This window comes from Enterobacter sp. SES19, assembly GCF_011765665.1.
Classification (GTDB): domain Bacteria; phylum Pseudomonadota; class Gammaproteobacteria; order Enterobacterales; family Enterobacteriaceae; genus Enterobacter; species Enterobacter pseudoroggenkampii.
Genome location: NZ_CP050320.1, coordinates 1,665,535 through 1,776,562, shown reverse-complemented (window position 1 = coordinate 1,776,562; position 111,028 = coordinate 1,665,535). Strand labels below are relative to the sequence as shown.

The following is a 111,028-nucleotide window of genomic DNA, read 5'->3' as shown; positions in this document are numbered from 1 at the left end:
GAACTACCGCTGTCTTATCTTAAGTACATCAGGAGTTATCACAAATGCAACATTTATTTTACCTGAATGCAACTTTTAAGACTGCACCTGCAGTGGATTCAGTCTTATATAGAAATATTACAGAAATATAACAACAAGATAGTCATATGAAAAAATAATGTCCCCGCGAACTATCGCAGGGACGATTATCAGGCTTCGATCAGCCCTTGAGCGAGGTACGCGTTACTGTCGCGCGCCCCTGGCAGGGCAAAGAAATAGCCGCCGCCGATAGGTTTAATGTACTCTTCCAGCGCTTCACCGTTGAGCCGCTTCTGCACGGTGAGAAAGCCCTTTTCCAGATCGTGCTGATAACAGACGAACAGTAGCCCCATATCAAGCTGGCCGGAGTTGGTCACGCCGAGCGAGTAGCTGTAGCCCCGACGCATCATCAGGCTCGACTGCGTCTCTTTGGTGCGCGGATTGGCCAGACGAATATGGCTGTCCAGCGCAATTATATCGCCATTGGGATCGCGGGCGTAGTCAGGCACATCATGCTCGTTCTTCATGCCGAGCGGTGCCCCGCTTTGCTTATCCCGACCAAAGATCGTCTGCTGCTCTTTGAGCGGCGTGCGGTCCCAGAACTCCACGTGGAACTGAATAATCCGCACCGCCTGATAGCTGCCGCCCACCGCCCATGCCGGTTCGCCCTGATCGGCAGTGACCCACACCACCTCCTTCATGAGCGCGCCATCGTGGCTGTCCGGGTTGGCCGTACCGTCCTTAAAGCCCAGCAGGTTCACCGGGGTCTCTTTTCCTTTGCTGCGGGCGGCGTGGTCCGAGATAAACCCTTCCCGCTTCCAGCGCACGCTCAGCAGATCCGGCGTGTGCTTAATGATGTCGCGCAGGGCGTGGATCACCGTGTCCTGGGTATTGGCGCAGATCTGCAGGAGCAGGTCGCCGTGACACAGCGCCGCATCCAGGGAGTCATTCGGGAAGCGCGTCATTTTTTGCAGCGCCTTCGGCTTCTGTTTTGCCAGCCCATAGCGCGCGTCAAACAGCGATTCTCCCAGCGAAACGGTAATGGTCAGGTTATCCGGGGCGATAAACGGCCCCAGAATGCCGGAGTCCATTGGCGGCAGACGCGGGTTCGGCGTATCGGGCGCCGGTCCGCCCGCGGTGAGAAACGCGATGCGCGTCGTCAGCAGGCGGAACAGGCGTTCCAGATCGGCTTTATCGCTGGCCAGCGAATCAAAGGCCACCAGCATCATAGACGCCTGCTGCGGCGTCAGGATACCCGACTGATGCTCGCCATAAAACGGCTGCGTCTCCATGCGGGCATTGGGTGACAGCGTGCCGGGCGCGCTTTGCGGTTTCGCCGCATGCGCCACCGGACAGCCACCGGCCAGAGCAAGCGCGCCCCCCAGCGCCCCTACTCCTTTTAACAATCGACGACGTGAAGGCTCAACCACGTCGTTCTCGCTATGCTTATTCATCGTGCTTAGTCCAGACCCAGTACGCCACGCAGCAGAGAGAGATCTTCCGCCAGGGCGGTGATTGGACCTTTCAGCGCGTTGCGGTCGGCATCGGTCAGCTTGTCGTAGGTCTCAAACCCGTCTTTGGTGCGGTACTTCGCCAGAATGGTGTCGACCTTTTTGAAGTTGGCATCCACTTTGGCCAGCAGCTCGCCGTTCTCTTTCTGCAGCTGAGGACGCAGCAGGTTAACAATTTTCTGCGCGCCGTCGACGTTGGCCTGGAAGTCCCACAGATCGGTATGGCTGTAGCGATCTTCTTCGCCGCTGATTTTGCTGGCGGCCACCTCTTCAATCAGCCCGGCCGCGCCGCCCACCACTTTTGACGGCGGGAAGGCCAGCTCGCTGATGCGCTTTTGCAGCTCCAGCACGTCGCTATTCAGCTGGTCGGCATACTTCTCCATCCCTTTGGCAGAATTATCGCCAAACAGGGCTTTCTCCAGACGGTGGAAACCGGTGAATTTCGGATCGGCCGCTTTCTGCTCGAAATCATCTTCACGAGCGTCAATGCTGCCATCAAGGTCAGAGAACAGCTCGGCGATCGGCTCAATGCGCTCGTAGTGCTGACGGGTTGGCGCATAGAGGGATTTCGCTTTTTCGATATCCCCGGCCTTCACCGCATCGGTAAAGGCTTTGGTTGCCGTCGCCAGCTCCGCCGTCTCTTTGGTGACGTAGGCTTTATACGCGGTAATCGCATCGCCCAGGCTCAGCACCGCAGCGCCTTTCGCCGCATCGGCCGTCGCTTCACCTTTGACGATCAGCTTCCCTTTAGGGTTGGTCAGCAGACCGCAGGTCATCTCATACTCGCCCGGCTGCAGGTTGGCGGTCATCTTCTGGCTGAAGCCAGGGGCGATATTTTCACGCTCCTCCACCACCAGAACCCCTTTCAGGATCTCCCACTCCAGCGCCTTCTGGCTGTGGTTCTGAATAATGAACTGGGTTTTGCCGCTGTTCACCGTGAGGGTCATCGGCTCGCACTGCTTATCGTTGACGGTGACCTTTACCTGTGGAACATCCGCGCCCCAGGCGGAGAATGCAGAAGCGAACAGCGCGGCAATGCCTGCGCATAACGCACTACGACGGAACTGAATTGCCATGACTCTTCCCTTTAAAAGTATGTTGTAACTAAATCTAAGATTACGGCGCAACGCGCGACGCCTGCGTGCCGGTACGCGGCGGCATAGCGAACAGCACCAGCGCCGGAACCAGATAAATAAAGTACATCGCCACTTCGCTGACGCTCGGCGTTTCCTGATAGCCGAAGATACCTTCGAGCAGGGTGCCGGTCAGAGAGTGCGTGGAGAGGACGTTGCTGAGGTCGAACGCCACGTCCTGGAAGTGGTTCCACAGGCCCGCTTCATGGAAGGCGCGAATCGCCCCTGCCGCCAGACCCGCGGCCACCAGCAGAATAAACAGGCTGGTCCACTTGAAGAAGGCGCCCAGGTTCAGGCGGATACCGCCCCAGTACAGCAGGAAACCGAGCACCACGGCCGTGGCGAGACCCAGCATGGCCCCCAGCGGCGGCCAGATCCCCACATCCTGCTGAAACGCCGCCAGCAGGAAGAAAACAGACTCCAGCCCTTCGCGCGCGACGGCGAAAAAGACCATCATAATGAGCGCCCAGCCGTGGTTATTGCCCTTTTGCAGCGCGTTATCCACCGCCTGCTCCAGCTGCACCTTCACGTTACGGGAGACCTTACGCATCCAGAACACCATCCAGGTGAGGATCACCACCGCAATCACGGCGACGATACCCTCAAACAGCTCCTGCTCTTTCTGCGGAAACTCGCCGGTGGTTTCGTTGATGAGAATACCGAGGCCCAGACAGAGCGCCGCGGCAAGGAATACCCCGACCCACATGACGCCAATCCAGCGCCCGCGCTGGGTTCGCTTCAGATAACTGGCGATGAGGCTCACGATAAGGGCGGCTTCGAGCCCTTCACGTAACATAATGAGAAATGGAACAAACATGCCGACACCTTAAATGTTTATCGCGGTCAACTGATGCAAAGAAAGGTAAATTCTTGTGATAGTGATTATCATTACGGCAGAAAGAAACACAAGCGAAATGTGCGGTGTTTTGATAACGAGTTGTAAACGCCCAGCCTGATAATAGTTTCAGGCGTTATCGTTAAGTTTATAAGTTATAACGAAAATGCCCATTTACGCTGATTCAGGGCTGTGGCTAAATAACCGCCTCAAACACCTGGTGAAATTAAATTATGTTTAAAATTGTCCATTTCCTGCTGGCGCTGGTCATTATTCTCGCGCTTGCCTGGCTGGTGAGTTTCGACCGCCGAAAAATTCGCATTCGTTTTGTTTTACAGCTGATTGTCATAGAAATTGCCCTGGCGTTCTTTTTCCTGCACGCCGAAAGCGGGTTATTCCTGATTAAATACGTCTCAGGATTTTTTGAGTCGCTGCTCAAATTTGCCGGTGAAGGCACCAATTTCGTCTTTGGCGGCATGGGAGAAAAAGGTCTGGCGTTCATTTTCCTCGGCGTACTTTGCCCGATTATTTTTATTTCCGCGCTGATTGGTATTCTTCAGCACTGGCGGATCCTGCCGATTTTTATTCGGGTAATCGGTACGCTGCTGTCAAAACTGAACGGTATGGGCAAGCTGGAATCCTTTAACGCGGTGAGTTCGCTGATCCTCGGCCAGTCGGAAAACTTCATTGCCTACAAAGGCGTTCTGGGCGATCTCTCCTCTCGTCGTCTCTTCACCATGGCAGCCACGGCGATGTCGACGGTCTCCCTGTCGATTGTCGGGGCGTATATGACCATGCTCGACGCTAAATTTGTCGTCGCAGCGCTGATTCTGAACATGTTCAGCACCTTTATTATTCTCACGGTCATCAACCCGACGCGCCCGGAAGCGGAGCCGGATATCAAACTGGAAAAACTGCATGAATCGCAGAGCTTCTTCGAGATGCTTGGCGAGTATATTCTGGCCGGTTTTAAGGTGGCGATGATTATTCTGGCGATGCTGATTGGTTTTATCGCGCTTATTAGTGCCGTTAACGCCCTCTTCTCCAGCGTATTTGGCATGAGCTTCCAGCAGATCCTCGGTTATGTATTTTATCCCCTGGCATGGCTAGTGGGGATTCCGCTGAGCGATGCCTTAAACGCGGGCAGCATTATGGCAACCAAGCTGGTGGCGAATGAATTTGTGGCGATGATTGAGCTGCAAAAAATAGCGCACCAGATGTCCCCGCGCGGGCTGGGCATTTTATCCGTCTTCCTGGTGTCGTTCGCGAACTTCGCCTCCATCGGCATCGTGGCCGGGGCGATTAAGGGCCTGAACGAGCAGCAGGGTAACGTGGTATCGCGGTTTGGTCTGCGTCTGGTGTACGGTGCGACCCTGGTGAGCCTGCTGTCGGCGAGCTTTGCGGGGTTGGTGCTGTAAGTTTTGTGCCGGGTGGCGCTTCGCTTGCGCGGGCCTACGATACAACAACGGCGGGTTATCCCGCCGTTTTCATTAAAACTGCACGCACACCGGCTGATCGACACGCATCACCGACTCCTGCGCGAAGCGTGACTTATAAATCCCGCGCAACGCTTCGATATTCTTCTCGCTCTGCGCATCTTTACCGTGGATCAGCATCAGCGCCTTGCTCGGTTCACGCGCCACTTTTCCGTCGTTCCCCAGCCACTGTCCGCGGGCATCAAATACCGTTAAGCCATCGCGGAAACGCGGCGTCACGTCCTGGTCAACAAACTGCTGCCATTCGTTGCTGGTGATCTGCGCCCCGGCAGGACGGTTTAAGCCGAAATAGAGCGTGGTTTGCTGCATCTGGTTATCCGCTTTGCAGGTTTCTACCGCCGCATGTTGCGATGGCGCGTTGCAGCCCGCCAGCATCAATAATGCCGCCGCCATTAACCCTGTTTTGATTGTCATGCTTCGCTATCCTCATTGTTATAAGCACATGGATATCACAGGAAAAGACGGATTTTGGCAAGAAAAAAGCCGGGTGCGCTTGCGCTTACCCGGCCTACGGTACTGCGTTAGAAAATTATTCCGGCTGCAGCTTAGACGGCGGTGCGGAGTGGTAGTGCGCGTCGGCTTCCGCAAAGCGTTTCTGCATGGAGGCAGACGGTGCTTTACCCAGCAGGCTGAAGACCACGATACCGATGCTGCCGAAGATGAAGCCAGGGATGATTTCGTACAGGCCCAGCCACGCGAACTGTTTCCAGACGATAACGGTCAGCGCACCGATAATCATTCCCGCCAGCGCGCCGTTACGGGTCATACGTGACCACATAACGGAGAACAGCACGACCGGACCAAACGCCGCACCAAAGCCCGCCCACGCGTAGCTCACGAGACCCAGCACGCGGTTTTCCGGGTTGGCCGCCAGCGCGATGGCAATCAGCGCCACCACCAGCACCATAAAGCGTCCTACCCACACCAGCTCTTTCTGGCTCGCGTTTTTACGCAGGAAGGCTTTGTAGAGGTCTTCGGTGATCGCACTGGAGCAGACCAGCAGCTGGCAGCTCAGGGTGGACATCACCGCCGCCAGGATCGCGGAGAGCAGAATACCGGCAATCCACGGGTTAAACAGAATCTGCGCCAGCTCGATAAACACGCGCTCGGCGTTCTGGTTTACCGCGCCCGCCTGCGCCGGGTTATTGCTGAAGTAGGCAATACCGAAGAAGCCGACCGCACACGCGCCCGCCAGACACAGAATCATCCACGTCATACTGATGCGGCGCGCATGAACGATGGTGTGGTGAGAATCCGCCGCCATAAAGCGCGCCAGAATGTGCGGCTGACCGAAGTAGCCCAGACCCCAGCCCATCAGGGAGACGATAGCGACGAAGTTCAGCCCTTTCAGCATGTCGACGTTTTCGATGCTCTTCTGCTTGATCACTTCCAGCGAATCGCCAAAGCCGCCAACGGTGAAAATCACAATCACCGGGGTCAGGATCAGCGCGAAGATCATCAGGCTCGCCTGCACGGTGTCGGTCCAGCTGACGGCCAGGAAGCCGCCCACGAAGGTATAGAGGATGGTCGCCGCAGCACCGGCCCACAGGGCGGTTTCGTAGCTCATGCCGAAGGTGCTTTCGAACAGGCGCGCACCGGCCACGATGCCGGAGGCACAGTAGATGGTGAAGAACACCAGGATCACCACCGCCGAGATAATACGCAGCACGCGGCTGTTATCTTCAAAGCGTCCGGTGAAGTAGTCCGGCAGCGTCAGGGCGTTATTGTTGGCCTCGGTGTGCACGCGCAGACGGCCTGCCACCAGCTTCCAGTTGATCCATGCACCGACGGTCAGACCGATGGCAATCCAGCTTTCCGAGATACCGGAAATGAAAATCGCGCCCGGAAGCCCCATCAGCAGCCAGCCGCTCATGTCGGAAGCGCCCGCAGAGAGTGCGGTCACCATTGGGCCTAGACTGCGTCCGCCCAGAATGTAGTCGTCAAAGTTCTTTGTTGAACGCCATGCCAAAAACCCTATCAGGATCATGCCAAATATATAAACGAGAAATGTCACCAGCATCGGTGTGCTAATAGCCATTCAAATTCTCCAAAAGTGTCGAGCGACAACCGTCCGGGTTGCCTTGTTATATGATCACCGGAACGTGGTGACGGTATCTTGTGTTTCGGTGAGGCGCGCTATCCTGCCGTATGCGCCCTCCGCTGACAAACGATTTAACACTGCATTTACATCAATTTCATCCCCGGCTTGATACGAGTTTCCTATAGGTTGCACTCGCTCACGCTTTTACGGGTTGCACCTTTTAAAAGTGTTAACTCCCGCATAAAAACAGGCTTCCCGGGACAAAGGCAGCACGTTTTTCCAGCTAACCATCCGTTAACAATTCATTCATTTCCCGGGTTGCAAACCAGGTCACATTTAACACGGTTGCACAAAGTTGCAACATGGTGGATATTTCACGCTAACGACCAAACACGATGAAAGCACAACAGGAGCTTTGGCATGGGTATGACCACCATGGGGGTTAAGCTGGATGACGCAACCCGCGAACGGATTAAGACCGCAGCAACCCGCATTGACCGCACGCCGCACTGGTTAATTAAGCAGGCGATTTTTAACTATCTCGAAAGACTCGAGAGCGACGAGGGGCTGCCGGAGCTGCCTGCCCTGCTGGCCGGTGCAGCGAACGAAAGCGAGGAAGCACCAGCCGCTGGCGACGAGAGCCATCAGCCGTTCCTTGAATTTGCCGAGCAGATCCTGCCGCAGTCCGTCAGCCGTGCCGCCATCACCGGCGCGTACCGTCGCGCCGAAACCGACGCCGTACCGATGCTGCTGGAGCAGGCTCGCCTGCCGGAAGCCGTTGCCGCCCAGGCGCACAGCCTGGCGTACCAGCTGGCTGACAAACTGCGTAACCAGAAGACCGCCACCGGCCGCGCCGGGATGGTTCAGGGTCTGCTGCAGGAATTTTCCCTCTCCTCACAGGAAGGCGTGGCGCTGATGTGCCTGGCGGAAGCGCTGCTGCGTATTCCGGATAAAGCCACCCGCGACGCGCTGATCCGCGACAAGATCAGCAACGGTAACTGGCATTCCCACATTGGCCGCAGCCCGTCGCTGTTCGTTAACGCGGCGACCTGGGGCCTGCTGTTTACCGGCAAGCTGGTCTCTACCCATAACGAAGCCAACCTGTCCCGCTCCCTGAACCGCATCATCGGCAAGAGCGGCGAGCCGCTGATCCGCAAAGGCGTGGACATGGCGATGCGCCTGATGGGCGAGCAGTTCGTCACCGGCGAAACCATTGCCGAAGCGCTGGCGAACGCCCGCAAGCTGGAAGATAAAGGTTTCCGCTACTCGTACGACATGCTCGGCGAAGCGGCCCTGACCGCCGCCGACGCGCAGGCCTATATGGTCTCTTACCAGCAGGCGATCCACGCCATCGGTAAAGCGTCCAACGGTCGCGGTATTTATGAAGGCCCGGGCATCTCGATTAAGCTTTCCGCCCTCCACCCGCGCTACAGCCGCGCGCAGTACGACCGGGTGATGGAAGAGCTCTACCCGCGCCTGAAGTCCCTGACCCTGCTGGCGCGCCAGTATGACATCGGCATCAACATCGACGCCGAAGAGGCCGACCGTCTGGAGATCTCCCTCGACCTGCTGGAAAAACTGTGCTTCGAGCCGGAGCTGGCGGGCTGGAACGGGATTGGTTTCGTTATCCAGGCCTACCAGAAGCGCTGCCCGTTCGTCATTGATTACCTGATTGACCTGGCCAGCCGCAGCCGCCGTCGCCTGATGATCCGTCTGGTGAAAGGGGCCTACTGGGACAGCGAAATCAAACGCGCCCAGATGGAAGGGCTGGAAGGCTATCCGGTCTATACCCGCAAGGTCTATACCGACGTCTCTTACCTCGCCTGCGCGAAAAAGCTGCTCGGCGTGCCGAACCTGATCTATCCGCAGTTCGCCACCCACAACGCCCACACCCTGGCGGCAATCTACAGCCTGGCAGGGCAGAACTACTACCCGGGCCAGTACGAATTCCAGTGCCTGCACGGCATGGGTGAACCGCTGTACGAGCAGGTGACCGGTAAAGTGGCGGACGGCAAGTTGAACCGCCCGTGCCGTATTTACGCCCCGGTAGGTACCCACGAAACCCTGCTGGCGTACCTGGTGCGTCGCCTGCTGGAAAACGGCGCGAACACCTCCTTCGTTAACCGCATCGCTGACACCACCCTGCCGCTGGACGAGCTGGTGGCCGACCCGGTGCAGGCCGTAGAGAAGATGGCGGCCCAGGAAGGCCAGATTGGCCTGCCGCATCCGAAGATTGCCCTGCCGCGCGAGCTGTACGGCAAAGGTCGCGTTAACTCGGCGGGCCTGGATCTCGCCAACGAACACCGTCTGGCATCCCTCTCCTCTGCCCTGCTCAACAGTGCATTGCAGAAGTGGCAGGCCAAACCGATGCTGGAGCAGCCCGCTGCTGACGGCGACATGCAGCCTGTTATCAACCCGGCAGAGCCAAAAGATATCGTCGGCTACGTGCGTGAAGCCACCGATGCGGAAGTGGATCAGGCGCTGGACAGCGCGGTGAATAACGCCCCTATCTGGTTCGCCACGCCGCCACAGGAGCGTGCCGCCATTCTGGAGCGCGCGGCGGTGCTGATGGAAGATCAGATGCAGTCGCTCATCGGTATTCTGGTGCGCGAAGCGGGTAAAACCTTCAGCAACGCTATCGCCGAAGTGCGCGAGGCGGTCGACTTCCTGCACTACTACGCCGGTCAGGTGCGCGATGATTTCGACAACGAAACCCACCGTCCGCTCGGCCCGGTCGTCTGTATCAGCCCGTGGAACTTCCCGCTGGCGATCTTCACCGGCCAGATTGCCGCCGCCCTGGCCGCTGGCAACAGCGTGCTGGCAAAACCGGCAGAGCAGACTCCGCTGATTGCCGCGCAGGGCATCAACATTCTTCTGGAAGCAGGCGTACCGGCGGGCGTGGTCCAGCTGCTGCCGGGCCGCGGTGAAACCGTGGGCGCCAAACTGACCTCCGATAACCGCGTGCGCGGCGTGATGTTTACCGGTTCGACCGAAGTGGCCTCGCTGCTGCAGCGCAATATTGCCACCCGTCTGGATGCGCAGGGTCGTCCTACTCCGCTTATCGCGGAAACCGGCGGCATGAACGCCATGATCGTTGACTCCTCCGCCCTCACCGAGCAGGTGGTGGTTGACGTACTGGCCTCCGCCTTCGACAGCGCCGGTCAGCGCTGCTCCGCCCTGCGCGTGCTGTGCCTGCAGGATGACGTGGCGGACCACACGCTGAAGATGCTGCGCGGCGCGATGGCCGAATGTCGCATGGGCAACCCGGGCCGTCTCACCACCGACATCGGGCCGGTGATCGACGCGGAAGCCAAAGCCAATATTGAAAACCACATTCAGGCCATGCGCGCGAAAGGCCGTCCGGTGTTCCAGGCGGTGCGAGACAACAGCGAAGATGCCCGCGAGTGGCGTTCCGGCACCTTTGTGCCGCCTACGCTTATCGAGCTGGCAAGCTTCGACGAGCTGAAAAAAGAGGTCTTCGGTCCGGTGCTGCACGTGGTGCGCTACAACCGTAACAACCTCAACGAGCTGGTTGAGCAGATCAACGCCTCCGGCTATGGCCTGACGCTTGGCGTACATACCCGTATCGACGAGACCATCGCGCAGGTAACCGGCAGCGCCAAAGTGGGCAACCTGTACGTTAACCGCAACATGGTTGGCGCGGTCGTGGGCGTGCAGCCGTTCGGCGGTGAAGGCCTCTCCGGCACCGGCCCGAAAGCGGGTGGTCCGCTCTACCTGTACCGTCTGCTGGCGAACCGTCCGGAGAACGCGCTGGGCGTCACCCTGGCACGTCAGGATGCGGAGTATCCGGTGGATGCACAGCTGAAAACCGTACTGACGCAGCCGCTGGAGGCCCTGATCGCCTGGGCGGAGAAACGTCCTGAGCTGCGTGCCGTTGCGCAGCAGTACGGCGAGCTGGCACAGGCCGGCACCCAGCGTCTGCTGCCGGGGCCGACCGGCGAGCGCAACACCTGGACGCTGATGCCGCGCGAACGCGTACTGTGCGTGGCCGATAACGAGCAGGACGCGCTGGTGCAGCTGGCTGCCGCGATGGCAACCGGGTGTGAAGTGCTGTGGCCGGACGATGCGCTGCATCGCGATCTCGCCAAACAGCTGCCGAAAGCGGTCTCGGCCCGCATTCACTTCGCGAAAGCCGATGCGCTGCTGACGCAGCCGTTTGATGCGGTGATTTATCACGGTGATTCCGACCAGCTGCGCGAACTCTGCGAGCAGGTTGCGGCCCGCAGCGGGCCGATTGTTTCGGTACAGGGCTTCGCCCGTGGGGAAACCAACCTGCTGCTGGAACGCCTGTATGTAGAGCGCTCGCTCAGCGTCAATACCGCGGCGGCAGGCGGTAACGCCAGCCTGATGACAATCGGCTAACGCTGTGCTAATAAGGCTCCGGAGACGGAGCCTTATTTTATTGGGGAGTGTATGAAACGATTTCTTATCGCAGGCGCAGCACTGCTGCTAAGCGCCAGCGCGCTGGCCGACGAGTGCGACAAAGCGACCACCCAGCTTGAGCTGAATACCTGTAGCGCGCAGCAGTACCAGGCTGCCGATAAAAAGCTCAACCAGACCTATCAGGCCGCCATCAAGCGTGCGGCTGCCCCCCAGCGCGAGCTGCTGAAAAAGGCGCAGCAGGCGTGGATTGCCCTGCGCGACGCGGACTGCGCGTTTATCGGTTCGGGGACGGAAGGGGGAAGCGTTCAGCCGATGATCGTGAATCAGTGCCTGGCGGAAAAAACCGTGGAGCGCGAAGCGTTTCTGGCCTCGCTGATGCAGTGTGAAGAGGGCGACTTAAGCTGCCCTCTCCCACCGGGGAACTAACGCAGGCGGATCCCTTCAATAATCATCCGCTGCACGTTTTCCAGGGTGCTGTGGAAAAACGCTTCGTCCTGGAGCGTTTTACCAGTCACCGCCTCGACCTGGGCCGCAAAGTCAGCGTAATGCTGGGTGGAGGCCCAAATCATAAAGATCAGATGATGCGGATCGACCGGAGCCAGTTTTCCGCTGGCCACCCATCCGGCGATAATGGCCGACTTATCGTCCACCAGCTGTTTTAAATCTCCGGTTAATTCCGCCTGCAACAGCGGCGCCCCCTGCAGCATCTCAAGACAAAACAGTCGTGAAGCCTGCGGGTAATCGCGCGACACCTCCAGCTTCAGGCGAATGTACTCTTTGATCGCCACCAGCGGGGCCAGCTCTTCGCGGAACGCTTTCAGCGGCGCCAGCCAGATATCGAGGATCTGCTGCATCACCGCGACATACAGCGCCTCTTTCGACGGGTAGTAGTAGAGCAGATTGGTTTTGGATACCCCGGACTGCTCCGCCACCTGCTCCAGGCGCGTGCCGTGAATACCAAACTGCGAAAAGGTCTCCAGCGCCGCGCTGAGGATCGCCTGTTTCTTAGCGCTCACCGCCTGCGAACGTTTACCTGGTGTTTTCACTGCGCCTTGTGCCATTCCCGCTCTCCTTATTCTGCGTTGCCCTCAGCATAGCAAAACCCCCGTCTCGTCACGACATCCTGCACTCCGATCGCGCATGAATGCCTGTTTTCTGTGCAATGTTTTTGACCAGTTAGTCCACATTTAATCTAATCAAACCACCAACTTCTGATTAACACATTAATAACACAGCCATTTTTAAAACTGGCACTGCCTTTGCAAAAACACCGTTACACCTGCGACGTAATGAAGAGAGGTTCGTGATGAAAATTGGCGTATTTGTACCCATCGGCAACAACGGCTGGCTTATCTCGACCACTGCACCGCAATACATGCCGACCTTTGAGCTAAATAAAGCCATCGTGCAGAAAGCGGAGCACTACCATTTCGACTTTGCGCTTTCGATGATCAAGCTGCGCGGCTTTGGCGGCAAAACCGAATTCTGGGACCACAACCTGGAGTCCTTCACCCTGATGGCCGGGCTGGCCGCAGTCACCTCGCGGATCCAAATCTACGCCACCGCCGCCACGCTCACCCTGCCCCCGGCGATCGTGGCGCGCATGGCCTCCACCATCGACTCCATCTCCGGCGGGCGCTTTGGCGTCAACCTGGTCACCGGCTGGCAAAAACCGGAGTACGAGCAGATGGGGCTCTGGCCGGGGGACGATTACTTCTCGCGTCGCTACGACTACCTGACCGAGTACGTGCAGGTGCTGCGCGATCTGTGGGGTACCGGCAAAAGCGATTTCAAGGGTGACTTCTTCACCATGAACGACTGCCGCGTCAGCCCGCAGCCGTCGGTGCCGATGAAGGTGATTTGCGCCGGGCAGAGCGACGCGGGAATGGAATTCTCGGCGAAATACGCCGACTTTAACTTCTGCTTCGGTAAAGGTGTGAACACGCCTGCCGCCTTCGCCCCGACCGCCGCGCGCATGAAAGAAGCCGCCGACAAAACCGGGCGCGACGTGGGCTCCTACGTGCTGTTTATGGTGATTGCCGACGAAACCGACGACGCGGCGCGCGCGAAATGGGAGCGCTATAAGGACGGCGCCGACGAGGAAGCCCTGAGCTGGCTCACCGAGCAGAGCCAGAAGGATACCCGCTCCGGGGCGGATACCAACGTTCGTCAGATGGCCGACCCGACCTCCGCCGTCAATATCAACATGGGCACCCTGGTCGGCTCGTACGCCAGCGTTGCCAGAATGCTCGATGAAGTGGCGGCCGTTCCCGGGGCGGAAGGCGTCCTGCTGACCTTCGATGACTTCCTCACCGGCGTGGAGACCTTCGGCGAGCGCATCCAGCCGCTGATGCAGTGCCGCGCCCACATCCCTGCCGTCACGAAGGAGGTAGCGTAATGACAACCCTTAACGCACGTCCGGAAGCCATCACCTTTGCGCCGCAGCAGAGCGCGCTGATCGTGGTGGACATGCAAAACGCCTACGCCAGCCAGGGCGGCTATCTGGATCTGGCGGGGTTCGACGTCTCCGCCACCCGACCGGTGATTGAGAACATTAAAACCGCCGTCGCCGCCGCGCGCGCCGCGGGGATGCTCATTATCTGGTTCCAGAACGGCTGGGACGACCAGTACGTTGAGGCAGGCGGCCCCGGCTCGCCCAACTTCCACAAGTCGAACGCCCTGAAAACCATGCGTAAACGGCCCGAGCTGCAGGGCAAACTGCTGGCGAAGGGCGGCTGGGATTATCAGCTGGTGGATGAGCTGGTCCCGCAGGCGGGTGATATCGTCCTGCCCAAACCGCGCTACAGCGGCTTTTTCAACACGCCGCTCGACAGCCTGCTGCGCAGCCGGGGCATTCGCCACCTGGTCTTCACCGGCATTGCCACCAACGTCTGCGTGGAGTCGACCCTGCGCGACGGCTTTTTCCTCGAGTATTTCGGCGTGGTGCTGGAAGACGCGACCCATCAGGCCGGGCCGGAATTTGCCCAGAAGGCGGCCCTGTTCAATATCGAAACCTTTTTTGGCTGGGTCAGCAGCGTCGCCGAGTTTTGCGATGCCCTGAATCCTCCGCTCGCCCGTATCGCCTGAGGAGACACACGATGCCGAAATCCGTAATTATCCCGCCGGGCACCAGCACGCCCATCGCCCCGTTTGTCCCCGGCACCCTTGCCGACGGCGTGGTGTATGTCTCCGGCACGCTGCCGTTTGATAAAGACAACAACGTGGTGTTTATCAACGACCCAAAGGCGCAAACCCGCCACGTGCTGGAGGCGATCAAAACCGTGATCGAAACGGCGGGTGGCACCATGGAGGATGTGACCTTCAACAGCATCTTTATCACCGACTGGAAAAACTACGCCGCGATTAACGAAATCTACGCGGAGTTCTTCCCCGGCGATAAGCCGGCCCGGTTCTGCATTCAGTGCGGGCTGGTAAAGCCGGAGGCGCTGGTTGAGATCGCCACCGTTGCGCACATCGCGAAGTGAGGCAGCCATGAAACTCTCCGTCTCACCGCCCCCGTATGAGGGGGCGCCCGTGGTGGTCCTTATAGCCGGTCTCGGCGGCAGCGGCAGCTACTGGCTGCCCCAGTTGGCCGCGCTGGAACCGGAGTATCAGGTGGTGTGCTATGACCAGCGCGGAACGGGCAATAACCCCGACGCCCTGCCGGAAGGCTACAGCCTGGCACAAATGGCGGACGAACTGGCCCAGGCGCTGGCTGAGGCCGGGATCGCGCGCTACAGCATCGTCGGCCACGCGCTGGGGGCGCTGGTCGGCCTGCAGCAGGCCCTCGACAGGCCCGACGCCCTCACCGCGCTGGTGTGCGTCAACGGCTGGCTGACCCTCAACGCCCACACCCGTCGCTGCTTTCAGGTCCGCGAGCGCCTGCTGCATTACGGTGGCCCGCAGGCGTGGGTTGAGGCGCAGCCGCTGTTTCTCTACCCGGCAGACTGGATGGCCGCCCGCGCCCCCCGCCTGGAGGCCGAAGAGGCCCTGGCGCTGGCACATTTCCAGGGCAAAGCCAACCTGCTGCACCGGCTCAGCGCCCTGAAAAAGGCCGACTTCAGCCGCCACGCCGCACGCATCCGCTGCCCGGTCCAGATCATCTGTTCCGCCGACGACATGCTGGTGCCCTCTGTCTGCTCGTCTGAGCTGCAGGCAGCGATCCCGCACAGCCACAGCGCGGTGATGCGCCAGGGCGGACATGCCTGCAACGTCACCGAGCCGGACACCTTTAACACCCTGCTGCTGAACGGGCTGGCCAGCCTGCTGCACAGTCATGAACACGCTTTATAAGGAGCTGTAATGAGCGAAGCCATTAATCCCACCGCGCTGGAAACGCTGTTCACCGGCGCCCGCACCCATAACGGCTGGCAGGATATTGCCGTCAGCGACGAGACGCTGCGCGAAATCTACGACCTGATGAAATGGGGTCCAACCTCCGCCAACTGCTCCCCGGCGCGCATTGTGTTTGTGCGAAGCGCGGAGGGAAAAGAGAAGCTGCGCCCGGCGCTCTCCAGCGGCAACCTGGAGAAAACGCTCACCGCCCCGGTCACGGCGATTGTGGCCTGGGACAGTGAATTCTACGAGCGCCTGCCTGAACTGTTCCCGCACGGCGATGCCAGAAGCTGGTTTACCGCAAGCCCCGCGCTGGCGGAAGAGACGGCTTTTCGCAACAGCTCGCTGCAGGCCGGCTACCTGATTTTCGCCTGTCGCGCGCTGGGGCTGGACACCGGCCCGATGTCGGGCTTTGACCGACAAAAGGTCGACGAGGCCTTTTTCACCGGCACGACGCTTAAAAGCAATCTGCTGATCAACATTGGCTACGGCGACCCGGGCAAACTTTACGGCCGCCTGCCGCGCCTGACCTTCGACGATGCCTGCGGGCTGGCGTAAGGAGCGATGATGACGACACCGGATAAACAAACCTTTCGCGACGCCATGGCCTGCGTCGGCGCGGCGGTGAATATCATCACCACCGACGGTCCCGCGGGGATGGCAGGCTTCACCGCCAGCGCGGTGTGCAGCGTCACGGATTCCCCGCCCACCCTGCTGGTGTGCCTGAACCGCGGCGCGTCCGTCTGGCCGACGTTCAGCGAAAACCGCACGCTGTGCGTGAATACCCTGAGCGCCGGGCAGGAGCCGCTCTCAAACCTGTTTGGCGGCAAAACGCCGATGGAAGAACGCTTCGCCGCCGCCCGCTGGCAGACGGGCGACACCGGCTGCCCGCGTCTGGAGGATGCGCTGGCCTCGTTTGACTGCCGCATCAGCCAGGTGGTGAGCGTCGGTACCCATGACATTCTGTTTTGCGACATTGTTTCGATTATTCGCCACCCCGCGCCGCAAGGGCTGGTGTGGTTTGACCGCGGCTACCACGCGCTTATGCGCCCCGCCTGTTAACCCGCTCTAAGGAGACAGACCATGTTCGGATTTCCCCACTGGCAGTTGAAATCGACCTCCACAGAAGCAGGCGTGGTCGCGCCGGATGAACGCCTCCCGCTCGGGCAGACGATGGTGATGGGCGTCCAGCACGCGGTTGCGATGTTTGGCGCCACGGTGCTGATGCCGATGCTGATGGGGCTCGATCCCAACCTCTCTATTCTGATGTCGGGTATCGGCACCCTGCTGTTCTTTTTTGTCACCGGCGGGCGCGTGCCCAGCTATCTGGGATCCAGCGCCGCCTTTGTCGGCGTGGTTATCGCCACCACCGGGTTTAACGGCCAGGGGATCAACCCCAACCTGAGCGTGGCCCTCGGCGGCATCATCGCCTGCGGTCTGGTGTATACCCTGATTGGTCTGGTGGTGATGAAGATCGGCACGCGCTGGATCGAGCGCATGATGCCCCCGGTCGTAACGGGCGCCGTGGTGATGGCGATTGGCCTGAACCTCGCCCCTATTGCGGTCAGGAGCGTCTCCGTCTCGCCGTTTGAAAGCTGGATGGCGGTGATCACCGTGCTGTGTATCGGCCTGGTGGCGGTGTTCACGCGAGGCATGATCCAGCGGCTGCTGATTCTGGTCGGGCTGATTGTTGCCTGTCTGGTGTATGCCCTGCTGGCGAACGTTTTTGGTCTCGGCAAGCCGGTGGATTTTACCCTGCTGCATCAGGCCGCCTGGTTCGGCCTGCCGAAAGTGACCTCGCCCACCTTTAACACCCAAGCGATGATGCTTATCGCACCGGTGGCGGTGATCCTGGTGGCAGAGAACTTAGGTCACCTGAAGGCGGTCGCGGGAATGACCGGGCGCAGCATGGATCCATACATGGGCCGCGCGTTCGTCGGCGACGGGCTGGCAACCATGCTCTCTGGTTCCGTGGGCGGCAGCGGCGTCACCACCTATGCCGAGAATATCGGCGTGATGGCGGTGACCAAAGTTTACTCGACGCTGGTCTTCGTGGCGGCGGCGGTAATGGCGATGCTGCTCGGCTTCTCGCCGAAATTCGGCGCGCTGATCCACACCATTCCGTCACCAGTGATCGGCGGGGCCTCAATCGTGGTGTTTGGGCTGATCGCCGTGGCCGGCGCGCGCATCTGGGTGCAGCACCGGGTCGATCTCAGCCAGAACGGCAACCTGATTATGGTGGCGGTCACGCTGGTGCTGGGCGCGGGCGATTTTGCCCTGACGCTGGGCGGCTTTACGATCGGCGGGATTGGCACGGCGACCTTCGGCGCGATCCTGCTTAACGCCCTGCTGAGCCGCCGGATGGCTGATGCGCCGCAGGGCGCCGTCGTGCATCAGGATTCCTGATTTAACGTCGCGCTGTCATTTTCTGGCAGCGCGTTTTTCTTCCGTTTGAGCTTCAACTCGCTCACCAGCACCCCGGCGACAATAAATGCCGCCCCCACCAGGGCCAGCAGCGGCAGACGTTCCCCGGCCAGTCGCCCGAAAATGCCCGCCCAGACCGGTTCACCGGTATAAATCACCGTCGCGCGGGTTGGCGATACGCTGCGCTGCGCCCAGTTCATGGTGACCTGGATAATGGCGCTGAAGATACCCAGCCCCAGTGCGACCACCACCAGACCGGTGGACATCGGCGGTATGGACTCGCCAGCCGGAACCATCGTCGCAAACGCCACCAGCGACGCGGTGGCGAGCTGCACTACCGTCACCCGCTTGACGTCCACCTTGCCCGCCCAGGCGCTAATCAGAATAATTTCCGCCGCAATCGCAACCGCCCCGACGAGGGTGATGATCTCGCCCGGCCCCAGCGCCAGGAGGTTGTTTTCCGGCCCGGCCAGCAAAATCAGACCGATAAACGCCAGCACGATCCCAATACACGACATCAGACCGGGCAGCCGCCCCAGGCACAGCCACTGCAGTAGCGGCACCAGCGGCACGTACATCGCGGTGATAAACGCGGATTTGCTGCTGGAGATGGTCTGCAATCCCCACGTCTGCAGGCTGTAGCCCATCGCTATCGCGACACCAATGGCCACGCCGGCCTTCAGCTCTTTGAGCGTCAGACCCCGCAGCGTGTTAAGCGAAATCAGCCCTACGGCAAGCGCCGCCGTCGCAAAGCGCAGGCCAACGAAGAAGAACGGATCGCTGAGGGTCACCGCGTACTGAACGGCCAGAAACGTCCCGCCCCAGAACATGGTGATGAGAATGAGGATGGCTTCCTGCGGTTTTACGGAGAATTTAAAGCGTGAGACAGACATGCGGCACCAGCAAGTGAGAACAATTCTGTAGTGTGCGTTGCCTTTGGTTACAGTTCAATGTTGCAGAAATAAAAAAACCGCCGGGAGATCCCGGCGGCAGGGGTTCAACCCGGCGTGTTACTTACTGCTGCTGCCGTGGCTGTTTTTACCCCCTTTCTTGCCAGCTTCAGATGCGCGTTGCGGGTCATTCTTGAAGTTGCCCCCGCTATGCTGGCCACCTTTACGGCCTGCTTCTGATGCTCTTTCACGGTCTTCTGCGAAATTACCTGAACCACCACGATGGTTTGCCATCTCTAACCTCCAGAATGTGAAACATTAGACATCATATTGCATTCAGTAAAAGAGGATTCTTTCACCTCGCAACACAAGGACAGTGCCTTTATCTGTGCCGCGTGAAACTAAGCTTAGTGGAATGCCGCTATCCGGCAAGCCGCAGGTAATATTCTGCAACATGAACTCAGCCTTTCAGGTGAGATGACGCGACGGGGATGCATAAACCTTTCTTATCATTTTAAAAATCCGCACCGGGAAAGTTGTATCATTTTGCTACAAAGTCATTTTTCTACGCATGTTGTTATAAATCAAATAAATGGCGTTCATTTTTGCAGTCTGGCTGTGATGACATATCTTTAAAAGAACGCAGCGATCCGCTGTCAGAAAAACCAACGAGGAGTGATGCAAAATGGCAAAAGTTCTGGTGCTCTATTATTCCATGTATGGACACATTGAAACCATGGCTCACGCGGTAGCAGAAGGTGCAAACAGGGTTGATGGCGTTGAGGTTGTGGTCAAACGCGTACCGGAAACCATGCAGGCGGAAGCCTTCCTGAAAGCCGGGGGTAAAACACAAAACGCCCCGGTCGCCACCCCGCAGGAGCTGGCGGATTATGATGCCATTATCTTCGGCACCCCGACCCGCTTCGGCAATATGTCGGGCCAGATGCGCACCTTCCTCGATCAAACCGGCGGACTTTGGGCATCCGGGGCGCTTTACGGCAAACTCGCGAGCGTATTCAGCTCTACCGGGACCGGCGGCGGCCAGGAGCAGACGATTACCTCAACCTGGACTACCCTTGCTCATCACGGGATGGTGATTGTGCCGATTGGCTACGGCGCACAGGAGCTGTTTGACGTTTCCCAGGTGCGCGGCGGTACGCCGTACGGCGCAACCACCATTGCCGGTGGGGATGGCTCACGTCAGCCAAGCAATGAAGAACTGTCTATTGCCCGCTATCAGGGTGAATATGTCGCGGGTCTGGCCAAAAAACTGAACGGCTAACACCCAACAGGAGGACAAGCATGCCAACTCAAGAATCCAAAGCTCACCACGTGGGCGAATGGGCAAGTTTACGCAACACCTCTCCGGAGATTGCCGAAGCTATCTTTGAAGTCGCGAAGTACGATGAAAAGCTGGCCGAGCAAATTTGGGAGGAAGGTAACGATGAGGTGCTGGTGCGCGCCTTCGAAAAAACGGACAAAGACTCGCTCTTCTGGGGCGAGCAAACCATCGAACGTAAAAACGTCTAAGCGTTTCCCCCCGCCATCACGCGGGGGGTTCTCTTTTATTTCGCCGCGTTATTCATCACCGCATTGAATTTGTCGACAGGACAGAAGCCGTTCGCATCTACCGGGCAGCCCTTCAGCTCCAGCGTCACGCGCTGTGCCGGAGACTGCAGCGACAGCACGCTGGCGTTACGCAGCTGCTCTGAGCTCTGGTAGACATACTCAATTTTCATCAGCTCCTGGTTGGCATTTTTGTCGTGCCAGCGCTGGAAGACAATTTTGCCGCCAATCGGGGTGCGCTCCTGCTGGTCGTGCAGCTGATACGGTTTGAAATCCAGGGCGGTGAGCAGGGAAGCAATGTTCGAGTCATGCCCCACCAGCAGGGTGATTTTCGGCGCTTTCGCCTGGTCGGTGACCAGGGTTTTATCGATATATTTCACCAGCGGCTTCGCCACGTTTTGCGCCACCTCGGTGGAGGTAAACAGCGAATCCTGATAGCCGTTCTTCAGCTTCGACAGCACGCGCCACTGCTGGTCGGTTTTGATTTCACCCCAGGCGACCTGGTCGGCCGGGAAGCCTTCGTAATACTGCAGCGTGAACGCATCCACCAGCGAGTTACCCACCTTCAGCGGCCCGGATACGCCAGGCTCTTTTTCATAGTCGGCGCTGAAGGTATCTTTCGCATCCGCCAGCGAGCAGACTTTTTTCTCTTTGCACGACGGCGAGTCGGCGTAGTTCGTCATCTGCTCCAGCAGCTTGTAGCTGTCTGCGAGCTGCATTTTCTGCCGCTCGGCCTCCATCGCCTCCAGCGCTTTTTCGCGGAATTCAGGTGAGTTATCGGTAATCACCGGATTGAAGGTCGGATCCATGGTGCCCATTTTTTCCTGATGGTGCACAGGAACGTCGCAGCCCGGGAACGCGCCGGTGATAAAGAACTGCGCTGTGGCGACGGTACGCTGCAGGCTGTTGGCATAAGCGTAAACGCTATCCGCCGCTGGACATTCTCCCGTCTTCACCATCCCCTGCTGCGCCAGCCACTCGCGCATGTAATGGCCCATATACACTTCCAGCACGCCCCCTTTGGTGGTGAGCTGACCGCCCGGGACCTCCCACTCCGGCCACTGCTTCGGCGTGGACTGCTCCAGCACGCTGCCGTTGTTGGCGAGCGGCGCGCGCAGGTTATGGCGGCTCATGATTAAAACTTGCTCCAGCTGATACCCTTCCGGCGTCTCTTGCGCCTGCACGCCAAACGTTGCTGAAATGGAACCGGCGACTGCCAGCGCGAGTAGTGCTTTTCTCATCCCTAATTCCTCACTCGTTTTAAAATATCGCGCTCAGTGTGACAGATTCGTCACAATTTTCCGGGAAGCATTTCTCAAACTGATGATTAACGTGCTTACGGTGTGTACGGATTAGTTTTATAATAAAACCATACCCCACTGGAGAATTCGCTGTGAAACGTACCCGCCTTGAAGAGAGCACCTGCCCCGTCGCCCGTTCGCTGGATATCATCGGCGACTGGTGGTCGCTGCTGATTGTTCGCGACGCGCTGCGCGGGATTAAACGCTTCGGCGAGTTCCAGAAAAGCCTCGGTATCGCGAAAAACATGCTGACCACGCGGCTGAAGCTGCTGGTTGATGAAGGCATCCTCCGGCTTCAACCCGCATCCGACGGCAGCGCCTGGCAGGAATACGTCCTGACCGAAAAGGGGCGTGCCCTGCAAACCGTGCTGGTTGCCCTGTCCCAGTGGGGGAATGAATTTTTGTTCGCGGAAAACGAATGCGGCACCGTGCTGGTCGATGCCGAACAGCGCAAACCCCTGCGCAAACTGGCGCTTATCGCCGACGATGGGCGCGAACTGACGCCTGAAGAGATCGTGGCTAAACTCCCCTCCTGACCGTTCCCGACGGCAAAAGCACAAAATGATCGCCAATATGGTTGCATTATAAAACCAAATAGCAGAGAGTTAATTCAGTTTCATCTTGAAACCAAATAACCCACTTTGCTTTGAGGTAACACACGATGACTACGCAAATCACCACCGCCCTGATCACGGGTGCCTCCTCCGGGATTGGCGCCGTTTATGCCGATCGTCTTGCCGCGCGCGGTGCCAACCTGGTGCTGGTCGCTCGCCGCGAAGATCGCCTGAAAACCCTCGCCGCCGACCTGCGCGCACGCTATGGCGTGGCCGTCGATATTCTGGTGGCCGATCTTACCGATGAAGCCGGGATCCGCGCCGTGGAAGAAGAACTGCGCAGCAATGCCGCCATTGATACGCTCATCAACAACGCGGGCACCGCGCAAATGGCACCGTTCCTCGCGGGCGAGATAGCGCAGCATCAGGCCATTAACACCCTGAACACCACGGCGCTGATGCGTCTGACCTACGCCATCCTGCCCCGTCTGGCGCAGAACAATCGCGGCACGCTGATCAATATCGCCTCCGTGCTGGCCCTGCACGTCCGGGCGGGCAGCGCCCTCTACAGCGCCACCAAGGCGTGGGTACTGAGCTTTACCCGTGGGTTACAGGAAGAATTTGCCGACAGCAGCGTGCGCATTCAGGCCGTGCTGCCCGCCGCCACGGCGACGGAAATCTGGAGCCATTCAGGCGTCACGGTGGACGATCTGCCGGAAGGTTCGGTAATGACCACCGACGATATGGTGGATGCGTCGCTGGCGGGTCTGGATCAGGGTGAACCGATCACCATCCCGCCGATGCATGATGCAGGCCTGTGGGAGCGCTACGAAGCGGCGCGCCTTGAGCTGTTTAGCAGCGCACGCACCGGCATTCCGGCACCGCGCTACGTAAAACAGTAGCCTAACGCTGAAGCTGGTCGCCGTACTCGCTCATCCAGGCGGCCAGCGGCGAGAGTGCGTCCTGCAAGGTTAACCCCAGCCCGGTGATCTGATACTCCACGCGCGGCGGGATCTCCGGGTAGACCGTCCGCGTCACCAGCCCGCGCTGTTCAAACAGGCGCAGCTGCTTCGTCAGCTCTTTCTGGGTGATGGGTGCAGCCGCCCGCAGCAGGTCGCCAAAGCGTACGGGCGTATTAAAGACAATCAGGCGATAGAGAATGGGGATCGCCCATTTACCGGAAATCAGGTTCACAAACTGCGTCATCGGGCAGGTATACGCCTCAGATTTTTTTTCACAGCACTCCTCCAGCATTTCTGCCATAGCACACCTCTTGCCTCTTTAGTATCCATTTGGTACCTGGTTTCCTTTCGATACTAACGTTTCTATAGTGCTTTCTCCAGAGACATTTCAGGAGAAGAACATGGGTCGTTTAACCGATAAGTATACGTTGATTACCGGCGGCACCAGCGGCATCGGTCTTGCCACCGCGCAGGCGTTTATCGCCGAAGGGGCGCGCGTCGCCGTGACCGGACGCAACCCGGACCCCCTCGCCGAAGCAGAGCGCATTCTGGGCGATAAGGCCTGGGTGATCCCAACCGATGCGGGCGATATCGCGTCGCAGAAAGCGCTGGCGGAAACCCTCGCCGCCCGCTGGCCGCGCCTCGACGCGGTGTTTCTCAACGCCGGCGACGTAACGCACGCGCCGCTGGAAGCCTGGCAGGAGGATGCGTGGGATCGCCTGATGAACATCAACCTGAAGGGACCGTTCTTTTTAATTCAGGCGCTGCTGCCGCTGCTGAATAACCCGTCGTCGGTGATCCTCTGCGGCTCCGTGAGCGCGCGCATCGGCCTGCCCACCAGCAGCGTGTATGCCGCGAGCAAGGCCGCCCTGCTGTCGCTGGCGCGCACGCTGTCGGCGGAGCTGCTGCCGCGCGGGATCCGCGTTAACGGTCTGAGCCCAGGTCCGGTGGAAACCCCGGCCTTTACCAAAACGGGCTTAAGCGAAGAAGCGCTTAACGCGATGATGGCGGAGATCATCAAGCTGGTGCCGCTCGGCAGAATGGGCTCAACGACGGAGCTGGCAAAAGCCGCGCTCTATCTGGCCTCCGACGAGTCGAGCTACACGGTAGGAACGGAGCTGCTGGTGGACGGCGGCATGGGGAGTTTGTAACTCAAAAGGCGCTGATGCCGGTGACGATGCCGACATACAGCGCCGCCCATACGCAGGCGGAAAGCAGGCTGACGGCGTAGACCTTTGCTGCATTCAGCCTGAGCATCCCCGCCGCCAGCGGGACGATGTAACGCAACACCGCCAGAAATCGCGACGTAAAGAGCACGATGACACCGTTCTTTTGCAGCTGATGCTGTACCCGCAAGAACTTGTCGGCATGCTTTGAGGTAAAACGCGTGACCAGCCGGGTGTGCCCCATCATCTGGCCGATATGGTAGTTCAGCACCGAACCCGCCGTTGCCCCCATCACCACGGCCAGCCACGCCAGCGCAGGATGCATGCTCGCCTGGCTGACGGTCATGCCCGCCAGCAGCATCACCGAGGCGGGCGGCAGCACGGAGGAGATCAGCACCGTCGACTTGCTCAGCGCCATCATAAATAACAGCGCGAACAGATGTGCCGGATACAGCGCAAAATGATTCAGCAGATTATCAAACCACGCCATTTGCTTCTCCTCCGTTGATTATATAATCCTCCATTAGAAATGAATGACCTTAAATAAACCATCAACGCTTTATTAAATAAGATTCTCCTAAACCGTTCTTAAACATTATTTAATTTCCCGAGCGGCAATATCAAATAAGCGTATTATTTCCCTCGTTTTTCAACGATCTCGTTATGGCGAGGCTCCTGTACAAATACACGTTATCGCTCTGGTAGGTTCGAGAGAATCGACACAGGGTAAAACAGGCACTGTCGAATCAAGGCTTTGTCAGTATAACTTCCCTCACGGGATACGGTGTACAGTGCTGAACCCAGGACGTGGGGATCTCCTCTTCGACATGCCCTGTCTTGCTCGCCCCTGAGAGATTTTATTATTCAAAGGGAATTCACTATGTCTTACGCTATTCACAACCAAAACCTGGCATTCAATGACAGCGCGATCGCGCAATATATGAATACCGATTTTATTGTCCTCGATATTGCATTATGCGTGGCGCTGGCGCGCGAGCAATTCTTCGAAAAATTAAAAGACGACGATATTCCGTCTCATATTTTTATTGAAGACAATGGCCGCCTGGCGGGCATGATTGCCGTGCGTAAATTGCTGCAGACCGCCGACACGGTACAGCCGGTGAAATCGCTGATGATTTCGCAGTTTTTGCAGGTCAAACCGGAGGATGAACGTGCCGACGTAGCCGGACTGCTGGCGCACGGCGGCGCGGACGTGGTGCCCGTGGTCACCCACGGCAAGCTCGTCGGCTGTCTGACCGAGCGCGAAATCGCCCATCTGCTGGAAGATGACGTCACCGAGGATGCTCAGCTTCAGGGGGCGACGCTGCCGCTGGAGAAGCCCTATCTGGACACCAGCCCGTATAGCCTGTGGAAAAAACGCTCCGTCTGGCTGCTGCTGCTGTTTGTCGCGGAGGCCTACACCAGCTCGGTGATCCAGCATTTTGAAGAGGCGCTGGAGTCCGCCATCGCGCTGGCGTTTTTTATTCCGCTGCTGATCGGCACGGGCGGCAACAGCGGGACGCAGATCACCTCCACCCTGGTGCGCGCCATGGCGCTGGGGGAAGTCCGTCTGCGCGACGTTGGCCGCGTGCTGCGTAAAGAGATGACCACCTCGCTGATGATTGCCGCCACGCTCGGTATTGCCGGGTGCATTCGCGCCTGGATGATGGGGATTGGGCTGGAAATCACGCTTATCGTCAGCCTGACGCTGGTGTGCATTACGCTGTGGAGTGCGATTGTGTCGTCCGTCATTCCGATGGTGCTTAAGCGCTGCGGCATTGACCCGGCGGTCGTCTCCGCGCCGTTTATCGCGACGCTGATCGACGGTACCGGGCTGATTATCTACTTTAAGATCGCGCAATATACGCTGGGGCTGGAGTAACGCGGACTTTGCCGGGTGGCGCTACCGCTTACCCGGCCTACAAATTAACGCGCACCGCCGTCAGCCAGCGTTCTCACCGCCCGCCCAAATGCCTCAATCGCCAGGGCGACATCCTCAGCCATCACCGATTCGGCCGGATGGTGGCTGACCCCGCCCCTGCAGCGCACAAACAGCATCCCCACCGGCCAGCGTTCCGCCAGGGCGATGGTGTCATGGCCGGCGCCGCTGGGCAGGGATAACGAGCGCCCCTGCACCGTTTCAACGGCCTGCCCCAGCAGATCCTGCAAACGCGCATCGCACGGCGTGGCGGCGATACGGTAAAACTCCTCGGCGCTGAAGCTCAACCCGCGACGCGCGGCAATCGCCTGCGCCTGCGCCAGCAGTTCAGCGAGCAGCGCGTCAAGCGGGGCATCCTGCGGGCCGCGAATATCCAGCGAGAGCGCAACCTCGCCCGGGATCACGTTGACCGCGCCGGGCAGGCAGCGCAGCTCACCGACCGTCGCCACCCGGTTGCCGCCCTGCTGTCGGGTGATGTTTTCGATCAGCACCATCCATTCGGCGGCGGCGGCCAGGGCATCCTTACGGTGACTCATCGGCACGGTACCCGCGTGTCCGGCCTCGCCGGTGAAGCGGCAGCTGAGGCGGCGCGCGCCGTTAATGGCTTCCACCACGCCCAGCGCCAGCCCTTCCTGCTCCAGACACGGCCCCTGTTCGATGTGCAGTTCCAGACAGGCGCTGAAATCGGCCTGATGACGTGCCGCGAGCGCCACGCGGGCAGGATCGAGCCCCGCCTGCACCATCGCCTGCGCCACGCTGATGCCCTGAGCATCGCACGTCTCCAGCCAGCCCTGCGGCCAGGTGCCCGTCAGCCCCCGGCTGCCTAGCAGAGTGATCCCAAAACGGGTTCCCTCTTCGTCACCAAAGCCGACAATCTCTATGGCCTGTGCCAGATGCACACCCTGCTGGTGCAGGCTATCCACCACTTCGATGGCGGTGAGCACCCCGAGCATGCCGTCGTAGCGCCCGGCGTTGCGTACGGTGTCCAGATGCGAGCCAAGCAGTACCGCCTGGGCCCCCTCCTGCGCGCCTTCGTAGCGTCCACAGATATTGCCCACGCTGTCCTGCCAGACGGTCATGCCCGCCTGGCGCATCCACTCCCCGACCAGCTGGTTGGCCTGCAGATGCTGCGTGGAGAGATACACCCGTGTCAGCGCATCCGGGGTTTCGCTGATGGCGGCCAGCGCGTCGGCGCGCGCCATCACCCGTTCTGCCGCCGGGCTCATTGCGGCGTCTCGCGGCGATAGTGGTCCCACGCGGCCTGCATGGCGGCCCCCTGCGTGGTGGTAAATTTGAGGTAGTTCAGCACCGACTCCAGCGCGCTCAGGGTGGTCATCACGCAGTCCTTGCGCGCGTTATAACCCATGGTGCCAATGCGCCACACTTTGCCGTGCAGCGGGCCAAACGAGGTGCCGATTTCAATCCCGAAATCCTCCAGCATCAGCTTACGCACCTGGTCGCCGTTGACGCCCTGCGGTATCACCACGCCCAGCACGTTGTTCATCTTGTGCGTCAGGTCGCCGAAGGTCTCCAGCCCCATCGCCTGAATCCCCTTCAGCAGCGCATCGCCGTGCAGCTTATGACGCGCGATGCCGTTATCCAGTCCTTCCTGCAGGATCAGCCGCGCGCATTCGCGGGCGCCAAACAGCGCGGTAGTTGCTTCGGTGTGGTGGTTCAGCCGCTCCGGCCCCCAGTAGTCCATCACCATGCCGAGATCGAAGTAGTTGGAGTAGATCATCTCCTCGTCGCCGTCGCGGTGGGCGTCGGTGCGAATGCCCTCCTCCACGCACTTGCGGTGGCGGATCGCCTCTTCCATCCGCGCGCTCAGGGTGATCGGCGACGTGCCCGACGGGCCGCCGAGGCATTTCTGCATCCCGGCCGAGACGGCGTCCAGCCCCCAGGCGTCGGTCTCCAGCGCGTTACCGCCGAGCGACGCGGTGGCGTCGGTGTAAAACAGCACGTCGTAGCGGCGGCAGATCGCGCCCAGCTCCGCGAGCGGCTGCAGCATGGTGGTGGAGGTGTCGCCCTGCACGGTCAGCAGCAGGCGCGGACGAATATGTTTTATCGCATCCTCGACCTGGTCCGGGGTAAACACCTCGCCCCACGGCACCTCGATGGTATGCACCTCCGCGCGGCAGCGGCGGGCAATTTCGCACAGCAGGTGGCCAAAGCGGCCAAAGACCGGCACCAGCACCTTATCTCCCGGTCGAATGGCGGAAACCAGAATGGCTTCAATTCCCGCGCGGGAGGTGCCGTCCACCAGCATCGTCCAGCGGTTTTCGGTGCGGAATACGCCGCGATAGAGCGCCATCACCTCGTTCATGTAGTGGGTCATGGCCGGATCGTACTGGCCGATCAGCTGGCTCGACATGGCGCGCAGCACGCGCGGGTCGGCGTTGATCGGGCCCGGGCCCATCAGCAGGCGCTGCGGCGGGTTGATTTGCGGAAAGCGTGCGATATCCATTGTTCAGTCCTTATCAGTTGAGGCCGCGCACGGAGGAGATGAACTGCTTCAGTTCCGTGGTCTGCGGGTTGGCGAACAGCGTTTTGCTGTCGCCCTGCTCCCAGACTTTCCCCTGGTGCATAAACACCACGCGGTCGCCCACTTCGCGGGCAAAATTCATTTCATGGGTAACCAGTATGAGCGTCATCCCCTCGGCCGCCAGTTGCTCCAGCACTTTGAGCACTTCGCCCACCAGCTCCGGATCCAGCGCGGAGGTGATCTCGTCGCAGAGTAATACTTTCGGCGACATCGCCAGCGCGCGGGCTATCGCCACGCGCTGCTGCTGGCCGCCGGAGAGGCTCGACGGGTAGTAATCCAGACGATCGCCAAGGCCAACCTTCTCCAGCATCTGCTGCGCCAGCGCCCGGCATTCGGCGGCGCTTTTTTTCAGCACCCGACGCGGGGCGAGCATCACGTTCTCCAGCGCCGTCATGTGCGGGAACAGGTTGAAGCTCTGGAACACCATCCCGACCGAGCGGCTGATTTCACGCGCCTGGGAATCCCGGTCGGTAATGGTCATGCCGCCCAGCTTGATGCTGCCGTCCTGATACCCTTCCAGCCCGTTGATGCAGCGCAGCAGCGTGCTTTTACCCGATCCGCTGCGCCCGATAATGGAGATCACCTGGCCCATGTCGATATCCAGATCGACGCCCTTGAGCACGTGGTTATCGCCGTAGTACTTCTGCACCTGATTAATGGTGATGAGAGGCATTGAATTTCGTCTCCAGATAGCGGCTGTAGCGCGACAGCGGATAACACAGAATAAAGTAGCCGAGCGCCACCAGCGCAAAGACCTTAAATGGCTGATAGGTCACGTTGGTGAGCATGGTCCCGGCCTTGGTCAGCTCGATAAAGCCGATAATCGACGCCAGCGCGGTGCCCTTGATCACCTGCACGGCAAAGCCGACCGTCGGCGCAATGCCGATGCGCAGCGCCTGCGGGGCGACCACGCGAAACAGGGTCTGGCCGAAGGTCAGCCCCAGACAGCGCGAGGCTTCCCACTGCCCTTTCGGCAGGGCGCGAATGCTGCCGTTCCAGATATCGAGCAGAAACGCGCTGGTGTAGAACGTCAGCGCCAGCGAGGCGGCGGTCCACGGCGAGACGTCGATGCCGAACAGCGCCACGCCAAAGAAGGCCAGGAACAGCTGCATCAGCAGCGGCGTGCCCTGAAACAGCTCGATATAGCCGCGGATGATGCGCTTCACCGTGCGCCCGCCCGTCAGGCGCAGCAGCAGGAGCGGCAGCGTCACCGCCGCCCCGCCGACGAAGGCCACCAGCGACAGCAGTACCGTCCAGCGCCCGGCCAGCAGCAGATTGCGAATAATGTCCCAGTCGGTAAAGGTGGTCATCATGCCTGCACCCCCAGCCATTTCCGTCCCGCCGCCATCATCAGCTGGCGCAGGGTAATCGACAGCGCTAAGTAAATCCCGGTGGTCACCAGATAAACCTCAAAGCTTAAAAACGTTCTGGACTGGATCAGGTTGGCGGCGAAGGTCAGCTCTTCACAGGAGACCTGCGATACCACCGACGAGCCGAGCATCACGATGATGCACTGGCTCACCAGCGCCGGGTAAATGCGCTGCAGCGCGGGCGGCAGCACCACGCGAATAAAGGTCTGCAGGCGGGTCAGCCCCAGCACGCGACCGGCCTCCCATTGCCCTTTCGGCGTGACCTGAATGCCCGCGCGGATAATCTCGGTGCTGTAGGCGCCCAGGTTCACCACCATGGCCAGCAGCGCCGCTTCCCCCGCCGTCATCTTCAGCCCCAGATTCGGCAGGCCGAAGACGATGAAAAACAGCTGCACCACAAACGGCGTGTTGCGGATGATTTCCACGTACGCGCCCCAGATGCGGCTGAACCAGGTGGTGCGTCCGCTGCGGATTGCCGCCCCGACAATCCCCGTCGCCAGCCCGCCGACGGTGGCCATCACCGTCAGCTGAACGGTGACCCACAGCCCCGCCAGCAGTTCCGGCCAGTGCGGCCAGAGGGCTGAAAAATCAAGTTGCTCAGTCATCGGCTCAGGCGCCAAGGTTTGCCGGCAGCGGAGCCTTCAGCCATTGCTCAGACAGGCCGTTCAGCGTGCCGTCCTTGATGCCCTGCTCGATCAGCGCATCCACTTTTGCCTTCAGGGCCGGTTCGTTCTTCTTCAGGCCAATAAAGCACGGCGAATCTTTCAGCATAAAGCTCGGCACCGGGGCTTTCGCCGCGTTCTGGCGCGAAATGGCCGCCACCACGAGGTTGCCGGTTGCCACGTACTGCACCTGGCCGGACAGATATGCCGACAGCGTAGTGTTGTTGTCTTCGTAGCGCTTCACCTCCGCGTCTTTCGGCGCCAGGCCGGTCAGCACCATGTCCTCCACCGCCCCGCGCGTCACGCCGATGGTTTTTCCGCTCAGCGCGGCGGCGTCCTTCAGCTCGGCCCCTTTCGGGCCAAACACGCCGAGGAAGAACGGCGCGTAGGCGCGGCTGAAGTCGATTACCTTCTCGCGCTCCGGGTTTTTACCGAGGCTGGAAATGACCAGGTCCACCTTGTCGGTTTGCAGGTACGGCACGCGGTTGGCGCTGGTCACCGGCACCAGCTGCAGCTTGAGCTTCATCTGGCTGGCCAGATAGCGCGCCATGTCGATGTCATAGCCCTGCGGCTGCAGATCGGTCCCCACCGAGCCAAACGGCGGGAAGTCCTGCGGCACGGCAATGCGAATGGTGCCGCGCTTCTCGATATCCTGAAGCTGGTCAGCCTTTGCCGGCAGCTGTGTGAAGAGGCATGCGGCCCCGGCCAGTGCAATCAACAATTTTTTCATGGTGCTTCCCCGTAACGTTAACATGAAACAAAAGATTCTTTGAATGTGATTTTGCAACTAATGTGCCAGATAAGGCGAAGCGGGGAATATTGTTGAGAAGCCTGATAAAACGCGGGCGGGTCGAAAAAACGTGCGTTTCTTCGCCCCGTCGCCTGCACCATTTCAATGCAAAGCACCAGCCTGATGCCCCATTATCGCTGTTCGAGTTCGTCCAGCTGCTGGTAGAGGGAGGCAATTTCGTGAATGCGCGGACGGCCTTTATCGAGAATTTCATGCAGGAAGGCGTTCGCCAGCAGGTTGATCAGACTGTTGACCGAGGAATAGCTGTCATAGGCCGAGACGCTGTCCAGCGGGGCGCAGAGCTGCCAGCTCGCCAGCGGGAACAGGCTGTGCGCCTGCGGCTCGCACATCAGCAGCACCGGAATACCGCTACTCTGAAGCTGCTGCATCAGCGGGCGGATAATGCGCGGGCGGCGGCGGAAGGCCATCATCACCACCAGATCGTCCGGCGTTAAATCCACCAGCTCCTCGCCCAGGCTCTGCCCCGGCTGCGGCAGGACCAGCACCTGACCGCGCGCCTGCAGCAGCTGCTGGCGCAGGTGCAGCGCCGCCGGATAGGCGTTACGCATGCCGATAATGACGATGCGCCGCGCCTTAACCATGCAGGCCATGGCGTCGGCAAACTGCTGCGCGTCGAGGGCATTGACCCACTGGGTCAGGTTCGCCATCTCCTGCTTATAGTGACGCGCCAGCAGCGTATTGCCCTGCACCGCATCGCGGTTATCGGTGAGCGGCATCCCGCTCTGGCGCAGGGTGCGCAGCTCGTCGCGCATATCCTTATATTTCTCATAGCCCAGACGCTTAAACAGACGGCTCACCGTGGCTTTCGACACCCCGCTCAGCTGCGCCAGCTCGGCGCTGTTGTAGCTAATGAGATCGTCAAAATGGTCGAAAATAAAGTCCGCCACCCGCTGCTCCTGCGGCGACAGCGACGGGTACTGTGCTTTCAGACGTTCATCCAGTTGTTCCATAGCGCCTCTGTAACTTTTGTTTCATCACATTTTGCCTTTCATTCTACCTTTCATTATACGTGCCAGTTTACTGAAACTTTTCTTTCAGAACTGGAACAGCTTTTGCAGCACCTTGTGACCTTCAGGGTTACGAGGACTCCTCATGCAAAGTAATGTCTCCACACACGGTATGGCGGTTGCGCCCCACCACCTTGCCAGCCAGAGCGCGCTGGCCGTGCTGCGCGAAGGCGGCAGCGCGATAGAGGCGATGGTCGCGGCGGCGGCCACCATCGCCGTGGTTTACCCACATATGAACGGGCTGGGCGGCGATGGCTTCTGGCTTATCGTGCCGCCGGAAGGCGAACCTGTCGCCATTGATGCCAGCGGCGCGGCGGGATCGCGCGCGACGCTGACCGCCTACGACGGGCTCACGCAGATCCCCCATCGCGGCCCCCGTGCGGCGCTAACCGTCGCTGGCACGGTGAGCGGCTGGGACGAGGCGCTGAAGGTCTCGCGCGAGATGACCGACAGGGCGCTGCCGCTGGCTCGCCTGCTGGCCGACGCCATTGACTATGCGCAGAACGGCACGCCGGTCACGGCCTCTCAGGCCCACGCCACGGCCAGTAAATTCGACGAGCTGAAGGACGTTCCCGGCTTCGCGGAAACCTGGCTGGTGGACGGCAAGCCGCCGCAGGTCGGGAGCCGTTTTTATCAGCCCGCCATGGCCACGACCCTCACGCGCCTGGTGGAGGACGGCCTGGACAGCTTTTATCGCGGCCCGCTGGCGGAAGTCCTGGCGCGCGGCATGGAGACGCTGGATCTCCCCGTGACGCTGGCCGATCTCAACGCTCACGCCGCCCGACGCACCGCGCCGCTGAAGCTGCAGCATCAGCAGGGGGAGATCTTTAACCACGCCCCGCCGACGCAGGGGCTGGTCTCGCTGGCGATACTCGGCATTACCGACCGCCTGAACATGGCGGAAGCCGACGACGCCGAAACCCTTCACCGCATTGTTGAAGCCACCAAGCTGGCCTTTGGCCTGCGGGATGCCCACATCACCGACCCGCGCGCGCTGAAAACCGATATTCAGGGTCTGCTGGATCCCGCCGCTCTGCAGGCGCTTGCCGACAGGGTTGACGACGGCCGCGCCGCGCCGTGGGGAGCCGGCAAAGGCCCCGGCGATACGGTGTGGATGGGGGTAATGGATAAAAGCGGGCTCGCCGTGTCGTTTATCCAGAGTATCTATCACGAGTTCGGCAGCGGCGTGGTGCTGCCCGATACCGGCATCGTCTGGCAGAACCGGGGCGCATCGTTCAGCCTCGATCCCGCCCATCTTCTGGTCCTCGCGCCGGGCAAACAGCCGTTCCACACCCTGAACCCGGCGGCGGCGCGTCTGAAGGACGGTCGCGTGATGGTCTACGGATCGATGGGCGGCGACGGGCAGCCGCAAACCCAGGCCGCGCTCTTTACCCGCTACGTTGTTCAGGGCGTCCCCCTGCAGGAGAGCATCACCCGCCCGCGCTGGCTGCTGGGACGTACCTGGGGACAAACCTCGGACACCTTAAAGCTTGAAGGGCGTTTTTCACCCGAGACGGTCGCGCGCCTGCAGGCCCTCGGTCACGAGGTGGAGCTTTTCCCTGACTTTAGTGAAGCCATGGGCCACGCGGGCGCCATTGTCCACCACCCCAACGGGCTGTTCGAAGGGGCATTTGACCCGCGCAGCAACGGCGCGACCGCCGGATTCTGAGGAGAAAACAATGACGACACACCAACCCGACTGGCAGGCGTACCTGGCGCAGATGGAAACCATCCTCGGCGTGACGCTGGATGACGCCCGCCGCGCCGAGCTGCAGCTGCAGTTCAGCCGCATTGCCAGCATGGCCGCCCCGCTGATGGCGCTGTCGCTCGACGACCGCCTGGAGATTGCAGGAGTGTATAAAGCATGAGGCTACTCGAGATGAGTATCGGCGCGATCCAGCATGCGCTGAACGCGGGAGAGCTGAGCGCTCGTGAGATTGCCCGCCAGACGCTGGAGGCGATTGCGCGCGTGAACCCACAGATCAATGCCTGGACCGCCGTGACCGAAGAACGCATGCTCGCCGAAGCCGATAATATTGATACCCTGCGACGGGAAAAGCGTCCCCTGCCGCCGCTGGCGGGCGTGCCTTATGCGGTGAAAAACCTGTTCGACGTTGCCGGCCATACCACCCTCGCCGGGGCCGATCTGTTCAGCCAGCGCCCTGCCGCCGCCGCTGACAGTTTCGCGGTGCGCCAGCTGCGCAGCGCGGGCGGGCTGCTGACCGGGATGGTGAATATGGACGCCTACGCCTACGGTTTTACCACCGAGAACAGCCACTACGGCACGACGCGTAACCCGCACGACCTGGCGCGCATTGCGGGCGGGTCGTCCGGCGGTTCAGCGGCCGCGGTGGCCGCCGGGCTGGTGCACTTTTCACTCGGCACCGACACCAACGGGTCGATTCGCGTTCCGGCCTCCCTGTGCGGCATCTACGGCCTGAAGCCCACCTTTGGCCGCCTGTCGCGATCCGGCAGCCATCCGTTTGTCGCAAGCCTGGATCATATCGGCCCCTTTGCCCGCCGCGTGTGCGACCTGGCGTCCGTGTATGACGCGCTGCAGGGCCGCGACACCAGCGACGGTTTTCAGGCCGAAAGCTCCCGGGAACAGACGCGCCCCTTGCTTGACCGCGGGCTTGACGGCCTGCGCTGCGCGGTGCTCGGCGGCTACTTCACCACCTGGTGCGACACGGACGCCAGAGACGCCGTGGCGCGGGTGGCGAAGGCGCTCGACGTGCAGGATGAGCTGCAGTTCCCGGACGCCGAACTGGCGCGCTCTGCGGCGTTTATCATCAGCGCCGCCGAAGGGGGAAACCAGTACCTGCCCGCGCTTCGCCGCGAGCCCGAGCGTTTTGAGCCGCACTCCCGCGAACGGCTGCTGGCCGGGGCGATGATACCCTCCGCCTGGTACATTCAGGCCCAGCGGTTTCGCGCTCACGCCCGGCAGGCGTTTAAAACCTTATTTGCGCAGGCCGACGTGCTGATCGCCCCGGCCACCCCGCGCAGCGCCACGCTGGCGGGCGAGCAGACCATGGAAATTAACGGTCAGCTGCTGCCCATTCGCGCCAGCATGGGGATGCTGACTCAGCCAATTTCGTTTTTGGGCCTGCCCGTGACCACCGTTCCGCTGCGTACCGCGCAGGGTGCGCCTATCGGCCTGCAGCTGATTGCCGCGCCGTTTAACGAGCAGGCCTGCCTGCGCGTCGCGCGGGTTCTGGAGGAGAGCGGCATCACCGATGCCCGTCCGGCGGAGATAGCAGCATGATGAATCACGATGACATTAACCTCCCGTGGGTGGTTGCCGAGGTGACGGCCGCGTTTTACCGCTATGAGGACGCGCTGGTGAGCAACAACGTTGCGGTGCTGGACGAGCTGTTCTGGCACGACAAAAACACGGTGCGGCTGGGGGCGGGTGAAAACCTGTACGGGATTGATGAAATTCGCGCCTTTCGCGCGGCGCGCCCGTCCGCCGGGCTGCAGCGGACGCTGCGCCACACCGTCATCACTACCTTCGGGGAGGATTATGCCGTGTGCAGCACCGAGTTTACCCGGGAGAGCACAGAACGCATTGGCCGCCAGCAGCAGACGTGGGTGCGGTTTGCCTACGGATGGCGGATCGTGGCGGCGCAGGTGAGTTTGATGTCGTAGGCCGGGTAAGGCGCAGCCGCCACCCGGCAAAACATCGCACACTTACTTCTGAAACGGATGTACCTCCCGCCAGTGGTCGGCAATCTGCTGGCGGGTACAGACCCACACCCGCTCGTGCTGCTGCACATAATCGAGGAACCGTTGCAGCGCACGAAAACGCCCCGGTCGCCCCAGCAGGCGGCAGTGCATGCCGATGGACATCATCTTCGGCGCGCTTTCCCCCTCTTCGTACAGCACGTCAAAACTGTCCCTCAGATACGTATAAAACTGCTCGGCGGTGTTAAACCCCTGCGCGGTGGCGAAGCGCATGTCGTTCGCATCCAGCGTATAGGGCACAATCAGGTGCGGTTTACGGGAGCCATCGCTGCAGGCCACCTCCGTCCAGAAGGGCAAATCGTCGCCGTAGTAGTCGCTGTCGTAGTCGAAGCCGCCGTGCTCCACCACCAGCTGGCGGGTGTTGGGACTGTCGCGCCCGGTGTACCAGCCTGTCGGCGGCTTGCCGAACAGGTCGGTCAGCACCTGTACCGCTTTGTGCAGGTGTTCGCGCTCCTGTTGGATATCCATGTGCTGATAGTGGATCCAGCGCCAGCCGTGGCTGACCACGTCGTAATCCGCCGCCTTGATTGCCTCGACGATCTCCGGGTGACGCGCCAGCGCCATCGCCACGCCGAAGACCGTCAGCGGCAGGCCGCGTTTCTGAAATTCATTGTGCATCCGCCAGAACCCGGCGCGGCTGCCGTATTCGTAGAGGGAGTCCATCGACATGTGTCTGTCCGGGTAGCTGGCCGCGCCGATGATGTCCGACAGGAACTGCTCGGAACCGGCATCGCCGTGCAGAACGTGGTTTTCCGCCCCTTCTTCGTAATTGAGCACAAACTGCACGGCGATGCGCGCCTGATTCGGCCACCGCGCGTGCGGCGGGTTGCCCGCGTAGCCGCGCAGATCCCGCGGATAATCCTGTTCGAAAAGCCCCATTGCCACCCCCAAAAATTAAAATGGATTCAGTGCCTGAAAATGCCCGCTTAACGCTTTGTTCTCCGGGAACGCCAGATCCCCATGCTTGCTGGTCGACAACCCCAGCGCCACCAGCGATTCCACCATCTTCACCGCCGCGCTGACGCCGTCGATTACCGGCACGCGCAGCTCGCGGGTCAGCTCCTGCGCCAGCGTCGCCATGCCGCCGCAGCCCAGCACGATGGCGCCGCAGCCGTCCTCTTTCAGCGCCTGTATACAGCGCGCGCGCACTTTTTCCTGCGCCAGACCACTGCCGTCTTCCAGCGCCAGTACCGGAAGGTCGATGGCGTGCAGCGCCGCGCAATGGTCCTGAAAGCCATACTGGTGCAACAGATGACGGGCAATAATCAGCGTGCGCGGCAGCGTGGTGACCACCGAAAAGCGCGTCGCGACCAGCGTCGCCATATGCATGGCGGCTTCGGCGATGCCGATTACCGGCCCCTGCGCCAGCTCGCGCGCCGCCAGCAGGCCCGGATCGCCAAAGCAGGCGATTACGTGACCGTCCACGCCCTGCTCCCTGCCTTTTTTGATCTGCTCCAGGACACCGACGGCGGCGATGGCCTCATCAAAGTGGCCTTCTATGGACGGCACGCCCGCGCTCGGGCAGACCGCGAGGATCTCCGTCCCGGGTGCCGCCACCGCGCGGGCCGCCGCGCCGATGGTTTCCGTCATCGCGAGGCTGGTGTTGGGGTTGATCACTTGTATACAGACAGACATTACGACTCCTTGTGGCCGGCAAACAGCCGGGCAAAATCAGGCAGGCACTCGCCCGCCCGCTCGAAGCAGAGGCTGGCGACAATATGTTCAAAATGGTGCATTAGGGCATCGCTTAATGGCTCAAGCGCTTTCTGGCGCAGCAGATCCACCAGCTGCTCGTGATCGTTGCAGCGGCAGCCCTGACGCCACGGCGCTCCCCAGGTGGCAATCACCAGCGACGAGCGCTGGCTCAGGCCGGTAACCATCTCAGTGAGCACCTGGTTGCCGGAGATGGCCTGCAGCTGAATGTGGAAATTGGCGGAGTGGCGAATCGCCGCCGGGCCGTCATAGGCCTCGTGCGCCTGCTGCTCCTGGCGAATAATGGCCTCCAGCGCGACAAGATGCGGCGGCTGGCAGTGCGCCAGCACGTCCGGCAGGTTGGCGACCTCCAGCAGGGCGCGGGTGCGGAAGATGTGCCTCGCCTCTTCCACCGTCGGGCTGGCAACGTGTGCACCACGCTTGGGCGTCAGGGTGACCATTTGCACAGCGGCGAGTCGTTGAAGCACCTTGCGGATGCCCGTGCGGCTCACGCCAAAGACCTCGGCCAGCGCCTCTTCCGGCAGTTTGCTCCCCGGCAGCAGCTGGTGTTCGACAATTGCGGTCATCAGCGCCTGAAAGATCGATTCGTCTTTGTCATGCAGGTCTGGCGCGGTCTGCAGGGCGTTTATGTTGTTCATCTACCACTCCGAATTTTACTTTCCGTTATCGAATCGTATACATAAAAATAAAATATTGCATACAAGATTTATTATTTTGGCCTGGATCCTGCAACACCGACTGCACTCCCACTCAACGGGTTTTCATTCACAGGAGCAGGTTTCATGCCAAACAGTCAAAACGCGCAGCAGGGTACGGCCGCTGATTCCGGTGCGGTTTACAGCCCACGTCTTTGCAATGAGGATCTGGCACCGACGCGTGACCAGAACTGGAGCTGGTACAACATCTTTTCGTTCTGGATGTCGGACGTTCACAGCATGGGGGGTTATGTTGTCGCCGCGAGCTTCTTTACGCTCGGGCTGGCAAGCTGGCAGGTGCTGCTCTGCCTGCTGGTGGGGATTTGCATCGTGCAGCTGTGCGCCAACCTGGTGGCCAAACCGAGCCAGATGGCGGGCGTGCCCTACGCGGTGATCAGCCGTCAGGCGTTTGGCGTCTTCGGGGCCAATATTCCAGCGGTGATCCGCGGGCTTATCGCCTTTGCGTGGTACGGCATTCAGACCTATCTCGCCGCCAACGCGCTGATGCTGGTGGCGCTGAAGTTCTGGCCGTCGCTCTCTTCGCTCACCACCGGCGCGTTCCTGGGCCTGTCGCATCTGGGCTGGATCTGCTTTGCCATTATGTGGGTCCTGCAGGCGATGGTATTCTGGCACGGCATGAGCGCCATCAAGCGCTTTATTGATATCGCCGGTCCGGCGGTCTATGTGGTGATGCTGGCCCTCGCCGGCTGGATTGTATACAAGACCGGCTTTGACGGGATCTCCTTCACCCTCGCCAGCAAATCCCTGAGCGCGGGCGAGCAGACCTGGCAGATGATCACCGCCACGGCGCTGGTGGTCTCCTACTTCTCCGGCCCGCTGCTCAACTTTGGCGATTTCTCCCGCTACGGCAAAAGCATGGGCGAGATCCGACGCGGCAACCGCTGGGGGCTGCCGTTTAACTTCCTGCTGTTCTCCATCGTCACCGTGGTGATTGTCTCCGGCACCCAGTCGCTGTTTGGCCGCATGATCACCGACCCGATTGAGACCGTCAGCCGCGTGGGCAACGATCTGGCCGTGGCGATTGGCCTGTTGACGATGATCACCGCCACCATCGGGATCAACATCGTGGCGAACTTCGTCTCACCGGCGTTTGATTTCTCTAACTGCTCGCCGCAGAAAATCAGCTTCCGCACCGGAGGCATGATTGCCGCCGTCGGCTCGATCCTGCTCACCCCGTGGAACCTGTTCAACTCGCCGGAGCTTATCCACTACACCCTGGACGTGCTCGGGGCGTTTATCGGCCCGCTGTTCGGCATCCTGATCGCCGATTTCTACCTGATTAAACGCGGCAAGGTGTCGGTTGACGATCTGTTCGACGACACGCCAAAGGGCAAATACTGGTACCGCAACGGCTTTAACCCGAAAGCCATTGGGGCGCTGATCCCGTCCGTTGCCGTGGGCCTGGTCATTAGCTTTATCCCGGCCCTGCATGAGGTGGCAAACTTCAGCTGGTTTATTGGCGTCTTCCTCGGCGGCGTGACCTACCGCTGGCTGGCGCGGGAAGAGCGCGAGACGGCAGGCGCGACGTCGTTTGGCTCCCGCGTGGCGACGCAAAAAGAGTAACCTTTCCCTTCGGCCGCAGCATATCTGCGGCCCGTTCATTCTGGCACCGTTCTTGCTGAGCCTACTCACCCCCGCTACGCACACACGAAGGCAGGAACCATGATGGAATACCAGACTGCGATACGCGGTGCATTTTTTGATATTGCCCGGGTCTGCGACAGCGCAGACGCCATTGCCCAGCACGCGCGCTACCTTGAGGACGGCCTGCTGTTTATCCAGCACGGAAAAATTCTGGCACAGATGCCGTGGCAGGAGGGCGAGCAGTATCTTGACCCGCACAAAGGCTATACCGACCTGCGCGGCAAGCTGCTGCTACCCGGTTTTGTCGACACCCATGTCCATTATCCGCAAACGGAGATGATTGGCGCCTTTGGCGAACAGCTGCTGGAGTGGCTGACCACCTACACCTTCCCGGTGGAGAGTCAGTTCGCCGATGAGGCCTACGCGAAAGAGATCGCCGAATTTTTCATAAACCAGTTGGTGAGCAACGGCACCACCACCGCGCTGGTGTTTTGCACGCTGCATCCGGAATCGGTCGAGGCACTGTTTACGGAGGCCCTGCGCCTGAACATGCGCCTTATCGCCGGAAAGGTGATGATGGACAGGCACGCGCCGGACTACCTGAGCGAAGACGCGAAGCAGAGCTACCGGCAGACCCGGGCGCTGATCCAGCGCTGGCATCACCGTGGACGGCTGGGCTATGCGATTACGCCGCGCTTTGCGCCGACGTCATCACCCGAGCTGCTTGCGGCGGTCAGCCTGCTCAGAGAGGAATTCCCGGACACCTGGCTGCAGACCCACCTGAGCGAGAACCCCAACGAAGTGGCCTGGGTGAGCGATCTCTGGCCGGAGCATGAACGCTATCTGGACGTGTATCACCACTACGGCCTGACCGGCGAGCGCAGCGTGTTTGCCCACGCGATCCATCTGCACCACAGCGAGTGGCAGTGTCTGCATGACACCGGCTCGGCGGTGGCGTTTTGCCCCACCTCGAACCTGTTTCTCGGCAGCGGGCTGTTTCGCCTGCCCGCCTGCTGGCAGCACAGGGTGCGGATGGGCATCGGCACCGACGTCGGGGCGGGCACGACCTTCAGCATGCTGCGCACGCTGGGGGAAGCCTACAAGGTGGGCCAGCTTCAGAGCTACCGCCTGCGCGCCAGCGAGGCGTTTTATCACGCCACGCTGGGCGGCGCGCACGCCCTCCGGCTGGACGATAAGATTGGCAACTTCGCGCCCGGCAAAGAGGCGGATTTCGTGGTTATCGACCCCGACGTAACGCCGCTGCAGCGCCTGCGCAATCGCCGCTGCCAGGATATCTACGAGCAGCTCTTTGTGCTGATGACCCTGGGCGACGAGCGCAACATCAGTGAGACCTGGGTCAACGGCGAGCGGGTGTGGTCAACTGCCCCGGTAGGTTGACCACCCGCCGGGCGCAATCACAAACGGCAGATGGAAATGCTCGTCTGCCGTTTCTCCCGTCACAAAATCAATTTGCGCACAGGGGTAGAGCGTGTCGCGACCGGTTTCGCGAAACCACGCGCCGATCTCCGCCACCAGCCGATAGCGGCCCGCGGGCAGAGAGGGAACGAACGCGGCGATGCGCCCCTGGGCGTTGGTCACCCCCGTGGCCAGCGTCTTCCCGCCCTGTTGCAGATGAACCGTTACGCCCTCTGCGGGTTTGCCCGCCGAAATATCAAGAATATGGGTGCTGAGTGTGCTCATTCGCTAATGACTCCTTCCAGCCGTAGCAGCGTAATTTCCCGCAGCTGTTCCAGCGCGGCACGGATTTCCTGCGCGTCGCTGTTCTCCAGCCGCGCGTGCAGGGCCTGTAATATCTCCTCGCCGCTGCGGCCCTTCGCGCGGATCAGAAAGACGCGCCCAAAGCGGGCCTCGTAGCGGGCATTGCCTTCACGCAGCGCCTGCGCAAGGGCGGCATCGCGATCGTTCACCGCGCCCTGTTCCTGGCGCGACAGCGCCGCCTCCGCCTGCGCGCCCGCGGGCTTTTCCCCGATGCGCGGATGGGCGCTCAATGCTTGCGTTAATGCCGCTTCGTCCCAGCGTTGCGCCAGGGCCTGCGCCGCAATGAACAAGGCTTCCCGGCTCGAATAAGGCCGCCCGTCAACCAACGCGTCGGCCCAGCCGGGTATCGCCACGCAGGGCTGAAGCAGCGTAAGAGCGTCTTTCTCAGGAAGCTGATTGAAGTCGTGCAGTGCGATCATAGGTTCTCCTTGATTATCCTCCTTTAGGTTATTGCACAAACCACGCCACTCTTGAGGCAGATGTGAAACAGTCGATTCCGGATGGCTGACCAGGAAATTTTTGATTCAAAAAAAGGCACGCTCACCGCGTTTGCGCACCTTAGCAGTGCAAACCTCTCACTCACAACGCCGTTTTCGCCACTCTGCAGCCTGGTACGCAAATTGCTGAACGTCTTTACACCCTGCAAAAGGAGAGAAGCATGAGAGCAATCGTTATTGGCGCGGGTATTGGCGGCCTGAGCGCCGCCGTCGCGCTGAAAAAAGCGGGCATCGACTGTACCGTATTTGAAGCCGTAAAGGAGATCAGGCCCGTCGGGGCGGCCATCTCCATCTGGCCTAACGGCGTGAAATGCATGCAGCACCTCGGCATGGGCGACATCATCGAGACCTGGGGCGGGCCGATGCGTTTTATGGCCTATAAGGATTACCGGCGCGGCGATACCCTGACCCGCTTTAGCCTTACTCCGCTGGTTGAGCGTACCGGCGGGCGTCCCTGCCCCGTCTCGCGCGCTGAGCTTCAGCGCGAAATGCTGGACTTCTGGGGGCGCGACAAAGTGCAGTTCGGCAAGCGCGTCGAACGCGTAAATGAAGACGATTCGGGCGTGAGCGTGACCTTCACCGACGGCACCACGGCATCCGGCGATTTCCTGATTGCCGCCGACGGCAGCCACTCGGCGGTTCGCCCGTATGTGCTGGGATACACCCCGGAGCGCCGCTACGCCGGCTACGTGAACTGGAACGGGCTGGTGAAGATTGACGAGGAGATCGCCCCGGCGCACCAGTGGACCACCTTCGTTGGCGAAGGCAAGCGCGTGTCGCTGATGCCCGTCTCCGGCGGACGCTTCTACTTCTTTTTTGACGTGCCGCTCCCTGCGGGCCTGGCGGAGGATCGCACCACCCTGCGCGCCGATCTCACGGGCTACTTCCGCGGCTGGGCGCCGCCTGTGCAGACGCTTATCGCGGCGCTGGATCCTGACACCACCAATCGCATTGAGATCCACGACATTGAGCCGTTCGACAGCCTGGTGCGCGGCAACGTCGCGCTGCTCGGCGATGCCGCTCACAGCACCACGCCGGATATCGGCCAGGGCGGCTGTGCGGCCATGGAAGATGCGGTAGTGCTGGGGGAATGCCTGCGTGAAAACCACAGCATCACGCTGGCGCTGCGGCAGTACGAGGCGCTGCGCTGCGACCGGGTGCGCGACCTGGTGCTGAAGGCGCGTAAGCGCTGCGACGTCACCCACGGCAAAGACATGGCGTTGACGCAGGCCTGGTATCAGGAGCTTCGAGAGGAGACCGGAGAGCGCATCATCAACGGTCTGTGCGAGACCATTCAGGGCGGCCCGTTAGGCTGAACGTAAGAGGGATAATGATGAAAAGAGAACCGACTCCACCCGCCCACTGCACGTTTGAGCCAGAGGACTGGCTGCGTCTGGCGAAATGCTGGCATCCGGTCGCGCGCGCCTGCGACGTCGGCCCGGCGCCGGTCAAAGCGACGCTACTGGATGAACAGCTGGTGATTTACCGGATTAACGACCAGGTCGTGGTCGCCCGTGACGTCTGTCCGCACCGCGGCGTGCCGCTGACGCTCGGCTTTCACGACGAGCACGGGATTATCTGCCCCTATCACGGCTTACGCTTTGGAGAGGACGGGCGCTGCAACCGTATTCCCTCCAGCCCCGACCAGCCCGTTCCGGCAAAGCTGAACCTGATTAACTACGCCGTGGAGGAGCGCTTCGGCCTGATCTGGACCTGCCTGGCCTTTGATCCGGATAACCCTGCGCCGCTGCCCGCCATGCCGCACTGGGATGACGCCGGATTTCAGCAGATTAACTGCCCGGCGTTTGAGGTCAACGGCTTTGCCGGACGTCAGGTAGAGGGGTTTCTGGACGTGGCGCACTTTGCCTGGATCCACACCGATACCTTTGCGGACCCCAATAACCCGCTGGTGCCCCACTATCAGCCGCAGGAGACGCCGTTTGGCTTCGTGGCGGATTACTGGAGCTCCGTGAGCAACTATCCCGCCAGTTCCCCCGTGCAGGCTCCGGAAGGGTTCCAGTGGTTGCGCCATTTTGAGATGCACCTGCCGTTCACCGCCACCCTGACGATTCATTTTCCGGGTGAATCGAGACTGGTCATTATGAACGCCGCGTCGCCCGTGTCGTCGCGCGTGACCCGCATGTTCGCCCCTATCGCCCGCAATTTTGACCTGCATATTCCGGTGGAGGACGTGCATGCCTTCAATCTGCGGATTTTTGAAGAGGACCGTCTGATGGTGGAAACCCAGCGCCCGGAAAGCCTGCCGCTGGACCTGACCCTGGAAGCGCATATCCCCGCAGATAAAAGCTCGATTGCCTACCGTCGGGGACTGAAGAAGATGGGCTTTGGCGAGTTTTTCCTGGTATGACGGAGGCCGCTATGCTGAGCGTAATTGTTGACGGGCTGTGGCGTGAGGGCGACAAAAGCCTCGCCGTCAGGCTGGTGGCTGAAGACGGCGAAGCGCTGCCGCCGTGGCAGCCCGGCGCGCACATTGATGTCCACCTGCCCTGCGGCGTGGTGCGCCAGTATTCCCTGACCGGGGCCTGTGAGGAAGAGGGCTATCTGATCTGCGTGGGGCGGGAAACCGCCTCGCGCGGCGGATCGCGCTACGTTCACGAGACGCTGCGTCCGGGGCAGAAGCTGCTAATTTCAGCCCCACGCAATCTGTTTCCGCTGGTTCAGGCAGAACGGGTTTTATTGCTGGCGGCGGGGATTGGCATTACGCCGCTGTATGCGATGGCCCTGCAGCTGAAGGCCGCCGGCACGTCGTTTTCGCTGCACTATTACGTCAGGAAGCGCGAAAGCGCGGCGTTTGCGCGCGAACTTTCGCAGTGCGGTGAGTGCATCATTCATACTATCAGCCCGCGCACAGCGCTGGCAGAGCATCTCCCCATGCCTGAAGCGGGTTTGCGAGCCTGGGTCTGCGGACCTGCGGGGTTCATGGAAAAAGTGCGTGAGGTCGCCACGGCGAAGGGATGGGATGACGCCCATCTTCACAGCGAGGCGTTTCAGCCCGCGTCCCCTGCCACAGGCGACGTCGCGGGCGAGATCTTTACGGTCAAGCTGGCCTCCACCGGGGAGCGCTGGCCGGTGCCTGCGGACAAAACCATCGCCCAGGTGCTGCAGGAAAATGGCGTGGCGGTCCCGCTTTCCTGCGAAATGGGGATCTGCGGCGCCTGCCTGACGCCGGTGATTGACGGCGTAGTGGATCACCGGGATAGCGTGCAGTCGGAGGCGGAAAAAAGCGCAACGGACCAGCAGGTGGCGCTGTGCTGTTCGCGGAGCCATTCCGGGGAGCTGGTGATTGGGCTGTAAACCGTCTGCACACGCTTTCTTGCCGGGTGGCGCTGCGCTTACCCGGCCTACAATCCGTAACAATATCAATATATTGCACTATTCATTGTAGGCCCGTGCAAGCGTAGCGCCGCCGGGCGAAACGCACAAGCGCTTAAGGATTACCAGTACGGGTGCCAAATCTGTCGCAGCCGCGCCAGCAGCTCAAGATAGAAATAGTCCCCCCAGCTACAGCACTGATCGACCCCCTTACCGCTGCCCATATGATAAACCGAGTGCTGCAGTAGCCCTTCAGTCGGATCGTCGTCATGAGCAAGGTAGTTATCGGTCAGCGACAGCGCGATACGCAGCGCCATCTCTTCATAATATGCACGGTTTGCGTCGAGCGTCGGCAGCGCCTTAACCAGCTCCAGCAGGCCACAGGCGGCAATCGCCGCCGCTGAACTGTCGCGCACGGCGTCGGTACCGAGCAGCGCCAGATCCCAGTGGCAAACATCATCTTCCGGCAGACGGTTGAGGAAGTAATGCGCCAGGCTGCGCGACAGCTCAACCATCTGCTTATCGCCGGTGTGCTGATAGCTGAGCAGAAAACCGTAAATGCCCCATGCCTGGCCGCGCGACCAGCACGAGGTATCGCTGTAGCCCTGATGGGTGTTGCCAAAGCGCGGCTCGCCCGTCTGCACATCCATATAGTAGGTGTGATACGTCGAGGCATCTTCACGCACGATATAGGCCGCGGCCTGTCCTGCGTGCGCCGTCGCCGCCTGCGCATAGCGCGGATCCCCAGTCTGTTCGCTGGCCCAGTACAGCAGCGGCAGGTTCATATTGCAGTCGATGATCATTCTTCCCTGCTGCTCCGGGTCGTTTAAATCACCCCACGCCTGAATAATGTTGGCCGTCGGATTAAAGCGCTCCATCAGGCGATCGGCAGCCAGCAGCGCCGACTGACGAGCGGCTTCGTTGCCGGTGAGGCGCCAGGCGCTGATGCAGGAGAGCGAATAGAGGAACCCGAGATCGTGCGTTGCGGTGTCGATGCGCTGCTCAATACGCCGGGCGAACGACGGTAAATAGCGCTCTGCGGCTTCGCGATAATGCGCTTTGCCGGTCATCTCCCACGCCAGCCACAGCTGGCCAGGCCAAAAGCTGGTGGTCCATTCCACGTTATCGGTGCGCGGCCAGACCCCCTTCTCACAGGCCTCACCGGGGAACTTATCGCCGAAGGCGACAATATTTTTGTCGAGCTTGCGCGTGACGCGGGCTAACGCCGCCTCCAGCTTCTGGCTCAGTGCCAGGCGATCGACCTGATGCAGTTCGATTGGCCGCAGCGCTTCGGTGATAACAGATTTGGTCATAACAACTCCTGAATTAATGTTTGGCCGGTTCAACCGGGGCGGTATCTAAAGCCGGAGCAAAGGATCGTGAGTCATCGCGCGTCGACTGGCAGCGCGACAGCGTAAAGGCGGAAATCAGCGTAAATACCAGGGCGCAGCAGCCCATCAGCAGATAGGTATGCTCAAAGCCAATCCTGTCGTACAGATAGCCGGCAGGTGGGGCGACCACAATCGAACCCACGTAAATCATCGCCTGGTAGCCCAGCAGGTACATCGTGGCGTTAACCCGACGATGGAAATGCTCCGCGATGTATTTGAAGACCGAGATGAGCAGCAGCGCGATCTCGACGCCATAAAACGGTTTGATGATGGAGATAACAATCGGGTCGCTGGTCAGCCCGGAGGCGATCAGCCGCGCTCCGACCACACAGCCGCAGAACAGCAGGCCGCGCTTGGCGCCGTAGTGATTCACCAGCCACGGGATAAACATCATCATCACGAATTCCATCCCCGACTGGACGGTACTCAGGTAGCCGTACCAGGCATTCCCCTGCTCTTTGGTGGCGAAGAACGACACGAAGTAGCGCGGGAACTGCTGTTCGGCGATAAACATCATCCACGCCACCCCGGCGACGTAGAGGCTGAACATCCAGAATTTGCGGTTTTTCAGGAGCATCAGCACGTCGGCGAAGACGATCTTATTTGCGGAAATAACGCTGTTATTGCGCAGCTGCTCGTCGCCGATTTTGAGGCTAATCAGCACCAGCAGCATCAGTACCGAGGTCCCGCTGCTAAGCAGAAAGTTGGCCAGCGGGGTGACGTTAAACAACAGCCCGGAGACCGACGCCGCCATCGCCCAGCCCAGTGAACCCCACATTCTGATGCGGCCAAACTCCAGCCCGTACAGGCGGCTAAAGCGGTCGGCGTAAGATTCAGACGCCGCCACGCCGGCGTACCAGCCCAGGCTCAGATACAGCGCGCCGATGATAATCCCCGCCATCGCATGGCTTTGCAGCAGCGGCTGGTACACCAGCGCGAAGAATGGCGCCATCAGCGCGGAAATGGCGCAGACAAAATAGAGCAGCCATTTGCTCATACCTATTTTGTCCATGATGTAGCCGTACACTGGTTTCAGAACCACCGCGAAGACACCGTTGATGGCGAACACGCTGCCGATGGTGACGCTATCGAGGCCCACTTTCTGGCTCAGCCATAGGGCGTACAGGCCAAAGCTGGATGACCAGGTGAAGAAGTAAAGAAAAATAAAGGTACTCATTTTGTACTGTGCGGCGCGTACGGACGATGATGTGCTCATAGCAATGCCTCCGGAGCCAGAACGAGCGTCGTTTCTTGTCGTGCCGTCACGAAGCGTACCGCGTCATCGCTAATGAAGGCCTGCGGGCAGCGTTGCGGATCGAAGTCGGCGGCATTTCCTGCCCACACCGCGCTGATTAACACATGCTTACCGGGGTCGAGCTCGCCGCGCAGCACCGGCACCGCCGCGCGCTCGGCGAACAGCAGATTACTGTTTGGCGGCGTCACCACCGCCTCGCCGCGGCGGGCGTGCGGGTGTAGACAGAAAATGGCTGAGACATCCCGGGCACTGCGTAACCAGCAGGCACCGTCACTCTCGTGTACCTGCGGCTGCGGGCGGTTCGCCAGGCTAAAGCCCCCCTCCGCGCAGTCCAGCGCGCGCCGGGTATCGATACGATGGACGCGTAGCTGCCAGTCGCCCAGTGCCAGCAGCCAGCTCTCAATCTCCACGTCGCGCCACGGCAGCCAGCGGCTGTAAATGGTGCCGTCAGCGGTGACCACGTGCTGGCATTCGCGGCGGCCACGCCAGTAGTTATCCTTTTCGGCCAGCAGCAGCATCGAATCGGGCGAGGCATGGTTCAGTCCGTAGCGCCCGCGTTCGATGGTGAAGCCAAAGCGGGTGGAATAGGCAAATTTGCAGTATTTCGCTTCGGTATTCACGAAGTTGTTCAGCTCCAGCTGGCCGGACGTCAGCATCCACAGGTGATCGGCCTGATGCACCACCACCTGATCCGCGTGGGCTATCGTGTGCTGCACGGGCAACGGCGGCAGCGGCAGCTCGGCCGCCTGCCAGAAAGCATCGCCCTCATCTAATGCCAGCACCAGCAGGGTCTTCAGGCCCCAGTACGGCGACCCCGGCGCGTTGTAGTCTTCCGCCATCGCCAGATTCGGGTAGCTGTAACCGACGCTCAGCACGCCGTCGCGGTCGAATATCGGCTGCTTTAGCCACCAGCGCAGATGACGCAGAACGATGCCCTTCATCACGCCGGGCGAAAAGACCTCCAGCCCGGCGAAGGCCGCCGCACTCCAGAACGCCGCCTCGGCAAAGCGGTAGGTCAGGCTACGGCCAAACGGGATCGCCGCGCCGTCTTCGGCAAAGAAATGGATGAAGTCAGAGGAGAAACGTGCGGCCCGCTGACGCAGCGTAGCGCAACGCTGTGGATCGACCCCAGCCATGAGCTTCGCGTAAATCAGGCCATAGAAGTGGAAGCCCATCGAGATGTAATAGTCGCGCGGCCGTCCCGGACCATCGGCGTACCAGCCATCGCCGAGGTAGTAGTGCTCCATGGCAGCAAAATGATCTTCCAGCGCCTGCGGGTTGGTCGGCATGCCGCAATAATGGAAACCGACCTGCACCAGAATCGGGAAGAAGTGCCAGTTGTTATCGGGGATTTCCTGGGTCTCGCACTGCTTTAGCCAGCGCCATAAATTCTCTTTCTCCGTCTCAGTGAAGTGTGCCAGTACGGTTTCACCCGCCAGCGCCAGCAGCAGCCCGTAGGCCGCCATCTCGACGATTCGCTGATCGTAAGGCCCGACGTCGCCCCAGTAATCGGCATGCTGCGGATCGGTGCCGTTTTTTATCGCCTGTAAATAGAATGAGTAGTGCTGCGGCTCGCTGCCGCCAGCTAACAGCGGCGTCACGCCCCACAGCAGGCGGGAAAACGTTTCCATGCTCGCCACCTGCTGGCCGTAGTGAGCGGTAAAGTTCGCTAAATCAATGCGGCTGGCGTCTTTTTTAAACCAGGGCGACACCGCGTTCAGCATGTCGTTAACCAGCCGTAACACCTCTTCCCGGCTTGTCAGTGGATTATCCAGATGAATATTTTCAGGTTGCACAGGGTCCTCCCGCATTACACGAGGGTAGAGATAAGTTATTGTTATTAGGCTTTTTAAAGCCACGAGTGCGACGTCTGAATGAAGAGTAACTGCTTTTATTCCCGGCGCTGAGTGAGCAGACTCACAAAATTAAACCGCCATTTCATTTTTTCTGGATTTTGTCGAACGCGAGGGGGATAAATTACAAATGATGGCCTAAAAATTTAAATCTGTTGTCCTGGAGGTAATATGGGTGAAACGCAGCTGCTGGAACGGATTACGCTCGATCGGCAGGCCATTTCTTTTAACCGCATGTCCACCACCAGCGCGATTTACTACCACTGGCATCAATGCGTTGAATTGCTCTATATATCCAGCGGCTACGGCATCGTGGTGGTGGATAATCAGCACTACACCGCCCGTCCGGGGCGATTATTTATCTTCCCGCCCTTCCGTTTGCACAAAGTGCAGGTCGATCATAGCGATAAGAATCCCTATCACCGCACCACCATGCACATTGAGCAATCGGTGGTCGAAAGTGCGCTCGGCGCCTTCCCGCGCCATCAGGCCCGGTTCGCCGCGCTGGCCGCCAGCAATCTGCCAGCGCAAATCTACGATCTCAGCCAGCATGCGGCGTTTATCGAAAGGATCCTTGAACAGTTTCAGCGCCTGGAGGGCAGCGAGCAGACCGAGGCCTGCGAGGTGGCCTTTCTGATGATGCAGCTCATGACGTTTCTGCCCGAGCAGCCGCAGCCCTACCCGCCGCGCCAGCAGACCGTCGCCTCGCGGATTATGAGCTGGGTCGAAGCCCACTATGCCAGCAAGTTTTCGCTCGACCAGCTAGCCCACGACCTGGGGCTTTCGCGCAGCTATACCTCACGCATTTTCCGCCAGCAGACCGGCGGTACCATCCACGAATATTTGCTGACCCGGCGGATAAAAAGCAGTTGCGAGCTGTTGCGGTACAGCGATGAGCCAATTGACGCTATTGCGCTGGCAGTCGGGTTTAGCGAGGTGACCTATTTCATTACCTGCTTTAAAAAGATGATGCGTCAGACGCCGCTGCAGTATCGGCGCAGTATCCGCTGCACCAGAATGCCCTGTTAAGGGGGGATTGACCGCTGGCCCAAAGCTGGACGCTTTCCGGCGTCCAGCCTGGCTGGGGTTTTTGCCTTTCCGTCATGCCGGAACGGGCAACTCAATGCCGCTTTGCGCCAGTTGCCCCATCTCGCAGTACATTGCGCAGGCCGCGCTGACGATAGACATTGCCAGCGCGGCACCGCTCCCTTCGCCAAGACGCATGTCAAGATGGATAAACGGCGCCAGCCCAAGGTGCTCCAGCGCGCGCCTGGCCCCCTTTTCGGCGGAAAAATGAGAGGGAATACAGTAGTTCTTCACTTCTGGCGCAATCTGACAGGCGGCAATGGCGGCGGCATACGAGAGAAAACCGTCTAACACCACGGGCAGTCCGCATGCGCCAGCGCCCAATATCACCCCGGTCATGCCCACCAGGTCATAGCCGCCGACTTTGGCCAGCACATCAACCGCATCGCGCGCATCCGGCTGGTTTATGCGTATCGCCTGCCGGACTATGGTTTCCTTATGCTGCACCCGGTCCTGCGGCAAATTGGCCCCAATCCCCACCACATCATGCGGATCGCTGTCGGTCAGCACGCTGATGATTGCCGAGGCCGGCGTCGTATTGGCAATACCCAGCTCGCCTACGCCAAAGACGGAGATCCCCTCCTGCGCGCGTTTTTTAACGAGGCTGGCACTCGCCAGCAGCAGGTGCTCGGCATCCTGACGGCTCATCGCCGGTCCCTGAGCGATATTCCCGCAGCCGCGCGAGAGTTTAAGGCTGAGCATATTGTCGATAGGCTCGCCGTCAATACCGATGTCAACGGGCAGTACCGACGTCTGGCTATTGCGGGCCAGCACGCACACTCCGGTCAACCCCTTTTGCATATTGACGGCCTGAAGCCAGGTCACCACTTTCGGCGTCACGGCCACGCCTTCATCAAACACGCCATGGTCGGCGCACATGACGATAATCTCTTTTTGCAGATTATCGAGCCTGTCGATGCCCCACATTCCCGAAAGCTGTATTGCCAGACTTTCCAGCCGACCCAGGCTGTTTGTCGGCTTTATTAAGCCATCAACATGCCTTGAGGCCGCCTGAATCTTCTGTTTATCAAGCGGTCTGATGGCCGCCGCCAGCGCCTTCACTGTCCCCATCCTCATCACCCTCACTCTTCTGTTTGCCAAACGCTTCCGCCATTAAATACCCGTAACACCCAATGCCCGCCCCGATTTTCAACGACCGTGTAGGCATCGTGACTGAACGGGAAATGCCACATCGCCGCCACGGGCATCCCTAACCAGGTTGCCAGCAGCAGGCTCAACACGCCCTGATGCGCCACAATGAGCATGTCTTCGCGCTGCTGCAGCTGACTCATCTCATCCGCCGCCGCCCTGACGCGCGCGGCGAAATGCGGGAAGGCTTCGCCGCCGTCTGGCGTTGCGTTTTGCCAGTCATCCATCCAGCGCTGCCACGACGCGGGACTTTCTTTTTCGATGTCGCTGAAGTGACGCATTTCCCATTCGCCAAAATCCAGCTCGTTAAGCCGCGCATCGACGTGGACATCATGGGCTGTCGGCACGATAAGCCGCGCCGTTTGCTGCGAACGCTGCAGCGCGCTGACGCGCACGTGCCCGAACGCGACCCCGGACAGGTACCCGGCAACACGCTGGCTTTGGGCAATGCCCTGCGGCGAGAGCGCCAGATCGGTACTCCCGTAAAATACGCCGCTGATGTTAGCGGCTGTTTGACCGTGACGAACCAGAAAAAGACGCATACATCAGACCCACAGTAGCGACAGCAGGAAGACCATTTCACCGATCTCCTCCATCGCGCCCAGGGTATCCCCCGTCAGCCCGTTCAGTCGGCGGCTTAAAAAGGTCTTTACCGCGTTGACGACAATCCAGGTGATGACGCTGGCGATAAGCCCGTGCGCCCCGGCCAATAGCCCCACGAGCGCCACGCCGATGCAGAGGGTGATGACCGTCTCTTTGCCGCTGATATGGCCGAGATAGGCGTTTGCCATTCCAGCCCCTTCTCGCGCATAGCGCTGCCGGTACATGGCCAACACCATTGCCGTTCGCCCGACGATCGGCGCGCAGACCAGCAGCGCAAACAGGGTATTAACCGGAAGGTGGGCCAGGGAAATTACCGCAGCGACTTTGATAAGGATGCAGAATACGATGGCCAGACCGCCGTAGGTCCCCAACCGGCTATCGCGCATAATCTCCAGCATCCGTTCGCGGGTGCGGGCAGAAAAGACGCCATCGCAGGTGTCCGCCAGACCGTCCAGATGAAACCCGCCGGTCAGCAGCACCAGCGCCAGAACCCAGGCGACCGCGCCGATATAGATCCCCCCGCCGGTCTGGCTCACCGCCAGATAGCCCAGGGCAGCCAGCACGCCAACGATCAGACCCACTACCGGGAACCAGGGGACGCCACGGCCATACTGCGAAAATTCAACGCCGTCGCTCCACTTTTGCGGCACCGGAATGCGGGTAATGAATCCCAGCGTCGCCCACAACATTTTTAACGGCATTTAATCTTTACTCCAATTCCCGAGACAACCAGCCACACTTCCTGCGCCGCCTGCGCCAGCCTTTGGTTCGCGCGCCCGGCAATATCAACAAAATGACGCGCCAGCCGATTCTCTGGCGTGATGCTCATCCCCAGCTCATTGGTCACAATATAAACCGGCGCCGCCGACTGCTGGCAGGCCGCAATCAGGTCGTCCACCTGCTGTTGCAGCGCCGCCTCAAGCGCGGAAAAATCGAGGGTCTCCGGCGACGCGCCGCCGCTGGCGTCATAGAGCAGGTTTGACAGCAGGGTGGTGACGCATTCCAGAACCACACCTTCGCCAGGCTGCACCTGGTGGCGAATCACGTCGCCCAGATCGCGATACCCTTCCCAGGTTCGCCAGTGCGCAGGACGCTGGGCGCGGTGCTTGTCAACGCGCAGCGCCATCTCTTCATCGGTAATCACCGACGTCGCGATATACAGCACGCGCTCGCACTGCTGCGCCGCCAGCTGTTCGACGTGCGCACTTTTCCCGCTGCGCGCGCCTCCGGTGACCAAAATCATGCGCCTTCCTCCTGATGCTCCCGCATTATTTGATAGATCTTTTTAATATCAATATGTTCTCTCATCGCGCTCGCCAGGATATCAAACTGTTGCGCTTTCCAGGCGGCGTAATCTACCGCAACGTCTAAGGGCGCCAGTCCTTTGCGCTGGCGCAAGCCGTCCACCATCGCGCGCGTGAAGGCATCATTATCGAATAGCCCGTGGAGATAGGTCCCTATCACCTGCCCGTCAGCGCTGATGGCACCGTCCGCGATGCGCTCGCCCTCTTTTTCCAGAAACAGCGCCGGGCTACCGTCGGATGTCAGTTGGGTCTCTCCCATATGGATCTCGTAGCCCTGCACCTTAATGCCCGCTGCCGACTTAAGCCACGCCGGGAGCGCCGACGCCATCTGCGCCGAGACCTGCGTCGTGGTTTTTCGCTGCGCGAAGCGGGTCACGGTATGGAGCAGACCCAGCCCCGGCTGGGTTCCCAGCCCCGACTCCACCTCATCAATGATGGTGTCGCCAAGCATCTGGTAGCCGCCGCAAATGCCCATGACGGGCACGTTCTGCTGGTGGGACTGGAGCACCGCGTGCGCCATGCCGCTTTCCCGCAGCCAGGTCAGATCGCCCAGCGTATTTTTACTGCCGGGGAGAATCACGAGATCGGCCCCCGCCAGCTCCTGGGGATAACGGACATAGCGCACGCGAACATCGGGCTGCGCCGCCAGGGCGTTAAAATCGGTGAAGTTGGAGATATGCGGCACCTGCACCACGGCAATGTCGATATCGCGCTGGGCGGTTCGCAGGTATTTTCCCTTTTGCAGCGCCACGCCGTCTTCATCTTCCAGATCCACATCCAGCCATGGCATCACGCCCAGCACCGGCACGCCGGTCAGGTTTTCTATCTGCTCAATACCCGAGTAAAGCAGCGCAACATCGCCACGAAATTTATTGATGATGACCCCTTTCACCCGCGCCCGCTCGCGATCGTGCAAAAGCGCCAGCGTGCCGTAGATGGCGGCAAACACGCCGCCTCTGTCAATGTCCGCCACGAGGATCACCGGGCACTGCGCCATTTCGGCCATCCCCATGTTGACGATATCGCGATCGCGCAGGTTAATCTCCGCCGGGCTGCCCGCGCCTTCCAGCACCACCACGTCATACTCTCCGGCCAGGCTGTTATAGACGTCGCGGATCTGCTCCCGCAGGCGCGGTTTGTACTCGTGGTAGCTGACCGCGTCCATATCGGTTGCCACCTGCCCCATCAGCACCACCTGCGCTTTACGATCGCTGGTCGGCTTTAACAGCACCGGATTCATCCGTACGTCCGGCGTTATCCCCGCCGCCTGAGCCTGAAATATCTGCGCGCGGCCCATCTCTTTTCCCTCCGGCGTAATACCAGAGTTGAGCGCCATATTCTGCGACTTAAACGGTGCGGTACGCAGGCCATCCTGATAAAAAATCCGGCACAGCCCCGCCACCAGGACGCTTTTACCCACGTCAGAAGCGGTGCCCTGCAACATAATTGCCTGCGTCATGAGGCCTCCTTCATTACGTTTTTTTGTCGCATACGGCTGAAAAATTCATCTTCGGTTTTACATAACGGCAGGCCAAGCTGCGCATGCAGCTTGACGAGCCAGGGCTGCGTTAATCCGGCCCGTTCAATCAGTTCGCCGCGGGCAAAGACCTCACCCGGCGCGCCGTGCGCCAGCACTTCTCCCTGACGCAGCACGTAAACGGCATCGCTCACTTCGTAAATCAGGTCAATATCATGACTGGAGATCACCACGTGGTTCCCCTGCGCCACAATGCGCCTGATAATCTCGATCATCTGCGTGCGTCCTGAAGGATCAAGCCCGGCCGTGGGCTCGTCCAGCAGAAGATAGCGGGCGCCCAGCACCAGCGCCCCGGCAATGGCGACGCGCTTCTTTTGCCCGTGGCTCAGGCACTGGATCGGCTGCTGGCGAAAACGCTGCGCGTCAACCAGCGTCAGCGCATCGTCGACGCGCCGTGCAATCTCCGGTTCCGCCACGCCCAGATTGCGCAGGCTGAAGGCGATGTCGCTATCAATATCGGTATAAAAGATCTGCTGATCGGGATCCTGAAACACCGTTGCCACCTGCTGACGGAGCGCCAGCAGGCCGCGCTTGCTGTAGTCCAGCGGTTTCCCCTGCCACAGCACCGCACCCTGCTGCGGCTTCAGCAGGCCGCTCAGATTCATAAATAACGTCGACTTTCCGCAGCCGTTAGCTCCGACCAGCCCGGTGACGGGATGGGTCGAAAAATCCAGCGTCAGCCCTTTGAGCACCTGCGCCTCCTGATAGCGAAACCAGAGATCGGCGGTTGTAAGCATGGTGCGATTCCTTACAGGGGAAAATCACCCTGGTAGAGTTTAATATCCAGCGTGGTCGCCATCTGCTGATAGCGAATCAGCACCCGGGTAAACAGCAAACCAACCAGCATCGCCAGCGAGCGATAGCCTTTTGGCAGGCTACGATAGCCAAAACGCAGCGTCTGCGCGCGGTGAATTGCCAGCGCTTCGTCTAACAGAATAAAAATAAAGCGCCAGGTCAGCAGGATCTGCTCGGTAAGCAGGCGCGGCACGCGCGCCCGCTTAAGCAGCACAATCAGCTGCGGAAACGGCAGGTTCAGCACCAGCCAGAAGGTCGCCGCCAGCGCGGCAAGGCTGCGCCAGAAGGTTTCATTGGCGGCAGTCAGCCCGGACGCGGTTATCCCCAGCCAGTAGTGCCCCACCGGGACGCCTGCCGCCAGCGTGTTCGGGTCACGGGTGACGCTAAAGAGGATCGTCAGCACGCCGACCAGCAGAAAGCCAAACGGCAGCGCCATCCAGCGGCACCAGCGCCAGAAGGTCATCCGCAGCAGCCAGCAGGTCAGTCCCGCCGTCAACGCCAGGACGATCCCCTGCCCCAGCGGCGGCAGCGCAAACGCCAGCGTCATCAGTGCCAGCCAGAGCAGAAACTTGCGTTCCGGCGCCACGTGAGCCCAGCGGCTCTGATAGCTTAGCCTGTCAAGCCCGGTCATCACGGCGCTGTCTGCCTTTGGTGTAGCCCAAAATATAGAAAATCACCGCTGCGCCAATGGAGCCCTGGAGCGTAAACAGCAGGCTTTCAATTTCGCCGCTGGCGGGTTCATAGAGCGGCGTGAACCACGGCGTGTAATGCGGCGCCACAACCTGAATTTGATTTTCGGCTTCACCATCCGAGCCGCCAAACTCCCCCCCGTGATCGATAAAAAATGGTAGTACGATCAGAGCAACCACCATCGCCAACAGCATCAGCGTCTTTTTCATCTCAGTGTCCTTGTGCGGTAATCAGCTGACGTTTGGTCAACTGGTCATAAATCATGACGGTTAACAGTCCCTCCGCGATGGCGATGGGGATCTGCGTCAGGCAGAAAATGCCCATGAATTTCACAATCGACCCCGTTGCACCTGTCGCCGGGTCCGGGAACGCCGCGCCAAGCTGGACTGAGGTGACAAAATAGGTCACCAGATCCGCCAGCATCGCGCACAAAAATACCCCGACATCACGACGGAGCCCGGCACGGCAGGCCATTTTCCACACCATGTACCCGACAACCGGCCCAATCACCGCCATCGACATGCCGTTCGCGCCAAGCGTGGTTAACCCGCCGTGCGCCAGCAGCAGCGCCTGAAACAGCAGCACGATGGCGCCGAGAATGGCGACGACGCCCGGCCCGAACAGAATCACGGCGAGCCCCACGCCGGTCGGATGCGAGCAACTGCCGGTCACCGAGGGGATCTTCAGCGCCGACAGCACGAAAATAAACGCCCCGCACAGCGCCAGCAGGACTTTCTGGTGGCTATCCTCCTGCACGATACGGCGCAGGCGCACCAGTCCATACCACAGACACGGTAAGAAGATCAGCCACCACGCCAGCGCCCACATGGGCGGTAAAAAGCCTTCCATGATGTGCATCGCGAACGCCTGCTCCGGCACCACCATCAGCAATAGCGCCGCCGCCAGGCCACTTAATGACAGCTGTTTAAGCTGTTGTTCGAGTTTCATTGCGCATACTCCCACTGTTTGTTGACCAGAATGGTCGAGAAATAGGGTAACGGCTGGTCGTCAGCAACCTCATCCAGATGCCGCCAGCACTGCTCGCCGGGGAGCGTGGCCTCTGACATCATCAGCGCGCAGTTCAGCAGCCCGGCCTGCGTCAGCAGCGCTTTGATGCGTGCAAACCGGCCATAGACCTTCATCAGCACCAGGCTGTCGTGCTGCTGCAGCGCCTGCGCAATCTCCGCTTCCGGCGCGGTGCATGCGATCACCGCCAGCGACTGCTGTTCCATCGCCAGCGGCGTTTTGGACCGCGCGGCAATCGCGGCAAACGACGTCACGCCGGGCACAATTTCCAGCCAGTCCGGGCTGCCGATGCGCTGAAGTAAGAACACCCAGGTACTGAACAGCATGGCGTCGCCCAGGGTGATAAAGCCAACCTGTTTTCCGTCGTTCACCTCCGTTACTAACGCGTCGGCCACCGCATCCCACACCGCCTCCTTTTCAGCGCTGTCGGCGCTCATGGGAAAGTGGCAGCAGCGGATTTCAGTCTGCTCACCGACATATTCACGAACGATAGAAAGCGCCAGACTGTCGCCCCCTTTTCGTCCCGCCGGGGCGTAGAGAATATCCAGCGAACCGAGGATCCGTGAGGCGCGCACGGTGATAAGGTCCGACGCGCCCGGCCCGGTACTGAGGGCGTACAGTTTGCCGCTCATGCTGCCTCCTCCATCGCCACGCTCAGCGCCTGCTGTAAATGGGCGACGAACATCGCGCGCACCGCCGGGTTTTCGCCCAGCCCGCTTAGCCACGGCGTTGCCGGGATCCCGGCAGCGTTAAACAGCGTCTTCCAGGAGTCCTCGTCATCAGAGGCCATATCGTTAATGGCGTGATCGCCCGCCACCAGCATCAGCGGCATCAGATGCACGGCGGTGACCCCTTGTTTACAGAGGCTCTCAATCAGGATGTCGACTTCCGGATAGCTCTCCACCGCGCCGACGCGGGCCGGGAAGCCCTGGGCCATCATCATGTGGTCGAGACAGGCATAGGCCGCAAAGGCGTGATGGCTGGCGCCGTGGCCCATAAATACCACTTTTTCCGTGGCCCCAAGCGTCGGCATCTGCTGTTGTAAGGCGCACATTAGCTGCGCGTAATCGTCGTGGCTGCTCAACAGCGGTACCCCCAGCGTCAGGCGGGTAAAGAGCGGGCGCAGGCTCTGCACTTCACGGACGATTTTCTCGTACTCATCGCCGTTGATGATGTGCAGGGACTGGATCGCCACGTCCTGATATCCCTGAGCCGCAAGCTTTTTCAGCGCCTGCAGCGGCGTATCGATCTCAATGCCGTCACGCTGTTTGAGCTTGCGAATGATCATCCCGGAGGTGAATGCCCGAAACAGCTCGCGGTCAGGGCAGCTTTCCGCCAGCGCACGCTCGCAGGCCACAATGTTTTTCTCGCAGGTATCGTGGTAGCTGGTACCAAAGCTGACCACCAGAAGCGCCTTTTTCATCTCTAACTCCTTAAGCAGCGGCCAGCCAGCGGGCTAAGCGCCCGGCGAATGCGGCCTGACTTTCCAGTAACTCTTCTCCCGTCACCAGCGGCGCCGGGCGTGTAATCACGATGCAGGGGATGCCCGCATCCAGACAGGGTTGAACCTTTTCCCGATAGCCGCCTTCCGCACCGGACGCTTTGGTTATCATCACGTCAGCCCGGCACTGGCGATAAAACGCCGCGTTAAACTCAGCGCTGAATGGCCCGCACATCGCGAAGATCTCGGTAACGCCAAAGCCAAGCCCGGCGCATTGCTCAAGGACCTCGGGCACCGGCAGCACCCGGGCCAGCAGCGTTTTCTCCGGCAGCCCGGCGCGCCAGCGCGCCAGATCTTTACTGCCGGTGGTCAACAGCACGCGTTCGCCCAGCCGCCGCGCGATGTCGCAGGCCTCTTCTATGCCCGGCACGCTGTAGAGCAGCGGATGCGTCAGCTCGCTGAGCTGTTCGGGGCGCTGATAGCGGCTAAGCAACACGCCCACCGTTTCACAGGCCGCCAGGATGTTGCGGCTGACCACCTCAGCGTAGGGATGCGATGCGTCAATCACCCAGCGGGTCCTGTTTTGCGCAAGCCAGTCAACCATCTGCTGCGGCTCCAGGCGGCCACAGCGCACCCGGCCATTAATGTCGCCCGCCAGCCGCTGCCCGGTGGCCGTCGCCACCGACAGGGTGTAGGCCACGCCGGCCGCATCCAGCTGCTGGCAGATCGCGCGGGCATCGCTGGTGCCGCCCATGACCAGCACGTCGCCATAGTTCACAGCACATAGCCCCGGGGTGTGATCATCAGCCCCTCCTGAACGTAAGTGGCCTTATTTCCGACGATCACCAGGCTTGTCATATCGACCGGCTCAAAGTCCATGTCGCCCAGCGTGGTCAGCCACTTCTCCTGCTTTTTGCGCCCGGCAGACTTCACTACCCCTACCGGCGTTTGCGGGCTTTTGCTGGCGGACAGCAGCTCAAACGCCCGTGCCAGATGGCCCTCGCGCCCCCGGCTGCGCGGGTTATAGAAACAGATGACGAAGTCCGCTTCTCCCGCAGCAACAATGCGTTTTTCAATGACCGGCCACGGCGTCAGCAGATCGCTTAAGCTGATGTGGCAAAAATCGTGCATCAGCGGCGCGCCAAGCAGAGACGCGGCGGCGATACTGGCCGTCATCCCGGGGATCAGGCGAACCTCAACGTCCAGCTTCTGTTTGCTGACCAGTTCCAGCACCAGCCCCGCCATGCCATAAATACCGGCGTCGCCGCTGCTGATAAGCGCGACGTTATGCCCGGCCTGCGCCAGCTCGATCGCCGCCTGACAGCGTTCAATCTCTTTGCACATCCCGGTTTTGATCACCTGTTTGTCGCCGGTGAAGGCCTTCACCAGATGGGTATAGGTTTTGTAGCCAACGATGATTTCTGCCGCCTGCAGCGCGTCTACGGCTTCCATGGTCATCATGGCCTGCGAGCCCGGGCCGATTCCAATTACGGTTAACATCAGTGTGAAACTCCCAAAGTGATAGTGACGCCCTGTTCGCGCAGGGTTTCTCCTCGTAGTTGCCCATGGCTCAGCAGCCACGCTGCCGGTCCCGAGACGCTCCCCACCCCAACCGTCTGGCGTACAAACGGTGAAGCCGGAAAGCGGTGTTCGTGCTCACGCAGCGCGTCAGCGGTAAAGGTTTCAAACGGCACACCCCAGCAGGCGGCAAGCTGAAGCAGGCCCGCTTCGTCTTTTTTAAGGGAGACGCTGCCAATCGCTTTCAGCGCCAGCGGGTCGAACTGCTGCGCCGCAAGCTGGCGCATCAACAGGGTCGCCAGCAGCGGATACGGCGTGTCGCGTCGACAGCCGATGCCCGCCACGACCCGCTGGGGAACCAGCGTCCAGTGCGGTAACGGCAGTTCCGGCAGCGTGTTGCGCAGCGTAATACACACCAGCGCATCCAGTTCCGGGAGGTGCTGCAGGTCGCTCACGGTGATAAACCCTCGCCGATCGCACTGACTGACGTCGTCGTCGAGTTCCGCATCCCACCACAGCCCTACCCGCTGATGGCTCACCAGCATCTGGTTGACGATTTTCACCGTCGTTCGGAAATCGCGCATTCGGGCATTCAGCTGGAAGGCAAGGGTATCCAGCGCGGCCATCTCGTTGACGTCCGTGGCGGTGGTAATCACCGGGTCCGCCCCCAGCATTTCCGCCAGATAGCGGGTCAGCGCATTCGCCCCGCCAGCATGGCCGGAAAGCAGGCTAATCACGTGCTGCCCACGCTCGTCGATCACCACCACCGCCGGGTCGCTCAGTTTGTCGTGGATGAGGGGTGCCAAAACGCGCACCGCAATGCCGGTGGCGCCGATAAAAATCAGCGCCGGATAGCGCGTGAACGCCTCGCGCACCGCCGGGGCAAAGCCGCCGTCGAAGGAGATAAAGCCCTCTTCCCGCAGGCCCTCGCTGGTAAAGCAGGTGACCGGCAGCATTGCCGCCAGACGCTTCGCCAGCCGCACGCCGCCCGGCGTCAGGCAAAACAGCGCGACGTGCTCAGGCTTTACGGTATTCATGGCTAAAATCCGCGGCATAGAGTTTTGAGTAGTGATACTCCTCGCCCAGGAACTTCCCAACCAGAATGAGCGCCGTTTTGCGGATCCCCGCCTCGCGTACTTTGTCGGCGATATCCGCCAGCGTGCCGCGGACGGTGTGGCTTTCCGGCCAGGTCGCTTTATAAATGACGGCAACGGGCGTGGTGGCCGGATAACCGCCTTCAATCAGGCGTTCCGCCACCCGGTGAATACGCTGGACCGAAAGATAAATCGCCATGGAGGTCTGATGGCTGGCAAATGACTCCAGCTGTTCACGCGCCGGCACCGGTGTACGCCCTTCGAGGCGGGTAATAATCAGGCTCTGCGAGACTTCAGGCACGGTGTATTCCACCCCAAGCTCCGCCGCAGCGCCGAGGAAAGCACTAACGCCGGGCACCACCTGCCAGGCAATGCCGCGTTTGGTCAGCTCTTCGCCCTGCTCGCGAACGGAGCCGTAGAGCGAGACATCGCCGGTCTGTAAACGTACCACCGTTTTTCCGGCCTTCACGCCCGCCGCCATCAGGTCGATTATCTGTTCTAAATGGAGTTCCGCGCTGTCGTGGCATTCGGCTCCCTGCGGGCAATACGCCAGCAGCTCGGTATTGATCAGCGAACCGGCATAGATAACCACCTGCGCCTGCTGCAGCAGCCGGTAGCCCTTGAGCGTGATGAGCTCACGGTCACCAGGACCGGCACCGACAAACCACACGCAACGGGAATCAAACGTCTCAGACATGGTGTTCTTCCTTCTGACAGGCGATAACAAAAACGGGATTATTCGGTTTGAAAAAGTGACCGCTGCCGAGCGGGGTCAGCGCGGAGACCTGCATTTGCAGGCAATCAATGTTCTGGACGCCGATCTGCTGCAGATGGGCCAGCGCAGTAGTGAGGTTTTCCTGCAGGATAAACGTCATCACCAGACGTCCGCCGGGATGTAGCTGGCACAGGGACCAGTCGATAAGCGAGGTCAGATGGCCACCGCTGCCGCCCATAAAGACCGCATCGGCCTTATCCGCCACCGGTAAGGGCGCAACGCCCGGCAAAATCGCGATATTGCGACAGGCAAAATGCTGGCGATTTTCCGCAAGCAGCTGCAGAGCCGCAGGGTTACGCTCTATGGCCGTCACGTGCAGCGAGGGAAACAGCAGCGCCGCCTCTATCGACACGCTCCCGGTTCCCGCACCGACGTCAATCAGGTGGTTGGCGCGATGCAGCTCGAGCTTCGTGAGGGCCAGCGCGCGTACCGCCTCTTTGGTCATCGGCACCGTTTCGCCGCGCAGAAACAGTTCATCTTTCATCGAGGATCACCACCGCATTCATCTCATAGTCGGCACTGACCTCACTGACGGGCAGCCAGTGGATCCGTTCATTTTCCATCGCCAGGTTTTCACCAATCACCATCCAGCGATGGCCCTTCCCGCGCGCCACCAGCTGCGCGGCAATCTCTTTCGGCCCGCACTGGCTATCGGTGACCATCGCCACTTTGCGATGCCGTGCCAGCTCGTCAACGTTCACGTTGCGGCCATGGCTGCTGGTGAGCCACATCTCATTCATATCAATGCCCGCCTGCGCGCACAGGTACTGCACCGCGCTGATACCGGGAATAATGCGCACGCGCGCCATACCGAAATGCGCCACCATCCGCGATCCGATGCCGTAAAAGAGCGGATCGCCGGAGGCCACAATCACCACCTTTTTCTCCTGACGCGCCTCAACCCAGGCCAGCAGCGCCGGAATGTTGGCCCCCAGGACAAACGTCTCGCCGCAAAACGCCGGGAACTGCAGCAGATGGCGTTTTCCGCCGACCAGCGCATCGGCGCGATCGATAGCTTCACGCGCGGCGGGCGTCATCAGGCGCAATCCCGCAGGCCCCATTCCCACGACCGTTAACATTGCAGCGCCCGGGCAATCGCCTCGACCGGGCGGTTGCTGCCCAGCACCTGGTTATCAAAGGAAAACAGAATGGCGTCACAGGTCGGCGGATTTTTGGTAAAGCGCAGCATCTGCATTACGCGCAGGCAGATCCGTTCGGCGAGATGGCTGTAAAGCGCCTGAAAACCCCAGGTGTCGATGTGTTCCATCGCCGCTTCGGTGGTATCGCACTCGCTGACGACGGTGAGTAATTCCAGCGGCGCACCGAGCAGCGCCAGATGCGCCACCAGCGTTTCCATGCGCGCATCGGCGATATGGCTGTGGGTGTGGAATATCCCGGCGGCAATTTTGATGAGCTTGCCGGGATGGCCGACCAGCACTATCTGGCGAAACCCCAGCCGCACCGCCTCTTCGATCATGTAGCCGACAAAGTTGCTCATGGTGACCACGACATCTTTATCGATACCCATCTGCTCGCGCACAAAGCGCTCGCCATGATTGCCCGGCACCAGCACGACCCGCTCCAGCCCGGCCGCGCGTTTAATCTCCAGCTCCAGAGAAAGCGAGCGTTTCCAGCTCTCCTCTGACATCGGCGTGACAATGCCGGTGGTGCCGATGATCGAAATACCGCCCAGGATCCCGAGGCGTGAGTTGTAGGTTTTCTGCGCCCGCTCTTCGCCTTCAGGGGCGAAGATTTCCACGTCGGCCCCGCGCGTCGGGCCAATCGCCTCGCGCACGGCGGACTCAATGGTGTGACGCGGCGTGCGGTTGATCGCCGCGCTGCCGATGGGCAGGCCGATGCCTTTGCGCGTCACGGTCCCCACGCCCTCGCCGCCCGCCAGCGTAATCTCGCCGCTGTCGTTGAGCGTCACACGGGCGAAAATCAGCATGCCGTGGGTGGCGTCAACGTCATCACCGCCGTCTTTGCGGATGGCCGCAATCGCCTGCTGCCCTTCAATGTGCGGCGATTCCACGTTCAGACACAGCGTGACGCCGGAGGGTGTCACAATGGAGACCTGATGAATGAGGTGCTGGCGCAGCACCATCAGTGCGGCGACTTTCGCTGCCGCGGTCGCGCAGGAGCCGGTGGTGTAGCCTTTACGTAATGCCTTCCCGTTATGCCATACCGGGGCATCGAAGGTGGAATCGCTCATCGCGCCCCCTGCAGGTAATAGAGCATGGCGTTCACAATCGCCGCCGCCACATTGCTGCCGCCTTTGCGCCCGAGTGCCGCAATCGCGGGCAGATGGCTGTGCGTCAGCGCCTCTTTCGATTCCGCCGCCCCCACAAACCCCACCGGGACGCCCACCACGCCGCTGACGGCAACATCATGCTCAAGCAGGCGAAACAGCGCCGTGGGCGCATTGCCAAAGACAAAGATCTTCTCGCTCTCTTCCGTCACGGCGATATCCACGGCCGCCATCGAGCGGGTGATTCCCTGGGCCTTTGCCTGCGCCACCACCCTCGGGTCGCTGATATAGCAGCGACATTCGCCCCCGAACGTGGCCAGCAGCGTTTTGTTGATCCCGGAGAGCGCCATCGTGGTATCGGTATAGATAACGGACGGGCGACGGAGCGCCGCGCAAAGCTGTTCCAGCGCGTCATCTGAAAACCAGAGAATATCCAGCCAGTCGAAATCTGCGGTGGTATGGATCACCCGCTTGACGATCGCCTCATGCAGCGGGCTGGCGAACCGGTACTCCGGCCGCGTTTCGCGAACGATCTCGCCAATGATGTCGAAACTTTTGGCTTCAATCGCCTGGGGTTGCTGGATGTATTGCATTGTCTTTTGTCCTCAGGCCGCGCCAGCCATCAGCCAGCGTGCTGCGATAAACAGCGCCAGCGCCAGGGTGGAGGAAACCCACATCAGTCGAATCGTTCGGGAAATGTCGTCTACCGCAATCGGGCGCAGCGCGTCGCCGATCCACGGCTTTTCCACGCGCTGGCCAAAATAGGTGTTGGGTCCGCCAAGCCGGATGCCCAGCGCACCGGCAACCGTCGCTTCAGCCCACGCGCAGTTGGGGCTGCTGTGGTTGTAGCGGTCGCGCCAGCCGACGCGCAGCGCGCGGGAGGGATCCTCGCGGCATAGCCACGCCGCAACGCTCAGCAAGAGCCAGCTCAGGCGCGCGGGGATAGCGTTCGCCACGTCATCCATACGGGCGCTGACCATGCCGATCGCGCGGTATTTTTCATGCTTGTAGCCCACCATTGAATCGAGGGTATTCACCGCCTTATAGGCCATCGCCAGCGGCGCGCCGCCCAGCAGGAGGAAGAACAGCGGGGCGATAACGCCGTCGACCGTGTTCTCCGCGACGGTCTCCACCACCGCCCGGTTGATCTGTTCCGGCTGAAGCTGAGAGGTATCGCGCCCCACTATCCAGGAGAGCTTTTCGCGGCTTTCATCAAGGTCGCCTGCCCGCAGCGGGCGTTCAACGTCCCGCGCGGCGTTTGCCAGACTGCGCCCGGCCAGCACGGTAAATATCATCCACACCTCAATCGCCCAGCCCAGCCAGGGATGCACCCACCGTCCGAACGCCAGCACGCCCCAGGCTATGCCCCAGGTCAGCCCCACGACGGCCAGCCACATGACGCCGCCGCCAATGCGTAACGCCGCGTCGCTATGGCAGCAGCGGCGAACACCCCGCTGCACCGCATTGATCAGGTTGCCTATCCAGCGCACCGGATGCGGCCAGCGTTGCGGGTCGCCGATGATGACATCGAGCAGCCACGCGACGCACCATGCCATCAGGGTCATAGCGCCCCCCTCGCCGCCGTCAGCCAGCGGCTGAGCATCGTGGGGCGTTGGGCAAAGTGGAGGTGCAGGTAGCTTGCGAACGTGTTGCCAACCTGCCAGCCACCCGCCCATTCCTGCATCGTCACGCCATCACGCACTTTGCGGCACGCCAGTACCGCAGGGGTTTGGGGGGAGAAGTCGGAATAGTGAAACTCATGCCCACGCAGCACCTCCCCGCTATCGGCCAGCAGCGTGGGCTGGCGCGCCTGCGCCTCACAATAGCCAAAACGGGTCAGCCGTTTACCCATCCTGCTGTGGCCGGGGATAATATTGGCCATCCGGTGGGTGACCCCCTCGCTATCTTCCAGCGTGCTGCCGAGGTACATCAGCCCACCGCACTCGGCGTAGATCGCCACCCCGCGCCGATGCGCCTCCCGCAGGCTGGCGAGCATCGCGGTGTTTTCCGCAAGCCGTGCCGCATGCAGCTCCGGGTAACCGCCCCCGAGCCAGACCATCTGGCAGTCAGGTAAGCGGCTATCGCGCAGCGGGCTAAAGCGGATAATGTCGACCCCGGAACGTTCAAGCAGCGTGATGTTATCCGGGTAATAGAAGTTGAAGGCCTCGTCATCGGCCATTGCGAGCGTTAACCCGCGCCCGGCGTCCCCGTCAGGGCGCGCGGGCCAGGCGCCCTGCGGCAGCGACGCCATCTGGCTGAGCGCGAGAAGTTGTTCGATATCCAGCGTACGTTCGAGAATGGCGGCAAAATTTTGCCAGGTCTGCGGGTCCGCGGCCGACTCCCGGGCGGTGACCAACCCAAGATGGCGCTCGGGCAAACCGACGCCCTCAACGTGCGGCACATAACCCAGGACGGGTAGCGTGCAGTAGTGCTCAATGGCCGTTTTGAGCAGCTGATAATGTGATTCGCTGTTGACGCGATTGACAATCACCCCGGCAATATTGAGGGTAGGATCGAACCGCTGAAAGCCCATTACGGTCGCGGCAATCGACGTAGATACCGCCTTGCCGTCCACCAGCAGAACCACCGGACAGCCCAGCTGTTTTGCCATCGCGGCGGTGCTGCAATAGTTCGGATCGGTGCCGTAGCCGTCATACAGCCCCATCACGCCTTCAATGACCGCGATATTCGCCTGCTGCATATGCTCGCAAAACAGCGCGTTGAGTATTGGCTCAGGAAGCATGAAGCTGTCGAGGTTGCGGGAGGAGGTGCCGCTGACTTTGGTATGCCAGCCGGTATCAAGATAGTCAGGGCCCACTTTATACGGCTGGACGCGTAATCCACGCTGTTTTAACAGACTCAGCAGGCCAAGCGTCACCGTGGTTTTACCACAACCGCTTCCGGTACCTGCCAGAACAAACGCGTACTGCTTTGCCGCCATGACCCCGATCCTGTCCAGGGTGGTTGGGAGGTATAGATACACGTCGTCCCAGTCTTTCGACTGTATGATGCATCAGTACAACCCACTTCCCACCGAAGTTGTTGAACGTTCCCGACAGGCAGGTCTTCTGGCTTAGCGTCCTCCTCGCCCGTCCTTCCCAATCTCGCGATCAGTGGTCATTACGGGGTCGTCAGCATCACAGCAGCGGGGGCTGCGGGGGATTGTCACCCCCTTCCCTGCCACAAATGTGGCAAAACCTGTCGGCTTACATTATGAGAAAGAGTTCGTTCTCAAAACAGCAATGCTATTTACGGCGTTTCAATTCACCTTAGGCAATTACTTAACCGCAAATGAAAACCATGCTGAGTAAAACGTGGCGCCAGAATAATTGACGCCTTTCTCAATTACTCAACGTTTTATCACAAAAAATAAAAAGCAAAGATAATCACGCTTAAAATCTCAATATTTATTGTTCTATGACAAGTTATTGCACTACTTGATATTTTTTCATTTTATCGTGATCAAAATTCATCAGGATATTAAATCCCGGCAAAAACATAATATTGCTGTTCAACGTAAGTCAGTGTGATTTCATTGATGCATTACGCGTTCAGCAGGATCGCAAAATAATATGGAGACTATCCAGGTCGGAATTTGCGGTATATCAAGGTAAGAGGAATATCCTCATGACACTATGCTCCAGAAATTTCTGACCAGTAAGGTGGAAACGTGGCTGTTGCGCAATGCCCCGCGTCGTGCGGTGAGCTTATCCAGGGCTGGATTTTGGACAGTGAGAAGCTGGTCTCCTGCCCTGTCGAATGGTACAGCACCGTTGAGGTGAGCCACGGCTCACCCGTGGCGGATGAACGCCCGCTGTCGCGCGCGATGGTCGAGCGATTGTTGCAGCACTGGCACTATCCGGCGCAGCTAAGCCAGGATATCCGCATTGACGTGCACTCGACCATCCCGGTTGCCAAAGGGATGGCCAGCAGCACCGCGGATATTGCCGCCACCGCCGTCGCCACCGCCCACCATCTGGGGCGTCAGCTCGACGAAAGCACGCTGGCAACGCTTTGTGTTTCGCTCGAACCCACCGACAGCACCGTGTTTCGCCAGTTGACCCTTTTCGACCATAACGACGCTTCCACGCAGATCGCCTGCAACGCCCAGCCCGCTCTCGACCTGCTCGTTCTGGAAAGTCCGCAAACGCTGCGTACGGCAGATTACCACCGCATCCCGCGTCAGGCGGGGCTACTGGCCGGTGCGCCAGCGCTGAAACGCGCGTGGGAAAAAGTCCAGGAGTCCTGCATAACGCAAAACCCTTATCGGATGGGCGAAGCGGCCACCCTCAGCGCCATCGCCAGCCAGACGCTGTTGCCTAAACCGGATTTTGACGCACTGCTCTCACTGGTGGAGGAGTGCGGTATTTACGGGGTGAACGTGGCACACAGCGGCAGCGTCGTGGGTCTGATGCTGGACAGAAATAAAGATGATGTCGATTATGTGAAATGGCTGCTGGTAAAAAAACAGCTCACCCGCCACTGGCCTGAACAACACCTGCTGCGGATGGTAAAAGGCGGCGTGACATTACTCTGACAGCAGCCTGTGCTGAATGAGCCACTCGACCTGCTGCCTGACCTCTTGCTCGTGCTCCTGCGCTAAAGCCTGCTGCAGCGGAGCATGCCGGAAGAACGCGGCCCAAAATGCACGCTTGCGCTCCCGGTCACCGCATGCGCGATTAATCCGTTCACGAAGCGTCCCCGCCAGCCGCACGCTTTCCCGCATGCCCGGAGGAAGGTGAGCGGCGACATGCGCTTTGAGGATCTTGCTGTAGACCGGCGCGTTGCCCCCGCAGCTCAGCGCAATAATGACCGGCGAATGGTCGATAATGGCCGGTGAGATAAAGGTGGCAGCCGAAGGGTCGTCCGCGACATTGCAAAAGATACGCTCCGCGCTGGCGGCCGCGGCGACCTGACGGTTCACCTGCGGATCGCTGGTCGCGGCAATGACCAGCCAGCACGATTGCAGATACTGCGGCGAAAACGTCGCCGGAAACCACTCGATGTCACCGCTCGCGTTCAGGCTGGCGAGTTCCGGCATCAGGGTGGGCGCAACCAGATGCAGCACAGCCCCGGCCGCCAGCAGCCCCTTCGCCTTATGCGTTGCCACCTGCCCGCCACCGACGATCAGGCAGCGTTTCCCCTTCAGGTTGCAAAAAATCGGGAAATAGTCCATCGCCCTAGCCTTGTAAAACGTGAGTCAGCGCGTCAATAAACCGGCGGTTCTCCGCCTCGGTACGCACGGCAATCCGGTAGTAGTCGCGATCGAGCCCTGGATAGTTTTCGCAGTGGCGGATAAGGATGTGATGGCCGAGCAGCGCCGCCTTCAGGTCGAAACCCGGACGCAGACAGCGGAAGAAAATAAAGTTGGCCTGCGGATTCCAGACCGCCAGCGATGAAAAGCGCGCCATCGCCTGCCACAGGAAATCCCGCTCCCGGGCGATAAAGGCGTGGCTGCGAGCAATATAGTCCTCATCCGACAGCAAATGTTGCCCCACAAGCGCCGAGAAGGCATTCACGGACCAGGGCTCACGGGTGCGTTTCAGCTGGCGAATGGTTTGCGTATTGCCGCTCAGCAGATACCCAAGGCGCAGCCCGGGAATAGCAAAAAACTTGGTCAGGGATCGCAGCAGGTAAAGATAGCGTGACTCCGCCAGCCGCGGCGCCAGCGTGGAGCCCTGCGGCAGAAAATCGATGAACGCCTCATCCACAATCAGCGCAATCTGCAGCGATTCGCACAGCGAGGCCAGCCGGTCGAGAAGACCGGCATCAGGCATGAGTCCGGTAGGGTTGTTTGGCGTCGCGATGAACAGGCAATCGGGCCTGTGCGCACGAACGGCGTCCAGTATGGAAACATCCACCTGGAACCCGTCCTGCTCACTCAGCGCATAGTCAATTATCTCGCAACCCTGCTGCTGTAATGCCCGGCGATATTCGGCGAAGCCCGGTACCAGCAGCATCGCCCGGCGAGGGGCAAGCGTTCGCACCAGGCCATAGATCAGCTCCGTTTCGCCATTCCCGGCAATCGTCTGGTCATAGTCACACTGGCTGGCGCTGGCCAGCGCCTGATGAAGATGGCGGTATTCAACGTCCGGGTACTGCATGATGATATCCAGATGGGACACAATGAGCGACCTGACGCGATCGGGCAGCCCTAACGGATTGATGTTCGCGCTAAAGTCCACCAGCAGCTCGGGATCGATCCCCAACTGCAGCCCCGTTTCCAGAACGTTACCACCATGCTCACTCATTCGTTTCACTCGTCCATTTCGAAAATGTCAGGATAACATCAGACAACAACCTGATTCAGCGCGATATGTGATGCGGTAAACGCCAGTATCTCCTGCAGGCTGACCACCTCACCGATGACGATAAGCGCCGGAGCATGCAGTTTTTGACGTTCAACCTCGAGGTGAATATCGGTCAGCGTGCCTTTGGCGATCTGCTGACGAGACTGGCTGGCATACATCACCACCGCTACCGGCGTTTCAGCGGACATGCCTCCCTCGATGAGCTGCTGGCAGATTTCCGTCAGCCGCGTCATTCCCATCAGAACGATCAGCGTTCCGTTGATTTGCGCCAGGGCATGCCAGTTTTGCGGGTCGTTCCCCTGGCACATATGACCGGTCACAATATGAAAGCTGGAGGCGTAATGACGGTGCGTGACCGGGATCCCGGCATAGGCCAGTCCGCCAATCGCGGAACTGATCCCCGGCACAATTTCGAACGTCAGGCCGTCTTTCGCCAGCTGCTCGGCCTCTTCGCCCCCGCGACCAAAAACGTAGGGGTCCCCGCCTTTCAGGCGCACCACCTGGCGCCCTTCCCCGGCATGCTTGACCAGCAGGGCATTGATTTGTTCCTGAGGCACCGGATGATGGCTTGGGGTTTTACCGACATCAATAATCAGACAGCCTGCCGGAGCCTGAGCCAGAAGTTCAGGGTTTACCAGGCGATCGTGAACAATCACCTCCGCATGGCGGATACAGTGCAAACCTTTTACCGTAATCAAAGACGCATCGCCAGGCCCTGCCCCTACAAGCCAAACCTTCCCTTTACTCATCGTTATATCCTCAGATTAAATATTTAAAGACGCAAGAAAGCGGGTAATTAAAATTAGTGCTGAATTATACATCCCCTCCATACGTCAAAAATTTGATGTATTTATCACTCTTTCTTAATTTTACGAATGGCGTTTATGACCAATATCAATAAAACAGTGAATACCGCCTTCCCTCTGCCATTACGACATTATTGCTTTGGTCATCATGCTTAAAAAAACATATAAATCGCCTTCAGCAATAAAACAGGCGCGCGATCACAAATATTACGATGGTTTTGTCAGCGACGTTTACAGATAAATATCAACCCTAAAATAAAGTACGTACAAGCAATTGATACAAAACACTTTTCAATGCAACATCATTACCATCATCATTTTTGGAAGGATTTTTTGAAAATAGATCAATTGCATCCCTTTCGTCTTCAAAACACACTCCAACACCATTAACAGACCCAATGTACATTAACCGTTTTTAATACCCATTTTATTTTCACTATCAGCCCTACAGAGGATTACCCATGAAGAAATCAACACTTGTTATTGGCGTCATTGGTGCTGACTGCCATGCGGTAGGCAATAAAGTTCTGGATCGTGTTTTTACTTCCCATGATTTTCACGTCATCAATCTTGGTGTGATGGTGAGCCAGGATGAATATATTGATGCGGCCATCGAAACGGGTGCTGATGCTATTGTCGTTTCATCCATCTACGGCCATGGCGACATCGACTGCCTGGGGCTGCGCGAGCGCTGCATCGAACGCGGTATCGGCGACATTCTGCTTTTTGTTGGCGGTAACCTGGTCGTGGGTAAGCACGATTTCGCCGATGTCGAAGCCAAATTCAAAGAGATGGGTTTCAACCGCGTGTTCGCTCCGAGCCACGACCTGGAAGACGTCTGTCAGCTGATGGCGAACGATATACAGCAGCGTCAGCGCGTTGAAGAGCTCTGTCTTGAAGAGGGCTTCTGATGCAAATCGTCTCAGTCGACATTGGCTCGACGTGGACCAAAGCCGCGCTCTTCACGCCGGAGGGTGATGCGTTAACGTTGGTCAACCACGTTCTGACCCCGACGACGACCCACCATCTGGCGGAGGGTTTCTTTACCAGCCTGAACCAGGTGCTAAACGTTGCCGATGCGCGACCGTTGCTGAACAGCGGGGACGTTACGCTGAAATACTCGTCGTCGGCAAAAGGCGGGCTCGCCGTTGCCGCAATGGGTCTGGTGCCGTCAATAACACTGGAATCAGCCAAAGTCACCGCCCATTCAGCGGGTGCCAAAATCGCCCAGTATTACTCGTACAAACTGAACCGTCACGATATCCAGGCGCTGGAGGACTCCCCGCCGGACATTCTGCTGTTCACGGGCGGTACGGACGGCGGCGAAGAGAGCTACGGACTGGCCAATGCCCGCGCGCTGGCAGCGTCAACGCTGGACTGCGCCATTATTTACGCCGGAAATCGCGATATTCAGGACGACGTGCAGGCCATTCTTGGCCACAAAGATCTGATCGTGGTCGACAACGTTTTGCCTGACCTCGATCACCCGAATCCGTATGCCGCCCGCAAGGCTATCTGCGATGTCTTTCTCTCCCGCATCGTGAAGGGGAAAGGGCTGGACGTTATCGTCGGGGAAACCGGCGAAGAGCCGATGCCTACGCCGTGGACCGTCTACGAGCTGGTGAAAGCGATCAGTGATGTCGACAGCGCGTGGAAAGAATTCATGCTGATCGACATGGGCGGAGCCACCACCGACGTCTATTCCGCCAGCGCTAACATGCTCTCCCCGGATACCGTCCTGCACGGCGTGCCTGAGCCGTTTGTGAAACGCACCGTAGAGGGCGACCTCGGCATGCGCGTCTCGGCGGTGGTGGTTGGCGAGAGTACGCAGGAACTGGTGAACGCGGTGTTCGCCCACCAGCCTCAGCGCAGGGAAGCGTTCTATGGCTATCTGCGCCATCTGGTCGCGCATCCGGACTACCTCCCTGCTACCGAAGAAGAAAAGCATTTCGACACGCTGCTGGCCGGGCTGTGCGTGGGGTACGCCAGCGAGCGCCATGCCGGCACCAAAAAACAGGTCTGTACCTGCGTAGGCAACGTCGATTTACAGATGGGGCGCGATCTGACCACCGTGCGCAAAGTGGTGGGTTCCGGGGGATGGCTCTCCCGCGCCAGCCAGTTCGATATTCACCGCTGGCTGAAGTACCGCGAGCTGGACGACAGCAGCAGACGCGTTCTTTTACCCGGGCAGTTTGACTATTACCGCGATGCAAAAGGTCTGCTTCCTCTGCTGGCGAACGTCGCCAGGCTGGACCCGCAGGCGGCGGCTCGCACCAGTATTCAATGTTTAACCCTATAAAACCTAAGGCAGCAACGAATGGAACTTCGAAATAAAAAGCTAACCCATGACGAATTCATGACTGAGCGGCAACAGGTCTTGCAGACCTGGCAAACCGGCAAGGACGTTGAGAACTTCGAAGATGGCGTGAAGTACCAGCAAACCATTCCTGAGCAAAAACGCTTTTCTCACGCCCTACTGAAGGCGGACCAGGAAGGTAAAACCCTGAGCCAGCCGCGCGCAGGCGTAGCGCTGATGGATGAACATATCGCCCTGCTCAAAACGCTGCAGGAAGATTGCGATTTGCTGCCCAGCACCATCGATGCCTACACCCGTCTGAATCGCTATGAAGAGGCGGCGGTAGGGATCCAAAAATCCATCGAAGCGGGCACCTCCAAACTTAACGGCTTACCGGTCGTCAACCACGGCGTCGCCGCCTGCCGCCGCATGACTGAAGCGCTGGAGAAACCGATTCAGGTACGTCACGGCACGCCGGATGCGCGCCTGCTGGCGGAGATCGCGATGGCCAGCGGCTTTACCAGCTATGAAGGCGGCGGTATCTCCTACAACATTCCGTACGCCAAGCGCGTCACTCTGGAAAAATCTATCCGCGACTGGCAGTACTGCGACCGCCTGATGGGCCTGTACGAGGAGAACGGCATTCGCATTAACCGTGAACCGTTTGGCCCGCTGACCGGCACCCTGATCCCGCCGTTTGTATCCCACTCGGTGGCGATTATCGAAGGTCTGCTGGCGCTGGAACAGGGCGTGAAGTCAATTACCGTCGGCTACGGCCAGGTTGGTAGCCTGACGCAGGATATCGCCGCGATTCAGGCTCTGCGCGAGCTGTCCCACGAATATTTCCATAACCACGGCTTTGACGATTACGAGCTGAGTACCGTCTTCCACCAGTGGATGGGCGGCTTCCCGGAAGATGAGTCGAAAGCGTTTGCCATTATCTCCTGGGGCGCAGCGGTTGCCGGTATGTCCGGGGCGACCAAAGTGATCACCAAGAGCCCGCACGAGGCGTTCGGTATTCCGACCGCTGCCGCAAACGCCCAGGGGCTGAAAGCCTCGCGTCAGATGCTCAACATGGTCAGCGATCAGAAATTCCCGCCGTGCGCCGCCGTCGAGCAGGAAGTCGAGCTCATTAAGAGCGAAGTCCGCGCCGTGCTGAAGAAAGTCTTCGAACTGGGCAACGGCGATGTCGCACGCGGGACGGTGCTGGCGTTTGAAGCGGGCGTGCTGGACGTACCGTTCGCCCCTGCCTCCTGCAACGCAGGCAAAATTCTGCCGGTGCGTGATAACGCCGGTGCCATTCGCGTGCTGGAAGCCGGTGCGGTTCCGCTGCCGAAAGATATCCTCGCCCTGCATCACGATTACGTCGCCGAGCGCGCGCGTTTTGAAGGCCGTAAGCCCTCATTCCAGATGGTTGTTGATGACATCAACGCGGTATCCCACAGTAAATTAATAGGAAGACCATAATGAAAATTAAGCAGGCCCTTTTCACCGCAGGCTACTCCTCGTTCTATTTCGACGATCAGCAGGCCATCAAAAACGGCGCCGGTCATGACGGGTTTATCTATACCGGCAATCCGGTAACGCCTGGATTTACGTCCGTTCGTCAGGCGGGTGAATGCGTATCCGTACAGCTGATTCTGGAAAACGGCGCGGTGGCGGTGGGCGATTGTGCAGCGGTGCAATATTCAGGGGCAGGCGGTCGTGATCCGCTGTTCCTGGCTGAACACTTCATTCCGTTCCTCAACGATCACATCAAGCCGCTGCTGGAAGGCCGTGACGTTGACCGGTTCCTGACGAATGCCCGTTTCTTTGACGAACTGCGTATAGACGGCCATCTGCTGCATACCGCCGTACGCTATGGTCTGTCGCAGGCGCTGCTCGACGCGGCGGCACTGGCGACCGGCCGCCTGAAAACGGAAGTCGTGTGTGATGAATGGCAGCTGCCGTGCGTTCCGGAGGCCATTCCGTTATTTGGTCAGAGCGGCGACGACCGCTATATCGCCGTCGACAAGATGATCCTCAAAGGCGTTGACGTACTGCCACATGCGCTTATCAACAACGTGGAAGAGAAGCTGGGCCTGAAAGGGGAAAAACTGCGGGAGTATGTGCGCTGGTTATCCGACCGCATCCTGAGCCTGCGCACCAGCCCGCGCTATCGCCCGACGCTGCACATTGACGTGTACGGCACCATCGGTCTGATTTTCGATATGGATCCGGTACGTTGCGCCGCCTATATCGCCAGCCTCGAAAAAGAAGCCCAGGGCCTGCCGCTGTACATTGAAGGGCCGGTGGATGCGGGTAACAAGCCGGATCAGATCCGCCTGCTGACCGCCATCACCCACGAGCTGATGCGTCTGGGTTCCGGCGTGAAAATCGTTGCCGATGAGTGGTGTAACACCTATCAGGACATTGTGGACTTCACCGATGCGGGCAGTTGCCACATGGTGCAGATTAAAACCCCGGACCTGGGCGGTATTCACAACATCGTTGATGCGGTGCTGTATTGCAACAAGCACGGCATGGAAGCCTATCAGGGCGGTACCTGTAACGAAACGGAAATCAGCGCCCGCACCTGCGTGCACGTGGCCCTCGCCGCTCGCCCGATGCGCATGCTGATCAAACCGGGCATGGGCTTCGATGAAGGTCTTAACATCGTGTTTAACGAAATGAACCGCACCATCGCACTGTTGCAGACTAAGGATTAAAAGATGGCACGTACATTTAAGATCTTATCGCCAACGGCTATCCTGGGCTATGGCTTCCCGGAAGAGAGCTTTCGGAAGGCCATGGAAGCGTCGCCGGATCTTATTGCGGTCGACGCAGGCTCTTCCGACCCTGGCCCCCACTACCTGGGGGCAGGTAAGCCTTTCACCGACCGGGCGGGGGTAAAACGCGATCTACGCTATATGATCGTGGCTGGCGTTAAGCACAACATTCCGGTGGTGATCGGTACCGCCGGTGGGTCCGGTGCCGCGCCTCATCTGGAGTGGTGCCGCCAGATAATCCTTGAGATTGCTCAGGAAGAGAAACTCTCATTCTCCATGGCGCTGATCCCGTCGGATGTCGATAAAGCCACCGTGCATCAGGCGCTGGATGACGGGAAAATCACCGCCCTGGATTTCGTCCCGGAACTGACCCACGAGGCTATCGAAGAGAGCACCTATATCGTGGCGCAGATGGGTATCGAGCCTTTCCAGCGGGCGCTGGCGGCCGGGGCGCAGGTGGTGCTGGGCGGACGGGCGTACGATCCGGCCTGCTTTGCCGCGCTGCCCATCATGCAGGGCTTCGATGAAGGTCTGGCGCTGCACTGCGGTAAGATCCTCGAGTGCGCGGCGATTGCCGCTACGCCGGGGTCCGGCTCCGACTGCGCGATGGGCATCATTGACGATAACGGCTTTACGCTGAAAACGTTTAATCCGAAGCGTAAATTCACCGAAACGTCGGCGGCGGCGCACACCCTGTACGAGAAATCTGATCCGTACTTCCTGCCGGGGCCGGGCGGCGTTCTGAACCTGAAAGGGTGCAGCTTCAAAGCGGTCAACGAGGGCGAAGTGTACGTCAGCGGTTCCCGCCACGAAGAAACGCCGTACGCGCTGAAGCTGGAAGGCGCCCGCCGGGTCGGCTTCCGCTGTCTGACCATTGCCGGTACGCGCGACCCGATCATGATTGCCGGGATCGATAATATCCTCGAAGAAGTGCAGGTCAGCGTGAAGCGCAACCTCTCGCTGAATGACGACAGCATCCGCATGACGTTCCACCTGTACGGAAAGAATGGCGTGATGGGCAACCATGAGCCGATGCAGTCCGCCGGGCACGAACTGGGTATTTTGCTGGACGTAGTGGCCCCCACCCAGGATATCGCCAACAGCGTCTGTTCGCTGGTGCGCTCTACCCTGCTGCACTACGGCTATGAAAACCGGATCGCAACAGCGGGCAACCTCGCGTTCCCGTTCTCCCCTTCCGACATTCAGAGCGGCCCGGTGTATGAGTTCTCAATCTACCACCTGATCGAAGCGAGCGACGCGCTGCGTTTTGATTTCCACCTCGAGCAGGTCACGCCAGAAGGAGTTCAGTTATGAAACAGGGTATTTGCTCACTGGCGCAGGTCATTCGTTCTAAAAACGCCGGACCGTATGAGCTGGTTCTGGATATTTTATTTAAAACGCGTGAAGACTATCAGCGGGTAAAAGCCTCGGAGCAATTAACGCCGCAGCTTATTGCCCGTTTATATAACGTTAAGCCTGACTTTATTCATCGCATTATCTGGTTCGATCCGGCCAATGCGGTCAAAATCGTCATGCCTCGCGATATTATCTCCGGCAACGTCGGTGACAATGATGTCTATGGTGCCCAGCAGCATGCACCGTTATTAAGTATCGAGTTTGATCTGTAACACTACAAATACAACAACGTCCATTGGGATATAGATATTTGCTGTATCACTGTATTCCAGATAATTCATGCGGTTGGTCACAACAAACGTGCGTCTGAGCGGTTCATCAGGGCTCAGGCGCACGCGACCCTACACATTAACCAACCTTTATCCGATGGAGTAAACATGAAAAAAATAAGCTTAACGAAAATGATCATATTAGGTTTGATACTCGGCATGATTGCCGGGGTGGTCATTAATAATATGGCATCAGCAGATACAGCAAAAACGTACGCACAGGATATCTCTATTTTCACTACCATATTCTTACGCATGGTGAAAATGATTATCGCCCCGCTGGTCATTTCCACCCTGGTGGTCGGCATAGCCAAAATGGGTGATGCTAAAACGCTTGGCCGTATATTCTCCAAAACCTTTTTCCTCTTTATTTGCGCCTCGCTGCTGTCCATCGCCCTGGGGCTGGTTATCGTCAACATCTTCCAGCCTGGCGCAGGCATTAACTTTGTTCCCCATGACGCCGGGGCCGTTGCGGCCGTTCAGTCCGAGCCGTTCACGCTGAAAGTGTTTATCTCTCACGCGGTACCGACCAGCATCGTTGATGCGATGGCCCGCAACGAGATTCTGCAAATCGTGGTGTTCTCGATTTTCCTCGGCTGCAGCCTGGCAGCCATTGGTGAGAAAGCCGACCCCATCATTAAGGTGCTCGACTCTCTGGTGCATGTGATGCTGAAGCTGACGGGTTACGTCATGCTGTTTGCCCCGCTGACCGTATTTGCCGCGATCTCCGGACTGATTGCCGAACGCGGTCTGGGCGTGATGGTCAGCGCCGGTATTTTCATGGGTGAGTTCTACATGACGCTCGGCCTGCTGTGGGCGATTCTGATTGGCCTGTCCACGATGATTGTCGGTCCGTGCATCAGTCGTCTGACTAAAGCGATTCTCGAACCTGCGCTGCTGGCCTTTACGACCTCAAGTTCAGAAGCGGCTTTCCCGGGCACGCTGAACAAACTGGAAAAATTCGGCGTCTCCTCCAGGATTGCCAGCTTTGTCCTGCCCATCGGCTACTCCTTTAACCTGGTCGGCTCAATGGCCTACTGCTCGTTTGCGACCGTGTTTATCGCCCAGGCGTGCAACATCGAACTGAGCATTGGCGAGCAGATCACCATGCTGCTGATCCTGATGCTGACCTCTAAAGGTATGGCGGGCGTGCCGCGCGCATCGATGGTGGTTATTGCCGCCACGCTCAACCAGTTCAACATTCCGGAAGCGGGTCTGATTCTGCTGATGGGCGTCGATCCGTTCCTCGACATGGGCCGTTCCGCCACCAACGTGATGAGTAACGCAATGGGTGCCGCTATCGTCGGTCGCTGGGAAGGCGAGCACTTCGGCGCCGGCTGCCGCGGCAAGGTTCCGGCCAAAGAAAGCTCTGCTTCAGAAACTGAAATCGCCATGTATTGATTACAAAGGCCAACCGTGGTTGGCCTTTCGTCTTCCGATGTACAGGAAAGCCCCATGAAGATAAACATTTTCGGCGTCAGCCTCTTATCCGTCAGCCTGATGTTTAGCGCTGCCACGCTGGCGCAAACCGCGCCGGACTATACGCAGCTGCTTGAACAGGCTCACCAAAAATTCAAAGGTAATCATGAGGGGAAGGTCGCCGACTACATCCCTGCCCTGGCGACCTATAGCCCCGACAATTTCGCCATCACCCTCGCCACGGTCGACGGCAAGATTTACCAGGTTGGCGACGTGAAAAAAGCGTTTCCAATGGAGTCGCTGAGCAAGGTTTTCACCCTGGCGTTGGCGATGGAGCAGCGCGGTCCGCAGGAGGTGCTGGATAAACTCGGCGCCAGTGCGACCGGTCTGCCCTTCAACTCCGGTTTAGCCATTGAGCTGACGAAAGGTGCGCCGGAAAACCCGCTGGTGAATGCGGGGGCGATGAGCACGGTTAGCCTGATTGAGGCGAAAGATAAGACCGACCGCTGGAACACGATCCTCAATAACCTGAACGCGTGGGCCGATGCCTCGCTGACCGTCAACGAGCCGGTGTTCAAATCGGAAATGGAGACCAATCAGCATAACCAGGCGCTGGCGATGCTGATGGCCTCCTACAACAGCTTTTATGGCGATACCCGTGAAGCCGTCGAAATCTACACCCGCCAGTGTTCCGTAGACATCACCGTTGAGCAGCTCGCCAAAATGGGCGCGGTGCTGGCGAACAAGGGCAAATCGCCTTTCAACGGTAAGCAACTGCTGAATGAACGCTACGTGCCGCAGGTTCTGGCGGAAATGGCGATTGCCGGGCTGTACGACGGCAGCGGCAAATGGCTGTACACCGTTGGGATCCCGGCGAAGAGCGGCGTCGGCGGCGGCATGGTTGCCATCGTGCCCGGTCAATACGCCATCGCGGTCTACTCGCCACCGCTGGATGCCGCCGGGAATAGCGTCCGCGCCCAGCAGACGATTGCGTATGTTGCCGGGGCGACGCAGGCCAGCCTCTTTTTAGCCCATTGACTGTGATTTTGTCAGCCGGGCGCGGCAGCTGCGCCAGCGCCCGGCAAAAACAACCACAAAGTGAGAAGTACTATGTCTAAACCATTTGTCTGGCAGGAACTGTTTGTTCAGAGTAACGATACGACGGAATATGAACTCCTCAGCACACAGCACGTTACGGTGACGGAGTTAGAGGGCGAAGAGGTCATTAAGGTGGCGCCTGAGGCATTGACCCTGTTGGCCCAGCAGGCCTTTTATGAAGCCTCATTCTTCCTGCGCGCCGGACATTTAACGCAGATAGCCAGCATTCTGCACGACCCGCAGGCCAGCAGTAACGATAAGTATGTCGCCCTGCAGCTGCTGCGCAACGCCGAAGTGTCGGCAAAAGGCGTCCTGCCAAACTGTCAGGATACCGGCACGGCCACCGTTGTGGCGAGCAAAGGCCAGCACGTCTGGACCGGCGGTGATGATGCCGAAACGCTGAGCAAAGGGATTTATACCACCTTTAGCGAGTGTAACCTGCGCTACTCGCAAAACGCACCGCTGGACATGTATACCGAGGTTAATACCCAAACCAACCTGCCGGCGCAGATAGACATCAGCGCGACGCCGGGGAGCGAATATCGCTTCCTGTTTGTCAATAAAGGCGGCGGATCGGCTAACAAAGCCGCGCTGTTCCAGGAAACGAAATCGATTCTGCAGCCGGAGAAGCTCACCGCGTTCCTGATCGAGAAGATGAAGTCGCTCGGTACCGCGGCCTGTCCACCGTATCACATTGCCTTTGTGGTCGGCGGCCTCTCTGCCGACCAGGCGCTGAAGGTGGCGAAGCTGGCCTCAACAAAATATTATGACAACCTGCCCACCAGCGGGAACGAGCTGGGCCAGGCGTTCCGCGATACGGCGCTGGAATCCACGCTGCTCAACGCCAGCCGCGAATTCGGCATCGGTGCCCAGTTTGGCGGCAAGTATTTCGCGCACGATATTCGCGTCATCCGCCTGCCGCGTCACGGCGGCTCCTGCCCTGTCGCCATGGCGCTCTCCTGCTCCGCCGACCGAAATATCAAAGCGAAAATCAACAAGCACGGTATCTGGCTGGAGAAGCTGGAACATAACCCAGGGAAATATATCCCCGACGCCAGCCGTGAGGAACACGACGCCCGAACCGTACAGATCAACCTGAACCGCCCGCTGCGCGAGATCCTGCGCGATATGTCTGCCCTGCCGATCGGCACCCGGCTGTCGTTAAGCGGCCCTATCGTGGTCGCACGCGATATTGTTCACGCAAAAATCAAAGCCCGGCTGGATAACGGCGAGCCGATGCCGGAGTACATGAAAAACCATATCGTCTATTACGCCGGTCCGGCGAAAACACCGGAGAATCAGGCCTGCGGCTCCCTCGGTCCGACCACCGGCGGGCGGATGGACGGCTACGTCGATGCTTTCCAGGCCGCGGGCGGAAGCCTGATCATGCTTTCCAAGGGCAACCGCAGCCAGCAGGTTACCGATGCCTGCCATAAGCACGGCGGCTTCAACCTCGGCAGCATCGGCGGTGCGGCGGCGCTGCTGGCGCAGCAGTATGTGAAAAGCCTGCGCTGCCTTGAGTATCCCGAACTGGGCATGGAGGCGGTATGGATGATGGAGGTCGAGAATCTGCCCGCCTTTGTGCTGGTTGACGACAAAGGGAATAATTTCTTCAGCCAGTTTGAGCAGCAGCATCGCTGTGCATCCTGCCCTGCGGGACATTAAGGAGCCACTATGGAAGCGCGAGCTAACGCAGAAAAACACCGCCAACGACAGCAAAAGCGCAAAGAGCAGGTTGATATCCGCGTGGCGGCGGCAACAGAGAAGAAAGGCATTCTGATCGTCTTCACCGGCAACGGAAAAGGCAAGTCCACCGCCGCCTTCGGTACGGCGACGCGTGCCGTCGGCCACGGTAAAACCGTTGGCGTCGCGCAGTTTATTAAAGGCCAGTGGGATAATGGTGAATACAACACCCTGCATCCGCTCGGCGTCGAGTTCCACATTATGGGCACCGGCTTTACCTGGGAGACACAAAACCGGGAGACGGATATTCAGGCCGCAGCGGCGGTGTGGCAGGAGAGCAAGCGCATGCTGGCTGACCCGAGCTACGACCTGGTGGTTCTCGATGAGCTCACCTATATGCTGGCTTATCACTATCTGGATACTCAGGAGGTGATCGCGGCAGTTGAGAACCGTCCGGCGCAGCAGACCGTGATCGTCACCGGACGCGGCTGTCACTCGCAGTTACTGGCGCTTGCCGACACGGTCAGCGAAATGCGCCCGGTAAAACACGCATTTGACAGCGGTATTCAGGCGCAGGAGGGCATTGACTGGTAAGCGTGTCGGTACCGGATGGCGCGCCGCACTGCCGCCATCCGGTGTTATTACGCGGCCGGCGATACCACTGATTTTTGTAATAGCCACTCGCGGAAGGTTTGTAACGGCAGGGACTGAGCCTTTTCCTCCCGCCACGTCATGATGAAGCGGTTGCCGGTGCGGATAGGAACATCACAGGGGATCACCATCTCGCCGCAGTCCAGGTCATGCTGGATGGCGAAGCGGGGAAGCAGCGCGACCCCAAGATTCGATCGTACTGCGGCAATCAGCATCGAGAGGAGGTCAAAGCGCGGGCCAAGGTTCACGTCCGGACTGGTGATACCGGACAGCGCAAACCACTCCTGCCAGCCATTGATGCGAGTGCTTTGGTGTAACAGCGGAAACTCACTGAGCAGCTCCTCAACCCCCAGCTTCTGCTCCGCGCTGGGGAGCAAGCTTCGGCTGCATACCGGCAGGATCTCCTCTTCAAATAAATAATCGACTTCCGACCACGGGGGACAAAAATCGGCGCGCATAATAGCCGCATCGTATTCACGATTTAAAAAATCGCCGATATTGGCCAGCGAGTGAATGTTAACAATAATATCAGGATTTAATTTATTAAACTCCCATAAATTAGGGATCAGCCAATGCGTACTGAAGGTGGGATTTACCGCCAGCTCCACAACCTGAACGGCAGGCTGCCAGGACATTATCATATTTGTATCGCGTTCCAGCTTATTAAGCGTCTCTTTGACGATATTCAAATAATGCTTGCCTGCTGCATTCAGAAAAATCCGCTTTTTGGCATGATTGAATAATGAGGTGTGTAAAAACTCCTCCAGGGCCGTCACCTGTCTGAACACTGCACTCTGCGTTAACGCCAGCTCTTCTGCCGCGCGGGTATAGCTTTCGTGACGCGCCACAACTTCGAACGTCACCAGCAGCTCGCTCTTGGGGATTTTTCCTCTCATCATGTCTTCCATTCATGGTGGGTAACAGTAATTTTTTGAAGCGAATAAACCCTGCTTCAGAACGATACCGCCATTATATTTTAGTTATGCTCTGTCGGCAGTGATCCACACCATGATTTAATCAGTTTTGCGCGTCAGGCCAAACTACTTGCAGAAAATGAAATGAAACATGAAAGATTATTAAGAACCTGTTCTCTTTTGTGCCTCGTGTAATGGAGACAGCGTCTTATTATATGAAAAATCATATGGCCATTAAAAACAGGAATAGCATAGGGCTGGACGTTAAAAAATATAAAACAAAACGTTGTGCTAAAAATAGAACAGGGTTCTGTGTACGTCTTTTGATCAGCGGCGCACCCGCGTGACGGATGCCAGAGCACCGTTCCAGCGCCTCTTCAGCACGCAAGCAGAAACCGGCTCAAAACAAAAAACCCAGATCGCATAACGATCTGGGTTTCGAATTTGGCGGAAGCGTAGAGATTCGAACTCTAGAACCCTTTCGGGTCGCCGGTTTTCAAGACCGGTGCCTTCAACCGCTCGGCCACGCTTCCAAAGTGAGGCGCACTATAAACATCTATTAGCGCCTTGTAAAGCAGGAATTTTTCTATTTTTAGCCACCGGCGTTTGACTGCGCAAAAATCACCCAGGCGCTTACCGCGCATCGGTCTCTGCTCCCTTGTACATACCGTTACACAGCAACGCTCATCCTTTTAAATCGCTCTGGTATAGAATGCCACAAAAATAGACGGCCATTTGTTGTGTAATTGTTATAAATCTGAGTACCGACAGATTTTAGAAATTACTGCCATGCAGTGTTACTGGTTGATGATGAAAATCAAAAATACGCTTTGCTTACATATCCTGATGGCGACCCTGGCCATTTTGTTCCTGTGTGTTCACCCGCTGGTGACGAGCTTCGATCCGCCCCTCACCTTCCAGCCGCTGATTAAATCAATGGAGGGCACGCCGAAAGAACAAGCGGAAAAAATTGCGACTATTTCCCATGCCTTACAAGGTAATGCGATTTTCTTCATTGGCGCGTCTGAGGTTGCCACCTCAGAAGATGAACATTACGCTGTATATAATTACTTTAATAAGCAATTGCACACACCCGTTGTGGCGTATGGCGATGCGTTTGTCGATGACGAAACGCAGTTTTTACTGTTCTCGCGTTTTAAAAATAGCCTTAACGCAAACAGTAAAGTTGTTTTACTTCTGGCACCTGACAGCTTTTACTCAAAAGGGCTGCCACCGGCTATCTATGCCGATAATTTCCCCGGTTCTATTTTTAATCCGCTGATGAAGGACCCGCAGGCGCGCCCGCTGCTGGTTAATTATTTAAAGCATATTAATAGTAAAGAGATAAGCCATTTAACCTTTGGCCAAATGCGCGTCTTTGGCTGGCACCCCGATCTGATGTGGGACGAGCTGAGCTTCCAGTTTGCGAACGTCTGCACAATGATAAAAAACGACTGGCTGGCGCTGCTCAACGTCACGCCCCAGACGGTACAACCGTGGCCGCAGCAGCCCACCGCCCACATTACCCCTGACTGGGATAAAGAGCTGGCGAACGCGCGCGAGTTAAATAAAAAACGCCAGCAGAGCGCAGCCACGCTGTGGATGGACAAAACGATTTACGAAGAGGACGGTAAGCCGCAACAGTGGGATGACACGCCGGTCGTGCCTGCGCAAATCGCCGCGTTCAGTAAAACCGTCCAGCTGCTGAAGGAACGTCACGTGCAGGTAATTGCTATCGTCGACCCGGTTAACCCCTGGGCGCTTTACAATACCGATACCTTCCGCCCGGTTGATAAGCAAATTAAAACCATTCTGGAAAAGAACCAGATCCCTTATTTAGATATGTACGCCATGCCTTATCAGAATGGCTGGAACTGGGATCGTTTGCACCCTTCCGAACTGGCCTGGGTTCCTATGATTCGCTTTATTGCACAGAGCTTTAAATAATGAAAATCGCGATCCGTCTTTTTTTCCTTTATCTCCTGCTGGCGATCACTATCGTCGCGTGGACCTCTGTCGATGACAGCATGAGTATGCAGCTGCATTTTGAATATCAAAAGTTCTGAGGCCGAATGATGTATAGCTCAGGAATGTTTTTTGTCTATTTGTTTTCATCCGCTCTGGTGTTTGCGCTGGTCAATCGCGTATTACGTCATCGCCTGACTTATTTATCGGCCTTATCTGTCCTGGCTGCATTAGGCTGGGGCTATATTTTTCAGGGTGATTACCGTGTTCCCGCGGTCGTTTTTATCAGTTTTTACCTTGTCGCAGCGTTAAAAGAAAAAGGATGGTTAAAAACCTGGCAAGCTATTGTATTAACGCTGCTTCCTTTATTTTTAGTGAAATTACACGTTAATCATCATCTCGGCATGATCGGCCTCTCTTTTATGACGTTCCGCGCAGTGGACGTGCTGCTCTATCGCAGTAAAAAAGAAGGCCAGAATTTCCTGCACTATTTCTGCTATCTGTTTATGCCCTTTATCATCCTGGCAGGCCCGATGTACCGCTGGCGGACATGGATGAGTGACGTCAGCAAGCCCGTGTTTGCCCTTAACCGTGAACAGTTTTTGGTCGCGTTAGAGCAAATCGTTACCGGCATTATCCAGAAGTTCCTGTTTGCCATGCTGGTTGATTCACTTGTCGTGCAGCCCTGGAGCCATAAGCCGTTTACGCTGACCGTGGGCGTGGTGATGTCGATTGCCTACAGCGCCTACCTCTACTTTGATTTTGCGGGCTACAGCAATATGGCCATCGGTGCGGGCCGCCTGTTTGGGTTGAACATTCCGGCAAACTTCAATATGCCCCTTCTGGCAAAGAACCCGCAGGACTTCTGGCGCCGCTTCCACATCAGTTTGTCTGAATGGCTGCGCGATGTGGTCTTTATGCCCGTCTATATGAACCTGATGAAGTTCAACTTTTTCCGTCAGAACAAAACGCTGGCGCAAAATATCGGTATTTTTTGCACCCTGTTCTGCATGGGGGCATGGAATGGCCTGGAACGCCATTACGTCATCAGCGGCGCGCTGTTTGGCGCGATTTCCGTTACTCATAACATGCTGCTGTGGTCAGCCAAGCGCAGCCCGGCATTGCACCGCGGTTTGCAGTATCCGGCCGTTGCGTTTTTAGGGAGAATTCTGACGCTGGGAAGCGCCGCGGGATCCCTTTACATCTTTAGTGGAATGTCACCTCTATGAAAAATCACTCCGATCTTCAGGAACTGCAGGATTTCTTACGTGCGGCATTATGCGATCCCGCCTCCCCGCAGCAACTGGCCATCAGCGGCAGCGACGAAGCCTTAAGCTGGTTACAGCTTTCTGCTGCCGTGACGGACTGGGCACAGCGCTATCAGCGTTGCCAGCCTGTTGCCGGTACGCCGGTCGTCTTGTACGGACACCAGCAGGCCGAGTTCGCCGTGGCGATTTATAGCTGTCTGCTGCACAACATTCCGTACATCCCGGTGGACTGCATCTACCCACAGGAGCGCCTGCGGGAGATCTGCCATCTGGCCAATGCCCCTTACTATTACGACGTTGCGACCCGGCAGTTCATCGCCACGGGTGAACCGGGCAAGGTGCTGGAGGAGAAGGATCTGGCCTATATCATGTTTACCTCAGGCAGCACCGGCAAGCCTAAAGGGGTGCAGATTGGGCGTGAAAGCGTATGGCACTTCATGAAATGGGTCAGCCAGGACTTTTCGCTGCCGGAAAAACCGGTGCTGATGAACCACGCGGTGTTCAGTTTTGACCTCTCCCTGATCCCTTTGCTGGCGAATCTGGCGATGGGCGGACACATTGTGCTGAACGCCAAAGACGATATTCAGAAAGAGAACTGGCTGGAGCGACTGAAAAGCAACGCGGTCTCCGCCTGGGTTTCCACCCCCTCTTTTGCATACCAGCAGCTGCTTTCCCCGCAGTTCAACAGCGAGTATTTGCCTGCGCTCAACGTCTTTATCTTCATTGGTGAAGTGTTAAATAAGGCGCTGGTTAAACAGCTCCGCCGCCGTTTCCCGCAGGCCAAAATCATCAACTCCTATGGCCCGACGGAAGCGACCATCGCAACAACTGTCGTTGAAATCACGGATGAGATCCTGAACAGCGACAGCGCCGTGCTGCCGGTGGGGGTCATGATGCCTGAGAGCAGAATGGAAATTTCCGCTGAGGGCGAGCTGATTATCTGGGGTAAAAACGTCATGCGCGGCTACCTCGGCCTGCCGCAGGAGAATGCAGAAAAATTACTCCGTCGGGAAAATGAAGCATTTCGCGGCTACCGGACAGGCGATCTGGGCTATGAAGCGGGGCTTATCTATTGCCAGGGCCGCAACGATAGCCAGGTCAAACTGAATGGCTACCGTATTGAAATCAATGAGATTGAAAACCGCCTGCTGGCGATGTCCGGCATCAACGAAGCGGTGGTTCTGCCGCTGATGAAATCCTGCGGCAGCGTGCTGCGCATTGCCGCATTCTGCGTGACGGAGTTGGCGCCGGATACCATCAAAACCTCGCTGTCAAAGGTGGTTCCCCACTATATGGTGCCTTCACAAATTATCGTAAAAGACGCTTTGCCGCTGAATCCTAACGGCAAAATTGACCGCAAGCTGCTGGACGCTTACGCCCGCACAAATTAATGACTCCAGGAAAAATTATGGAACAAGAAATTCTCGCCCTGTTCGAAAAAGTGTTATCCCGTAAGGTGGGCTTTCACGATGAACTGATTGAATCCGACATTCTCGACTCCATCCTGGCAGTCGATATGGTGCTGGAAGTGCAGGACGTTTATGGCTGCATGATCCCGCCAACTGACGTGGCGACGGTGCTGAAAACCCCGGCGCACCTGGCCCGCTATATTGAAGAAAACCGTTAAACGCCCCTGCTGTTAATCCTGTCCTGAAGGCTCTGGCGCATCGCGCCAGAGCCCAGACGCAAAATGAATATCCATCACCGGAATTAAACCAACCGCTTTTGTGATTTCTCCTACACTTTAGGGGGCGTGTTGTTCTTAACAGAGGAGTCTGCGGTATGGCATTCGTAACCACGAAAGACGGCGTCAATATTTACTACAAAGACTGGGGCCCAAAAGAGGCCCAGCCTATTGTCTTCCACCACGGCTGGCCGTTGAGTGCCGATGACTGGGATAACCAGATGCTCTTCTTCCTTGCAGAAGGCTATCGCGTTATCGCTATCGATCGCCGTGGTCATGGGCGTTCGGACCAGGTGAGTGAAGGCCACGATATGGATCATTATGCGGCCGATGCGTCAGCCGTGGTTGAAAGCCTGGATCTGCGTAATGCCGTGCACGTCGGTCACTCCACCGGCGGCGGCCAGGTCGCCCGCTATGTTGCGCGGTATGGCCAACCGCAGGGGCGCGTCGCCAAAGCGGTGCTCGTCAGCGCCGTTCCCCCTCTGATGGTAAAAACCGAAACTAACCCCGGCGGCACGCCCATTGAGGTTTTCGACGGCTTCCGCAAAGCGCTGGCGGCTAACCGCGCCCAGTTTTACCTCGACGTTGCCAGCGGTCCTTTCTACGGCTTTAATCGCGATGGCGCGGACGTTTCACAGGGCACGATCCAGAACTGGTGGCGTCAGGGGATGATCGGAAGCGCCAAGGCCCACTACGAGGGGATTAAGGCGTTTTCAGAGACCGACCAGACGGAAGATTTAAAAACCATCACGGTTCCCGTTCTGGTGTTGCAGGGCGATGACGATCAGGTCGTGCCTTATAAAAATGCTGCCCTGCTGCAGGACAAGCTGCTGGCGAACAGCGTGCTGAAAATTTATCCGGGCTTCCCGCACGGGATGCATACCACTCATGCGGATACCATCAACGCGGACATTCTGGCTTTTATTCGCTCATAACGCCGCGTTTCTTGCCGGGTGGCGCTGCGCTTACCCGGCCTACATTCCGCCACGATATCCCGTTCAATGCATGAACGCCACCCGAGGGTGGCGTTGTTTATTCCGCTTAGCGATTATCCAGCTGGGCGCGAACGTTGTTCAGCCCGGTGGTGTTGATTCGGTAAGGCTGCCCGTTCACGGAACGGATCAGCTTTTTGGTGCGGAGTTTTTTAAAGACGCTGAGCGTACAGTCGCTCAGCACCAGCCCTTCGCGGGTGTAGCACTCAACGGACGTGACGCGGCCAGAACTGTCGCGGACGTGCACAATACGTCCACCTTTGGCGAGAACGTGTAAGGTACGTTGTTCCTGACGGGATAAATTCATACTGGAAAACCTGTGTAATCATCATGCGTAAAAACGAGCCCACACCCGCAGGTGCGTGCGTAAGGTTTAAGCGCAGCGATAACCAGTCCGTCCTGAAAAGGGCGGGAAGCTGATTATCTGATGAAAACATTCTCCAGCATCAAAGCCTCGGTAAGAGATAAAAAGGTATTTACGGGGTGAATGATAACGCCTGTTTTTTACAGGGGAATAGCGGGAAGTTAAAAGTGTGAACGGGATCGGTCCGTAAAATCGTCTTTCGTCAATTTTACTGCCAGACTGAAACCCTTTACTGAACACCGACTGGAGCTCCTCTTATGCCTGATAACTATACCGTGGTTGAAACCGTCCCCACTGCAGAAGCGTTTTGCCGGCTGCGCGAGATCTCGGGTCTTAGCCCTCGCCCGCTGGAAGCGGCACAAAAAGCGCTGCCCGGCAGCTGCTATGGCATGCATATAGTGTTTCAGGGAAAACCGGTCGGTATGGGGCGCATCGTGGGGGATGGTGCGTTGAATTTTGATATTGTCGACGTCGCGGTTGATCCGCTTCATCAGGGGAAAGGGCTGGGCAGAATCATTATGGAAACGCTTGTTGCCTGGCTGGATAACCACGCCTGTAAAGGAGCGTACGTTTGCTTAATGGCGGATGTTCCTGAGCTTTATGCAAAATTTGGTTTTACGCTCGTTCGCCCGGCAAGCGAAGGGATGGCCAGAGTCTGGTGAAGGGCAAATCCGCGTTAAGACAAAAATAAAAACCCCAGGTTAACGAGTAACCTGGGGTTTATATCTGGCGGAAGCGCAGAGATTCGAACTCTGGAACCCTTTCGGGTCGCCGGTTTTCAAGACCGGTGCCTTCAACCGCTCGGCCACACTTCCTAAGTGAGGCGAACTATAAACACCTCACCGCGTGCTGTAAAGAGTGGTGGCACTCGTTCGCTGTAAAAATAGTCAAAACGTGTTTAATCGGTTGAACTGACAACACATCGACGATTTTATCAGCACAGGCCTAGTGTTTTTTGATGTACATGTCTTTCGTGTAATAGTACCCCAGCTTATCCGGCGTAAATCCACCGACCCACGGTTTAACCAGGTGCGTTCGGACGTAGTGATAAACCGGAATGGCGGGCACATCGCGTCCCAGCAGATCTTCCGCCTGCTGGTAGAACTTACCCCGCTCTTCCGTTGTTTTGGCTTTTGCGGCATTCACCAGCGCCTGGTCATATTCCGGATTGCTGTACTGGCTGGTGTTTTCGCTGTCGCCGGTGCGGAAGGTGTTCAGGAAGGTCGCCGCATCGTCGTAATCGGCAATCCACGCGTAACGCACCGCGTCAAAGTTGTGGGTGTGCATGGTATCCAGCATGGTTTTCCACTCCTGATTTTGCAGCTTCGCCTCCACGCCGAGGTTCTTTTTCCACATGGAACTGGCCGCAATCGCGATGCGCTGGTGCGATTCAGAGGTGTTATAGAGCAGGTTAAAGCTCAGAGGGTGGCTTTCGTTGTACCCAGCCTCGTTGAGAAGCTTTTTCGCCTCCGCGATGCGCTTGTCCAGCGGCCAACTGGCGTAATCCGGGTTCTGGAGCTTAACGCCGCCAATATCCGGCTGGCTGATGAGCCACGCCGGGCGCTGCCCCTGCCCTAATACTTTTCCGGCAATGATGTCTTTATCGAGCGCCATGTTCAGCGCCTTGCGCACGCGCGCGTCGTTGAACGGCGGACGGGTGGTATTGAATTCGTAGTAATAGGTCGCAAGCTGAGGTGAAACGTCAAGTTGGCTGCCCAGGGTTTTCTTGAGCTGGGCAAACTGGTTAATCGGCACCGTGTAGACAATGTCAATTTCGCCCGCTTTATAGCGGTTCACATCTGCGGCCTCGGAGGTGATAGGCAGATACGTCACCTTGTTAATCACGGTATGGTCATTATCCCAGTAGCGCGGGTTGCGCTCCGCCACAATGCGTTCGTTGACCACCCACTGGGACAGCTTGTACGCCCCGCTGGTGACGATATGTTCAGGCTTGGTCCACTTGTCGCCAAAGCGGCCAATCAGCACTTTGTCCACCGGCACCAGTGACGGGTGCGCCAGCATGGCCAGGAATGCCGCATTAGGCTGCGTCAAAGTGACTTCCAGCGTGGTGTCGTTTATCGCTTTCACGCCCAGCGTATCGGGGGCTTTTTTCCCCTGCGCAATATCCGCACCATTCACAATGTGCATGTTGCCTGGATAGCTGGCATACGGAGAAGCGGTTTTAGGATCAACCAGACGCTGCCAGCTCCAGACTACATCTTCCGCGGTGATGGCAGTGCCGTCGCTCCAGGTGATGCCCGGGCGCAAATGGAACGTCCAGACGGTGTTGTCCTTGTTCTCCCATTTTTCCGCCAGTCGGGGCTGAATGTCCCCCGTCGGGGAGACACTGACCAGCCCATCGAATAAATCGCTGATAATATTGAATTCGACGTCGCTTTCGACTTTATGCGGGTCGAGCGAGGCCGGCTCATTACCGTTGTTCCTGACCAGTTCCTGCTTCTCTGCCAATTGGGTTCCTGCCGGCACGTTAGCCGCCCAGGCAGCCGTGCTGGCGCACAGGATCCCTGCGGTTAACAAAGAGAGTGTAAAGTTCGTGCGTGTTTGTGGTTTCATTTCCTTCGCCTTATTGTCTGTTTTATGACGATCCGGAAATAACTCTTAGCGTTCGAATGGTAATAACGCAATATTTTTCAGTAACCTATAAGAGCTTGATCTGGTAAATTGTCGCAAACCGCTGTTCATACTGGTGAAACGTACTTCTGCAGAATAAATAACCACCTCCAGCGCTAACGTGCTGAGTAAAGATGGGTAAAACCACTTTGAGACTGGCGCCTCGTTTCCTATTCTTTCCGCTAATTACATCTGTCATAAGAGAGTGACTCATGGATCGTATAATTACTTCTTCGCGCGACCGCACATCGCTACTCAGTACCCACAAGGTGCTGCGCAATACCTATTTCATGCTTAGCCTGACTCTGGCGTTTTCGGCGATCACCGCCACCGCCAGCACCGTGCTGATGCTGCCGTCTCCGGGGCTGATCCTGACCCTGGTGGGCATGTATGGTCTGATGTTCCTGACCTACAAAACCGCTGACAAACCGGTCGGTATTCTGTCCGCGTTTGCCTTCACCGGCTTCCTGGGCTACATCCTGGGGCCGATGCTGAACGCATATCTGTCTGCCGGTATGGGCGATCTTATCGGCATGGCGCTGGGCGGTACCGCGCTGGTGTTCTTCTGCTGCTCGGCCTACGTGCTGACCACGCGTAAGGACATGTCCTTCCTCGGCGGTATGCTGATGGCGGGTGTGGTAGTTGTGCTGGTGGGTATGGTGGCAAACATCTTCCTGCAGCTGCCTGCCCTGCATCTGGCGATCAGCGCCGTGTTTATTCTGATTTCTTCCGGCGCGATCCTGTTTGAAACCAGCAACATCATTCGCGGCGGTGAGACGAACTATATCCGCGCCACCGTGAGCCTCTATGTGTCGCTGTACAACATCTTCGTCAGCCTGTTGAGCATCCTGGGCTTCGCCAGTCGGGATTAAGCACAACGGATATGAAAAAGGAGAATGCCCCGGCATTCTCCTTTTTTTATGCCCTACTCACCCCGGCAAATATAGGTCGGATAGCGCCGGTCCTGAATCAGCCACACGGAAGGCGAGAGTTCAGAGATCGTGAGGTAGTAGCGTGCAGTCGGACTGGCAAAGCTCCCCCACTGGGCGTCAGGCGTATTGTCGTTGTGTCGACGCCAGGTTTCGGTGTAGCTCAATACAATGACGTTATCATCGTCCCGCTGCTGCCAGGTAAAGTCCACGTCCCTGTCAACGATCAGATTTTGCCCGTCAGCCCTTGCCGCGCCTTTATAGGTGGTCACTCCGGTACCGTCCCGATGAAAATAGAACTGGGCAACGGTATTGACCTTCACTTCGCTGGTTTTTCCCTCATTGCGCGTAAAGTTAAATTCGGTGCTACAGGCCAGCACATCCTTTTTAAACACACAGCCAGAATAGTAAAACAGCGCCAGGGCACTGCCGACCAACACACCACCCAGACCAAAGAGAAGTTTTATTTTCATTTTTGGGCCCCGCTTTTATAACGGATGGTTTTGCACAGGCTGGATTTACTGACCGGGCAGGCGCCAATGAACACCTCATCTGCGGCGGCAATTGAAAAACGGGCGCTGAAATAATAAATGTCGTACTCCTCACGTTCGCACGCCACGTTATTGGCCGCCAGCTGCGCCGCTAATTTCGATAACACCAGCGGTCTTCCGTGATCGTTGATAATCCAGAGACGACAACGCGCGATTTTCTCCTTAACCGGCATGAGTTTCGCCGGGACGAATATCCCCTGCTGCCGGCTAAAGTAGAAGCTCGCCCCCAATGCAGCAATAATCAATATGGCCGGAATCCCCCACCTTTTCAGGGAAGCGCGCTGGGGCTTTTCCACTTGCGGTGCAGACGGAGGCTGCGGCTCAGCGGGTTGAATACTCTCTCCGGGCTGAAAAATCACATCGGCCTCAAAACGAAACCCATAACGAGGTACGGTTACGATAAATTCGTACCCCTCTCCCAGTGCCTGGAAGCTTTTACGTAATTCGCTCACCGCTTTATTGAGATTATTTCCCGATGGCGTAAAGCCAAACTCCTCCCACACGCGGGTAATCAATTCCTCCCGACTCAGGTCATGCCCTTTGTGTTTAATAAATTCCTGTAAAAGGCGAACGGCGGGTGCCGAAAGCGTTAATACAGATTCCGGTTGTCCAACAAGACTTATTGCATGTGCTTCAGGATCAAATAACAACGAATTATTGCATATAAAAAACATCTTTTATTCTCGGCTGTTACCGCATGCTTTTTAATCCCTGGTACATCGACATGAAAACCCTCTCCTGACTTGCTTATTTTCTCATCAGAAGGAATTTTCTCCCCATCCCTGGTCGCGGTATTTTCGCTTAACTATACAACCTTAAAGCCAGAAAATCAGGATAAAAAACTGTATATAACGAGTTAATTAATACAAATTTTCACAAACCGCTGTTCTGGTTAAAGTTTCCCTGCCCTGAAGCGATACGAAAGCAGACGGTGTCCTGGTGTTAACGCGCCGCCTTTAAACTCAGAGCAGGCAGACTTGATTGTGAAACAGAAAAAAAGAGTAAGCGTCACAACCGCCCTTTATGTCGCCGCGCTGTCACTGCCATTTTTCCCGGAAATGGCACTGGCCAATATGAGCGTGTATCCCATGGAACTTAACGTAGATAAGTCCGGTGCGGCGCAAATTAAGGTGGCGTCAAAAACGGATGATATTCAGTTCATTCGGGTGAGGCAAAAGAAAATTCTTAATCCCGGCACGGCCCTGGAAAAAGAAATTGATGTGGCGTCGTGGAAAGAGGGTGGCGTTGTTGTCACGCCGGAAAAATTCGCCCTTGCGGCAGGCGCAATGCGCGTGGTTCGCCTGGTATCGCTTACGCCCCCGGAAAAAGAGACGACCTGGCGCGTCTATTTTGAAGGGGTCAAGCAGCCTGACAGCATTATTCCGGGCAAGGCAGAAAGCCCTGCTGCGACGGCAAGACTGGGCGTCAATGTGATCTGGGGTGCCCTGATCCATCTCGCACCGAAAAAAAGCGTGGTTGCGCTGTCAATTGACCCTCAGAGGGGAACGTTAAAAAACAGCGGCACGTTGCGCGTGCCGCTCAGAGAGATCGGTATTTGTGATGCGGATTCGTCGTGCAGATGGATTAAAGAAGACGCGACGATTTATCCGGACACCGAACGGAAATTAAAAACGCTCTCGAAGGTACAAGGCCAGAAATATAAATTCCGCTACTTCAACTGGCTGAATAAAACCGCTGAAGAAGCTGATTTACCCGTCGTGCAATAACACGACGTTACCGTAAAGACCCAAAGGGTTTGTTTAAAGAGCCAGAGTGCTCATTTGTAAATATGGAGATATCAATGCGTAAGTATTTTAAACCTCTGATGATTGTTGCCGCGATGACCACGTCCGTTAGCGCGCTGGCGATTCAAAAAGATATTACCGTCAACGCCAGCGTTGATTCACAGCTGGATATGACCCAGGCCGATAACACGCCGCTGCCGGCAAGCATCGATATGCAGTACCTGCCCGGCCGTGGCCTGGAAAGCTACCGCCTGAATACCAAGGTGTGGTCTAACTCCGCGACCAGCAACGTAAAAGTCCGTCTGGTTAGCGCCGCGAAGCTGGCGAATGCTGACGGTGCTGAGACCATCCCAATGACGGTGATTCTGGGTGATAAAACCCTCTCTACCGCAGATGTGGAATATACAGGCGCCGAACTGTTCCCGGGGAGCATTGAAAACGGTTCAGCGGTACTGCCGCTGACCATTTCCCAGACCACCAAAGGCATTCTGAAAACCGGTCAGTACAGCGGCGTTGTCAGCCTGATGCTGACGCAGGCGACGACCACGGAAGGCGGTGCGTAACACCACTGCACCTAAGGAATAACGTCAGAGGGTGTTCACCCTCTGACGTCAGGATGATGTCGAGGCTCGTTCATGGCGTTTCACAGAAATACCCTCCTCTTTGTTGCTTTGTTACCCGCTTCCATCCAACTCGCCTGCGCCGGGATGGCCGTCCCGCCAGGTTTTGAAGATCTGGCGAAGACGCAGCGCCTGTGGACAGAGGTGAACCTCTATGGCGAGGCGCTTGGCCTTTTTGAAACGGATATCACGCTTGAAACGGTCAGCTTTGTCGCACCTGAAACCGTGGTAGCGGCCATCAAACGCCGGTTTAATGACGACCCATCGCTTGTTGCCACCGTGTCTGCCGCGCTGGCCGTTCCGCTTGCCCGTAACGGCAACCTGGCCTGTAACAGCAACGGCTCCGCAACGGGCTGTGATTACATCGATACCGACCGCGCGGCCATTATTTATGACGAGGATAACGCCCGCATTAACCTGTTCCTGGATAAGAAATTTCTGCCTAAGCAGACGGCAGAGAATCAATGGTATCAGCCTACTCAGGGCACCGAAAATGCGCTGATCCATCAGCAAAACATTAACTTCGTTGCCGACAAGGATTATCAGTCGGCAACCGTGCAGGGCAACGGCGCGCTGGCGCTCACGCAGGACGGCTATGCGAATCTCGACTGGACCTGGCTGGGGCAGCGTTCACGGCAGAAGCAGCTGCAGGAGGTCACCGTCAACAACGCCTGGTTTCGCCAGGATATCCTGCGTCAGTACTATGTTCAGCTGGGCGAGATGGATACCCGCGATCTGTTCAGCAACGCCGGTGGGAATATCAACCTCAGCCAGCTGCCGCTGGGCAAAATTCGCGGCCTGCGCACGGGTTCAACAAGGGCATGGATGAACCCGGTTCAGCAGTCGAAGGGAACCCCAGTGACCGTGCTGCTTTCCCATGACGCGCGTATCGACGCCCGCCGGGGCAATCAGCTGCTGGCGAGCTTTTATCTGAATGCCGGGGCGCAAACCCTGGACACGCGTTCGTTCCCGGACGGGAGCTACACCGTGACGCTCTCCATCTATGAAAATAACCGGCTGACGCGCACCGAGCAGGTGCCGTTTACCCGAACCGGCATTACGCCATTCGACCGCGTCGAGTGGTTCCTGCAGGCGGGCGAAACCGATAATAGCGATCAAAACGAAGAACGCCGCGCGGTTGCGCAGGCGGGCGTTCGTCTGCCCGTGACCCCGACGCTGGCGCTGACCAGCGGCGCAACGTTCAAGAAAAACCAGCGTTTCCTGGAAAATGCGATCGACTGGAGCCGGGGCTTCAACGCGGGCCCGATCGATGGCGTGCTGAGTACCCGGTTTAGCTACCTCTACGGCAGCGAAGGTCAGCGCGGCAATATTCAGCAAATCAGCTACAACGACGGTTTTTCTTTGAGCATCTATCGCAACGCGTTGTCCGCTGAAAACTGCACCACCCAAAGCGCGGGATTTGACGCCGTGAACGGCTGTTATCGCACCCTCTCGGTGATGTTCTCCGTCCCGGCCGGCGCCTGGTATGCGAGCCTGGGGTATTCGGATAACCGCAACGAAGGCCGGTACGTTTCACGCCGTGAGCTCCCGGACAGCGACGATCGCCACGATGCGGGTCTGCCGTGGGAATCGGTCTATATGACCCGCACGCGCACGCGGGCCTGGCAGGGAGGCCTGAGCAACGCCTTCAGTACCCATGGGCTTAACATTAACAGCAGCATTAACCTGTTTATGCGTAACGATGACTCCCGCGACGGCAGGGATAAAGGCGGCTACCTGAGCGTGAGCCTGTCCATGGCGCATAACCGTCAGGGTGATGCGTCAAGCTACACCTCTCTGGGCGCGACATGGCAGCACCAGCAGCGTGAAAAAAACCAGCTGAGCTACAGCGTGGCGCATAACTGGTATGCCGATGCCCGCGGTGAAAATGAGTATGGCCTCAGCGCGTCGGGCATTAACAGCGACTCGCTGAATACCTCAGCCTATACGCGCCAGGGCGGACGATATGGCAACGGAAGCCTGACGGTCAGCGACGCCTGGGATCGTCAGGACCGCCGCCATACGCTGAGCAGCAGCGGTAACTACAGCTCAACGCTCGCGCTGTCCCGTTCTGGCCTGTGGCTGGGCCGCTGGAGCGACGGTCGCCCTGCTTCCGCCGTCGCGGTGAACGTGGCCACGCCGGAAGATGCTCAGGATCCGCGCGTCGCCGTGTCGCTGGATAATAGCGGCAGTGCAGACATTCCGGGCAATAGCCGCGCCCTCTTCGCGGTACCGGGCTATCAGCAGACGACGTTGACGATTAACGAATCGCTGGACGTCTCCCGGGGAGCCAGCAGTGAAATCACGCAAGGGTCAGGCAGCAGAACGCTGTTTATGGTGCCAGGCAAACTGCTGCGCCGGGACGTGCAAACTACCGCAAGCTACACCTGGCTTGGCCAGTTAACCGACGAGCGCCATTCGCCGTTTATCGGCGGCGTGCCGCTGAACGTGAACGGCTGGAGCGACCTTGGCAACGGCGGGTTTAGCGCACAAAGCGACGCCCTGCTGCATAACCTCTACCTGGTGCGTCAGCAGCAATTTTATCAGTGCGCGCTGAACGTGAAGAGCATGCGCGACGTTGTGCGTTACGTCGGTTCGATTCCCTGTAAGGAATTAACCTTCTCCGCCCTGCCGGATGCAGTCCAGCAGCAGGCGCAGCTGATGCTGGCCGGACGGTCGGTCCCTGCTGGCCCGACTGCCATGAATACCGATAGCCTCACTAAAGGGAAATGATGTGATTAAACGCCTCTTTATTTTACTGCTGTTAAGCCTGTGGGCCGGCCAGACGCTGGCGGGCGCCCCCGCGGGACGTAACTCCAGCGTTGGGATCAGCTTCGATCGTATGGCACCGCCTGCGCGCTTTGACATCTGGTTTCATGAATCGGGCGGTTATGACCCCGCCGATCCGCAAAAGTGGGGGCGTAATACCCTGACCTGTGAGTCCCGGACTGACACCACGAACGGCGCCTGCATGAACTCCCCGGTCTGGTTCTCGGCGAACCCGGCCGCACCTTATGCCATCAACTTGCGTTTTACGCATGCCATCACCAGCAAGACGGTGGATATCAAGGTGTATGGCGATCACTATATGTTTATCAACAACAGAGTGTTTACTTTCGCCAGCTTCGTGACTGGAGGAACTGTCGACCTCCCAGCGTGGAACAGAGAGCCTTACTTCGATTTCTATATCGTAAAAAGCGAACTGGATAAGCTCGCCCTGCCGGGGATCTGGACCGCCACGCTGAAGCAGAACCTGCGCCAGTGGGGAAGCGCCGACTGCGGCGGGAACTTCAATGACGTGAATGTCGGCTGTCCGGGCTATCTCACCCTCGCCAAATGGCAGGCCAATATTCGCATTGAGGTGGTCGACCCGGGAAACCAGCAGATTTATCTGCCGGCCTTTCCGCACTCCACGCCCATCGTTAACCTCAACCTGACCAACTTCCCGGGGCGCCCCGGGGGCAGCGAGATCCAGGGGGAAAACACGCTGGATATGTGCCTGTACGACGGCAAAAACAGTACCAGCACCCGCGCCTATCTTCGCTTTGAGGACGACGGGCTTCCCTCAGATGGGCGTGCCGAAGGGGCGTTTTCTATCCGGCGGCGCGGCGGTAGCCAGACCGATGCGCGGGACCGTCTCGATTATCGGGTCTCCGTCACCAATCCAATCACAGGCGCAACCGAAACGGTCGCGAACGGTAAAACCCTGGTCTGGCAAGGCACAAACGATCCGCAGCATCTGCGTCAGGTCGTGCTGCCGGGCGGACGCGAGAGCGTACTGTGCATTCCTGCGCCGATTATCCTGAAAACGCCTGCGTTTGCCGCCAGCAGCAAAAACGCGGGCGACTATACCGGCACGCTGCGCGTTATCTATACGCCCAGCACGTTATAACGAGGTCACCGTGAGTTACGCCATTCTCGACAATAATCGATTTTACGCCGAAGGACTGCGCTATGCGCTGCTGCGTCGGGGCGTCCAGCCAGAGGTCATAAGCGATACCGTACAATGGCAGCCAACGCTGCTTACCCGCCGCGTGGTGGTCGTCCGCTGCCGTTTTTCCGTGGCGGCGACGCATCAGGCGCTGATCAACATTTTGCTCAGGCTTGAAGCCGCCCGCTGGAAAGGCAGCCTTTATCTGGTCTGCAACGAAAAGGGGTGGGCGCTGGCGACGCATTTACGCAAGCGTTTCGGTACGCTAACGCTTTATATCATCGACGACAGGATCGCCGTTGCCGATGCGGCGTATTTGCTGGCAAAAGAGCCGCGTCGCGTTCGAAGCCTGGACTGTTGCCTGACCGTTCCTGAATTCAACGTACTCGATCTGATGCTGGCCGGGTTGCCGGTCCGCCACATTGCCATCGTGACGCACATGTCGGAGAAACAGGTTTCAACCCATAAATGCAACGCGCTGAAGAAGCTCAATGCCAACAATCTGCTTCAGCTGCTCCTTTAGGTCACGGTTTATCCTGAGCCCGCTTTTTTGCTACACTGTCGCCGATTTTTCACCTACGACAGAAGATTATGTTCATTTTTGCAGGCCAGGAAATTGAGACCGATAGCGAAGGCTATCTGAAAGATACGACGCTCTGGAGCGAACCGCTGGCGGAGAAAATTGCGGAAAACGAAGGGATTACCCTCTCCCCCGAACACTGGGAGGTGGTGCGTTTTGTCCGCGAGTTTTACCTTGAATTCAACACCTCTCCGGCCATCCGCATGCTGGTCAAGGCGATGGCCAATAAGTTCGGTGAAGAGAAAGGCAACAGCCGCTATCTGTATCGTCTGTTCCCGAAAGGCCCGGCAAAACAGGCCACCAAAATTGCCGGCCTGCCAAAACCGGTGAAGTGCATTTAGTAGCGAATACCGAAGTTCATATATTCCCGCCCGGGCTGATGCGGTTCTGTTAAGACCTTATCAACCCGTGCGCTACGCGGCCCACCCGCTTTCAGCCACGCCACCAGCTTGTCGACCTGCTCCGCTTCGCCGCAGGCGACCACCTCAACGCTGCCGTCGTCCATGTTTCGCGCGTATCCCGTTAGCCCAAGCTGAACGGCCTCGCGCTGGGTGCTGTAGCGGAACCCCACGCCCTGAACAACGCCGTGAACCCAGGCAATGGTGCAGACTTTAGACATTCTTTTTCTCCTTAACGTAGCGTTTTCGGCAAACAGCCGTAGTGCTGCCGGAAACGGGCGGTGAAACGAGAGCTGGAAAGATACCCACATTGTAATGCGATTTCGCCGATCGGTAATCGGGTTGACTGTAGCTGTGATAAAGCAACGGCCATCCTCACCTCCTCCACAATCTGGCGAAAACTCTGTGACTCCTCGCGTAACCGCCTGCGCAGCGTCGGTACGCTTAAGGCCAGACGGCTGGCGACGTCCTGCGCGCTCCAGGCTCTGGCGGGCGACAGCATAATGAACTGCCGCACCTGCTCGGTCAGGTTACTGTGTCGCTCAATAAGCAGCGGACCTGCCACACCGTCATGCAGCAAGGCCAGCAACAGACCGAAAGCCTGATGCTTTTGTAGCGCCTCCGGTAAATCCTGACGCACGGCGTGCAGCAGATTATCCCACATAAACGCCAGCCCCTCGCTCAGCGGCGCGCAGAGCGAATGCAACGTCGTGCGCGGCCAGGATTTCAGGTAATCCGCTTTAAACTCGGCAACGATCTCCGGAGATAACATGAGCAAGTCCGATCGAAACATGCCGTTCGCGGGCTGATTGATAATCTCCATCACCGTATTGGCAGGGATAATGATGAGTTGATCCCGTGTCGCCTCCAGGCGGTTATCGTCCTGAACAATCACCTTACTGCCGTGAGTGATATGACAAATAGCCGGAAAGAAGAGTTTAACCTGGTGCAGGCGATGCATTTTGCTGGCAGTCACTTCACCCGCAGTAAGATGTTTATGTCGAAAATGGAACTCCTGCACCCTGTCATCCTTATCTGCTGTAGGTTGCTGTTAACTGAGCCTTTGCCAGAGTGTGACTATTAATCATAAAACCGACCAGCGCGCCGCTGGCATTTTTGTCGACGGGCAGTGTATCTACGTCCAGCGCCCAGACGGTAACCTGATAGCGGTGAGGTTTATCCCCGGCGGGTGGACATGCGCCGCCGAATCCAGAATAGCCGAAATCATTGCGCCCCTGCACCACGCCGGCAGGTAATTTCTCGCCGTTCGGGTTACCGGCATCAGCGGGCAGCGTCATTGTATTCGCCGGTATATTGGCTACGGTCCAGTGCCACCAGCCGCTGCCGGTGGGCGCATCAGGGTCATAGACCGTAACGGCAAAACTTTTTGTACCGGCGGGCGGATTTTTCCATGCCAGCTGGGGAGAGGTATTCCCACCGTGGCAGCCAAATCCCTCAAATACCTGCTGCTGCGCCAACCGGCGTTCGCCGGAAATATCCTGGCTGGTGATGCCAAAAGGCGTTGCCGCGAAAACCTGAAAACTTATCGCCGCCAGAGCGGCTATTGCGATTACACTGCGCTTTTTCATGGGTGCTTCCTCTGCTGAACTGGAGACCCTACTGTAAAGCCTGCTGCAATGCCGTAATGTGCCTAAGCGATTTGATTTTGTGCCGAAACGCTCAACGGCATCCGCAGATGATTGCGCCTTGTTGAATGTGGTAATCTACGCGCCATTTCCCTGAAATCGACAGAACAGCAAATTATGAGTGTACGTTTAGTGTTAGCCAAAGGGCGCGAGAAATCATTACTGCGCCGTCATCCCTGGGTCTTTTCCGGCGCGGTTGCCCGTATGGAAGGCAAAGTCAGCCTCGGTGAAACCATTGATATCGTTGACCATCAGGGGAAATGGTTAGCGCGAGGCGCTTACTCGCCAGCGTCCCAAATCCGCGCGCGCGTCTGGACCTTCGATAAAGACGAAACCATCGACATCGACTTCTTTGTGCGTCGTCTGCAGCAGGCGCAGCAGTGGCGCGACTGGCTGGCAAAACGCGACGGGCTGGACAGCTACCGCCTGATTGCCGGTGAGTCCGACGGCCTGCCGGGCGTGACCATCGATCGCTTCGGTAACTTCCTGGTGCTGCAGCTCCTGAGCGCCGGAGCGGAATACCAGCGTGCCGCGCTGATTAGCGCGCTGCAAACGCTGTTCCCGCAGTGCGCCATTTACGACCGCAGTGATGTGGCGGTGCGCAAAAAAGAGGGCATGGAGCTGACGCAGGGTCCGGTTACGGGTGAACTGCCGCCTGCCCTGCTGCCGATTGAAGAGCACGGCATGAAGCTGCTGGTGGATATTCAGGGCGGGCACAAAACCGGTTACTACCTCGACCAGCGCGACAGCCGTCTGGCTACGCGTCAGTACGTTGCCGACAAACGCGTGCTGAACTGCTTCTCCTATACCGGTGGTTTCGCCGTTTCGGCACTGATGGGCGGCTGTGCCCAGGTGGTCAGCGTGGACACCTCACAGGAAGCGCTCGACGTGGCAAAACAGAACGTCGAGCTGAATAAGCTGGATCTGAGCAAAGCGGAGTTTGTACGCGATGACGTCTTCAAGCTGCTGCGTAAATATCGCGATCAGGGCGAAAAGTTCGACGTCATCGTGATGGATCCGCCAAAGTTTGTGGAAAACAAAAGCCAGCTGATGGGCGCGTGCCGTGGGTATAAAGATATCAACATGCTGGCTATCCAGCTGCTGAACCCGGGCGGGATTCTGCTCACCTTCTCTTGCTCAGGCCTGATGACCACAGATTTATTTCAGAAAATCATCGCCGATGCCGCAATAGATGCTGGCCGTGATGTACAATTTATAGAGCAGTTCCGTCAGGCAGCCGATCACCCCGTGATTGCTACCTACCCGGAAGGACTGTATCTGAAAGGGTTTGCCTGTCGCGTCATGTAACTTGAAAAGAGAAATATTGCCCGCACATAACGTGTAAGTCGTATTTCCCGGGAGGTGACTATGATTGCCAGCAAATTCGGTATCGGCCAGCAGGTCCGCCACACTTTGCTCGGGTATTTGGGTGTGGTCGTGGATATCGACCCGGAGTATTCCCTTGATGAACCGTCAGCAGACGAGCTGGCGGTGAATGCAGAGCTTCGCGCCGCGCCCTGGTACCATGTGGTGATGGAAGGTGATGATGGACAACCCGTTCACACCTATCTTGCTGAAGCGCAGCTGAGCAGCGAGCTGCAGGAAGAGCATCCGGAGCAACCCACAATGGATGAGCTTGCTCAGACTATCCGCAAACAGTTACAGGCTCCGCGCCTGCGGAACTAAGCGTGTAAAAAAAGCCCGATGAACGGGCTTTTTTTTATTATTTCGCCAGCCCCAGACGGGGGATGTCGATCGCCGGACAGCGATCCATGACGACGTTTAACCCCGCATCCCGCGCCAGCACCGCAGCCTGCTCATTAATCACGCCCAGCTGCATCCACAGCGTTTTCGCCCCGACGGCGATAGCGTCCTGCGCCACTTCCCACGCCGCCTCGGAATTTCGGAAGACATCAACCATATCAATTTTTTCCGGCACGTCAGCGAGCGTGGCATAACCCTGCTGGCCCAGTAAGGTTTTCCCCGCCACTTTTGGCGAGACCGGGATGACGTGGTAGCCCTGATTGAGAAGGTATTTCATCACCCGATAGCTTGGACGATCGGGTTTATCGCTCGCGCCCACCAGCGCAATGGTACGCGTGGATGTCAGAATCTCGGCAATATCGTTCTCTTTCATGGTTTTTCTCCTGGCTTTTTTAAAAGTGTACGCCAAACCGCACATCTCAACCATCCATCCCATACCGACGCATGAGGGCAAAACGGCGAAATATGTCTATATGTTAGTAAACATGATTCTCGAAAAATTTAGATACATTAATGCGGCGACAGGATTTCTGACGGGAGCCTTCTATGAAAACCGGTATTGCCACTGCTCTGATTGCGTTAGTGATGCCGGTCTGCGTTTTTGCTACCACGCTCCGGCTCTCTACCGATATTGATCTCCTGGTACTGGACGGAAAAAAGGTTTCCAGTTCGTTATTGCGCGGTGCGGACAGCATCGAGCTGGATAACGGGCCGCATCAGCTGGTATTCCGGGTGGAAAAATCGATCGGTCTGGCGAATCACGAGCAAAGGATGTATATCTCGCCGCCGCTGATCGTCAGCTTTAATACCCGGCAAATCAGTCAGGTGAACATTACCCTGCCTCGTCTTGAAACGGAGAAAGAATCGGCGGCCTTCGACGCGTCTCCCCGCATTGAACTGCTGGACGGGGATGCGATGCCGATTCCGGTGAAGCTGGATATTCTGGCGCTGACGACCTCACCAAAAGGTCCGGACTACGAGGCCGCGACCCAGACCTATAACAAAGCGGGTAAACGCGCGTCGCTTCCTCAGTTTGCTACCATGATGGCTGACGACAGTGCGCTGCTTTCCGGCGTCTCTGAACTGGACGTCATTCCTCCCCAGTCCCAGACCCTGACGGAACAGCGCCTAAAATTCTGGTTCCAGCAGGCCGATCCCGACACGCGGGCCCGGTTTTTACAGTGGGCAAAACAACAACCTTCATCATAAGCCACATTTTTTACGCCTTTCTCTTGCAGCGTCAGACGGTTCCCGTCATCGTGTAGGCAGTTAACCTGATGGATATGATTATGGAACTGACAACACGCACGCTACCTGAACGCAAACACATTGCGCTGGTGGCGCACGATCACTGTAAACAAATGCTGCTTAACTGGGTTCGCCGCCATCAGTCTTCGCTGGAAAAGCACGCTCTGTCGGCGACCGGTACCACCGGTAACCTGATCCAGCGCGAAACGGGTCTGCAGGTGAATGCCATGCTGAGCGGCCCGATGGGCGGCGATCAGCAGGTCGGCGCGCAGATCTCCGAAGGGAAGATTGATGTGCTGATCTTCTTCTGGGACCCGCTGAACGCGGTTCCGCACGACCCGGATGTCAAAGCCCTGCTGCGTCTGGCGACGGTGTGGAATATTCCGGTGGCGACGAACCTGTCGACGGCGGATTTCATCATCGAATCGCCACAGTTTAACTCGCCGGTTGATATCCTTATTCCGGACTATCAGCGTTATCTTTCCGACAGATTGAAGTAGCTTTTTTGCCGGGTGGCGGCTACGCCTTACCCGGCCTACAAAACCTTGCCTGACGTCGTTATGGTTTACGCGCTACCGGCACATCAATACTCTTCAGGATATCGACAAACACGGATGGCTCCTCTTTATTGAACAGCAGCCACACGCGATGCCGCGCGCGGGTGATGGCCACATACAGCAAACGCCGCTCTTCGGCATCCGGGAAGTCTTCCGGCACCGGCAGTAAGGCCTCTTCCATTACCGACTCGCGGGCCGGGGCCGGGAAACCGTCGCTACCCTCTTTCAGCCCCACCACAATCACATAATCGGCCTGCTGCCCTTTGCTGGCGTGAATGGTCATAAATTCAAGCTGCAGTTTCGGCCAGCGGGTGGCGGCTTTTTCCAGCGCCGCGGGTTTAAGGTGATGGTAGCGCGCCAGCACCAGAATACGTTCATCGGGCTTTGCATAGCCGCTGAGCTTGTCCAGCAGCGGTTCCAGCTGATCGTCCGCCAGCAGGGTCACGGCTTTTTTATCCCCTGCCCGCAGGCTATTGAGCGGTTTTGCCAGCTGATGCGGGTTCTGCTGGATAAAGCGGTTGGCGATTTCACCAATCCGTGAATTGAAGCGGTAGGTCGTGTCCAGATCGCTGCGATCGCCTTCGCCAAAATAGTGGTGGAATGCGGTTGTCAGGGAGAGCTGCGCCCCGCTGAAGCGATAGATGGCCTGCCAGTCGTCCCCCACCGCAAACAGCGAGGTATGTTTATTTTGCGCCCGCAGCGCTGAGAGCAACGCTGCACGCTGCGGAGAAATGTCCTGGAACTCATCCACCAGAATATGCTTCCACGGGCTGACAAAACGTCCCTTCTCAAGAATGATGATGGCCTGATGGATCAGGCCGGAGAAATCAACGGCATTTTCCGCTTTCAGCGCGGTTTTCCAGGCTTTCAGTAGCGGAGCCATCAGCTTGACCCGCTTCGAAAACAGATCGCGGATCGCCTCCGGCGCGCTTTCAATCATCTCTGCCTGCGATCCACCGTGCATTCGCATCAGGCTGACCCAGCGGTCAAGTCGCGAACCCAGCCGACGCGCCAGCTTATCATCCTGCCAGAAGCTGCCCTCCGGCACCTCCCAGTTGAGCTCCTCCTCCAGCCACTGACGCCACCCTTTTGCCTGCGCCTTTTTCTCACTGCACTGCTGGCGCCACGTTTTGATGAACAGCGCCTGACGCGCCTGCGCGTCGTTTTCCAGCTTACTGATGGAAGGCACTTTTTTACTGCCCTGCTGAATAATATGCAGCGCAAGGGCATGGAAAGTTCTGGCCGTGATATCCCGGGTGTGCAGGCGTTCCTGGATACGTTCGTCCATCTCCTGGGCAGCCTTGCGGCCAAAGGCCAGAAGCAGAATTTGATCGGCTACCGCTTCCCCGGTCGTCAGCAGCCAGCCGGCACGCGCCACCAGCACCGACGTTTTACCGCTACCGGCCCCCGCCAGCACCAGCAGCGACTGCTCGCCGTTGACCACCGCGCGCGCCTGGGCCGGATTGAGCGGTGACGATTCCACCGTACTGAAAAAGTCGGCATATTGGGTGAGCATGGCGTCCGTCCAGGCTTGATTATGGGCGAGACGGCTTTTATCCTTATCATTCAGCCAGGCCTGACACTGGCGCCAGGCGTCGCGACAGTTGTCAAACTCGTCGAGACGCGTCACGGAGAGCGGCAGCGCCGCGAGTGCCTGTCGGATCTTTTGCTGCAGCCCGGCGGTCTGCTGACGGGTCAGCCACGCGTGTTGCGCGTTGCTTTGCGCGATATCGTCCAGCACCTGCTGGAGCACCTGGGCGGCAATCACGCTCATATCCTGGCTCCACTGCTGCCAGAGCGCGTTCAGGTGATGGTGGAAACGCTGAGTTTCCGTCCACTCGGTGCCGTGAAGACGCACGACTTTATCGTCAGGGAGAACGAACTCCAGCTCGCCCCACACCAGCCCGCGTTTGCAGTGGATAGCCAGAAGCTGATTAAACGGAATAAGATATTCGTGGCGTTCCCCGGAGACTTTCACCCCGGCATTAAGGAGAACAACCCTGTCGTAAGGGTGTTGCGCCAGGCGTTTGCCTAACGACGTTGCTTTCAGTTCCATGTTCCGCCAAATCCACGAAGAGATAATTTACCTGACAGTTTAACTGCCAGTTTTAAGGTGCTCCAGCCTAAAAAAACGTTACAATCATTGGGCGTTAATTTTATCGAAAGGAAGTGAGGGTTTATGCGTACCGTTCTGAATGTGTTGAATTTTGTGCTGGGCGGTTTTGCCACCACCCTTTCCTGGCTTTTTGCCACGCTGGTGAGCATCGTCCTGATTTTCACGCTTCCCCTGACCCGTTCCTGCTGGGAAATCACGAAACTCTCCTTAATCCCCTACGGGAATGAAGCCATCCACGTTGACGAGCTGAATCCGGAGAACAAAAACGCCCTGATGAATACGGGCGGAACCCTGCTGAACATTCTGTGGCTCA

114 protein-coding genes, 2 tRNA genes, 1 pseudogene and 2 riboswitches (1 of these 119 cut by a window edge) are annotated in these 111,028 nt (G+C 58.5%); of the genes and pseudogenes, 55 read left to right on the top strand and 62 right to left on the bottom strand.

Features of this window, described 5'->3' with window-relative positions; translation table 11 throughout:
- Positions 1-188 precede the first annotated feature (188 nt).
- The 3 genes from efeB to efeU are packed head-to-tail and all read right to left on the bottom strand — an operon-like array spanning position 189 to position 3,479.
- Complete coding sequence (efeB, locus tag GXP72_RS08365; RefSeq protein WP_208763749.1) at positions 189-1,472, bottom strand: iron uptake transporter deferrochelatase/peroxidase subunit; 1,284 nt, start codon at positions 1,470-1,472, stop codon at positions 189-191.
- Between the two features lie 5 nt (positions 1,473-1,477).
- On the bottom strand, positions 1,478-2,605 hold the full coding sequence (efeO, locus tag GXP72_RS08360; RefSeq protein WP_048989838.1) for an iron uptake system protein EfeO: 1,128 nt from the start codon (positions 2,603-2,605) through the stop codon (positions 1,478-1,480).
- A gap of 40 nt (positions 2,606-2,645) precedes the next feature.
- A complete protein-coding gene (gene efeU / locus GXP72_RS08355; protein WP_023311093.1) occupies positions 2,646-3,479 on the bottom strand; it encodes an iron uptake transporter permease EfeU in 834 nt (277 codons plus the stop codon).
- Positions 3,480-3,730: 251 nt separating this feature from the next.
- Here efeU and GXP72_RS08350 point away from each other — a divergent pair, with 251 nt between their 5' ends.
- Positions 3,731-4,915, top strand: a complete 1,185-nt coding sequence (locus GXP72_RS08350; protein ID WP_024908972.1) for a nucleoside transporter C-terminal domain-containing protein — start codon at positions 3,731-3,733, stop codon at positions 4,913-4,915.
- Positions 4,916-4,987: 72 nt separating this feature from the next.
- Here GXP72_RS08350 and GXP72_RS08345 read toward each other — a convergent pair whose 3' ends face one another.
- Positions 4,988-5,407, bottom strand: a complete 420-nt coding sequence (locus GXP72_RS08345; RefSeq protein WP_032648964.1) for a DUF3574 domain-containing protein — start codon at positions 5,405-5,407, stop codon at positions 4,988-4,990.
- A 115-nt stretch (positions 5,408-5,522) separates the two neighbouring features.
- On the bottom strand, positions 5,523-7,031 hold the full coding sequence (gene putP, locus GXP72_RS08340; RefSeq protein ID WP_024909642.1) for a sodium/proline symporter PutP: 1,509 nt from the start codon (positions 7,029-7,031) through the stop codon (positions 5,523-5,525).
- A gap of 423 nt (positions 7,032-7,454) precedes the next feature.
- On the opposite strand from putP, the gene putA reads away from it, so the two are divergent.
- Complete coding sequence (gene putA / locus GXP72_RS08335; RefSeq protein WP_208763748.1) at positions 7,455-11,417, top strand: trifunctional transcriptional regulator/proline dehydrogenase/L-glutamate gamma-semialdehyde dehydrogenase; 3,963 nt, start codon at positions 7,455-7,457, stop codon at positions 11,415-11,417.
- A 51-nt stretch (positions 11,418-11,468) separates the two neighbouring features.
- The gene (locus tag GXP72_RS08330) at positions 11,469-11,864 is read left to right on the top strand and encodes a lysozyme inhibitor LprI family protein (protein WP_048989841.1); all 396 of its coding nucleotides are present in this window, start codon (positions 11,469-11,471) and stop codon (positions 11,862-11,864) included.
- On the opposite strand, the gene rutR is transcribed toward GXP72_RS08330, so the two are convergent.
- Positions 11,861-12,499 (bottom strand): HTH-type transcriptional regulator RutR, encoded by a 639-nt coding sequence (gene rutR / locus GXP72_RS08325; protein ID WP_045417154.1) that lies wholly within the window; start codon positions 12,497-12,499, stop codon positions 11,861-11,863. The genes GXP72_RS08330 and rutR overlap by 4 nt on opposite strands.
- 245 nt (positions 12,500-12,744) lie before the next feature.
- On the opposite strand from rutR, the gene rutA reads away from it, so the two are divergent.
- From rutA to rutG, 7 genes are read left to right on the top strand one after another with little or no spacing between them, the layout of a single operon-like run.
- Positions 12,745-13,836 (top strand): pyrimidine utilization protein A, encoded by a 1,092-nt coding sequence (gene rutA, locus GXP72_RS08320; RefSeq protein ID WP_023617762.1) that lies wholly within the window; start codon positions 12,745-12,747, stop codon positions 13,834-13,836.
- On the top strand, positions 13,836-14,525 hold the full coding sequence (rutB, locus tag GXP72_RS08315) for a pyrimidine utilization protein B (protein WP_048989847.1): 690 nt from the start codon (positions 13,836-13,838) through the stop codon (positions 14,523-14,525). Before rutA ends, rutB begins: the two co-directional genes overlap by 1 nt.
- 11 nt (positions 14,526-14,536) lie before the next feature.
- The gene (gene rutC / locus GXP72_RS08310; RefSeq protein WP_125914085.1) at positions 14,537-14,923 is read left to right on the top strand and encodes a pyrimidine utilization protein C; all 387 of its coding nucleotides are present in this window, start codon (positions 14,537-14,539) and stop codon (positions 14,921-14,923) included.
- 7 nt (positions 14,924-14,930) lie between these two features.
- A complete protein-coding gene (rutD, locus tag GXP72_RS08305) occupies positions 14,931-15,731 on the top strand; it encodes a pyrimidine utilization protein D (protein ID WP_208763747.1) in 801 nt (266 codons plus the stop codon).
- 9 nt (positions 15,732-15,740) lie between these two features.
- The gene (locus GXP72_RS08300) at positions 15,741-16,331 is read left to right on the top strand and encodes a malonic semialdehyde reductase (protein ID WP_048989850.1); all 591 of its coding nucleotides are present in this window, start codon (positions 15,741-15,743) and stop codon (positions 16,329-16,331) included.
- Between the two features lie 9 nt (positions 16,332-16,340).
- A complete protein-coding gene (gene rutF / locus GXP72_RS08295; protein WP_023327078.1) occupies positions 16,341-16,835 on the top strand; it encodes an NADH-dependent FMN reductase RutF in 495 nt (164 codons plus the stop codon).
- A gap of 21 nt (positions 16,836-16,856) precedes the next feature.
- Entirely contained in the window at positions 16,857-18,179 is a 1,323-nt protein-coding gene (gene rutG / locus GXP72_RS08290; protein ID WP_208763746.1) for a pyrimidine utilization transport protein G, read from the top strand.
- Here the strand turns inward: rutG and GXP72_RS08285 are convergent.
- Both GXP72_RS08285 and GXP72_RS08280 read right to left on the bottom strand, forming a co-directional pair.
- A complete protein-coding gene (locus tag GXP72_RS08285; RefSeq protein WP_208763745.1) occupies positions 18,167-19,090 on the bottom strand; it encodes a DMT family transporter in 924 nt (307 codons plus the stop codon). The genes rutG and GXP72_RS08285 overlap by 13 nt on opposite strands.
- A gap of 117 nt (positions 19,091-19,207) precedes the next feature.
- Positions 19,208-19,381 carry a general stress protein gene (locus tag GXP72_RS08280; protein WP_024909630.1) on the bottom strand — a complete coding sequence of 58 codons (174 nt, stop codon included), beginning with the start codon at positions 19,379-19,381 and terminating at the stop codon, positions 19,208-19,210.
- A 391-nt stretch (positions 19,382-19,772) separates the two neighbouring features.
- Here GXP72_RS08280 and wrbA point away from each other — a divergent pair, with 391 nt between their 5' ends.
- Both wrbA and GXP72_RS08270 read left to right on the top strand, forming a co-directional pair.
- Positions 19,773-20,369: an NAD(P)H:quinone oxidoreductase gene (wrbA, locus tag GXP72_RS08275; protein WP_024909629.1), complete on the top strand. Its 597-nt coding sequence runs from the start codon at positions 19,773-19,775 to the stop codon at positions 20,367-20,369.
- A gap of 20 nt (positions 20,370-20,389) precedes the next feature.
- Positions 20,390-20,617, top strand: a complete 228-nt coding sequence (locus tag GXP72_RS08270) for a YccJ family protein (RefSeq protein WP_008499832.1) — start codon at positions 20,390-20,392, stop codon at positions 20,615-20,617.
- 35 nt (positions 20,618-20,652) lie between these two features.
- Here GXP72_RS08270 and agp read toward each other — a convergent pair whose 3' ends face one another.
- Positions 20,653-21,894: a bifunctional glucose-1-phosphatase/inositol phosphatase gene (gene agp / locus GXP72_RS08265; RefSeq protein ID WP_208763744.1), complete on the bottom strand. Its 1,242-nt coding sequence runs from the start codon at positions 21,892-21,894 to the stop codon at positions 20,653-20,655.
- Positions 21,895-22,046: 152 nt separating this feature from the next.
- On the opposite strand from agp, the gene GXP72_RS08260 reads away from it, so the two are divergent.
- Positions 22,047-22,490: a helix-turn-helix domain-containing protein gene (locus tag GXP72_RS08260; RefSeq protein ID WP_047650821.1), complete on the top strand. Its 444-nt coding sequence runs from the start codon at positions 22,047-22,049 to the stop codon at positions 22,488-22,490.
- 125 nt (positions 22,491-22,615) lie between these two features.
- Positions 22,616-23,410 carry an SDR family oxidoreductase gene (locus GXP72_RS08255; RefSeq protein WP_208763743.1) on the top strand — a complete coding sequence of 265 codons (795 nt, stop codon included), beginning with the start codon at positions 22,616-22,618 and terminating at the stop codon, positions 23,408-23,410.
- Position 23,411: 1 nt separating this feature from the next.
- Here GXP72_RS08255 and GXP72_RS08250 read toward each other — a convergent pair whose 3' ends face one another.
- A complete protein-coding gene (locus GXP72_RS08250) occupies positions 23,412-23,771 on the bottom strand; it encodes a helix-turn-helix domain-containing protein (protein WP_024909625.1) in 360 nt (119 codons plus the stop codon).
- Between the two features lie 100 nt (positions 23,772-23,871).
- Here GXP72_RS08250 and GXP72_RS08245 point away from each other — a divergent pair, with 100 nt between their 5' ends.
- Entirely contained in the window at positions 23,872-24,621 is a 750-nt protein-coding gene (locus GXP72_RS08245) for an SDR family oxidoreductase (RefSeq protein ID WP_208763742.1), read from the top strand.
- A 1-nt stretch (position 24,622) separates the two neighbouring features.
- On the opposite strand, the gene GXP72_RS08240 is transcribed toward GXP72_RS08245, so the two are convergent.
- A complete protein-coding gene (locus tag GXP72_RS08240) occupies positions 24,623-25,126 on the bottom strand; it encodes a DedA family protein (protein WP_208763741.1) in 504 nt (167 codons plus the stop codon).
- Positions 25,127-25,286: 160 nt separating this feature from the next.
- Positions 25,287-25,456: riboswitch (M-box (ykoK) riboswitch) on the top strand.
- A 60-nt stretch (positions 25,457-25,516) separates the two neighbouring features.
- Here GXP72_RS08240 and GXP72_RS08235 point away from each other — a divergent pair.
- Entirely contained in the window at positions 25,517-26,518 is a 1,002-nt protein-coding gene (locus tag GXP72_RS08235; protein ID WP_024909622.1) for a magnesium transporter, read from the top strand.
- 44 nt (positions 26,519-26,562) lie between these two features.
- Here the strand turns inward: GXP72_RS08235 and hpxK are convergent, their stop codons facing one another.
- The 7 genes from hpxK to hpxU all read right to left on the bottom strand — a co-directional run bounded on the left by hpxK (position 26,563) and on the right by hpxU (position 32,910).
- On the bottom strand, positions 26,563-27,801 hold the full coding sequence (gene hpxK, locus GXP72_RS08230) for an allantoate amidohydrolase (protein ID WP_208763740.1): 1,239 nt from the start codon (positions 27,799-27,801) through the stop codon (positions 26,563-26,565).
- Complete coding sequence (locus tag GXP72_RS08225; protein WP_208763739.1) at positions 27,798-29,039, bottom strand: alanine--glyoxylate aminotransferase family protein; 1,242 nt, start codon at positions 29,037-29,039, stop codon at positions 27,798-27,800. Before GXP72_RS08225 ends, hpxK begins: the two co-directional genes overlap by 4 nt.
- A gap of 13 nt (positions 29,040-29,052) precedes the next feature.
- Positions 29,053-29,790, bottom strand: coding sequence for an amino acid ABC transporter ATP-binding protein (locus tag GXP72_RS08220; RefSeq protein ID WP_023327069.1), 738 nt, complete (start codon positions 29,788-29,790; stop codon positions 29,053-29,055).
- Positions 29,771-30,427 (bottom strand): amino acid ABC transporter permease, encoded by a 657-nt coding sequence (locus tag GXP72_RS08215; protein WP_072034229.1) that lies wholly within the window; start codon positions 30,425-30,427, stop codon positions 29,771-29,773. Before GXP72_RS08215 ends, GXP72_RS08220 begins: the two co-directional genes overlap by 20 nt.
- Positions 30,427-31,092 carry an amino acid ABC transporter permease gene (locus tag GXP72_RS08210; protein ID WP_208763738.1) on the bottom strand — a complete coding sequence of 222 codons (666 nt, stop codon included), beginning with the start codon at positions 31,090-31,092 and terminating at the stop codon, positions 30,427-30,429. Before GXP72_RS08210 ends, GXP72_RS08215 begins: the two co-directional genes overlap by 1 nt.
- Positions 31,093-31,096: 4 nt before the next feature.
- On the bottom strand, positions 31,097-31,879 hold the full coding sequence (locus tag GXP72_RS08205; RefSeq protein ID WP_157188906.1) for a transporter substrate-binding domain-containing protein: 783 nt from the start codon (positions 31,877-31,879) through the stop codon (positions 31,097-31,099).
- Positions 31,880-32,070: 191 nt separating this feature from the next.
- Positions 32,071-32,910, bottom strand: a complete 840-nt coding sequence (hpxU, locus tag GXP72_RS08200) for a MurR/RpiR family transcriptional regulator HpxU (RefSeq protein ID WP_023311063.1) — start codon at positions 32,908-32,910, stop codon at positions 32,071-32,073.
- A gap of 142 nt (positions 32,911-33,052) precedes the next feature.
- Here hpxU and hpxW point away from each other — a divergent pair, with 142 nt between their 5' ends.
- Genes hpxW through hpxZ form a run of 4 tightly spaced genes read left to right on the top strand, consistent with a single transcriptional unit; the run spans position 33,053 to position 36,612 of the window.
- Entirely contained in the window at positions 33,053-34,636 is a 1,584-nt protein-coding gene (hpxW, locus tag GXP72_RS08195) for an oxamate amidohydrolase (protein WP_208763737.1), read from the top strand.
- Positions 34,637-34,646: 10 nt separating this feature from the next.
- Positions 34,647-34,835, top strand: coding sequence for an oxalurate catabolism protein HpxX (hpxX, locus tag GXP72_RS08190; RefSeq protein WP_208763736.1), 189 nt, complete (start codon positions 34,647-34,649; stop codon positions 34,833-34,835).
- Positions 34,832-36,229, top strand: coding sequence for an AtzE family amidohydrolase (locus tag GXP72_RS08185; RefSeq protein WP_208763735.1), 1,398 nt, complete (start codon positions 34,832-34,834; stop codon positions 36,227-36,229). The genes hpxX and GXP72_RS08185 overlap by 4 nt, the downstream gene beginning before the upstream one ends.
- On the top strand, positions 36,226-36,612 hold the full coding sequence (gene hpxZ / locus GXP72_RS08180; RefSeq protein WP_208763734.1) for an oxalurate catabolism protein HpxZ: 387 nt from the start codon (positions 36,226-36,228) through the stop codon (positions 36,610-36,612). The genes GXP72_RS08185 and hpxZ overlap by 4 nt, the downstream gene beginning before the upstream one ends.
- A 42-nt stretch (positions 36,613-36,654) precedes the next feature.
- Here the strand turns inward: hpxZ and puuE are convergent, their stop codons facing one another.
- From puuE to GXP72_RS08165, 3 genes and pseudogenes are all read right to left on the bottom strand, one after another.
- On the bottom strand, positions 36,655-37,587 hold the full coding sequence (puuE, locus tag GXP72_RS08175; protein WP_208763733.1) for an allantoinase PuuE: 933 nt from the start codon (positions 37,585-37,587) through the stop codon (positions 36,655-36,657).
- Positions 37,475-38,343: pseudogene (locus GXP72_RS08170) on the bottom strand (aspartate/glutamate racemase family protein); the annotation flags it as partial. The pseudogene GXP72_RS08170 and the gene puuE, both read right to left, overlap by 113 nt.
- The gene (locus tag GXP72_RS08165; RefSeq protein WP_208763732.1) at positions 38,343-39,059 is read right to left on the bottom strand and encodes a GntR family transcriptional regulator; all 717 of its coding nucleotides are present in this window, start codon (positions 39,057-39,059) and stop codon (positions 38,343-38,345) included. The gene GXP72_RS08165 and the pseudogene GXP72_RS08170, both read right to left, overlap by 1 nt.
- A 144-nt stretch (positions 39,060-39,203) precedes the next feature.
- On the opposite strand from GXP72_RS08165, the gene GXP72_RS08160 reads away from it, so the two are divergent.
- On the top strand, positions 39,204-40,700 hold the full coding sequence (locus tag GXP72_RS08160) for an NCS1 family nucleobase:cation symporter-1 (RefSeq protein ID WP_008499855.1): 1,497 nt from the start codon (positions 39,204-39,206) through the stop codon (positions 40,698-40,700).
- A 99-nt stretch (positions 40,701-40,799) separates the two neighbouring features.
- The gene (gene guaD, locus GXP72_RS08155) at positions 40,800-42,119 is read left to right on the top strand and encodes a guanine deaminase (protein WP_208763731.1); all 1,320 of its coding nucleotides are present in this window, start codon (positions 40,800-40,802) and stop codon (positions 42,117-42,119) included.
- On the opposite strand, the gene uraH is transcribed toward guaD, so the two are convergent.
- Both uraH and uraD read right to left on the bottom strand, forming a co-directional pair.
- Positions 42,099-42,422: a hydroxyisourate hydrolase gene (gene uraH, locus GXP72_RS08150; RefSeq protein WP_157188898.1), complete on the bottom strand. Its 324-nt coding sequence runs from the start codon at positions 42,420-42,422 to the stop codon at positions 42,099-42,101. The two genes, guaD and uraH, sit on opposite strands and share 21 nt — an antisense overlap.
- Entirely contained in the window at positions 42,419-42,919 is a 501-nt protein-coding gene (gene uraD / locus GXP72_RS08145) for a 2-oxo-4-hydroxy-4-carboxy-5-ureidoimidazoline decarboxylase (protein WP_208763730.1), read from the bottom strand. Before uraD ends, uraH begins: the two co-directional genes overlap by 4 nt.
- A gap of 239 nt (positions 42,920-43,158) precedes the next feature.
- Between uraD and hpxO the strand changes: the two genes are divergently transcribed.
- From hpxO to GXP72_RS08130, 3 genes are read left to right on the top strand one after another with little or no spacing between them, the layout of a single operon-like run.
- A complete protein-coding gene (gene hpxO, locus GXP72_RS08140) occupies positions 43,159-44,313 on the top strand; it encodes an FAD-dependent urate hydroxylase HpxO (RefSeq protein ID WP_208763729.1) in 1,155 nt (384 codons plus the stop codon).
- A 14-nt stretch (positions 44,314-44,327) separates the two neighbouring features.
- Positions 44,328-45,365 carry a molybdenum cofactor-independent xanthine hydroxylase subunit HpxD gene (hpxD, locus tag GXP72_RS08135; protein ID WP_208763728.1) on the top strand — a complete coding sequence of 346 codons (1,038 nt, stop codon included), beginning with the start codon at positions 44,328-44,330 and terminating at the stop codon, positions 45,363-45,365.
- A gap of 11 nt (positions 45,366-45,376) precedes the next feature.
- The gene (locus GXP72_RS08130; protein ID WP_208763727.1) at positions 45,377-46,312 is read left to right on the top strand and encodes a PDR/VanB family oxidoreductase; all 936 of its coding nucleotides are present in this window, start codon (positions 45,377-45,379) and stop codon (positions 46,310-46,312) included.
- 140 nt (positions 46,313-46,452) lie between these two features.
- On the opposite strand, the gene GXP72_RS08125 is transcribed toward GXP72_RS08130, so the two are convergent.
- From GXP72_RS08125 to GXP72_RS08115, 3 genes are read right to left on the bottom strand one after another with little or no spacing between them, the layout of a single operon-like run.
- Positions 46,453-47,643 (bottom strand): glycoside hydrolase family 88 protein, encoded by a 1,191-nt coding sequence (locus GXP72_RS08125; RefSeq protein ID WP_090417433.1) that lies wholly within the window; start codon positions 47,641-47,643, stop codon positions 46,453-46,455.
- Between the two features lie 13 nt (positions 47,644-47,656).
- A complete protein-coding gene (locus tag GXP72_RS08120) occupies positions 47,657-48,937 on the bottom strand; it encodes an oligosaccharide MFS transporter (RefSeq protein WP_090417435.1) in 1,281 nt (426 codons plus the stop codon).
- Positions 48,934-50,772 (bottom strand): DUF2264 domain-containing protein, encoded by a 1,839-nt coding sequence (locus GXP72_RS08115; RefSeq protein ID WP_208763726.1) that lies wholly within the window; start codon positions 50,770-50,772, stop codon positions 48,934-48,936. The genes GXP72_RS08120 and GXP72_RS08115 overlap by 4 nt, the downstream gene beginning before the upstream one ends.
- A 228-nt stretch (positions 50,773-51,000) precedes the next feature.
- Between GXP72_RS08115 and GXP72_RS08110 the strand changes: the two genes are divergently transcribed.
- A complete protein-coding gene (locus tag GXP72_RS08110; protein ID WP_208763725.1) occupies positions 51,001-51,858 on the top strand; it encodes an AraC family transcriptional regulator in 858 nt (285 codons plus the stop codon).
- A gap of 72 nt (positions 51,859-51,930) precedes the next feature.
- On the opposite strand, the gene cobT is transcribed toward GXP72_RS08110, so the two are convergent.
- Genes cobT through GXP72_RS08005 form a run of 21 tightly spaced genes read right to left on the bottom strand, consistent with a single transcriptional unit; the run spans position 51,931 to position 69,036 of the window.
- Entirely contained in the window at positions 51,931-52,986 is a 1,056-nt protein-coding gene (gene cobT / locus GXP72_RS08105) for a nicotinate-nucleotide--dimethylbenzimidazole phosphoribosyltransferase (RefSeq protein WP_048989896.1), read from the bottom strand.
- Positions 52,987-52,997: 11 nt separating this feature from the next.
- Positions 52,998-53,606, bottom strand: a complete 609-nt coding sequence (cobC, locus tag GXP72_RS08100) for an alpha-ribazole phosphatase (protein ID WP_208763724.1) — start codon at positions 53,604-53,606, stop codon at positions 52,998-53,000.
- Between the two features lie 3 nt (positions 53,607-53,609).
- Entirely contained in the window at positions 53,610-54,368 is a 759-nt protein-coding gene (cobS, locus tag GXP72_RS08095) for an adenosylcobinamide-GDP ribazoletransferase (protein ID WP_061715598.1), read from the bottom strand.
- Entirely contained in the window at positions 54,359-54,910 is a 552-nt protein-coding gene (cobU, locus tag GXP72_RS08090) for a bifunctional adenosylcobinamide kinase/adenosylcobinamide-phosphate guanylyltransferase (protein WP_208763723.1), read from the bottom strand. The genes cobS and cobU overlap by 10 nt, the downstream gene beginning before the upstream one ends.
- Positions 54,907-56,430, bottom strand: coding sequence for a cobyric acid synthase (locus GXP72_RS08085; protein ID WP_208763722.1), 1,524 nt, complete (start codon positions 56,428-56,430; stop codon positions 54,907-54,909). Before GXP72_RS08085 ends, cobU begins: the two co-directional genes overlap by 4 nt.
- On the bottom strand, positions 56,427-57,245 hold the full coding sequence (locus tag GXP72_RS08080) for an energy-coupling factor ABC transporter ATP-binding protein (RefSeq protein WP_032649044.1): 819 nt from the start codon (positions 57,243-57,245) through the stop codon (positions 56,427-56,429). Before GXP72_RS08080 ends, GXP72_RS08085 begins: the two co-directional genes overlap by 4 nt.
- Positions 57,246-57,256: 11 nt before the next feature.
- On the bottom strand, positions 57,257-57,934 hold the full coding sequence (locus GXP72_RS08075) for an energy-coupling factor ABC transporter transmembrane protein (protein WP_024908227.1): 678 nt from the start codon (positions 57,932-57,934) through the stop codon (positions 57,257-57,259).
- Positions 57,921-58,202: an energy-coupling factor ABC transporter substrate-binding protein gene (locus GXP72_RS08070; RefSeq protein ID WP_047040056.1), complete on the bottom strand. Its 282-nt coding sequence runs from the start codon at positions 58,200-58,202 to the stop codon at positions 57,921-57,923. Before GXP72_RS08070 ends, GXP72_RS08075 begins: the two co-directional genes overlap by 14 nt.
- A gap of 1 nt (position 58,203) precedes the next feature.
- Positions 58,204-58,941 (bottom strand): cobalt ECF transporter S component CbiM, encoded by a 738-nt coding sequence (gene cbiM, locus GXP72_RS08065; RefSeq protein ID WP_024908225.1) that lies wholly within the window; start codon positions 58,939-58,941, stop codon positions 58,204-58,206.
- Positions 58,938-59,651: a cobalt-factor II C(20)-methyltransferase gene (locus GXP72_RS08060; RefSeq protein WP_024908224.1), complete on the bottom strand. Its 714-nt coding sequence runs from the start codon at positions 59,649-59,651 to the stop codon at positions 58,938-58,940. The genes cbiM and GXP72_RS08060 overlap by 4 nt, the downstream gene beginning before the upstream one ends.
- The gene (locus GXP72_RS08055; protein ID WP_032649053.1) at positions 59,648-60,442 is read right to left on the bottom strand and encodes a sirohydrochlorin cobaltochelatase; all 795 of its coding nucleotides are present in this window, start codon (positions 60,440-60,442) and stop codon (positions 59,648-59,650) included. Before GXP72_RS08055 ends, GXP72_RS08060 begins: the two co-directional genes overlap by 4 nt.
- A gap of 10 nt (positions 60,443-60,452) precedes the next feature.
- The gene (locus GXP72_RS08050) at positions 60,453-61,238 is read right to left on the bottom strand and encodes a cobalt-precorrin-6A reductase (RefSeq protein WP_024908222.1); all 786 of its coding nucleotides are present in this window, start codon (positions 61,236-61,238) and stop codon (positions 60,453-60,455) included.
- On the bottom strand, positions 61,235-61,960 hold the full coding sequence (locus tag GXP72_RS08045) for a precorrin-3B C(17)-methyltransferase (RefSeq protein ID WP_024908221.1): 726 nt from the start codon (positions 61,958-61,960) through the stop codon (positions 61,235-61,237). Before GXP72_RS08045 ends, GXP72_RS08050 begins: the two co-directional genes overlap by 4 nt.
- On the bottom strand, positions 61,960-63,015 hold the full coding sequence (gene cbiG / locus GXP72_RS08040; protein WP_208763721.1) for a cobalt-precorrin 5A hydrolase: 1,056 nt from the start codon (positions 63,013-63,015) through the stop codon (positions 61,960-61,962). Before cbiG ends, GXP72_RS08045 begins: the two co-directional genes overlap by 1 nt.
- Positions 62,996-63,769 carry a cobalt-precorrin-4 methyltransferase gene (locus GXP72_RS08035; RefSeq protein WP_208763720.1) on the bottom strand — a complete coding sequence of 258 codons (774 nt, stop codon included), beginning with the start codon at positions 63,767-63,769 and terminating at the stop codon, positions 62,996-62,998. Before GXP72_RS08035 ends, cbiG begins: the two co-directional genes overlap by 20 nt.
- A complete protein-coding gene (locus GXP72_RS08030) occupies positions 63,762-64,331 on the bottom strand; it encodes a decarboxylating cobalt-precorrin-6B (C(15))-methyltransferase (protein WP_208763719.1) in 570 nt (189 codons plus the stop codon). The genes GXP72_RS08035 and GXP72_RS08030 overlap by 8 nt, the downstream gene beginning before the upstream one ends.
- Entirely contained in the window at positions 64,321-64,926 is a 606-nt protein-coding gene (locus tag GXP72_RS08025) for a cobalt-precorrin-7 (C(5))-methyltransferase (RefSeq protein WP_208763718.1), read from the bottom strand. Before GXP72_RS08025 ends, GXP72_RS08030 begins: the two co-directional genes overlap by 11 nt.
- Positions 64,920-66,059, bottom strand: coding sequence for a cobalt-precorrin-5B (C(1))-methyltransferase CbiD (cbiD, locus tag GXP72_RS08020; RefSeq protein ID WP_208763717.1), 1,140 nt, complete (start codon positions 66,057-66,059; stop codon positions 64,920-64,922). Before cbiD ends, GXP72_RS08025 begins: the two co-directional genes overlap by 7 nt.
- Complete coding sequence (locus tag GXP72_RS08015; protein ID WP_208763716.1) at positions 66,056-66,688, bottom strand: cobalt-precorrin-8 methylmutase; 633 nt, start codon at positions 66,686-66,688, stop codon at positions 66,056-66,058. Before GXP72_RS08015 ends, cbiD begins: the two co-directional genes overlap by 4 nt.
- A 12-nt stretch (positions 66,689-66,700) precedes the next feature.
- Positions 66,701-67,660 carry an adenosylcobinamide-phosphate synthase CbiB gene (gene cbiB / locus GXP72_RS08010; RefSeq protein ID WP_208763715.1) on the bottom strand — a complete coding sequence of 320 codons (960 nt, stop codon included), beginning with the start codon at positions 67,658-67,660 and terminating at the stop codon, positions 66,701-66,703.
- The gene (locus GXP72_RS08005) at positions 67,657-69,036 is read right to left on the bottom strand and encodes a cobyrinate a,c-diamide synthase (protein ID WP_208763714.1); all 1,380 of its coding nucleotides are present in this window, start codon (positions 69,034-69,036) and stop codon (positions 67,657-67,659) included. Before GXP72_RS08005 ends, cbiB begins: the two co-directional genes overlap by 4 nt.
- A gap of 99 nt (positions 69,037-69,135) precedes the next feature.
- Positions 69,136-69,312, bottom strand: a riboswitch (cobalamin riboswitch).
- A gap of 453 nt (positions 69,313-69,765) precedes the next feature.
- On the opposite strand from GXP72_RS08005, the gene GXP72_RS08000 reads away from it, so the two are divergent.
- Positions 69,766-70,632 (top strand): L-threonine kinase, encoded by an 867-nt coding sequence (locus GXP72_RS08000; protein WP_208763713.1) that lies wholly within the window; start codon positions 69,766-69,768, stop codon positions 70,630-70,632.
- On the opposite strand, the gene GXP72_RS07995 is transcribed toward GXP72_RS08000, so the two are convergent.
- The 3 genes from GXP72_RS07995 to cobA are packed head-to-tail and all read right to left on the bottom strand — an operon-like array spanning position 70,624 to position 73,155.
- Positions 70,624-71,271, bottom strand: coding sequence for a bifunctional precorrin-2 dehydrogenase/sirohydrochlorin ferrochelatase (locus GXP72_RS07995; RefSeq protein WP_208763712.1), 648 nt, complete (start codon positions 71,269-71,271; stop codon positions 70,624-70,626). The genes GXP72_RS08000 and GXP72_RS07995 overlap by 9 nt on opposite strands.
- 4 nt (positions 71,272-71,275) lie before the next feature.
- Positions 71,276-72,346, bottom strand: coding sequence for a threonine-phosphate decarboxylase CobD (gene cobD, locus GXP72_RS07990; protein ID WP_208763711.1), 1,071 nt, complete (start codon positions 72,344-72,346; stop codon positions 71,276-71,278).
- Between the two features lie 38 nt (positions 72,347-72,384).
- Positions 72,385-73,155: a uroporphyrinogen-III C-methyltransferase gene (gene cobA / locus GXP72_RS07985; RefSeq protein WP_024907731.1), complete on the bottom strand. Its 771-nt coding sequence runs from the start codon at positions 73,153-73,155 to the stop codon at positions 72,385-72,387.
- Between the two features lie 518 nt (positions 73,156-73,673).
- On the opposite strand from cobA, the gene glmS reads away from it, so the two are divergent.
- The 10 genes from glmS (at position 73,674) to cobO (ending at position 84,755) form a co-directional block, all read left to right on the top strand.
- Entirely contained in the window at positions 73,674-74,123 is a 450-nt protein-coding gene (gene glmS, locus GXP72_RS07980) for a methylaspartate mutase subunit S (RefSeq protein ID WP_024907732.1), read from the top strand.
- Positions 74,123-75,511, top strand: a complete 1,389-nt coding sequence (glmL, locus tag GXP72_RS07975; protein ID WP_208763710.1) for a methylaspartate mutase accessory protein GlmL — start codon at positions 74,123-74,125, stop codon at positions 75,509-75,511. Before glmS ends, glmL begins: the two co-directional genes overlap by 1 nt.
- 18 nt (positions 75,512-75,529) lie before the next feature.
- Entirely contained in the window at positions 75,530-76,975 is a 1,446-nt protein-coding gene (locus tag GXP72_RS07970; protein WP_024907734.1) for a methylaspartate mutase subunit E, read from the top strand.
- Positions 76,975-78,216 carry a methylaspartate ammonia-lyase gene (locus GXP72_RS07965; protein ID WP_024907735.1) on the top strand — a complete coding sequence of 414 codons (1,242 nt, stop codon included), beginning with the start codon at positions 76,975-76,977 and terminating at the stop codon, positions 78,214-78,216. The genes GXP72_RS07970 and GXP72_RS07965 overlap by 1 nt, the downstream gene beginning before the upstream one ends.
- A gap of 3 nt (positions 78,217-78,219) precedes the next feature.
- On the top strand, positions 78,220-79,590 hold the full coding sequence (locus GXP72_RS07960) for an acyclic terpene utilization AtuA family protein (protein ID WP_048989929.1): 1,371 nt from the start codon (positions 78,220-78,222) through the stop codon (positions 79,588-79,590).
- On the top strand, positions 79,587-79,904 hold the full coding sequence (locus tag GXP72_RS07955; protein ID WP_024907737.1) for a DUF4387 domain-containing protein: 318 nt from the start codon (positions 79,587-79,589) through the stop codon (positions 79,902-79,904). The genes GXP72_RS07960 and GXP72_RS07955 overlap by 4 nt, the downstream gene beginning before the upstream one ends.
- A gap of 165 nt (positions 79,905-80,069) precedes the next feature.
- Positions 80,070-81,362 carry a dicarboxylate/amino acid:cation symporter gene (locus tag GXP72_RS07950; RefSeq protein WP_090417473.1) on the top strand — a complete coding sequence of 431 codons (1,293 nt, stop codon included), beginning with the start codon at positions 80,070-80,072 and terminating at the stop codon, positions 81,360-81,362.
- Between the two features lie 54 nt (positions 81,363-81,416).
- On the top strand, positions 81,417-82,418 hold the full coding sequence (gene glsA, locus GXP72_RS07945; protein ID WP_061715612.1) for a glutaminase A: 1,002 nt from the start codon (positions 81,417-81,419) through the stop codon (positions 82,416-82,418).
- Positions 82,419-82,490: 72 nt separating this feature from the next.
- The gene (locus tag GXP72_RS07940) at positions 82,491-84,143 is read left to right on the top strand and encodes a class I fumarate hydratase (protein WP_090417475.1); all 1,653 of its coding nucleotides are present in this window, start codon (positions 82,491-82,493) and stop codon (positions 84,141-84,143) included.
- A 9-nt stretch (positions 84,144-84,152) separates the two neighbouring features.
- On the top strand, positions 84,153-84,755 hold the full coding sequence (gene cobO / locus GXP72_RS07935) for a cob(I)yrinic acid a,c-diamide adenosyltransferase (protein ID WP_090417476.1): 603 nt from the start codon (positions 84,153-84,155) through the stop codon (positions 84,753-84,755).
- 47 nt (positions 84,756-84,802) lie between these two features.
- Here the strand turns inward: cobO and GXP72_RS07930 are convergent, their stop codons facing one another.
- Both GXP72_RS07930 and GXP72_RS07925 read right to left on the bottom strand, forming a co-directional pair.
- Complete coding sequence (locus GXP72_RS07930; RefSeq protein ID WP_048989940.1) at positions 84,803-85,708, bottom strand: LysR substrate-binding domain-containing protein; 906 nt, start codon at positions 85,706-85,708, stop codon at positions 84,803-84,805.
- A gap of 463 nt (positions 85,709-86,171) precedes the next feature.
- A tRNA-Ser gene (locus tag GXP72_RS07925) sits at positions 86,172-86,259 on the bottom strand.
- 277 nt (positions 86,260-86,536) lie between these two features.
- Between GXP72_RS07925 and GXP72_RS07920 the strand changes: the two genes are divergently transcribed.
- From GXP72_RS07920 to GXP72_RS07900, 5 genes are all read left to right on the top strand, one after another.
- A complete protein-coding gene (locus GXP72_RS07920; protein WP_061715613.1) occupies positions 86,537-87,673 on the top strand; it encodes a D-alanyl-lipoteichoic acid biosynthesis protein DltD in 1,137 nt (378 codons plus the stop codon).
- A gap of 128 nt (positions 87,674-87,801) precedes the next feature.
- A complete protein-coding gene (locus GXP72_RS07915; protein WP_208763905.1) occupies positions 87,802-88,920 on the top strand; it encodes an MBOAT family O-acyltransferase in 1,119 nt (372 codons plus the stop codon).
- Entirely contained in the window at positions 88,917-90,350 is a 1,434-nt protein-coding gene (locus tag GXP72_RS07910; protein ID WP_208763709.1) for an AMP-binding protein, read from the top strand. Before GXP72_RS07915 ends, GXP72_RS07910 begins: the two co-directional genes overlap by 4 nt.
- Positions 90,351-90,367: 17 nt before the next feature.
- A complete protein-coding gene (locus GXP72_RS07905) occupies positions 90,368-90,586 on the top strand; it encodes an acyl carrier protein (protein WP_061715615.1) in 219 nt (72 codons plus the stop codon).
- A 155-nt stretch (positions 90,587-90,741) separates the two neighbouring features.
- Positions 90,742-91,578: an alpha/beta hydrolase gene (locus GXP72_RS07900; RefSeq protein ID WP_024907746.1), complete on the top strand. Its 837-nt coding sequence runs from the start codon at positions 90,742-90,744 to the stop codon at positions 91,576-91,578.
- Between the two features lie 106 nt (positions 91,579-91,684).
- On the opposite strand, the gene GXP72_RS07895 is transcribed toward GXP72_RS07900, so the two are convergent.
- Entirely contained in the window at positions 91,685-91,942 is a 258-nt protein-coding gene (locus tag GXP72_RS07895; RefSeq protein ID WP_021240841.1) for a YjhX family toxin, read from the bottom strand.
- A gap of 314 nt (positions 91,943-92,256) precedes the next feature.
- Between GXP72_RS07895 and GXP72_RS07890 the strand changes: the two genes are divergently transcribed.
- Positions 92,257-92,661 (top strand): GNAT family N-acetyltransferase, encoded by a 405-nt coding sequence (locus GXP72_RS07890; RefSeq protein WP_024907748.1) that lies wholly within the window; start codon positions 92,257-92,259, stop codon positions 92,659-92,661.
- A gap of 65 nt (positions 92,662-92,726) precedes the next feature.
- Here the strand turns inward: GXP72_RS07890 and GXP72_RS07885 are convergent.
- Positions 92,727-92,814, bottom strand: a tRNA-Ser gene (locus GXP72_RS07885).
- A 130-nt stretch (positions 92,815-92,944) separates the two neighbouring features.
- The gene (locus tag GXP72_RS07880) at positions 92,945-94,573 is read right to left on the bottom strand and encodes an ABC transporter substrate-binding protein (RefSeq protein WP_090417482.1); all 1,629 of its coding nucleotides are present in this window, start codon (positions 94,571-94,573) and stop codon (positions 92,945-92,947) included.
- A gap of 269 nt (positions 94,574-94,842) precedes the next feature.
- Between GXP72_RS07880 and yccA the strand changes: the two genes are divergently transcribed.
- Positions 94,843-95,502: an FtsH protease modulator YccA gene (gene yccA / locus GXP72_RS07875; protein WP_023335168.1), complete on the top strand. Its 660-nt coding sequence runs from the start codon at positions 94,843-94,845 to the stop codon at positions 95,500-95,502.
- A 53-nt stretch (positions 95,503-95,555) separates the two neighbouring features.
- Here the strand turns inward: yccA and GXP72_RS07870 are convergent, their stop codons facing one another.
- Positions 95,556-96,032 carry a hypothetical protein gene (locus GXP72_RS07870; RefSeq protein ID WP_048991046.1) on the bottom strand — a complete coding sequence of 159 codons (477 nt, stop codon included), beginning with the start codon at positions 96,030-96,032 and terminating at the stop codon, positions 95,556-95,558.
- On the bottom strand, positions 96,029-96,784 hold the full coding sequence (locus GXP72_RS07865) for a winged helix-turn-helix domain-containing protein (protein ID WP_048991044.1): 756 nt from the start codon (positions 96,782-96,784) through the stop codon (positions 96,029-96,031). Before GXP72_RS07865 ends, GXP72_RS07870 begins: the two co-directional genes overlap by 4 nt.
- Before the next feature lie 309 nt (positions 96,785-97,093).
- Here GXP72_RS07865 and GXP72_RS07860 point away from each other — a divergent pair, with 309 nt between their 5' ends.
- The 6 genes from GXP72_RS07860 (at position 97,094) to tusE (ending at position 103,327) form a co-directional block, all read left to right on the top strand.
- Entirely contained in the window at positions 97,094-97,837 is a 744-nt protein-coding gene (locus tag GXP72_RS07860; RefSeq protein ID WP_048991051.1) for a fimbrial protein, read from the top strand.
- Positions 97,838-97,911: 74 nt separating this feature from the next.
- A complete protein-coding gene (locus tag GXP72_RS07855; RefSeq protein WP_061715619.1) occupies positions 97,912-98,418 on the top strand; it encodes a CS1 type fimbrial major subunit in 507 nt (168 codons plus the stop codon).
- Positions 98,419-98,490: 72 nt separating this feature from the next.
- Positions 98,491-101,208 carry a TcfC E-set like domain-containing protein gene (locus tag GXP72_RS07850; protein WP_208763708.1) on the top strand — a complete coding sequence of 906 codons (2,718 nt, stop codon included), beginning with the start codon at positions 98,491-98,493 and terminating at the stop codon, positions 101,206-101,208.
- Between the two features lies 1 nt (position 101,209).
- The gene (locus GXP72_RS07845) at positions 101,210-102,367 is read left to right on the top strand and encodes a CfaE/CblD family pilus tip adhesin (RefSeq protein WP_208763707.1); all 1,158 of its coding nucleotides are present in this window, start codon (positions 101,210-101,212) and stop codon (positions 102,365-102,367) included.
- 10 nt (positions 102,368-102,377) lie between these two features.
- Positions 102,378-102,929 (top strand): LuxR C-terminal-related transcriptional regulator, encoded by a 552-nt coding sequence (locus GXP72_RS07840; protein ID WP_208763706.1) that lies wholly within the window; start codon positions 102,378-102,380, stop codon positions 102,927-102,929.
- Positions 102,930-102,997: 68 nt separating this feature from the next.
- Positions 102,998-103,327, top strand: coding sequence for a sulfurtransferase TusE (gene tusE, locus GXP72_RS07835; protein ID WP_008499913.1), 330 nt, complete (start codon positions 102,998-103,000; stop codon positions 103,325-103,327).
- On the opposite strand, the gene yccX is transcribed toward tusE, so the two are convergent.
- The 3 genes from yccX to GXP72_RS07820 are packed head-to-tail and all read right to left on the bottom strand — an operon-like array spanning position 103,324 to position 104,973.
- Positions 103,324-103,605 carry an acylphosphatase gene (gene yccX / locus GXP72_RS07830; protein WP_024907755.1) on the bottom strand — a complete coding sequence of 94 codons (282 nt, stop codon included), beginning with the start codon at positions 103,603-103,605 and terminating at the stop codon, positions 103,324-103,326. The two genes, tusE and yccX, sit on opposite strands and share 4 nt — an antisense overlap.
- A gap of 11 nt (positions 103,606-103,616) precedes the next feature.
- Complete coding sequence (locus GXP72_RS07825) at positions 103,617-104,405, bottom strand: AraC family transcriptional regulator (protein ID WP_208763705.1); 789 nt, start codon at positions 104,403-104,405, stop codon at positions 103,617-103,619.
- A gap of 10 nt (positions 104,406-104,415) precedes the next feature.
- Positions 104,416-104,973 (bottom strand): kinase inhibitor, encoded by a 558-nt coding sequence (locus tag GXP72_RS07820; protein ID WP_208763704.1) that lies wholly within the window; start codon positions 104,971-104,973, stop codon positions 104,416-104,418.
- A gap of 174 nt (positions 104,974-105,147) precedes the next feature.
- On the opposite strand from GXP72_RS07820, the gene rlmI reads away from it, so the two are divergent.
- Together rlmI and hspQ are read left to right on the top strand one after the other, a co-directional pair.
- Positions 105,148-106,338 (top strand): 23S rRNA (cytosine(1962)-C(5))-methyltransferase RlmI, encoded by a 1,191-nt coding sequence (gene rlmI, locus GXP72_RS07815; RefSeq protein WP_208763703.1) that lies wholly within the window; start codon positions 105,148-105,150, stop codon positions 106,336-106,338.
- 60 nt (positions 106,339-106,398) lie between these two features.
- On the top strand, positions 106,399-106,716 hold the full coding sequence (gene hspQ, locus GXP72_RS07810; RefSeq protein ID WP_008499919.1) for a heat shock protein HspQ: 318 nt from the start codon (positions 106,399-106,401) through the stop codon (positions 106,714-106,716).
- Between the two features lie 37 nt (positions 106,717-106,753).
- On the opposite strand, the gene GXP72_RS07805 is transcribed toward hspQ, so the two are convergent.
- Positions 106,754-107,167, bottom strand: coding sequence for a CoA-binding protein (locus GXP72_RS07805; RefSeq protein WP_208763702.1), 414 nt, complete (start codon positions 107,165-107,167; stop codon positions 106,754-106,756).
- A 173-nt stretch (positions 107,168-107,340) separates the two neighbouring features.
- Between GXP72_RS07805 and GXP72_RS07800 the strand changes: the two genes are divergently transcribed.
- The gene (locus tag GXP72_RS07800) at positions 107,341-108,003 is read left to right on the top strand and encodes a DUF2057 family protein (protein WP_208763701.1); all 663 of its coding nucleotides are present in this window, start codon (positions 107,341-107,343) and stop codon (positions 108,001-108,003) included.
- Between the two features lie 80 nt (positions 108,004-108,083).
- Positions 108,084-108,542 carry a methylglyoxal synthase gene (gene mgsA, locus GXP72_RS07795; protein ID WP_023311034.1) on the top strand — a complete coding sequence of 153 codons (459 nt, stop codon included), beginning with the start codon at positions 108,084-108,086 and terminating at the stop codon, positions 108,540-108,542.
- Between the two features lie 58 nt (positions 108,543-108,600).
- On the opposite strand, the gene helD is transcribed toward mgsA, so the two are convergent.
- Positions 108,601-110,655: a DNA helicase IV gene (gene helD, locus GXP72_RS07790; RefSeq protein ID WP_208763700.1), complete on the bottom strand. Its 2,055-nt coding sequence runs from the start codon at positions 110,653-110,655 to the stop codon at positions 108,601-108,603.
- A gap of 123 nt (positions 110,656-110,778) precedes the next feature.
- Between helD and GXP72_RS07785 the strand changes: the two genes are divergently transcribed.
- Positions 110,779-111,028 carry the 5' portion of a YccF domain-containing protein gene (locus GXP72_RS07785; RefSeq protein WP_032649128.1) on the top strand. It continues 197 nt past the right edge of the window, so the window shows 250 of its 447 coding nt (coding positions 1-250); its start codon is at positions 110,779-110,781; the stop codon falls past the right edge of the window.

What these genes read in the sequence shown, in the direction of transcription:
- cobO (WP_090417476.1), top strand. Translation starts at nt 84,153, where the DNA reads ATGGAAGCGCGAGCTAACGCAGAAAAACACCGCCAACGACAGCAAAAG.
- GXP72_RS08015 (WP_208763716.1), bottom strand. Translation starts at nt 66,688, where the DNA reads ATGCAATACATCCAGCAACCCCAGGCGATTGAAGCCAAAAGTTTCGAC.
- GXP72_RS08330 (WP_048989841.1), top strand. Translation starts at nt 11,469, where the DNA reads ATGAAACGATTTCTTATCGCAGGCGCAGCACTGCTGCTAAGCGCCAGC.
- GXP72_RS08225 (WP_208763739.1), bottom strand. Translation starts at nt 29,039, where the DNA reads ATGGATATCGCACGCTTTCCGCAAATCAACCCGCCGCAGCGCCTGCTG.
- tusE (WP_008499913.1), top strand. Translation starts at nt 102,998, where the DNA reads ATGTTCATTTTTGCAGGCCAGGAAATTGAGACCGATAGCGAAGGCTAT.
- GXP72_RS07905 (WP_061715615.1), top strand. Translation starts at nt 90,368, where the DNA reads ATGGAACAAGAAATTCTCGCCCTGTTCGAAAAAGTGTTATCCCGTAAG.
- GXP72_RS07930 (WP_048989940.1), bottom strand. Translation starts at nt 85,708, where the DNA reads ATGAGAGGAAAAATCCCCAAGAGCGAGCTGCTGGTGACGTTCGAAGTT.
- glsA (WP_061715612.1), top strand. Translation starts at nt 81,417, where the DNA reads ATGAAGATAAACATTTTCGGCGTCAGCCTCTTATCCGTCAGCCTGATG.
- GXP72_RS07800 (WP_208763701.1), top strand. Translation starts at nt 107,341, where the DNA reads ATGAAAACCGGTATTGCCACTGCTCTGATTGCGTTAGTGATGCCGGTC.
- GXP72_RS08030 (WP_208763719.1), bottom strand. Translation starts at nt 64,331, where the DNA reads ATGAAAGATGAACTGTTTCTGCGCGGCGAAACGGTGCCGATGACCAAA.
- glmS (WP_024907732.1), top strand. Translation starts at nt 73,674, where the DNA reads ATGAAGAAATCAACACTTGTTATTGGCGTCATTGGTGCTGACTGCCAT.
- GXP72_RS08235 (WP_024909622.1), top strand. Translation starts at nt 25,517, where the DNA reads ATGTCTTACGCTATTCACAACCAAAACCTGGCATTCAATGACAGCGCG.
- rutG (WP_208763746.1), top strand. Translation starts at nt 16,857, where the DNA reads ATGTTCGGATTTCCCCACTGGCAGTTGAAATCGACCTCCACAGAAGCA.
- GXP72_RS08085 (WP_208763722.1), bottom strand. Translation starts at nt 56,430, where the DNA reads ATGACGCAGGCAATTATGTTGCAGGGCACCGCTTCTGACGTGGGTAAA.
- cobC (WP_208763724.1), bottom strand. Translation starts at nt 53,606, where the DNA reads ATGCGTCTTTTTCTGGTTCGTCACGGTCAAACAGCCGCTAACATCAGC.
- GXP72_RS07870 (WP_048991046.1), bottom strand. Translation starts at nt 96,032, where the DNA reads ATGAAAATAAAACTTCTCTTTGGTCTGGGTGGTGTGTTGGTCGGCAGT.
- rutD (WP_208763747.1), top strand. Translation starts at nt 14,931, where the DNA reads ATGAAACTCTCCGTCTCACCGCCCCCGTATGAGGGGGCGCCCGTGGTG.
- efeB (WP_208763749.1), bottom strand. Translation starts at nt 1,472, where the DNA reads ATGAATAAGCATAGCGAGAACGACGTGGTTGAGCCTTCACGTCGTCGA.
- hpxU (WP_023311063.1), bottom strand. Translation starts at nt 32,910, where the DNA reads ATGGAACAACTGGATGAACGTCTGAAAGCACAGTACCCGTCGCTGTCG.
- cobU (WP_208763723.1), bottom strand. Translation starts at nt 54,910, where the DNA reads ATGATTTTGGTCACCGGAGGCGCGCGCAGCGGGAAAAGTGCGCACGTC.
- GXP72_RS08160 (WP_008499855.1), top strand. Translation starts at nt 39,204, where the DNA reads ATGCCAAACAGTCAAAACGCGCAGCAGGGTACGGCCGCTGATTCCGGT.
- hpxW (WP_208763737.1), top strand. Translation starts at nt 33,053, where the DNA reads ATGCAAAGTAATGTCTCCACACACGGTATGGCGGTTGCGCCCCACCAC.
- putP (WP_024909642.1), bottom strand. Translation starts at nt 7,031, where the DNA reads ATGGCTATTAGCACACCGATGCTGGTGACATTTCTCGTTTATATATTT.
- guaD (WP_208763731.1), top strand. Translation starts at nt 40,800, where the DNA reads ATGATGGAATACCAGACTGCGATACGCGGTGCATTTTTTGATATTGCC.
- hpxD (WP_208763728.1), top strand. Translation starts at nt 44,328, where the DNA reads ATGATGAAAAGAGAACCGACTCCACCCGCCCACTGCACGTTTGAGCCA.
- cbiD (WP_208763717.1), bottom strand. Translation starts at nt 66,059, where the DNA reads ATGAGCGATTCCACCTTCGATGCCCCGGTATGGCATAACGGGAAGGCA.
- GXP72_RS07900 (WP_024907746.1), top strand. Translation starts at nt 90,742, where the DNA reads ATGGCATTCGTAACCACGAAAGACGGCGTCAATATTTACTACAAAGAC.
- cobA (WP_024907731.1), bottom strand. Translation starts at nt 73,155, where the DNA reads ATGAGTAAAGGGAAGGTTTGGCTTGTAGGGGCAGGGCCTGGCGATGCG.
- GXP72_RS08060 (WP_024908224.1), bottom strand. Translation starts at nt 59,651, where the DNA reads ATGAGCGGCAAACTGTACGCCCTCAGTACCGGGCCGGGCGCGTCGGAC.
- GXP72_RS07995 (WP_208763712.1), bottom strand. Translation starts at nt 71,271, where the DNA reads ATGGACTATTTCCCGATTTTTTGCAACCTGAAGGGGAAACGCTGCCTG.
- GXP72_RS07950 (WP_090417473.1), top strand. Translation starts at nt 80,070, where the DNA reads ATGAAAAAAATAAGCTTAACGAAAATGATCATATTAGGTTTGATACTC.
- cbiB (WP_208763715.1), bottom strand. Translation starts at nt 67,660, where the DNA reads ATGACCCTGATGGCATGGTGCGTCGCGTGGCTGCTCGATGTCATCATC.
- yccX (WP_024907755.1), bottom strand. Translation starts at nt 103,605, where the DNA reads ATGTCTAAAGTCTGCACCATTGCCTGGGTTCACGGCGTTGTTCAGGGC.
- GXP72_RS08070 (WP_047040056.1), bottom strand. Translation starts at nt 58,202, where the DNA reads ATGAAAAAGACGCTGATGCTGTTGGCGATGGTGGTTGCTCTGATCGTA.
- cobT (WP_048989896.1), bottom strand. Translation starts at nt 52,986, where the DNA reads ATGGGGACAGTGAAGGCGCTGGCGGCGGCCATCAGACCGCTTGATAAA.
- GXP72_RS08215 (WP_072034229.1), bottom strand. Translation starts at nt 30,427, where the DNA reads ATGACCACCTTTACCGACTGGGACATTATTCGCAATCTGCTGCTGGCC.
- GXP72_RS08080 (WP_032649044.1), bottom strand. Translation starts at nt 57,245, where the DNA reads ATGCTTACAACCGCCGATCTCTGGTTTCGCTATCAGGAGGCGCAGGTG.
- GXP72_RS08280 (WP_024909630.1), bottom strand. Translation starts at nt 19,381, where the DNA reads ATGGCAAACCATCGTGGTGGTTCAGGTAATTTCGCAGAAGACCGTGAA.
- GXP72_RS08245 (WP_208763742.1), top strand. Translation starts at nt 23,872, where the DNA reads ATGGGTCGTTTAACCGATAAGTATACGTTGATTACCGGCGGCACCAGC.
- puuE (WP_208763733.1), bottom strand. Translation starts at nt 37,587, where the DNA reads ATGGGGCTTTTCGAACAGGATTATCCGCGGGATCTGCGCGGCTACGCG.
- GXP72_RS08205 (WP_157188906.1), bottom strand. Translation starts at nt 31,879, where the DNA reads ATGAAAAAATTGTTGATTGCACTGGCCGGGGCCGCATGCCTCTTCACA.
- yccA (WP_023335168.1), top strand. Translation starts at nt 94,843, where the DNA reads ATGGATCGTATAATTACTTCTTCGCGCGACCGCACATCGCTACTCAGT.
- hpxO (WP_208763729.1), top strand. Translation starts at nt 43,159, where the DNA reads ATGAGAGCAATCGTTATTGGCGCGGGTATTGGCGGCCTGAGCGCCGCC.
- GXP72_RS07910 (WP_208763709.1), top strand. Translation starts at nt 88,917, where the DNA reads ATGAAAAATCACTCCGATCTTCAGGAACTGCAGGATTTCTTACGTGCG.
- hspQ (WP_008499919.1), top strand. Translation starts at nt 106,399, where the DNA reads ATGATTGCCAGCAAATTCGGTATCGGCCAGCAGGTCCGCCACACTTTG.
- rutR (WP_045417154.1), bottom strand. Translation starts at nt 12,499, where the DNA reads ATGGCACAAGGCGCAGTGAAAACACCAGGTAAACGTTCGCAGGCGGTG.
- GXP72_RS07850 (WP_208763708.1), top strand. Translation starts at nt 98,491, where the DNA reads ATGGCGTTTCACAGAAATACCCTCCTCTTTGTTGCTTTGTTACCCGCT.
- cobD (WP_208763711.1), bottom strand. Translation starts at nt 72,346, where the DNA reads ATGAGTGAGCATGGTGGTAACGTTCTGGAAACGGGGCTGCAGTTGGGG.
- cobS (WP_061715598.1), bottom strand. Translation starts at nt 54,368, where the DNA reads ATGCCGTTAAAAATGTTGTGGGCGACGCTGGGATTCATTACCCGCATT.
- GXP72_RS07820 (WP_208763704.1), bottom strand. Translation starts at nt 104,973, where the DNA reads ATGAAAAAGCGCAGTGTAATCGCAATAGCCGCTCTGGCGGCGATAAGT.
- GXP72_RS08250 (WP_024909625.1), bottom strand. Translation starts at nt 23,771, where the DNA reads ATGGCAGAAATGCTGGAGGAGTGCTGTGAAAAAAAATCTGAGGCGTAT.
- GXP72_RS07960 (WP_048989929.1), top strand. Translation starts at nt 78,220, where the DNA reads ATGGCACGTACATTTAAGATCTTATCGCCAACGGCTATCCTGGGCTAT.
- glmL (WP_208763710.1), top strand. Translation starts at nt 74,123, where the DNA reads ATGCAAATCGTCTCAGTCGACATTGGCTCGACGTGGACCAAAGCCGCG.
- GXP72_RS08005 (WP_208763714.1), bottom strand. Translation starts at nt 69,036, where the DNA reads ATGGCGGCAAAGCAGTACGCGTTTGTTCTGGCAGGTACCGGAAGCGGT.
- cbiM (WP_024908225.1), bottom strand. Translation starts at nt 58,941, where the DNA reads ATGAAACTCGAACAACAGCTTAAACAGCTGTCATTAAGTGGCCTGGCG.
- efeO (WP_048989838.1), bottom strand. Translation starts at nt 2,605, where the DNA reads ATGGCAATTCAGTTCCGTCGTAGTGCGTTATGCGCAGGCATTGCCGCG.
- GXP72_RS08240 (WP_208763741.1), bottom strand. Translation starts at nt 25,126, where the DNA reads ATGGCGTGGTTTGATAATCTGCTGAATCATTTTGCGCTGTATCCGGCA.
- GXP72_RS07955 (WP_024907737.1), top strand. Translation starts at nt 79,587, where the DNA reads ATGAAACAGGGTATTTGCTCACTGGCGCAGGTCATTCGTTCTAAAAAC.
- GXP72_RS08345 (WP_032648964.1), bottom strand. Translation starts at nt 5,407, where the DNA reads ATGACAATCAAAACAGGGTTAATGGCGGCGGCATTATTGATGCTGGCG.
- cbiG (WP_208763721.1), bottom strand. Translation starts at nt 63,015, where the DNA reads ATGAATACCGTAAAGCCTGAGCACGTCGCGCTGTTTTGCCTGACGCCG.
- GXP72_RS07940 (WP_090417475.1), top strand. Translation starts at nt 82,491, where the DNA reads ATGTCTAAACCATTTGTCTGGCAGGAACTGTTTGTTCAGAGTAACGAT.
- GXP72_RS07890 (WP_024907748.1), top strand. Translation starts at nt 92,257, where the DNA reads ATGCCTGATAACTATACCGTGGTTGAAACCGTCCCCACTGCAGAAGCG.
- GXP72_RS08110 (WP_208763725.1), top strand. Translation starts at nt 51,001, where the DNA reads ATGGGTGAAACGCAGCTGCTGGAACGGATTACGCTCGATCGGCAGGCC.
- helD (WP_208763700.1), bottom strand. Translation starts at nt 110,655, where the DNA reads ATGGAACTGAAAGCAACGTCGTTAGGCAAACGCCTGGCGCAACACCCT.
- GXP72_RS08035 (WP_208763720.1), bottom strand. Translation starts at nt 63,769, where the DNA reads ATGTCTGAGACGTTTGATTCCCGTTGCGTGTGGTTTGTCGGTGCCGGT.
- GXP72_RS08075 (WP_024908227.1), bottom strand. Translation starts at nt 57,934, where the DNA reads ATGACCGGGCTTGACAGGCTAAGCTATCAGAGCCGCTGGGCTCACGTG.
- GXP72_RS08165 (WP_208763732.1), bottom strand. Translation starts at nt 39,059, where the DNA reads ATGAACAACATAAACGCCCTGCAGACCGCGCCAGACCTGCATGACAAA.
- GXP72_RS07880 (WP_090417482.1), bottom strand. Translation starts at nt 94,573, where the DNA reads ATGAAACCACAAACACGCACGAACTTTACACTCTCTTTGTTAACCGCA.
- hpxZ (WP_208763734.1), top strand. Translation starts at nt 36,226, where the DNA reads ATGATGAATCACGATGACATTAACCTCCCGTGGGTGGTTGCCGAGGTG.
- uraH (WP_157188898.1), bottom strand. Translation starts at nt 42,422, where the DNA reads ATGAGCACACTCAGCACCCATATTCTTGATATTTCGGCGGGCAAACCC.
- GXP72_RS08285 (WP_208763745.1), bottom strand. Translation starts at nt 19,090, where the DNA reads ATGTCTGTCTCACGCTTTAAATTCTCCGTAAAACCGCAGGAAGCCATC.
- GXP72_RS07895 (WP_021240841.1), bottom strand. Translation starts at nt 91,942, where the DNA reads ATGAATTTATCCCGTCAGGAACAACGTACCTTACACGTTCTCGCCAAA.
- GXP72_RS07865 (WP_048991044.1), bottom strand. Translation starts at nt 96,784, where the DNA reads ATGTTTTTTATATGCAATAATTCGTTGTTATTTGATCCTGAAGCACAT.
- mgsA (WP_023311034.1), top strand. Translation starts at nt 108,084, where the DNA reads ATGGAACTGACAACACGCACGCTACCTGAACGCAAACACATTGCGCTG.
- rutC (WP_125914085.1), top strand. Translation starts at nt 14,537, where the DNA reads ATGCCGAAATCCGTAATTATCCCGCCGGGCACCAGCACGCCCATCGCC.
- GXP72_RS07805 (WP_208763702.1), bottom strand. Translation starts at nt 107,167, where the DNA reads ATGAAAGAGAACGATATTGCCGAGATTCTGACATCCACGCGTACCATT.
- agp (WP_208763744.1), bottom strand. Translation starts at nt 21,894, where the DNA reads ATGAGAAAAGCACTACTCGCGCTGGCAGTCGCCGGTTCCATTTCAGCA.
- GXP72_RS08270 (WP_008499832.1), top strand. Translation starts at nt 20,390, where the DNA reads ATGCCAACTCAAGAATCCAAAGCTCACCACGTGGGCGAATGGGCAAGT.
- hpxX (WP_208763736.1), top strand. Translation starts at nt 34,647, where the DNA reads ATGACGACACACCAACCCGACTGGCAGGCGTACCTGGCGCAGATGGAA.
- uraD (WP_208763730.1), bottom strand. Translation starts at nt 42,919, where the DNA reads ATGATCGCACTGCACGACTTCAATCAGCTTCCTGAGAAAGACGCTCTT.
- GXP72_RS08125 (WP_090417433.1), bottom strand. Translation starts at nt 47,643, where the DNA reads ATGACCAAATCTGTTATCACCGAAGCGCTGCGGCCAATCGAACTGCAT.
- GXP72_RS08045 (WP_024908221.1), bottom strand. Translation starts at nt 61,960, where the DNA reads ATGTTAACCGTAATTGGAATCGGCCCGGGCTCGCAGGCCATGATGACC.
- GXP72_RS08185 (WP_208763735.1), top strand. Translation starts at nt 34,832, where the DNA reads ATGAGGCTACTCGAGATGAGTATCGGCGCGATCCAGCATGCGCTGAAC.
- GXP72_RS07920 (WP_061715613.1), top strand. Translation starts at nt 86,537, where the DNA reads ATGAAAATCAAAAATACGCTTTGCTTACATATCCTGATGGCGACCCTG.
- GXP72_RS08300 (WP_048989850.1), top strand. Translation starts at nt 15,741, where the DNA reads ATGAGCGAAGCCATTAATCCCACCGCGCTGGAAACGCTGTTCACCGGC.
- rutF (WP_023327078.1), top strand. Translation starts at nt 16,341, where the DNA reads ATGACGACACCGGATAAACAAACCTTTCGCGACGCCATGGCCTGCGTC.
- GXP72_RS08255 (WP_208763743.1), top strand. Translation starts at nt 22,616, where the DNA reads ATGACTACGCAAATCACCACCGCCCTGATCACGGGTGCCTCCTCCGGG.
- GXP72_RS08025 (WP_208763718.1), bottom strand. Translation starts at nt 64,926, where the DNA reads ATGTTAACGGTCGTGGGAATGGGGCCTGCGGGATTGCGCCTGATGACG.
- rlmI (WP_208763703.1), top strand. Translation starts at nt 105,148, where the DNA reads ATGAGTGTACGTTTAGTGTTAGCCAAAGGGCGCGAGAAATCATTACTG.
- GXP72_RS07965 (WP_024907735.1), top strand. Translation starts at nt 76,975, where the DNA reads ATGAAAATTAAGCAGGCCCTTTTCACCGCAGGCTACTCCTCGTTCTAT.
- GXP72_RS08120 (WP_090417435.1), bottom strand. Translation starts at nt 48,937, where the DNA reads ATGAGCACATCATCGTCCGTACGCGCCGCACAGTACAAAATGAGTACC.
- GXP72_RS07915 (WP_208763905.1), top strand. Translation starts at nt 87,802, where the DNA reads ATGTATAGCTCAGGAATGTTTTTTGTCTATTTGTTTTCATCCGCTCTG.
- GXP72_RS08350 (WP_024908972.1), top strand. Translation starts at nt 3,731, where the DNA reads ATGTTTAAAATTGTCCATTTCCTGCTGGCGCTGGTCATTATTCTCGCG.
- hpxK (WP_208763740.1), bottom strand. Translation starts at nt 27,801, where the DNA reads ATGAGCCCGGCGGCAGAACGGGTGATGGCGCGCGCCGACGCGCTGGCC.
- GXP72_RS08130 (WP_208763727.1), top strand. Translation starts at nt 45,377, where the DNA reads ATGCTGAGCGTAATTGTTGACGGGCTGTGGCGTGAGGGCGACAAAAGC.
- GXP72_RS07970 (WP_024907734.1), top strand. Translation starts at nt 75,530, where the DNA reads ATGGAACTTCGAAATAAAAAGCTAACCCATGACGAATTCATGACTGAG.
- GXP72_RS08210 (WP_208763738.1), bottom strand. Translation starts at nt 31,092, where the DNA reads ATGACTGAGCAACTTGATTTTTCAGCCCTCTGGCCGCACTGGCCGGAA.
- GXP72_RS08055 (WP_032649053.1), bottom strand. Translation starts at nt 60,442, where the DNA reads ATGAAAAAGGCGCTTCTGGTGGTCAGCTTTGGTACCAGCTACCACGAT.
- efeU (WP_023311093.1), bottom strand. Translation starts at nt 3,479, where the DNA reads ATGTTTGTTCCATTTCTCATTATGTTACGTGAAGGGCTCGAAGCCGCC.
- wrbA (WP_024909629.1), top strand. Translation starts at nt 19,773, where the DNA reads ATGGCAAAAGTTCTGGTGCTCTATTATTCCATGTATGGACACATTGAA.
- putA (WP_208763748.1), top strand. Translation starts at nt 7,455, where the DNA reads ATGGGTATGACCACCATGGGGGTTAAGCTGGATGACGCAACCCGCGAA.
- GXP72_RS08220 (WP_023327069.1), bottom strand. Translation starts at nt 29,790, where the DNA reads ATGCCTCTCATCACCATTAATCAGGTGCAGAAGTACTACGGCGATAAC.
- rutB (WP_048989847.1), top strand. Translation starts at nt 13,836, where the DNA reads ATGACAACCCTTAACGCACGTCCGGAAGCCATCACCTTTGCGCCGCAG.
- GXP72_RS07855 (WP_061715619.1), top strand. Translation starts at nt 97,912, where the DNA reads ATGCGTAAGTATTTTAAACCTCTGATGATTGTTGCCGCGATGACCACG.
- rutA (WP_023617762.1), top strand. Translation starts at nt 12,745, where the DNA reads ATGAAAATTGGCGTATTTGTACCCATCGGCAACAACGGCTGGCTTATC.